Consider the following 111,970-nt stretch of genomic DNA (forward strand, 5'->3'; position numbering starts at 1 on the left):
AATTTAAAAAACCCAGCCTTGTGCTGGGTTTTTTGCTTTCTGTCGCCAGACCGCTTTGTCTGGCGAACTGCAACGGACCGGCCTGCTTACCAGTTGCCGCCACCCAGCAGCGGTGGCTCGGCCATTGCCAGCAACTGCTGTTGCAGCTCTTGCGTGCGCTCTTGCCAGTAATGCTCGCTGCCAAACCAGCTGAACGCAGCCGGAAAGGCCGGGTCACTCCAGCGGCGCGCCAGCCAGGCGCTGTAATGCAGCAAGCGCAGCGTGCGCAGCGCTTCAATCAGCCGCAGCTCGCGGTAATCAAAATCGGCAAATTCCTCATAACCTGCCAGCAGATCAAGCAACTGGGCCTGCTGCTCATGCCGCTCGCCCGAGAGCAGCATCCACAAATCCTGAATCGCCGGGCCGCTGCGGGCGTCATCCAGATCGACAAAATGCGGGCCGGCTTCGGTCCACATAATATTACTCAAATGGCAATCGCCGTGCAGGCGCAGGGTTGTGAGCGCGGGCACGGCAGCATAGCACTCGGCTACAGCGGCTAAGGCCTCGCCAGCAACGCGCAGATAATGGGCGCGTACCGCTAGCGGTAAGAGCGGGCAATCGGCCAAGAAGCCCAGCGGCTCCTCACCAAAGCTCGCCAGATCAAGGCTGGGGCGGGCGGCAAATGGCGTGCGCGCGCCAACGGTATGAATCCGCCCTAAAAAGCGGCCAATCCATTCGCGCGTACCGGCCTGATCCAGCTCGGGAACGCGGCCGCCCCGACGGGGAAACAGGGCAAATTGAAACCCGGCATACGTATGCAGGGTATTGCCTTCTATCTCAATTGGGGCAACGACGGGGATCTCATACCCTGCTAGCTCTAAGCTGAATGCGTGTTCTTCCAAGATCTGCGCGCGACTCCAGCGCGCCGGGCGGTAAAACTTGGCCACCAGATGGTTGCCCCACGGGCTCGGCTCGTCCAGCCCCAGCTGGTAAACGCGGTTTTCATAACTATTGAGCGCCAGCAAGTGGCCGCTAGTGTGCAGGCCCAGCCCATCGATGGCATTCAAAATCACATCGGGGGTGAGCTCGGCATACGGGGGCAGGGTAGAGTCAGTCATGGTCGGGCCGTTTTCAATCATGGCCCGACCATACGGCAAAAGCCGCAGGCTGACCAGTGTTCGCTTTGCGTGGCAGTGTGGGGTTGGCGCTGGCGAGCGGGGCGGGGTTTGGGGATAATTGGCTGAGCAGCTGGCGCGATGCCGCTGCCTTTCGGATAAAGCTGCCCATGCCCCACTCACAAACCGCCCCGGTCGATGGCCGTCTGGCTGATCGGCTGAATCTCGATCTGCGCCAGCAGCGCCAGCGGCTGATGCTGAGCCTACTGTGCCTCGCCCTGCTGGCGATGTTGTTGCAGGCGGCCAGTGGCTACCCGCTGTGGCTGGCACTGAGCTTGCCGGCGTTGGCTGCGCTTAGCTTGGGGCGCACGGCGTGGGCCTTGCAACAGGCCGATAGCGGCTGGGAGCATCGCGCCGACTGGCTGGCGGTGGGGTGGTTGCCTCTGCTGGCTACCCTCGCCGTACTGGCTAGCCCACGACCTTGGTTGCCCACCGAGCTGGTATTGCCGTTTATGCTGCAGCCGCAGCTATTACTGATGTCGGGCCTGCGGTTTCGGCCCTACGCGCTGGCGGTGCTGGGTAATCTGGGCTTGGCCACCTTGCTGATCGTGCTGGCGCCGGCCAGCACCCTTAATCAACTGCTGGGTTTATTGTGCGTGGCGCTGGCTACCGCGCTGGGGCTTAATTCGCTGCATCGCCGGCAAAGCCAGCAACGCTGGTTGCGCAACATGCGCCAGCGCGTGGTTGAAACCAGCGAAAAAATGGCCGAGCGCCAGCAAAAAATGCGCAAGCTGGCCTTTGAAGACCCGCTCACAGGGCTCGCCAATCGGCTGGAGCTGATTAATCAGCTGCGCCGCAGCTTAAAAAACCCGCTTGAAGACGCGCGCCATAGCGTGGTGTATCTGATCGACCTCGATTTCTTTAAAACGGTGAACGATGAATACGGCCACGCTGCTGGCGATGCGCTGCTCACTGAAGTGGCGCAACGTTTCCGGGGCTTGGTGCGCCGTGGCGATCTGGTCTGCCGCCTGGGTGGGGATGAATTTGTGATTGTGGTGCGGGGCGTGAGCCGCGCGGCCGAGCAAGGGCTCATTGCCGATAAAATCTTGGCGGCGCTAGCGGAGCCGGTACTGTATCAGGGCCAGCGCTTGCCGCTGGGGGGCAGCATCGGCGTGGCGCCGTGGTTTCCGCATTTGCGCTCGCCCGCCAGCTGGCTGGCTTGCGCCGATGCGGTGATGTATCAAGCCAAAACCGGTGGGCGCAATCGCTATGTGATCGCCGACCCTGATACACCCTATCAGGTCGAGAGTGACAAGGGGGCCGAATGAGTACGCCCCCCTTGCTGGCGCTCGAAGCGCTGAGCCTGCAATTTGCCGGCCACGCCACGCCGGTGGTGCGCGAGGTTACGCTCAGCATCGCGCGGGGCGAAAAAGTGGCACTGGTGGGGGAGTCGGGCTCGGGCAAAAGTGTGCTGGCCCGCGCGCTATTGCAGCTGGATGCTGGCTTGCAATGTCAGGGCCAGATCCGGCTCGAAGGCCAGCCTTTGCTGGGCGTGCCCGGCGTGAATTGGCGGCAGATTCGTGGCCGCCGCATCGCGATGATTTTTCAGGAGCCGATGAGCGCGCTCAATCCCTTGCAACGGGTGGGGCAGCAAAGCGCCGAAGTGGTACAACTGCATCGCGGCTGGCCGGCCGCGCAAGCCTGGCAAGAGGCTGCGCGCCTGCTGGCGCAAACGGGGATTCACGATGCGGGCAAACTGCAGCGCTACCCGCATCAGCTCTCGGGCGGTCAGCGCCAGCGGGTGATGATCGCCATGGCGCTGGCGGGCGAGCCGGATTTACTGATCGCCGATGAGCCAACCACCGCGCTGGATGTCACGGTGCAGGCGCAGATTTTGGCCTTGCTGGCGCAATTGCAGCAGCAGCGCGGGCTGGCGGTCTTGCTGATTTCGCATGATTTGCATCTGGTGCGCCGCTTTGCTGAGCGGGTGGCCGTAATGCAGCAGGGACAGCTGGTGGAGGTGGCCGCGACCGAAACGCTGTTTCACACCCCGCGCCACGCCTATACCCGGCAACTGTTGGCGGCCCGGCCGCAGCGGGTGGCGACAGCCGTGGCAGCTGGCGCACCGGTGCAGCTGGCCGTGCAGGGCCTAAGCCATGCTTATCCGGCTCCCGGGCGCTGGTTTTGGCAAAGCCGGCTGCAAACCCAATTGCAGCCGCTGGATTTTTCGCTGGCGCAAGGCGAAACGCTGGCGATTGTTGGTGAGTCGGGCAGCGGCAAAACCACGCTGGCGCTGGCGCTGCTGCGTTTATTAGCTGCCGGGCGTAGTAGCGGCGAAGTGCGCTGTTTCGCACAGGTATTCTCGGCACTGCGCGGGGCGGCGCTGGCGCGCGCGCGTCGGCACATGCAGCTGGTGTTTCAAGACCCTTTTGCCTCCTTGTCGCCACGGCAAACGGTACTGGAGCTGGTGGAAGAAGGTTTGCTGGTGCATGCGCCTGCGCTCAGCGCCGCCGAGCGAAGGGAGCGGGTGTGTGCGGTGTTGGCCGAAGTGGGCCTGCCGGCGGATATTCTTGGTCGTTATCCGCATGCGTTTTCCGGTGGGCAACGCCAGCGGCTGGCGCTCGCGCGGGCGCTGATTGTTGAGCCGCAAATTTTACTCTTAGATGAGCCCACCTCGGCGCTGGATGCCAGCATGCAGCAGCAAGTGCTGAGCCTGCTGGCGACGCTGCAGGCGCGGCGTGGCTTGAGTTATATCCTGATCACCCATGATCTGGCGGTGGTGCAGGCATTGGCGCATCAGGTGTTAGTGCTTAAAGACGGCGTGGTGGTCGAGCGCGGCCCGGTGGCGCAGGTGTTTGCCCAGCCGCAGCAAGCCTACACCCAGCAGCTATTACAGGCGAGTGAGGGGTATGCGCCTGAGGCGATTAATTGAATTGGCTTTGCTGGCTATACCAGTGGTGAGTACTTCTGTTGCGGCGAGCCAGTTACAGGCCGCGCGTCGCGGCTGGTTTAAAACTTGATGCAGGGCCGGCCCTTGGCCAGTGAATAACATTCGCAGTTGGCAAAACGGCCATCGGGGTTCACTTGCAAGACATGCGGCCCCAGCTTGCACCAGCGCCCGCTGGCGGGCTCTTGCGCATGATCCACATCCCAGTCGCGGCGGCTTTGGCTATGGGCGGGAATCTGGTAATTACCATGATCGTCATCCCACACCACCACCGCTTGCGCGCTGCGATTATTGATTTCGCCATTCAAAGGCCACGGCCAGTGGCCATCGCGCTCTTTTTCCTGCTGCACGGCAAACAGCGCCGCCGCGGCGGCGGCCAGCAATAGCAGGATCACCATGACCATAACCCGCACACGCACCCGGCGCGCTGACATCAGTTGGCCTCGCGCTTGGCTTTGCGCCAATCCCATGGTGGGGTGGGGTTACTGTCTTGCCATAAGCCGCTGCGCTGGGCGCGGGCCTGTTGCTCGGCATCCTGGTACGCCTGATATGCGCTGCGCGCTTGGGTTTTGGCGTAGCGGGTGTAATGCCAGGCCAGCCCCGCGGCCACTTGCTGCTGATTGATGTCTTGCCCTTGGTATTCGATCCGTGCGACGCCACGGCCATAGCGATCGACATCATCAATCTGCACGCTGACGGTTTTGCGGTAAATCAGGTCGGATAAATGCTGTTTGGATTTCTGCCCATACGGCATGGCTTTTTCTGGCGCGTCGATATAGGCCAGCCGTAATTTGTATTGCTGGCGCTCGCTATCGAGTACGGTGACGGTATCTCCATCTGCCACTCCCACCACTTCACCACTAATGCGCATGCCGGCTTGCAGCTGGCCGGGCTCGGCCGGGCGCTGGCAGGCCCAGCCGATCACGGCAAAGGCCACAATCAGCAAGGCGCTGAGGCGCTGTTTCCAGTTGCTGGCGGTGAAGAGGCGCAGCACGGCGCGCTGCTGTTGTTGGGTGATTTTCATGAGTGCGAACATCCTGCGCTCGGGCGCGTGACAAACCAGGTGGCCTTGATGGCCTGATACAGAATCAGAGGCCAATCAAGGCCGCCAAGGGTTGGGCGGGCAGTATACACGTCGTAATCCACCGCCTTCAATTTGCTCAAAACGCGATCGGCCGAGAGCACGATGGTGCGGATTTCCAGCCCGATGCGGCCGGGTAGGGCGCGGCCCAGTGGCGAGCCGGCAACGAGCATTTTGCGCGTACGCTCGCACTGAAAAGCCAGCAGGCGTTTCAATTCGGGGGTGGCTTTGCCGGCTTGCAGCATGGCTTCGCTCACGCCAAACCGCGCAAGCTCATCTTGCGGCAGATAAATGCGATCTTTTCGCAGATCAATTGCCACATCCTGCCAGAAATTCACCAGCTGCAAGGCAGTGCAGATGCCATCCGATTGCGCTAGCATCCGTGCATCCTGAAAGCCGAAAATATGCAGCAAAATCCGCCCCACCGGGTTGGCCGAGCGGCGGCAATAATCGATCACTTCGCCAAAATCGGCATAGCGGGTTTTCACTACATCCTGCCGAAATGCTGAAAACAGATCTTCAAACAGATTGAGTGGAATCTGATACTGCGCAACCACCGGTGCTAGGGCCTGAAAACGGGCGGTGAGCGGCATTTGGCCGGCGGCAATGCGCGCTAATTCTGCGCTGCAGGCCTCGAGCGCCGCCAAGCGCTCGGCGGTGCTAGCCTCACCCTCATCAGCCAGATCGTCGGCGTAGCGAGCGACGTGATAGACCACGGCGACCGGGCGGCGGAACCGCCGTGGCAAGAGCCAAGAGCCGACGGGAAAGTTTTCGTAATGCTGAACCGTTTGATCGGCAGATAACATGCATTTTCCTTAAAAATAGCTGACGCTCACTGGTGTTCTGGGGCCGGAATGCTATAGTAGCCAGACGTAATTGGTATTACGTGTTGATTCAATAATTTTAAGGGGATTCTGATGTTCAAAAAACTACTACTGGGTGTGATCGCTTCAATTTCTCTGTCTTGCGCGGCGTATGCAGCCGTGGATTTGAATACCGCCACCCAGCAACAGCTGGAAGCGCTCAATGGCATTGGCCCGCAAAAAGCCAAAGACATCATTGATTACCGCAGCAAAAATGGTCCATTCAAATCCGCTGAAGATGTGATGAAAGTACCCGGTATCAAAGAAGGTACTTTTGCCAAGATCAAAAGCGAAGTGACTGTCGGTGGCAAAGCCGCCGCTGCCGCACCGGCCAAAGCGGATGCAAAAGCCACGGCTAAACCCGCCGATACCAAAGCTGCGCCAACGGCCAAGCCTGCCGAGGCAAAAGCCGCCAAAGCGACCGTTGCGCCAAAAGCCAGCGCACCAGCGAAAAAATAAGCGGTACTGTGGCGGGGCGGCCAGCGCTGTCTGGCTCCTCACGCTGCCGACAATAAAAAACCGGATCAGCTGATCCGGTTTTTTATTGAGCCAAGATGCCGAATTATTCGGTCACTTTGGCTTTGGCTACCAGGTCGTCAACCAGTTTCTGGATGCGTTGACCTTGAACTTGCTGTTCCAGTTGTGGCTTCACTTCTTCGAAAGAAGGGCCTTTGGCTTCGCGCACGTCATCCAGCTTGATGATGTGGAAACCGAACTGAGTTTTCACTGGATCAGAGATTTTGCCTTTTGGCAGTTTCGCCAGGGCATCGCCAAACTCTTTCACGTAAGCGCTTGGGTTAGACCAGCCCAGATCGCCGCCTTGCGCGCCTGAACCTTTGTCCAGTGATTTAGCTTTTGCCAGCTCGTCGAATTTTTTGCCCTTTTTCAGGTCAGCTTCGATCGCATTGGCTTCAGCTTCGGTCGCTACCAGAATGTGACGGGCTTTGTATTCTTTGCCGCCAAAGTTGGCTTTGATCTTGTCGTATTCTTTTTTCAGATCCGCGTCGGTGATTGGGTTGGCTTTCACATATTGATTGATGTAAGCGCCGATCACGATGCGCTGTTTCAGCATATCCAGCTGAGCCATGGCTTCTGGGCTTTTATCCAGACCTTTTTTGATGGCTTCTTGGTAAACCACTTCGTTTTTCACCAGCTCGTCTTTGATTTTAGCGCGCAGTTCTGGTGAATCTTTTTGGCCGCGTTGGGCCAGTTCTTTCACAAATGCATCAGATTTGGCTTGTGGAATGGCGACGCCATTGACGGTGGCCACAGTACCTGGGGCCGCAATCACACCGGCAGAGAGGGTGGCAGCAGCAACGGCCAGCGCCAAACGGTTTGCTTTAAACATGCGTGTTCCTTCGTTAAAAATAGCCAACATCAAAATTCATCCGGCGTGAGCGCACGGATACTCAGTGCATGTATACGATGGGGAATCAGATCAGATAAGGGCTGGTAGACCATACGGTGCCGTTCCAGCGCTTTTTTACCGATAAACTCACTCGATACAATCGTTAATTCATAGTGTCCACCGCCGCCGGCTGCACCGGCATGGCCGGCGTGGGCTGCGCTATCGTCAAATAGCTCAAGGCTTTCATAGCGCAGCGGTAACAACCGTTGGCGGATCTCATCAGCGAGGCTCATGATACCAGACTCTGCTTAGGGTAAAACATGACGGAAGGGTTTTACAACTACATCGGTAAAAATCCCGTCTTTGCTGTAAGGATCTTCACTGGCCCATGCCTGCGCGGCCGCCAAATCGGCAAATTCAGCCACGATCAGGCTGCCGGTAAAGCCCGCCGGGCCCGGGTCAACATGATCAATCGCCGGAAACGGGCCGGCCAACACCAGCCGGCCCGCATCGACCAAGGCTTGAATTCGCGCCAAATGCGCCGCGCGCACCGCTAAGCGGTCAGCCAGAGAGTCCGGTTTGTCGGTACCGATAATCGCATACAAAGGCATGGCAATACTCTTAAAGATTATTCAGTTTTTGTTTCATTCGTGCTGTCTTCAGGCAGCATGTGTTTGGACAGGTACATGCTTTGTGCCACGACGAACAGCAAGGTCAGCACCAAGGTGCCAAAGACTTTGAATTTCACCCACAGCGCTTCCGAGAAAGCGTGGAAGACATAAATATTCAGCGCGCCCATGGCGAGGAAAAACACTGCCCATGCGTACATGGTTTTGGTCCAGATCGGGCGCGGCAGCTGCATGGCGCCGCCCATGAGTTTTTCGATCAGGTTTTTTTCCCGCAGATGCCAGGCCCCGACCAGCACCACGCTAAACAGCCAGTACAGTACGGTGGGTTTCCACATTATAAATTGCTTGTTGTGGAAGATGATCGTGAGGCCGCCCATGACGGTAATCAGCACCAAGCTAATCCACAGCATCTGGTCTACATGCTTGTGGCGGAACCAGCTGTAAATCACCTGCGCAAAGGTCGCGACGATGGTAACGCCAGTGGCGAGATAGATATCGTCGGTATAACTATATGCGCCAAAAAACAGCAGGATAGGGAAGAGATCGAAAAGGAATTTCATATGCGCTGCGTGTTCGCCAAATGAGTTGCGGCGATTATGCAGGCAGGGGCGGCAAGATACAAGGCGAAAAAAAACGCCGACCCGGAGGGATCGGCGTCAATGACCACTGGAGATACACGAAGCATCAGCTTGCGTAACGTATAGTGCGCGTTTTGGCTGGCTAGGGTATTGATGTGGCGCAATATTTGGCGCGCTCTGGCTCAGGGAAAACCCTAGTGGTCGGGCTTTGGGCAGCGATTCGGCCGAGAACATGCAAGGCGCTGTGGGCGCTACGCAGATGATCGCAACAGAATAAAAAGGGAGAGGTGGCGAGCCCGACCCCCGGCACTAGCATCAAAAGCTGTGGCTGCTTCCTTCCGGACCTGACCAGGTTCACCTTCTAGCTATGCGGGGAGACCCGCCGTCGACAGCGCCGCCACTTGCGTGGCAGCAACAGTGAGGCCGCGACTATATCACAGCAGCGCTACCGATTGCCAGCGCTGCTGCAAAATAGCCGGCTCGGCCCGGCCTAGCTGGGTGTAAAGCCAAGTCACTGCCGCCTCGGCACTGCGCCGGCCGGCCGGCCAGGCCCCGAGTTGATTCAAACTATCGCCGGTAGCATACAAACCCTGACGCACTTCACCGGCAATACACTGGGTGCAATTGATGATAATGCAGCCAGTGCTGGCCAATAGTTGCAAGGCATCGTGCAGCGCCCGGCAGGCGGGTAGATTGCCGCTGCCATAGCTTTCTAATACCAGCCCGTCCAGCTGTTGGCTAGTCAGCCACTGCGCCAGCAGGGTTTCGCTTCCCGGATAGAGTTTCACGGCCACGATGCGCAGGCTGGGATCAACCCATTGCGGCGCGCCGTCGCCTGCCAAGGCTTGGGCCGGGGCATTGGGAGCACCAAAGGCGACGTCGGCGTCGGCGTCGAGCTTTTTGCTGGCAACGCCAGACAAAATCTCGCCCCCAAAGGCGATCTGAACCCCCGGTGCGCCTTGCGTGGCGGCGCGCAAAGCCAGCGCCACATTGGCTGGCGCATCGCTGCCAGGCTGTAACCAAGGGCGTTGCGAGCCGGTGATAATCACCGGTACTTCCAATTGGCCGAGTTGCCAATGCAAGGCCGCGGCGGTCCAGGCCAGCGTATCGGTGCCATGCAAGACGATGATGGCCTGGTAGTGTGGCCGCTGGGCCTGAATGGTTTCGGCGATCGTGCGCCAGTGCGCCGGGCCCATGCTGGAGGAGTCAAGCGGCGGGTTGAGTTCATGCAAATCAATCGCCCAGCCGGGTATCGTTTGCTGGGCAAGATCGGTGATGGGCTGGGTAAGAATACCGCCCTGGGGTATTAGCCCGGTTGGGCTCGGAGCGCAGCCGATGGTGCCGCCGGTATAAAGACAGAAAATCCGTTGCATGGTCAGTCAGTTGTTGCGGTGTTAGAATCGTTTCCTTTTGCTGTACAGGATGACACGGCATGGTCATCGCCGACAATCGCAAGGCGTTTCACGACTATTTTATTGAAGAACGGCTCGAAGCCGGTATGGTGCTCGAAGGCTGGGAAGTCAAAGCTATCCGGGCCGGCCGCGTGCAGCTCAAAGAATCGTATGTGATTTATAAAGGGGGCGATTTCTACCTGTTTGGGTGTCATATCTCCCCGCTGCTCAATGCCTCTAGCCATATTCACCCGGATGTCGTGCGCACGCGCAAATTGCTGCTCAAGGCCCGCGAAATTGAAAAGCTGGCCATGAAAGTAGAGCGCGCCGGTTACACCATTGTGCCCATCAATATGCACCTCACCCGCGGCTATCTCAAGCTGGAAATCGGCGTGGCTAAAGGTAAAAAGCAGCACGATAAGCGCAATAGCGAGAAAGAGCGCGAATGGCAGCGCGAGAAAGCCCGTATTGTGCGCGATCACACCAAACAGGCGCGCTAAGGTGTTTGCCGGATCCGTGCGTAGTGAATCCACTCTTGATCCGCAGCCATGCTTAGCAATAAAAAACCGAGCAATAGCTCGGTTTTTTATTGGGCGCTAAATGCCTTTATGCTTTGCGACGACGCGCAGCTAACAGGCCAAGCAGGCCAACACCCATTAAGGCGTAGGTTTCAGGCTCTGGTACGGGGGCTGTAACGGTATCCACCGTTACGCCAATGCCATTCAGGGAGAGTTTGGCAAAGGTGTTCGGCACATTGGCGAAATTCTGACCGTAAATACCAAAATAGCTGTCAAAAGACAGATTCAGCCATGGGCTTTTAGGAATCACAGCACCGTTCTCGATCAATGAGTCGCCAAAACTCATATTGGAGTACTGGCGATATACATTATTGAACGGATAGCCCGGTACATATTGCATCGATTGACGATCGTTGTAGGTTGAGTAGCCAACCCATTGCCAGCCACTGCCATTACCTGGCGTGAGTACCCCAACGGTTGTGCTTACCGATGTAAACAAGGCCGGTGTGTTCGTGCCTGCTGGCAGTTTGCTGGGGCCGGCATTTAATTTGATGTCTGCCAATTGTTCGGCATGAATGTCAGAGATTTGTTTGCCACTATTGGCTTCAACGGTAAACCAGCTATATAGATCAACCGGCTTTTCGTCTTTGTAGAAATTGCCATTGCCCGCGGCACTGGTTGAGGCGATGCTGCTGCCATCGGCCTTGGTGAACATCAGTGTGTTACCCGTTAATGTCGCCGAGAACCCGGTGAGCCAGCTCTGGCTCCAGTCAATTTTATAAGTCACGTCTTTGCCGACGTAGCTTTGAAATGCGGCGTGCGCAGGCGCAATGACTGCGGTGAGGGCTAGTGCGATAGCCGCTTTGTAGCTTGTTTTCATTTCCATTTCTCGCTGTTATTTGCATTATGCAAAATGGATTGTACGCGAAGCTGAAACGGTTGTAAGCCTTGGGGTGCTGAAGCTTTGGGTGGGAGTCCTTGAGTAGAAAGCTGAGCGGGCGGTTTGCCGGTATCGTGAGGTCAAACCGATACCTCCGCCCCACGATAGCTAGTTCGATTTGGCTTTCTCGCCGATCTTGCCTTCTTTGCCGTTGATTAGCCCGATGATGTTTTGCTTGTGCCGCACGATCAGCAGGGCGCTGATGACGGCAACGGCCATCAGGTAGGGTTCCACCGGCAGTAGCCACCAGCACAGTAAGGGGGCGCAGATTGCGGCCACAATGGCGGAGAGCGAAGAGATTTTCAGTCCCTTGGCTACAAATAGCCAAATGCCCAAGGTGGCCAGACCCAGCCACAGATTCAGGGCCAGCAAAATGCCGGCGGCGGTAGCAACGCCTTTGCCGCCTTTAAAACTAAAAAAGATCGGCCACATATGCCCGATGGTGACCGCCACGGCTACCAAGGCGATTAAGACATCAAATTGCGCGCCCTGTACGCCCGCGAGGGGGGCGAGTGTTTGTGCGATGAAGACCGCAACCCAACCTTTGAGCGCATCGCCCAGTAGGGTGAGGGCGGCGGCTTTTTTATTGCCAGAGCGCAAGACATTAGTCGCGCCGGGGTTGTTGGAGCCGTAGGTGCGCGGATCGGCCAGACCCATCAGCCGGCTAACAATCACCGCAAAGGACAGCGAGCCCAAGAGATAGGCGGCGATAATGAATAATACGAAGGTGAGGTTCATCCCGAATTCCACTACAATCACGAGCTTTGGATTCTAAGCTAATCCGTTCGCCCCCTCAAACGGCGTGCGGTGATAGGCCTCTGATATGGACATCATTTATCTGCAGCAAGTGCGCGCCGAAACCGTCATCGGCTGGTATGACTGGGAGCGCACCCAGTCGCAAACGGTCGAGCTGGATCTGGAAATCGGCCTGCCTTCGGCGCGGGCCTGTGTGAGCGATGATCTGGTCGATACCATCGATTACGACAAGGTGGTGACGCATTTGCGGCAGGTGATGGCCGAAAAGCACTTTTTGCTGATCGAGGCGCTGGCCGAGCATATCGCGCATATTTTGCTGCATGATTTTGGCGCGCCGTGGATCCGCGTGTCGGTTACCAAGCTCAATATCCTGAAAGATGTGGGCCGCGTCGGGGTGACGATTGAGCGTGGCCATCGCCCCGTCTAAATACCCTGGTGTGTATTGCCCCTTAGACTACTGAAAATAAAGCCCGGCGGCCTATACCCCGGGCTTTATGTTTGGCTGCCGCGCGAACGCGCGCTAAGCGGGGGATTGAACTTTTACCCGTTTGCCCCCACTAATGCAGCAGTACGATTACCCATTGTCCTTTTTCACATAGGAAAATCCATGGCCCAATTTCGCCAAACCCTGATGGTGGTCTTGATGAGCACCACGCTATTTGCCTCGCACCTGGCCGAAGCCAAGCGTCTGGGTGGTGGCCGTTCGAACGGGATGCAGCGCCAAGCGCAACCTGCGCCACAACGTCAGGCCCAGCCATATCAGGCGCCGCAACAGCAGCCGGCACCCGCTTACCAGCAAAAGAAAAGTGGCAGCATGCTGGGCGGGGTCTTGGGTGGCCTAGCCGTGGGCGGTTTGCTCGGCTATATGCTGGGCAATAATGCTTCGGGCGCTGCACAAGGCGAGAGCGGTATTCCGTGGGGTACATTATTGTTGCTGGGCGGTTTGACCGCGGGTGGCGTGTGGTTGCTGCGTCGACGCAAACCGCTGGCTTCGGCCGCGAGCCCCTATCAAGCCGCGCCTGTGCTGAACCCAGCCGGTTTCCCGGCCGGTAATCCGGCGCCTGCGGCGAAAACCGACTACCAGCCAACTAGCTATCAGGCACAACCACCTGCTAGTGGCGGCGGCTGGGGTATTGGCCAAGGCATTGGTGGTGGTGTGTACACTGCGCCAGCCACCCCGATTACCCGTTTGCCCGATGGTACGGAAGCGGCCGCTTTCCTGCGCCAAGCTCGCGCGAGTTTTCTGCATATGCAGGCGCTCAATTCACCCGAGCAGCTGGAAGAAATGCGCCGCTATCTGACGCCCGAGCTCTTTACCGCGCTGAAAGATGAAATTGGCAATAACAGTGATCTGGCCGAATTCCCAGAGCTGAATCTGCAATTGGTGCAGGCGGTGAGCGAGGAAGGCCGCATGATCGCCAGTGTGGAATTTGCCGGTCGCGTGAGCGAAAGCCTGAATGCACCGGCAGAGCCATTCAAAGAAATCTGGCATTTTGTGCGCCCAATGCAGGGCGATCCACGCTGGTTGCTGGCGGGGATTCAGCAAGTCTGACGTTTTATTCTGTCGTAATTGGTCAAAGCCCGTTAGGTTGTTGCGACTTAACGGGCTTTTTGTCTTACAATTTACCTTGATTTATTGCCGAAAGGTGTGCTTGTGCAGGCGCTTAAACGAATGCTGGTGCTGTTGCCGCTCACCCTCTCCCTGACCGCATGCGATCAGGTGATGGAGCTGATCAACAAACCGAAAGCCAATGGCAAGGCCATTGGTGCGGCGTGTCGCCACAGTGGGCGCGCGCTGGAAGATTGTTATCGACGCAATGCCAAAATCCCCAAAGCCGATATTTTCGCCGGCTGGAAAGAAATGAACGAATACATGCAGGCGAAAAAAATCGACATCGTGCCCCCGCCGCCGGATGTCACAACTGGGCAACTGGCGCCGGAAGAAGGTCATGGTGGTGCCGAAGCCGATAATGCCAGCGAAACTGGCGAAGCCGCTTCAGCTCCGAGCGAGAAAGGCAGTAAACCCGAGAAAAAAGCCGGCCATTGAGGTGACATGACGTCCATTCTGGAAAAAGTAGATGTATTTGCCGGCTTGCCGAGCGAATCATTGCTGGAATTAGAAGCGCTGGCGATTCGCCGGCATTACGCCAAGGGCGTGCCGGTATTTTACGAAGGCGAGCCGGTTGAGCATTTGCTGGTGCTGATTGAGGGGCGTTTAAAGCTCTTTCATAGTAATGACGCTGGCCGCGAGTATGTTTATGGCGTGGCCGAGCCGGGCCTGTCGTTTGGCGGAATCGGCCTGCTTACCGATGAGGTGCGCACCGTCTGTGCCGAAGCCGAAGACGATTGCGTGTTTTTATCGATCGCGCGCAGTAATTTCCTCGACTTTGTGGCCACGCATCCGCAAATCAAAGACGCCCTGCTGGCGGGCTCGATCCGGCTGATTAAACATCTGACCAAAACCGTGAGCGATCTGGCCTTGAATGACGTGTATGGCCGGATACGCCGCGTATTTGAAATGCTGGCGGTCAATACCCCCGAGGGGGATCTGATCGAGGGGCAAATTACCCAGCAAGATCTGGCCGACCGGGTCGGCGCCTCGCGCGAGATGATTGCCAAGGTGATGAAAGAACTGGTGGCGGGTGGCTATGTCGAGACTGGCCGCCGCCGCATTTTGATTTTGAAAAAACTGCCCGAACGCTTTTAAGCCTGGCCTGAGTGCCGGCACGGGCGATTAATAACCCAAGCCAACCTGACTAATAGGTATTGTTATGCTGGAAATCTTAAAAACCATCCCTCTGCTGCAAGGCTTCCCGGATGAGCAACTGGAATACATCCTGGCTACTGGCCTGAAACGCACCATGCCCAAGGGCTCATTTGTGTTTCGCGAGGGTGATCCGGCCGAATCGATGTATGTGCTGATTGATGGCCGTGCGCGCTGTTTTGCCAGTGATAATCAGGGCAAAGAATTTGTCTTTATGGTGGTTGAGCCGGGTGATGCGATTGGTGAAATTTCGCTGATCGACAACGAGCCGCGCGGCTGGTCATGCCAGTGTGAAGAAGACTCGGTCTTCCTGATGTTTAGCAAGCAAGAATTCCGCGAAGCGCTGGATCGTGAGCCGCATGTGAAAGAGCTGGTGATTCAAAACTTGGCGGCGATGGTGCGCCATTTGTCGACCACGATGAAAAACCTGGCCCTGCTCGATGTCTATGGCCGCGTGCGCGCGCTGTTTGAATCGATGCTGGTGACCGAAGACGGCGTTGAAATGGTGAGCCAGCCGCTCACCCAGCAAGCGATTGCCGATCGCGTGGGCTCGTCGCGCGAAATGATCGCCAGAATCCTGAAAGAGCTGGTGTTTGGCGGCTATATTCGTCTGGAAAACAAACGCATCATCATTTTGCAAAAGCTGCCTGAGCGCTTCTAAGCGACGCGCAAGCAAAAAGCGGCCAAGGGCCGCTTTTTTATCGCCTGCGCTTTGGCGGTGGTGCCGCTGTAGCGCGTGAGTGGCTTTATTGCGTGCTCACGGCGCTGGCCTTGACGGCGGCGCTAGCGGCTTTCGCTGGTGCCTGAGTCGTTTTGGCTGGCGCGGGCGTGGCTTTGGCGGCCGGCGTGGCGGTGGGCAGATACAAGGGGCCTTTGTAACCACAGGCGGCGAGGAAGCTGGCAACAGTCAGCAGGGCAAGCAGTTTGCGCATGGCGGGGCAATCAATGGCAAAATGCCAGTTTATCATGTTGGAACCAAGCGATGACCGAATCTGAATTTCTAAGCGCCAGCGATGCGATTTTTAGCCAGATTGAAACGGCGCTGGACGCGGTTGATTTTGATGTCGATCCGCTGCGCGCTGGCAATGTGCTGGAGCTGGAATTTGAAGATGGCAGCAAAGTGATTGTGAATCGCCATACGCCGAATCAAGAGCTGTGGATTGCCGCACGCTCGGGCGGGTATCACTATCGCTGGCAGGATGGGCAGTGGCGCAATACCCGTGGCGAGGGCGAGTTTTTCGCCGATCTGGCTGCCGCCATCAGTACCCATGCTGGCGCAGCCTTTGCATTTGCTTAAGCTGGTCCGTGCCGCATGTTAATGGCCGAATGGGGCTGGCTGGGCGCTTTGGCCTTGTCGGCGTTTACCTCGGCCACCTTGTTGCCGGGTAATTCTGAGCTGGCCTTTGCCGCGGCTTTGCATTATCAGCCGCAGTTATGGGTTTGGGCCTGGCTGGTGGCCGCGGTGGCCAATAGTGCCGGGGGTGCGCTCACCGTCTGGCTGGGGCGCCGTTTGCCGGCGCAGCCCAAGCAACGTTGGCTGCAGCGCAGTCTGGCCTTGGCTCAGCGTTTCGGACCCGCCAGCCTGTTGCTATCGTGGGTGCCGCTTTTGGGTGATGCGCTGTGCGGGCTAGCTGGCTGGTTGCGTTGGCCATGGGGGCGCGTGTTGTGTTATTTAAGCCTTGGTAAAATTGCCCGCTATGGGGTAATTGTCTACTGGCTAGTTTAAATCTATTGTTGAGCCTCATACCCAGCCTGGGTATTTAGGAGGAGCTGCATGTCCCATCCCAAGCCCACCTGGGCGCGCCGCAGTCTGGCGCTGGTACTGAGTTTGAGTTTGTGCTGGCCCAGCGTCAGCCTGGCCACCAATTTGCCCGATCTGGGCGATGTGTCGCAGCAAGGTTTAAGCCCGCAGCAGGAGCGGGAAATCGGCGAGATGGCCATGCGCGAAATTCGCCGCAGTGGCGTGCTGCTGGATGACCCCGAGGTGGCGGCCTTTCTGAATACCATGGGTTATCGCCTGGTCGAGGCGGCCGAAGTGCGCGATACCCAGTTTACGTTTTTTCCGATTCTGGATTCGTCAGTGAATGCCTTTGCGATTCCGGGTGGTTTTATTGGCGTGCATACCGGTCTGATTATTCAGGCCCAGCATGAATCGGAAGTCGCCAGCGTGTTGGCGCACGAAATTGCCCACGTTTCGCAAAACCATCTGGCGCGGATGATTGAGGGCATGAAGGGCAGTCCCTGGCTGACCTTGGCTGGCATTGCCGCCGCGATTATCGCCGGCAGTATGGGGCGCGGCGATGCGGCGGCGGCGGCGATTGCTGCCACCACAGGCGCCAGCGTGCAGCGGCAGCTGGATTTTACCTATTCGTTTGAGCAGGAAGCCGACCGCCTCGGCATGCAGACACTGCAGCGCTCAGGCTATGATCCGCGCGCAATGGCGGTGTTTTTTGAGCGGCTGCAAAACCATAACCGCATTGTGGAAAGCAATGCGCCTGAATTTCTGCGCACGCACCCGGTTACGATGAAACGGATTTCCGAGGCGCAAAATCGCGTGGGCGAGCTCAAATATCGGCAAGTGCCCGATTCGCCTGAGTTTTTATTTGTGCGCGAAAAAGTGCGCGCCATGCAGCTGGGTGGGCGCGAAGCGATTAGCTATTTCCAGAAAACCATCGCCGAGAAGCGCTACGCCAGCGAAACCGCGCAGCGCTATGGCTTGGCTTATGCCTACTTTCTGGCGCGGCAATACGAGCCCGCATGGGCCGCGCTGCAGCAGGCGCGCGACAGCTTTGCGCCCAAACGAAGTCACCCGATGTTTGAATATCTGGCCGGGCAAATTCGCCTAGCCCAAGGGCAATCGGCCGAGGCGCTGAATGTACTTGGCGCCGCCAGCGCGCGTTATCCCGCCAGCAAGGCGCTGCAATATGCCTTGCTGGATGCCCTGATCGACGCCGGCCAATTCAGCCGCGCCGAGAGCGAGCTGAAAGACCAGCTCAGCATGTATCCCAGCGATGCGCTGTTTTATCAGCGCGGGGCGCGGCTGTATGCCAAGCAAGGCAAGCTGATGCAGCAATATCAGATGCAGGGTGAGTATTACGCCCGGCTGAAGGAATACAACGCCGCGCTTGAGCAATTTAATCTCGCGCTGCGCCAGCCCGAGCAGGATTTTTACCTGCAATCGGGGATTGAGGCACGGGTGCGCGAGCTGGAAAGCTTGCTGCAGAGCGATAGCAAAAAATAAACCGGGAAAAACATGCGCCCCACACTCCAGCACAAAATCCTCGCCGTTTGCGAGCAGAAAATCGCGCAGAAAGGCGAAGGGGTAGGGGTGTCGTTTTACGCATTTTTCGCCAATAAAAACGACGATCCGGAGTTGCTAATGGAAGCGGCGACGTGGTGGATCCAAACGCACAGGCTGGATCATTTTGAGAAAGCGCAGAAAATCCGGCGCATGGTGCTGGCCGAACAAAGCCAAGCTAGCGCCATCTAGATCCGACTAAGCAAAGCCGTGCACATAGACCCAAAGCACCTACAGTCGCAATGGGTATATGTCGGAAGGCTAATTGGGATAAAGCTTGCGGGACAATACCCGCACTTAGCGAACCAGCTTAATCCGCTGACGTAAGCCGTCTAGGTAAATCGCCGGATCGGGCGCGCTTTGATTACGCTGCGCCTGCCAGATCATTTCGCCTAAGCATTCGAGCATATCGTGCAGGGCTTTGTGCGCGTCATTGTGCTGGGCGTGGAGCTGCTGATACAGCGCGCGCACTCCGGCGGGCTGATCGATCGAAAGCTGCTCGGCAATGGCCAGATGCAGCGATAAATGCAGAAAGGGATTGGTGTCGCCATGCTCAGGCGGCCAATCGCGATCGATATAATCTTCACTCAGGTACGCATGGTATTCCGGATGGGCGAGCAGCACATCGACGACCACGGCTTCTAGGTCTTCCAGATGCAGGCCTTGCTGGTGTTTTTGCCAGCTATGGATAAAAAAGCGCCGAGCTTGGTCGCGACTGGGGTTGAACAGCATAGCGTTTAATCAAAGAGAGCCAGAAGAACGCTATTGTCGACGACCCGGTTGAATTTGGCGAGCGGGATAATCTGCCCATTGCCATAAAAACCGGCAAACGGCACCGCCGGCAGTGTGCGTCGCAATGTGTGCCAATCCGGCTCGGTAAGCCCATCGCCCGCCATGGCGCGGCGATGGCTGGAAAATGCCAGCGCCCAGCGCGGCTGGGGGCGGCCAGCGAGTTGGCTGATGATCTGGCTGGCAAAACGCTGGCTGGCGGCGCTGCTATCAAAGTGCCCCCAGCGTAGTTCATCTCCCGCCTGCAGGGGCTGCGCCAGCATCACGCTATCTGTACTCAAATCTCCGCCTAAAACGGGCGCCCAATGGGCCGTTTCGCCCCGTCCGGCCGGGCGAATCGCGGCTTGCAGGCTTTCGAGCGGGTATTGCCCCAGCCAGGGGGCGAGGGTTTGCAATGCGGGTTGGTCGTCGAGCCGCTGTAGTTGCAGGCCGTCGGCCGCGGTGATGGTTTGCCACGGGCCAAGCTCGCTCAACCCATCCGAGACGATGATCGAGCGCGCCTCAAGCGGCAACTGAATAAAGCTAAAGCGCTGTTGGCCCGCTTGCCACAGTGCATATTGTCCTTTGCCAGTGGCATCGCCCGCAATCGCGCCAAACTTGGTGGCGCCATCATTGAGCCAGAATTGGTTCACCGCATTGGGCGCCGCGAGGGCCAGATGCGAATTGCGCTGGTGCAAAGGGTAATCCACCGGCAGCACGAGGGCTGCGGCGGCGGGGGAATCTAGGCTCCAGTCCTGCTCGGTAAAGACCCCGGCCGCACTGGCGCCGGCAATATCAATGCTGCCGCAGACGCTGGCCACCGCGCGCAGGCAAGCATCGATCTGGCCGTGAAAATGAGTGGAGAGAAACAGAAATACTTTTCCCGCCTGCGTCATGCCGCCGCGGGCCATGGCCGCGCTAACGGCAGCGATGGCCACTTGGGTGCTGGCGCGAGGGCCGTGGGCGTAACCGCTGGCAGGGTGGCTTATGGTATGGTGGGCGCTATCGGCAGACAATTTTGAGATTTCTTGCAATGAGTAAAGCAGCAGGGCCGGATTTTCCACTCACGCTCGCGGATGGCCAGCAAGTGCGCTGGTCCGATTATGCGGGTCAGGTGGTGCTGGTGGTGAATGTGGCCAGCCGCTGTGGTTTTACCCCGCAGTATGCCGGATTGCAAAATTTATATCAGCGCTACCGCGCACAAGGCCTGGTAGTGTTGGGTTTTCCGTGCCGGCAATTTGCCCAAGAGCTGGCGGCCGATGCTGCGATTGGTGAGTTTTGCCAGCGCAACTATGGGGTGGAGTTTCCGATTTTTGCCCCGATTAAAGTCAATGGCCCTAACGCGCATCCACTGTATCGCTGGCTGAAGAATCAGCGCCCCGGGGTGCTGGGTACGCGGCTGATCAAGTGGAACTTCACCAAGTTTTTGCTGAACCGGCAGGGGCAGGTGGTGGCGCGGTTTGCGCCCATTACCCCACCCAGCGCCATCGAACAGGCGATAGAAAGATTGCTGTAATGGCGCTAGCGTAGGCTGGCGGATAGGGCGTTAGCGTTGATGAAGAAGGGGTTTTAGGGTAGAATCCGGCTAATTTTGTATGCGTGAAACGGGGTGGGTCTTCCTATCCCGTTTTTCTACGTGTACCCCACGGATTTATGACTTTTTTGGGCGCAACGCCCTGGAGCCGCCACGTGTCTGCACCTGCCCCCACTCCAGTACAGACGCCAGCCTTGCTGGCGCTCGCCGATGGTACTCTGTTTTACGGCGTATCGATTGGCGCCGACGGTGAAACCCTCGGTGAAGTCGTGTTCAACACGTCGCTGACCGGTTATCAGGAAATTCTGACTGACCCTTCGTACACCAAGCAAATCGTTACCCTGACTTACCCGCATATTGGTAACTATGGCGTGAACAGCGAAGACGCTGAAAGCCGTGCTGTGTTTGCCGAAGGCCTGATCATTCGTGATCTGCCTTTGCTGCATTCTAACTTCCGCGCCACCATGAGCCTGGGGGAGTATCTCAAGCAAAACGGCGTGGTTGCTATTGCGGATATCGATACCCGTAAACTCACGCGCATTCTGCGCGAGAAGGGTGCCCAAGCCGGTTGCATCGTGAGCGGCCAGAATATCGATGCCGCGGCTGCGGTTGAGAAAGCCAAATCGTTTGGCTCGATGGCCGGCCAAGATCTGGCCAAAGTGGTGACGTGCGAGAAGCCATTTGAGTGGACGACAGCCGAGTGGAAACTGGGCGTGGGTTATACCGTGCAGAGTAACCCGAAATTCCACGTGGTGGCCTACGACTTCGGCGTGAAACACAATATCTTGCGTATGCTGGCTGAGCGCGGTTGCAAACTGACCGTGGTGCCAGCACAAACGCCTGCTAGCGAAGTCTTGGCACTCAATCCCGATGGCGTATTCCTGTCGAACGGCCCTGGCGATCCTGAGCCATGTGATTACGCGATTAAAGCGATTCAAGAATTGTTGGCCACCAGCCTGCCGATTTTCGGTATCTGTTTGGGTCACCAGTTGCTTGGCTTGGCTGCCGGCGGCAAAACCAGCAAGATGAAGTTTGGTCACCACGGTGCCAATCATCCGGTGCAAGACCTGGATAGCAAACATGTGATGATCACGAGCCAGAACCATGGCTTCCAAGTGGATGAAACCAGCTTGCCTGCCAATGTGCGCGTGACTCACCGCTCGCTCTTTGATGGCACGGTGCAAGGCATCGCGCTGACCGACAAGCCGGCCTTCTCGTTCCAGGGCCACCCAGAGGCGAGCCCAGGCCCGCACGATGTGGCGTACTTGTTTGACAAATTTATCGATGCGATGAGTGCCCGCAAGGCTTAACAGTATGGATGGCCTAGCCCAGCACTTTGGTGCCTTCTTCACCTCGCACCCCGCCGGTTGGCTGGGGGCGCTGGTGCTGATAGTGGGCTACTGGCTGTTCTCTCGCATCCTCAAAATGATTATTTCTTGCGTGTTGCTGATCGCGATTGCGGCTGGCTGGTACTGGTGGACTCACCAGCAACCAACAGGCTCCGCGAATGCCGTGACAACCGTGATCGAAAACAGCGATAAACACTAAGGACGAACAATATGCCCAAGCGCAACGACCTAAAAAGCATTCTGATTATTGGTGCTGGCCCGATCGTGATCGGCCAGGCCTGCGAATTTGATTACTCTGGCGCGCAAGCGTGTAAAGCCCTGCGCGAAGAGGGCTACAAAGTCATTCTGGTGAACAGCAACCCTGCCACCATCATGACCGACCCGAATATGGCCGATGTGACCTACATCGAGCCGATTACCTGGCAAGTGGTTGAAAAAATCATTGCCAAAGAGCGTCCAGATGCCATTCTGCCGACCATGGGCGGCCAAACCGCACTGAACTGCGCGCTGGATCTGTGGCGCAATGGCGTGCTGGATAAATACAGCGTCGAGCTGATCGGCGCAACGCCAGAAGCCATTGATAAAGCCGAAGATCGGCAAAAATTCAAAGTGGCGATGGATAAAATCGGTCTGGGTTCGGCCCGTTCCGGTATCGCCCATACGCTGGAAGAAGCACTGGCCGTACAGGCGCAGGTGGGCTTCCCGGCGATTATCCGTCCTTCGTTCACCATGGGTGGCTCAGGCGGTGGTATCGCTTACAACATCCAAGAGTTCATCGAAATCTGTACCCGTGGTCTGGATCTATCGCCGACCAATGAGCTGTTGATTGAAGAGTCGCTGCTGGGCTGGAAAGAGTACGAGATGGAAGTCGTGCGCGATCGCAACGACAACTGCATTATCGTGTGCTCGATCGAAAACTTGGACCCGATGGGCGTACACACTGGTGACTCGATCACCGTAGCTCCAGCGCAAACGCTGACCGACAAGGAATACCAGATCATGCGTAATGCATCGATCGCGGTGTTGCGCGAGATCGGTGTGGATACCGGCGGATCTAACGTGCAATTCTCGGTAAACCCGAAAGACGGCCGTTTGATCGTGATCGAGATGAACCCACGCGTATCGCGTTCATCGGCGCTGGCTTCCAAAGCCACCGGTTTCCCGATTGCGAAAGTCGCGGCCAAACTGGCGGTGGGCTACACACTGGATGAGCTGAAAAACGAAATTACTGGCGGCAAAACCCCAGCTTCGTTCGAGCCATCCATCGATTATGTGGTGACCAAAATCCCACGTTTTGCCTTCGAGAAATTCCCGCAAGCCAACAACCGCCTGACTACCCAAATGAAGTCGGTGGGTGAAGTGATGGCAATGGGCCGCACGCAGCAAGAATCGCTGCAAAAAGCCCTGCGTGGCCTCGAAACCGGCATGTCGGGTTTTGATGAAATCACTACCGATCGCACCCTGATCGAGTCAGAAATCGCGGCGCCTGGCCCTGAGCGCCTGTGGTACGTAGCGGATGCTTTCCGCGTCGGCATGAGCCTGGATGAAATCCACGCGATTTCGAAGATCGATCCATGGTTCCTTGCGCTGATCGAAGACATCCTGAAAGATGAAGCCGCACTGCGTGGTCGCAATGTGGATAGCCTGAGCAAAGAAGAGCTGCGTCGCCTGAAACGTAAAGGTTTCTCTGATCGCCGTCTGGCCACTTTGCTCGGTTGCGATCAGAATGCCGTGCGCAAAGCGCGTCATGCGCTGAATGTACGCCCGGTGTATAAGCGTGTAGACACCTGCGCCGCTGAGTTTGCGAGCAATACCGCCTATATGTATTCAACCTATGAGGAAGAATGCGAGGCGCAGCCAACTGATAAGAAAAAAGTCATGATTCTGGGCGGTGGCCCGAATCGGATTGGCCAAGGTATCGAGTTTGACTACTGCTGCGTGCATGCGGCACTGGCGCTGCGCGAAGATGGTTACGAAACCATCATGGTCAATTGCAACCCAGAAACCGTGTCTACTGATTACGATACTTCCGATCGGCTGTACTTCGAGCCTCTGACGCTGGAAGACGTGCTGGAAATCGTGGCAGTTGAAAAACCATTCGGTGTGATCGTGCAATACGGTGGCCAAACCCCACTGAAATTGGCACGCGCGCTGGAAGCCAATGGTGTGCCTATCGTTGGTACTACCCCAGACATGATCGATGCCGCCGAAGACCGTGAGCGCTTCCAGAAGCTCTTGCATGATCTGGGCCTGCGTCAGCCGCCAAATGCTACAGCACGTACCGAGCCAGATGCGCTGCACTTGGCCCGCGAGCTGGGCTACCCGCTGGTGGTGCGCCCATCGTATGTACTGGGCGGCCGCGCAATGCAGATCGTGCATTCGGAAGATGATCTGGCCCGCTATATGCGCGAAGCGGTGAAAGTATCGAATGACTCACCCGTGTTGCTGGATCGCTTCCTGAACGACGCGATTGAGGTGGATGTGGATGCGCTGTCGGATGGCGAACAAGTCATCATCGGCGGCATTATGGAACACATCGAGCAAGCCGGCGTGCACTCAGGCGATTCAGCCTGCTCGCTGCCACCGTATTCGCTCTCGCAAACGCTGCAAGATGAGCTTCGTCGCCAGACCGTGGCAATGGCCAAGGCGCTGAACGTGGTTGGTCTGATGAATGTGCAGTTTGCGATTCAAGGTAAAGGCGACGATGCCGTGGTGTATGTGCTGGAAGTGAATCCACGTGCTTCACGGACTGTGCCGTATGTATCGAAAGCCACCAGCTTGTCGCTGGCCAAAGTGGCTGCGCGTTGTATGGTGGGCCAGACCTTGGCTGCGCAAGGCGTTACCCGCGAAATCATTCCATCGTACTACTCGGTGAAAGAAGCGGTCTTCCCGTTCAATAAATTCCCTGGCGTGGATACCATCCTCGGCCCAGAGATGAAATCGACCGGTGAAGTCATGGGCGTGGGCACTACCTTTGCCGAAGCCTTTGTGAAATCACAAATGGCCGCGGGCACCGTGTTGCCAAGCTCAGGCAGCGTGTTTATTTCGGTGCGTGAAGGCGATAAAGCGCAAGCCGTTGAGTGCGCTGGCATTCTGGCGAAGCTGGGCTTTAAAGTGCTGGCCACCAAGGGGACTGCCGCCGCGATCGAAGCGGCCGGGGTCGCCGTCACCGCGGTCAACAAAGTGACCGAAGGTCGTCCGCACGTGGTGGATATGATCGTCAACGGTGAAATCGGCATGATCTTCAATACCGTGGATGAGCGTCGCCAAGCGATTCAGGATAGCTACTCGATCCGTCACGAGGCACTGAAAGCCAAGCTGCCAGTGTTTACGACCATCGCAGGTGCTAAAGCGGCGTGTATCGGTTTGCGTGATATGAAAGAACTGAACGTGTATGACGTACAGGGCTTGCATCGCCTGCTGAATAACTGATATTTTTACGCCTGAACACAACCAAGCCGCCATGCTCATTCGAGCTGGCGGCTGTTATTTTTACAACCGGCCGCAGTGGGGCGACCGGGTGGAGAGCAGACATGAATAAAGTGCCATTGACCGTCGTGGGGGCGGAAAAACTGAAGGCAGAACTGGCGCATCTGAAAAGCGTCGAGCGTCCAGCCGTGATTGCGGCGATTGCCGAGGCCCGTAGCCACGGCGATCTGTCGGAAAATGCCGAATACGATGCCGCCAAAGAAAAGCAGGGCTTTGTGGAAGGCCGCATTGCCGAGCTGGAAGGCAAGCTCGCCAACAGCCAGATCATCGATCCAAAGAGCATGGCCGATTCGGCTGAAGGCCGGATTGTGTTTGCGGCCACCGTGGTGCTACAAGATCTGGATAACGAAAGCGAAGTTACCTACCAGATCGTCGGTGATGACGAAGCCGACATCAAAGAAGGCAAAATTTCGGTGTCGAGCCCCATTGCCCGCGCCCTGATCGGCAAATACGAAGGCGATGTGGCCGAGGTACAGGCACCGGGCGGCATTCGCGAATATGAAGTGCTGGCAGTTCAATACATCTAATTATTAAGAGGCTGGGTATAGCCTGCTAAGCCTTATCAAGCATTGGCTGTACGCTGATACATCGTATGGGTAATGGGTTGAAGAACCTGCTGACCACTGTGTGGATTGGCGGCATGTGGATCATCGGCATCGTGGTGGCGCCGGCTTTATTCAGTAGCCTGGATAAAGCTGTAGCTGGCATGGTGGCTGGTAAGCTGTTTCATGCCATCGGCTGGATCGGCATTGTGGCCGGGGTGTTTTTGCTGATCTGGTGGATCTGGATGGACGGCGCCCGGGCCTTTAAAGGGCAAAAGCTCTGGCTGATTATCGGTATGCTGCTGTGTACGCTGATCAATCAGTTTGCGATTTTTCCGCTGATTGCCGAAATCAAACCTGCGGTGAGTAACGCAGCCGAAGGCATGTTTGGCGGCGGCTTGGCCCAATGGCACACGATTTCCAGCCTGATTTATCTGCTGCAAAGCGTGTTGGGCCTGATCTATATCTGGAAAGAATAAAGCGCAAAACAAAAGGGCGCCTTGGGCGCCCTTTTGTTTTTAGCCAAACGCGATTAAGCGGCTTTCTTTCTGGCTTTAGGCAGCAGGATTTTCGGTTTGTCGGTATTGCTTGGGCGGTAGATCAGCAACAGTTTGCCCAGAAGTTGCACTGGTGCCGCGCCCAGATCGGCGCAGATTTGTTCCATATACTGCTTGCGTGCTTCGCGATCGTCGCCCAGTACGCGAACTTTGATCAACTCGTGTGCGTCCAGATTAACGGCTATTTCCCGCATCACCGCATCAGTGAGACCATTGTTCCCAATCATCACCACCGGATTAAGGTGATGCGCCAAGCTGCGCAAATGACGGCATTGATCCGGGGTAAGTTCTAACATATTGATTAAATCCTTGAATTCTTGACTAACAGGACAGTTTAACCGATGGCAGGTATCAATTCCAGTAGTGCTTGGCTGCACGAGCATGTGAACGACCAGTATGTCCAGATGGCAAAAAAAGAAGGCTATCGGGCTCGCGCAGCCTACAAACTGCTGGAAATCGACGAAAAAGACAAACTCCTCAAGCCCGGCTTGTGGGTGGCTGACTTGGGCGCCGCGCCCGGCAGCTGGTGTCAGGTGGCCAAGAAAAAGGTCGGTGGCAATGGCCGGGTTTTTGCCTTGGATATCTTGGAAATGGATCCCATCCGCGATGTGGAGTTTGTACAGGGCGATTTTCGCGAGCAGGAAGTCCTTGATCGTTTTAATGCCTTATTGGATGGTCGACAGGTAGACCTTGTAATCTGCGATATGGCCCCCAATATGAGTGGTAATGCCGTAACCGATCAGGCGCGCAGTATGTATCTGTGCGAGCTGGCCCTCGAATTTGCCCGTGAACAACTTAAACCTGGCGGACATTTTCTGGTCAAAGTCTTCCAGGGCAGTGGTTTTCAAGAATATATGGCGGAAATGCGGGAAACTTTTTCCGCCGTTGTGACACGAAAACCAAAAGCCTCGCGTGATCGTAGCCCCGAAGTCTATCTGCTGGGTAAGCAAAAAAAGGCTTAACGCTGCGGTTGAAGCGAGTAAAATAGTTTTGTCATTCCCAATGTTGGGAAACACAGGAGTAAGGCCGTGAACAATCTCGGCAAGAATGTCGCAATTTGGCTGGTCGTCGGCATCATTTTGATGACGGTGTTCAACCAGTTCTCCAAACATCAAGATACCTCGACCCAGGTGCCGTATTCGCAATTCATGGCGGATGTGGAGCAGGGGCGCATCGCCACGGCTGAGATTGAAGGCAGCCCGCTGCGTGGGCAATGGATTCGCGGGAAGAAAACCGATGGCAGCAATTACGCCACTCTGGCGCCATTCGATTTCCGCATGGTCGATACCCTCATTAAACACAATGTGAAATTCGCGGCTAAGCCAGAAGAAGAGCCAAGCTTGTTGATGAGCATCTTCGTCAACTGGTTCCCGATGCTGTTGCTGATCGGGGTGTGGATTTTCTTCATGCGCCAGATGCAAGGTGGCGGCAAAGGCGGCGCCTTTAGTTTTGGCAAATCCAAAGCCAAGATGCTGGATGAAAGCAATAACGCGGTAACCTTCGCGGATGTTGCTGGTTGCGATGAAGCCAAAGAAGAAGTCGCCGAGATCGTTGACTATCTGCGTGACCCCAGCAAATACCAGAGCCTTGGTGGCCGCATGCCACGCGGTATCCTGATGGTGGGCTCACCCGGTACGGGTAAAACCCTGCTCGCTAAAGCCATTGCTGGTGAAGCGAAAGTGCCATTCTTCTCGATTTCCGGTTCGGACTTCGTCGAGATGTTTGTCGGTGTTGGTGCTGCCCGGGTTCGGGATATGTTCGAAAACGCCAAGAAAAATGCACCGTGCATTATCTTTATCGACGAGATCGATGCCGTGGGCCGCCAGCGTGGTGCCGGCCTTGGCGGTGGTAACGATGAGCGCGAACAAACCTTGAACCAAATGCTGGTCGAGATGGATGGTTTTGAAGGCAATTCCGGCATTATCGTGATTGCGGCCACTAACCGCCCAGATGTACTGGACCCCGCTTTGATGCGTCCGGGCCGTTTCGATCGCCAGGTGGTGGTTTCACTGCCCGATATTCGTGGCCGTGAGCAGATTCTGGGCGTGCACATGCGCAAAGTGCCGATTGCCAATGACGTTGATGCTTCGGTTTTAGCGCGTGGTACGCCGGGTATGTCCGGTGCTGACTTGGCCAATCTGGTAAACGAAGCAGCACTGTTTGCCGCGCGCCGTAACAAGCGCTTGGTGGATATGGCCGACTTTGAGTCCGCCAAAGACAAAATCTACATGGGCCCTGAGCGCCGTAGCATGGTGATGACTGAAGAAGAGCGTCGTGCTACCGCTTACCATGAGTCTGGGCACGCTGTAGTAGCAGAAATGCTGGAAGGCACTGATCCGGTGCACAAAGTTACCATCATGCCGCGTGGTCGTGCATTGGGTTTGACCTGGCAGCTGCCTGAGCGAGACAAATTCTCGATGTACAAAGATCAGATGCTGAATGAGCTTGCCATTCTGTTTGGTGGCCGTGTAGCGGAAGATCTATTCGTACACCGCATCTCGACCGGCGCATCGAATGACTTCGAGCGGGCCACACGCATGGCGCGTGACATGGTGACCCGCTACGGGATGACCGAGAAGCTGGGGCCGATGGTCTACGGCGAGAACGATGGTGAGGTATTCCTTGGTCGTTCTGTCACTACACACAAAAACGTGTCTGAAGCCACCATGCAGCAAGTGGATGCCGAAATTCGCCGCATTATCGATGAGCAGTATGCGCTGGCAGTGAAAATCCTAGATGAGAATCGTGACAAGGTTGAAGCGATGACCACGGCGCTGATGGATTGGGAAACCATTGATCGCGAGCAGATTCTGGATATTATGGCTGGCCGCCCACCGCGCCCACCGAAAGATCTGCCGCCTCCGCGCAAAACGGTGAGTAACGAAGAAACGCCAAGTGGCGGGGCTGAAGTGCCTCACGCACCGGCGGCTGAAGCGTAAGCAATTACACTCAAACATCAAGGCGGCGTTAGCCGCCTTTTTCTTTGGACGATAACAGCATGCAAATTTGGCAGTGCGGCCGGTTTAGCTTGTCGCTTGAGCGCCCCTTGGTCATGGGGATATTGAATGTGACCCCCGATTCATTTTCTGATGGCGGTCGCTATGTGGGCTTGGGTGCGGCCAAAGCGCGCATCGAGACCATGTTAGCTGCAGGAGCCGATATCATCGACATTGGCGGCGAATCCACGCGTCCGGGGGCAACACCTGTTCCCTTGCAGGAGGAACTTGAACGGGTGTTGCCGGTCTTGGCGCTTGCTCAGCAGTATCAGGTGCCCATTTCGATCGACACCTGCAAAACCGAAGTGATGCAAGCCGCCTTGGCCGCTGGCGCCGACATTATTAACGACATTGCGGGGCTTGAAGCGCCCAGCGCCATTGCTGCGTTACAGCGTAGTCAGGCCGGGGTGTGCTTGATGCATAAGCAGGGCCAACCACAAACCATGCAGAGCGAGCCGCACTATCACGATGTCGTCACTGAAGTGGGGGATTATCTATTGGCGCGTGCCGCTGCCGTGGTTCAAAGCGGCGTATCTGCCGCGCGGATTGTGCTCGACCCTGGCTTTGGCTTCGGCAAAACGCTGGCCCACAATCAGGCGCTCTTTCGCGCTATGCACAACTGGCAGCAATGGCCTTACCCGCTGCTAATTGGCGTGTCGCGCAAGAGAATGCTAGGCGAGCTAACTGGGCGAGAGGTTGCCGAGCGCATGGTGCCCAGCGTGGTGGCCGCAGTGCTCGCCGCGCAGCAAGGCGCCAAAATAATTCGTGTTCACGATGTAAGTGAAACAGTGGATGCGTTAAAGATTTGGCAAGGGTTAAAATAAGACCGATTAAAAATTAAATCGCGAAGGATAGAGTAATGGCACGTAAGTATTTTGGTACCGATGGTGTGCGTGGTTTGGTGGGCGAAGCGCCAATCACCCCCGATTTTGCGATGCGTCTGGGTTATGCCGCCGGGCGGGTCTTGGTGGCTGAAAGTACGAAACAGGGGCGCAATGATCACCCTGGCGTGCTGATCGGTAAAGATACCCGCATCTCGGGCTATATGCTGGAAGCAGCACTCCAGGCTGGCTTTAATGCCGCCGGTGTCGATTGCCATCTAACGGGGCCGTTGCCGACCCCGGGTATTGCTTATCTGACCCGCGCTTTGCGGCTGTCGGCCGGAGTGGTGATCTCTGCCTCGCACAATCCCTACCACGATAACGGGATCAAGTTTTTTGGGGCTAGCGGTAAAAAATTGCCCGATGCGGTTGAACTAGCGATTGAGGCGGCTATCGATGAGCCACAGACCTGCGTAGCTTCGAAGCAAATTGGTCGTTCATGGCGAATTAACGACGCGGCTGGCCGCTACATCGAATTTTGTAAATCGACGTTTTCGAATGAACTGGATTTACGTGGCATGAAGCTGGTGGTGGATTGCGCGCACGGTGCCACCTATCACATCGCTCCGCATGTCTTTCACGAGCTGGGCGCAGAAGTCGTGAGCATGGGCGCGCAGCCGAATGGCTTTAACATCAACGAAGAAGTTGGCGCCACGCATCCCGAAGCGCTGCGCCTTAAAGTGCTATCAGAAGGCGCGCACTTTGGTGTGGCCTTGGATGGGGACGGCGACCGCCTGATCATGGTTGATCGCGACGGTACGATTGTGGATGGTGACCAGCTCTTGTATGTGCTGGCCCTGCATCGTCAACAAAAAGGCACACTAGGCAGCGGAGTAGTGGGTACGCTGATGACCAACCTTGGCGTGGAAAATGCCCTGAAACAACGCGGCATTGGTTTTGTGCGCGCCAAAGTAGGTGATCGCTATGTGCTGGAGCAACTGGATGCACAAGGCTGGTTAGTGGGCGGCGAAGGCTCAGGCCACCTCTTGTGCTTGGATAAGCATACTACCGGTGATGGCATCGTATCCGCACTGCAAGTGCTGGAGGCTCTGAAAGAATCTGGCCAAACGCTGGCGGGTTTCTGCAAAGACTTGCGGCTCTCAAAACAAGTGCTCAAAAACGTGCGCATTGCCAAAGGCTTTGATTGCCATGGTTCGGAGGCGATTGCGGCCAAGGTGCAGGAAGCGGAAGCTGCCATGGGCACCGAAGGGCGTGTGCTGTTGCGTCCGTCTGGCACCGAGCCCGTGGTACGGGTGATGGTCGAGCACACCGACGCGGTGCAAGCGCGGGAATGGGCGGATAAGATTGCCGCTGTGGTTACTGCCGAGGCTGAACAATCGGATGCTTGATGGGTATATGGCCGAAGTGATTATTTATTAATTGCTTCGGCGATATACGTGGGGTGAGTATCAATTGGCTTTCGGCTTAAATTGAACTCACAAATAAAAAGGACTGCCGCGGCAGTCCTTTTTGTTGGGGCGTTATCGCCAGTAGCTGCTTAGCCAAATTTACCGGTGATGTAGTCTTCGGTGGCTTTTTTGCTGGGTGCGGTAAAGATGGTATCGGTTGGACCCATTTCAACCATTTCACCCAAATACATATAAGCGGTGTAGTCAGACACGCGAGCCGCCTGTTGCATATTGTGAGTCACGATGGCGATGGTGTAGTCCTTCTTCAGCTCGTGCACCAGCTCTTCCACGCTCGCCGTTGAGATCGGGTCGAGGGCAGAAGTCGGCTCGTCCAGCAGCAATACTTCTGGTTTCACGGCCACGGCGCGGGCGATACACAACCGTTGTTGCTGACCGCCAGACAAACCCAGACCTGATTGTTTAAGTTTGTCTTTAACTTCATTCCACAGTGCCGCTTTCGACAGCGCCCACTCTACACGGTCATCCATTTCGGCTTTTGACAGCGATTCATACAGCTTCACGCCAAAGGCCACGTTGTCATAAATCGACATCGGGAATGGTGTTGGCTTTTGGAATACCATGCCGACTTTGGCGCGCAGCATGTTCAAGTCAATGCCAGAGCGCAGAATATTATCGCCGTTCAGGATGATCTCGCCCTCGGCCCGCAGTTTTGGATAAAGATCGTACATGCGGTTAAAAGTGCGCAGCAGCGTTGATTTACCGCAGCCTGATGGGCCGATGAAGGCGGTGACTTTGCCTTCCAGAATATCGAGGTTGATGTTCTTCAGGGCGTGGAAATTGCCGTAGTAAAAGTTCAGGTTTTTTACGGCGAGTTTTGCGTTATTTGGCTTGCTCATGATTTCAATCCAATCTCAATATTAATGTTGTTTCGGCTCACGCAGCATCACGCGCGCAATCACATTCAGACCCAGTACAAACAAGCCAATCAGCAGCGCACCAGCCCAAGCCAGGGTATGCCAATCTTCATATGGACTCATCGCAAACTGGAAGATCACCACTGGCAAGTTGGCCATCGGCTGATTCATGTTCGAGAAGAACTGGTTATTCAGGGCGGTGAACAACAGTGGGGCCGTTTCACCGAGAATCCGCGCAACCGCCAGCAAGATACCGGTGGCAACACCCGCCTTGGCGGCACGCAAGGTCACAAACAGCACCATTTTCCACTGCGGCGCGCCCAAGGCATAAGCAGCTTCGCGCATGGCTGAAGGCACCAGGCGTAGCATGTTTTCGGTGGTGCGCAATACAACTGGAATTACCAGCAGCGACAAGGCAATACCGCCAGCCCAACCGGAGAAGTGCTCAACTTGTGCCACATAAATCTGGAACACAAACAGACCAATTACGATGGAGGGGGCTGCCAGCAAAATATCGTTAATAAACCGAGTTGCCGGGGCCAGCCAACCACGATCACCGAATTCAGCCAGATAGGTGCCGGCCATGATGCCAATCGGCGTACCGATCAGCACTCCGACCAGTGACATTTGCAAGCTACCCAAAATGGCGTTGGCCAAACCACCGGCGCTACCTGGGGCCGGGGTCGTTTGCGTGAACAGCGCCATATTGATGCCGGGCAAGCCATTACTAAACAGCGTATGCAGAATCCAGAATAGCCAGAACAAGCCAAAGCACATCGCAAACAAGGAAATGCCCAGACTGATGTAATTAATCAAACGACGGCGAGTATATAAATTCATGATGATTCCTTAGGAATGTGCGCCTTCACTACGTTGCAGACGCAGCAGCAGCAATTTCGAGAGCACCAGTACGATGAAGGTGATCACAAACAGCAGCAGACCCAATTCGATCAGTGAGGCGGTGTAGAGCTCACCATGGGCTTCGGTAAATTCATTCGCCAATGTGGCTGAAATGGTGGTGGCCGGGTCAAACAAGGAAGGCATCACTTGCTGCGCGTTACCAATCACGAAAGTCACTGCCATGGTTTCACCCAAGGCGCGGCCTAGGCCCAGCATCACACCACCGACGATCCCGTTTTTGGTGTAGGGCACAACGACATTCCAAACGACTTCCCAAGTGGTAGAGCCCAAACCATAGGCCGACTCTTTTAGCATGGGTGGCACCACCTCAAATACATCGCGCATTACCGATGAAATGAAGGGAATAATCATGATGGCCAGAATCAGTGCGGCGGTAAACATGCCGATACCCATCGGAGGGCCCGCAAACAGCTCACCAATCAGAGGCCAGTTAGCCGTGGTTTCGGTCAGCCAGGGTTGCACGTGGTCGGCAAACAGCGGAGCAAAAATAAACAAACCCCACATCCCGTAAATGATCGATGGCACACCGGCCAGCAATTCGATTGCAATCCCGAGTGGGCGGCGCAGCCACACAGGCGCCAGCTCGGTCAGGAAGAGGGCAATACCAAATGACAGTGGTACGGCGATCAAGAGCGCAATAAACGAAGACAGCAAGGTGCCGCGGATCGAAGGCCAGGCACCGAATTGCTCGGTAACTGGGTTCCATTCGGTCGACGTGATAAAGCTCAGGCCAAAAGCCTTAATGCTGGGCATGGCACCGTAAATCAGCGAAATAATGATGCCGCTGAGGGTGGCCAAAACTAGAAATGCAAAAAAACGGGTGCTGCCAACAAAAAGCGCATCTTGCAGACGCTGCATTTTCATTCGCTTGGCTTGGTCAGACATCAAATTTCTCCACTGCAGACCACAGATAAACACCCAATAGGTGGTGGGCCTATTGGGTGTGTTGGAATTGCGCGATTGTAACGTCTAGATCACGTTTGGCAATCGGCGCAGAGGCTTATTTCCAAACTTTGGCGCCGCCGGCAGAGATTTGTGCGGTCCAGTTGGCTTTGATCATGTTCACAACATTGTCTGGCATTGGGATGTAATCCAGATCCAGTGCGGTTTGGTCGCCGTTAGCGTAAGCCCAGTCAAAGAATTTCAGCACTTCAGCAGCTTGTTTGCCATCAGCCTGATTTTTGTGCATCAGGATGAAGGTCGCGCCAGCGATTGGCCATGAAGTTTTGCCTGGAGCGTTAGTCAGAACCAAGAACATGCCTGGTGCTGCTTTCCAATCTGCGCCAGCTGCGGCTGCTTTGAAGTTGTCTTCAGATGGCTCTACATAGGCGCCAGTGCTGTTTTGCAGTTGGGTGTGAATCAGTTTGTTTTGTTTGGCATAAGCAAACTCAACATAGCCGATTGAGCCTTTGATACGTTGTACGTAGTTGGCAACACCCTCGTTACCTTTGCCGCCCACACCAGTCGCCCACTGAACGGCAGTGTTAGCACCCACTTTTTCTTTCCACTCTGGCGATACTTTGCTCAGGTAGTCGGTGAACAGGAAGGTAGTGCCTGAACCATCAGAACGACGTACAACGGTGATGTTTTGGTCTGGCAGCGCCACGCCAGGATTCAGCGCAGTTAGAGCAGGGTCATTCCATTTTTTGATTTTGCCCAAGTAGATGTCGGCCAGAACTTGGCTGCTCAGCTTCACTTGGCCTGGTTTGATACCTGGTACGTTGATGACCGGTACAACACCGCCCACCACGGTTGGGAACTGCAGCAGACCGGCTTTTTCCAGTTCTTCTGGTTTCAGTGGCATGTCAGATGCACCGAAATCGACGGTTTTGGCTTGAATCTGTTTGATACCACCGCCAGAACCGATGGATTGGTAGTTCAGGCCAACACCAGTTTTAGCTTTGTATTGCTCAGCCCATTTGGCATACAGCGGATATGGGAAAGTCGCGCCGGCACCGGTGATGTCGCCAGCGATTGCGTGGGTGAACAAACCAGCGAGCAGGCCAGCACTAACGATCAGTTTACGAGCTAAAGTCATGCTAATTAATCTCCAGAGCGGAAAGAGGTATCAGTTGATTCGATGGGTCGCATCTTAGTCGGTCAATGTTTCCAAAATATTACAAATATTTCAGTGGGCGTCGAAGCTAGGGGAATTCTCGGTTTGACGGGGTAGGGGGGGGTTGTTACCATGCCCCATCATCAGGTTTCGGGAGTAAACCATGGCCCAGCAAATGGTCATTGGGAATTGGAAACTGCATGGCAGTATTGGTCAGATCAAGACGGTGCTCGGTGACGTGGCGCAGGCGGGGTTAGGGCCAAATGTTGGGGTGTGTGTGCCTGCCCCTTATATCATGCTGGCCAAGCAGATCTTGCAACATACCCGGGTACAGTGTGGTGCTCAAGACGTTAGCCAGTACCACATAGGGCCATATACCGGTGAGGTGTCGTCTGGCATGTTGGCCGACGTGGGTTGCGAAATGGTGATTGTGGGTCATTCTGAACGCCGCCGCTTGTTTGGCGAAACAACCGAGCAGGCTGGCGTGAAGCTGCGCTCTGCGCTTGATGCAGGTTTGTTCGGTGTGTATTGCGTGGGCGAGTCGGCGGAAGAGCGCCGGCAAGGTATGGCTGAGAAAGTGGTGGCGGCGCAGCTTGAAGTGGTGCGTGGCTTGCCGATTGGCTTGTTTGCGGTGGCGTACGAGCCATCGTGGGCGGTGGGGAGTGGGGTGGTGGCCTCGGGTGAGCAGATCTCACCGATGCACCAGCTGATTAAATCCCAGCTCGATAGCCGAGTGAAGGTCTTGTATGGCGGTAGCGTGAAGTCAAATAATGCTGCTGAAATATTAGGGTTTAACCATGTTGACGGAGTGTTGGTGGGTGGTGCAGCACTTTCGGCGTTTGAGTTCCTGGCAATTTGCCAAGCCGCACGCTGATTGGTACAATTCACGCCGCCAAGGGAATGGAAAAAATGAATTTTATTACGAGTTTGGTTTTGATCGTTAACGTGATTTCAGCGTTGGCGGTAATCGTTTTGGTGCTGTTGCAGCACGGCAAGGGCGCCGATATGGGCGCTGCGTTCGGTTCTGGTTCTGCGGGTAGCGTGTTTGGCGCGGCAGGTTCGGCGAACTTTTTGAGCCGTTCTACTGCGGTGGCCGCCGCATGCTTTTTTGTGACCTGCATGGGTCTGGTGCTGCTGACTGCGCCTAAGTCAGCCAAAAATGATCTGGGCGTAATGTCAGGTGCGGCGCCAGCTGCTGCCGCCTCTGCGCCAGCTTCTGCACCCGCTTCGCAAAAGATTCCTGACTAATCGGTATTGGCCGGTTGGAACGCAGCGCGCTGAAGCTGCGGCAGTGAATATAGCTAAGCCACCGCCAAGGTGGTTTAGTTATTTATAAAAAAAGCAGTATTAATAACTGCTATTCTGTCTTTTTGTATTACTTCTGAACTGGGGATTTTCATGCTGCAAGACTACTTCCCCATCCTGCTGTTCTTGGTAGTCGGTTTGCTGGTCGGGGTTGCCCCGCTGCTGCTGGGTGCTGGGGTCGGTAAGGTCTTGGGAACGGTTCGGCCAGACTCGGCAAAATTATCACCTTACGAATGTGGTTTCGAAGCATTCGAAGATGCGCGTATGCAGTTCGATGTGCGCTACTACTTGGTGGCAATTCTTTTCATTCTGTTCGATTTGGAAGTTGCGTTTTTGGTTCCTTGGGCCGTGGTGCTGAAAGAGCTGGGAATGTTCGGCTTTGTTTCCATGATGATCTTCCTGGCCATTCTGGTGGTCGGCTTCGTCTACGAATGGATGAAGGGTGCGCTGGAGTGGGAGTAAAATAATGGAAGCTCAAAGTCTCGAAAAAGGATTTGTGACGACGACCGTTGATGCTGTCATCAACTGGACGCGCACAGGTTCATTGTGGCCAATGACCTTCGGTCTGGCCTGTTGTGCGGTTGAGATGATGCATGCGGGTGCTGCCCGTTATGATCTGGACCGCTTTGGGATGGTGTTTCGTCCCTCTCCGCGTCAATCAGATTTGATGATTGTGGCGGGAACCCTCTGTAACAAGATGGCGCCTGCACTTCGCAAAGTTTACGATCAGATGCCTGAGCCGCGCTGGGCGATCTCGATGGGCTCCTGTGCGAATGGTGGTGGTTACTACCATTATTCCTATTCGGTGGTGCGCGGCTGTGACCGCATTGTACCGATCGATATCTATGTGCCGGGCTGTCCTCCGACGGCTGAAGCGCTGTTGTACGGTTTGATCCAGTTGCAAAACAAGATCAAGCGTACCAACTCCATTGCGCGTTCGTGAGGTGGTCATGGCCAATAAACTTGAAGTTTTACAAACCGCACTGACGACCATTCTGGGTGAAGACAAAATTCAAAGCCTCAAGCAGGCTTTGAACGAAGTTACTCTCGAAGTCCCTGCTGCGCATTGGGCGGAAGTTGCGCTCACTTTACGTGATCATCCTGAGCTGCGCTTTGAGCAGTTGGTAGATGCCTGTGGCATGGATTACAGCGATTACCAAGAGGGTGCCTGGACAGGCTTGCGCTTCGCCGTGGTCTATCATCTGCTGTCTTTCACGCACAATGTGCGTCTGCGCGTGCGCGTATTCTGTGCGGATGATTCATTCCCGCTGATTAACTCGGTGGTTGATGTTTGGCCAGCAATCAACTGGTTTGAGCGTGAAGCTTTTGACCTGTTTGGTATTGTCTTCCAAGGGCATCCAGATCTGCGCCGTATCCTGACCGACTATGGCTTTGTGGGTCATCCATTCCGTAAAGATTTCCCGGTGTCTGGTTATGTAGAAATGCGTTATGACCCTGAGCAGGCGCGTGTTGTTTATCAGCCAGTAACGATTGAGCCGCGCGAGATTACTCCGCGTATTATCCGTGAGGAGAACTACGGTGGCTGCTGAAATCCGTAATTACACGCTGAACTTTGGTCCTCAGCACCCGGCGGCACACGGCGTATTGCGCCTGGTGTTAGAGCTGGATGGTGAGGTCGTTGAGCGTGCTGACCCGCATATTGGCCTGTTGCATCGTGCAACTGAAAAACTGGCCGAAAGCAAAACCTTCATCCAGTCACTGCCTTATATGGATCGTCTCGACTATGTGTCGATGATGTCCAATGAGCATGCTTACTGCATGGCCATTGAAAAGCTGCTGGGTCTTGAAGTTCCGCTGCGTGCACAGTATATCCGCGTGATGTTCGATGAAATTACCCGGATTTTGAATCACCTGATGTGGGTGGGCGCGCACGGTCTGGACTGTGGTGCGATGACGATCTTCCTGTACGCTTTCCGTGAGCGCGAAGATCTGATGGACTGCTATGAAGCAGTTTCTGGTGCCCGAATGCACGCGGCCTATTATCGTCCTGGTGGCGTTTACCGCGATCTACCAGATGAAATGCCGCAATACCAGGCATCGAAAGTTCGCAACGCCAAAGCGATTGAAGAGCTGAACAAGAACCGTCAGGGCAGCATGCTCGACTTCTTGGAAGACTTCACTAATCGTTTCCCGACTTATGTTGATGAATACGAAACCCTGCTAACCGATAACCGGATCTGGAAACAGCGTACCGTAGGCATCGGCGTGGTTGATGCCGATCGTGCGAAAGCTCTGGGCTTTAGTGGCGCGATGTTGCGTGGCTCCGGTGTCGAGTGGGATCTGCGTAAAACCCAGCCGTATGAAGTATACGATCAGCTGGATTTTGATATCCCTGTGGGTAAAACCGGTGACTGTTATGACCGGTATCTGGTGCGTATTGAAGAAATGCGCCAATCAAACCGGATTATCAAGCAGTGTATCGCATGGCTGCGTGCCAACCCAGGCCCAGTCATTACCGATAACCATAAAGTAGCGCCACCATCGCGTGAAGCGATGAAAGCCAATATGGAAGAGCTGATTCACCACTTTAAGCTGTTTACCGAAGGGATGCATGTTCCAGAAGGTGAGGCCTATGCCGCAGTAGAGCATCCTAAGGGTGAATTTGGTATTTATCTGGTGTCGGATGGTGCCAATAAGCCATATCGCCTGAAAATTCGTGCTCCCGGCTATGTGCACTTGTCTGCGCTGGATGAAATGGCTCGTGGTCATATGATTTCCGATGTGGTGGCTATTATCGGTACACAAGATATCGTATTTGGGGAGATTGACCGCTAATGTCACTAACCAATCTTCTGTCTGCTGAGTCGATTCAGCAAATTGATCGTGAAGTGGCCAAATATCCGGCCGAACAATCTCGTTCGGCAGTGATGGGGGCTTTACGTATCGCGCAAACAGAAAAACGCTTTCTGACCAACGAGTTGATTGAAGCGGTTGCACTGTATTTGAATATCGCGCCGATGGCAGCGTATGAAGTAGCAACCTTCTACAACATGTATGACATGAAACCAGTTGGTAAATACAAACTGACCGTTTGTACCAATTTGCCCTGTGCTCTGTCGGGCGGTTACACCACTGCCGACTATCTGAAGCAGAAACTGGGTATCGGTTTCAATGAAACAACTGCAGATGGCAAATTCACGCTGAAAGAAGGCGAATGCATGGGCGCCTGTGGTTATGCACCAGTAATGCTGGTGAACAATCACAGCATGTGTAACCACATGACGCCAGAAGCAATTGATAAAAAACTGGCGGAGCTTGAATAATGACCGTCTATGTAAAAGGTGTCGTATTCGGCGATGTGGATTTTGATAATCCCGATTGCTGGCGACTCGAAGAGTATGTAAAACGCGGCGGTTATGCGGCGCTGAAAAAAATCATCAACGAGAAAATCTCGCAAGATGACATCATTGCCGAAATGAAGACCTCAAGCTTGCGTGGCCGTGGCGGTGCAGGTTTCCCGACGGGCCTGAAATGGTCTTTCATGCCGCGTAGTTTTCCAGGTCAGAAATATCTGGTCTGTAATACCGACGAAGGCGAACCAGGTACTTTTAAAGACCTTGATATCATCGTGTACAACCCGCATGCCTTGATCGAAGGCATGATCATCGGCGGTTATGCGATGGGTATTACCGTAGGATATAACTACATCCACGGTGAAGTCTTTGAGGCTTATCAACGATTCGAAGAAGCGCTTGAAGAAGCCCGTGCTGCCGGCTTCTTGGGTGACAATATCCTCGGTTCGGATTTTAGCTTCCAACTGCATGCCCACCATGGCTATGGCGCCTACATCTGCGGCGAAGAAACTGCGCTGTTGGAATCGCTGGAAGGCAAAAAAGGCCAGCCACGCTTCAAGCCACCATTCCCAGCATCATTTGGTTTGTATGGCAAACCTACCACGATTAATAACACCGAGACCTTTGCTTCGGTGCCATACATCGTGCGTGAAGGTGGTCAGAAATTCCTAGAGTTGGGCAAGCCAAATAATGGCGGGACCAAGCTATTTTCTGTTTCAGGCCATGTAAACCGCCCTGGCAACTATGAAATTCCGCTGGGTACACCATTTGCCGATTTGTTGGAAATGTGTGGTGGTATGCGTGATGGCAAAAAACTGAAAGCGGTGATCCCCGGTGGTTCGTCTGCGCCAGTATTGCCTGCCGATATCATGATGCAATGTACGATGGATTACGATTCGATCGCCAAAGCCGGCTCAATGCTCGGTTCAGGTGCCGTGATCGTGATGGATGAAACCGTGAGCATGGTGAGTGCGCTGGAGCGTCTGTCGTACTTCTATCACGAAGAGTCATGCGGCCAATGTACGCCATGCCGTGAAGGTACTGGTTGGCTGTATCGCGTTGTGCACCGGATTGCGAAGGGTGAAGGTCGCCCTGAAGATCTGGATTTGCTGTCACGCGTAGGGGACAACATCGCCGGCCGCACCATTTGTGCGCTGGGTGATGCTGCGGTATTCCCTGTCCGTGGCATGTTGAAGCACTTCCGCCATGAATTCGAAGATCTGATCAAAGATGCACAAACAGCTAAGCCGCTGTAAGTGATCAAGATCCGGATTTTCTTTTGAATTATTGCCTTTGAATCGAGTCGAGCATGCTGGAAATCGAAATCGACGGTAAAAAGCTGACAGTCCCTGGTGGAAGCACCGTGATGGACGCTGCCAATTCTATTGGTGTGCATATCCCTCACTTTTGCTATCACAAAAAACTGTCCATTGCCGCAAACTGCCGTATGTGTCTGGTTCAGGTTGAAAAAGCACCTAAGCCACTCCCGGCCTGTGCCACACCTGTTACTGACGGCATGAAAGTCTTTACCCATTCTGATCAGGCGGTTACCGCTCAGAAAGGCGTGATGGAGTTTCTGCTGATCAACCACCCATTGGATTGCCCAATTTGCGACCAAGGTGGTGAGTGCCAATTGCAAGATTTGGCCGTAGGCTATGGCCAATCAAGCTCTGACTACGCAGAAGAAAAACGCGTAGTCGCTAATAAAGATCTGGGCCCGCTGATCTCTACCGACATGACGCGCTGTATTCATTGCAGCCGCTGTGTTCGCTTTACTGAAGAGATTGCTGGCTTCCAAGAGCTGGGCATGGCAAACCGTGGTGAATTTACTGAAGTTATGCCGTTTATTGGCAAAACTGTAAATTCAGAAATCTCGGGTAACGTGATTGATCTGTGTCCGGTTGGTGCTTTGACTAGCAAGCCTTTCCGTTACAGCGCGCGTACGTGGGAACTTTCTCGTCGTAAATCGGTTGGTGCCCACGACGGTCTTGGTTCTAACTTGATCGTTCAAGTGAAAAATCACAAAGTAATGCGCGTGTTGCCGCTGGAAAATGAAGCGATCAACGAGTGCTGGTTGTCTGATCGTGATCGTTTTTCATACGAAGCGCTGAATAGCGCCGAGCGTTTAACTGCGCCAATGCTGAAGCAGGGCGGGGTATGGCAGCAAGCCGATTGGCAAACTGCATTGGAATACGTTGCCAACGGTCTCAAGCAAATCGTTGCTGAACACGGCAAAGACAGCGTTGCAGTAGTTGCTTCACCAAACTCAACGGTTGAAGAATTGTTTGCGCTGCGCAAATTGATGGCCGGTCTGGGTGTAGAGCAAGTGCAAGCATTTGCACGTCAGGCAGACTTTGCGGCTCGTACGCAAGGTGCTAAATGGTTAGGCCAAAGCATTGAAGAGTTGGCTCAGAACGAAGCGATTCTCTTGGTTGGCTCAACACTGCGCAAAGAGCAGCCACTGCTGGCACAGCGCCTGCGTCAAAGCGTGAAAAAAGGACTGCTGCTGTCGGCTGTTAATCCGCATCGCGATGATCTGCTGACAAAAGTGGCTGCGGAGCTGCTAGTTCGTCCAGATCAGCTTGTGGAAGGCCTGCTGCAAGTCGTAAAAGCGGTGGCCGAGCAACAAAATGCTACCGTGCCTGCGCACATTGATCTGAGTGGCGTGGCTGTCTCTGCTGAAGCCGCTGCAATTGCGCAAACGCTGATTGGTAAAACCAAAGCAACTGTGCTGCTGGGTAATCTGGCGCAAAATTCAGCCCGTTTTGCTGAGGTTTATGCTGCTGCCGAAGTTCTGGCGACCCTCACTGGCGCAAAACTGGCTGTGCCAGCAATTGCTGCTAACTCGGTTGGTGCTGAGTTGATTGGCGCTGATGTGGGTGGCAATGTGTTTGCTACGCCGAAAAAAGCCTATGTCTTCCTCGGTGTTGAGCCAGAGTTTGACGCACACAATGGCGCGCAAGCACTGGCTGCCGCTCAACAAGCCGAAATGGTTGTGGTACTGAGTCCATTCCAGAGCTGTGCGCTGGAGTATGCTGATGCCATGCTGCCAGTGTCACCGTTTACTGAGACCTCAGGAACTTTCGTAAACATGGAAGGTAAGGCACAGAGCTTTAATGGCGTAGTTCGCCCGCTGGGCGAAACCCGTCCAGCCTGGAAAGTATTCCGCGTGCTGGGTAATGTGCTGGGCTTTAGTGGCTTTGACTACAACTCATCAGAAGAAATTCGCGATGAAGCGCTGGCCGGTGATATTGCCAGTCGTCTGAGCAATACCCTGATAACCCCAGTGGCGGTCAAAGCACAAGCTGCTACTGGCTTGGTCCGCTTGGGTGAAGTACCGGTATATGGTACCGACAGCATTGTGCGTCGTGCGCCAAGCTTGCAAGCATCTGCGGATGCAAGCCTTGCCCAAACCCTGCGTGTTAATGCCGCTACGGCCAGCAAACTGGGCTTGGTGGCCGGTTATATGGCGAAAGTGAGCCAGTCTGCTGGCGAAGCTGAATTGTCTGTGGCGATCGATGATGGCTTGCTGGATGACGTGGTGCGCGTAGCTGCGGCTACACCGTTGACCCGCAATCTGGGCGATCTGGTTGGCGCGATCAGCGTGGCTAAGGCTTAAGGGAGCGTGATGATGGAATTTCTACAAAACTCGCTTCACCTTGATCCAAACATCGCTTTCCTGATTTGGACGTTACTCAAGATTGTCTTGATTGTGGCGCCAATCATGGGGGCGGTAGCCTACCTGACCTTGGCTGAGCGCAAAGTGATCGGCTACATGCAGATCCGTATCGGCCCGAACCGGGTTGGTCCGTTTGGTTTGCTGCAGCCGATTGCTGACGGCGTGAAGCTGCTGCTGAAAGAGATCATCGCGCCAAGTGCGGCCGATAAGAAACTCTTTTTCATGGCTCCGGTGATGGTATTGATCCCCGCGCTAGCAGCGTGGGCGGTTGTACCCTTTTACCCCGGGTATGTATTGGCTGATGTCAACGTCGGTTTGCTCTACGTAATGGCCATTACCTCGATGGGTGTCTATGGCGTCATCCTCGCTGGTTGGGCTTCAAACTCAAAATATGCCTTCTTGGGGGGGATGCGTGCCGCTGCGCAGGTGATCTCTTATGAGTTGGCTATGGGTTTTGCCTTGGTGGGTGTGATTATGGTTTCGGGCAGTTTGAACCTGACCCAAATCGTAGCCCAGCAGGGGGCCGGTATCGGTGGTGGCTCGATTCTGTCGTGGAATCTGATTCCACTGCTGCCACTCTTTATCGTGTATTTCATCGCAGGTGTAGCTGAAACCAACCGTGCGCCATTTGACGTGACCGAAGGTGAGTCAGAGATCGTCGCCGGTCACATGGTGGAATACTCGGGCATGAGCTTCGCGCTGTTTTTCTTGGCCGAATACGCCAACATGATTCTGATTTCTGCGATGGCATCGATCATGTTCTTGGGTGGTTGGCTGTCACCATTCCCTGCTTCATGGCCAGTGCTGGGTGCAGCGAGCCCGCTGTGGTGGGTGCTGAAGGTTGCTTTCTTGCTGTTCTGTTTCCTGTGGTTCCGGGCTACTTTCCCGCGCTACCGGTATGACCAGTTGATGCGTTTGGGTTGGAAAATTTTCATCCCTGTGACCTTGGTATGGATCATTGTGGTTGCTGCTTGGATGCAGACACCATGGTCGATCTGGTAATCGGAACGCAGAGGACAGAGGATCATGGAGAAAATGACTCATTTCTTTAAAACCTTCCTGCTGGTAGAGCTGGTGAAGGGCCTGATGTTGACGGGCCGTCACTTCTTCCAGCGGAAGATTACCGTCCAGTTCCCGGACGAAAAAACCCCGTACAGCCCACGCTTTCGTGGTTTGCATGCTCAGCGCCGCTACGCCAATGGCGAAGAGCGTTGCATTGCCTGCAAATTGTGTGAAGCGGTATGTCCGGCAATGGCCATCACCATCGAATCTGAAGCGCGCCCAGACGACAAAACCCGTCGTACGACTCGCTACGATATCGATCTGACTAAATGTATCTTCTGCGGTTTCTGTGAAGAAGCCTGTCCGGTTGATGCCATTGTAGAAACTCACATTTACGAGTATCACGGCGAGAAGCGCGGCGATCTCTACTACACCAAGCCGATGTTGTTGGCAGTTGGTGATCGGTATGAGGATGAAATTGCCAAGCGTAAAGCTGCTGATGCGAAGTACCGCTAAGGATTGCGAACCATGGATTTGAGTTTAGCGATTTTCTATGTATTCGCCGTGGTGCTGGTGTTTGCCGCATTCCGTGTGATTACAGCCAAAAACCCGGTGCACGCTGTGCTGTATCTGGTGCTTTCATTCTTTAACAGCGCGGTGCTGTGGATGCTGATGAAGGCTGAGTTCCTTGCTGTGTCGCTCATTGTTATTTATGTCGGCGCGGTGATGGTGTTGTTCCTTTTTGTGGTGATGATGTTGGATATCAACTTCGAGGCGCTGCGTAAGAGTTTCTGGAAATTCTTACCGGTGGCAGGCACCGTGGCTGGGATCATGTTGGTTGAGATGGTGCTGATCCTGACGCACCGTTATGCCAAGATCGATGCAGCTCGGATCGTTGAGCCTTCATTCAACACGGCTTCAGCCGAAGTGCTGGGTAAATTGATTTACACCCAATACTTCCTGCCATTCCAGTTGGCTGCAGTATTGCTGTTGGTAGGTATGGTAGCAGCGATTGCCTTGACGCTGCGTAAGCGCAAAAACACTAAATATCTGAATCCTGGTGATCAGATCAAAGTGAAGCGTGAAGATCGCGTCCGTATTGTCAAAATGCAGTCTGAGCCACGCATCGTTACTGATGATGCGGCAGCTGACGACAAGCCAGCGGCTTAAGGGGACGAGATTATGTTATCGCTAACTCATTTTCTGGTGCTGGGTGCCATCATGTTCGCTGTGAGCGTGTTTGGTATCTTCATGAACCGCAAAAACCTGATTGTATTGTTGATGGCCATCGAATTGATGCTGCTGTCGGTCAATATGAATTTCATCGCGTTCTCGCAGTATTTGGGCGACACCGCGGGTCAGATTTTCGTCTTCTTTATCCTGACGGTGGCGGCTGCCGAATCGGCAATTGGCCTCGCGATCTTGGTTGTTCTGTTCCGTAATCTGCGGTCAATCAACGTTGAAGATCTGGATAGTCTGAAGGGTTAAACCGGACAACATTAATCGGACAATAATACCAATGGACATGAAATCGATTTATCTGCTAATCCCGCTGGCACCGCTGGCTGGTGCGCTGATCTCCGGCCTGTTAGGCTGGGTGATTGGCCGCCGGGCAGCACACTGTGTCACCATCGCGGGCGTTGCAACTGCCTTTGGCCTATCCGCCTACGTGTTGAACTATCTGTTAAATGGCGGTGCGCCATTTAACGGTACGGTTTATACCTGGCTGACCGTAAACGGGGTTGACCTGAATGTAGGTTTCCTCGTTGATAACCTCACTGCCATGATGATGTGCGTGGTGACCTTCGTATCGCTAATGGTCCATATCTATACCATTGGCTATATGCATGAAGATCCCGGGTATCAGCGCTTCTTTAGTTATATTTCGCTGTTTACCTTCTCAATGCTGATGCTGGTCATGAGTAACAACTTTGTGCAGTTGTTCTTTGGCTGGGAAGCAGTGGGGCTGGTGTCTTATCTGCTGATTGGTTTCTGGTTCAAGCGTCCTACGGCGACTTTTGCCAACCTGAAAGCCTTCTTGGTCAATCGGGTGGGTGACTTCGGTTTCCTGTTGGGTATTGGCTTGGTACTGGCGCACTTTGGTACTTTGGATTACGCCGAAGTATTTGCAAAATTGCCAGAGCTGCAAAACGCCACCATCAGCATTATTCCTGGTACTTCATGGTCTTTGATGACTGTGACTTGTATCTTGCTGTTCATCGGTGCCATGGGTAAATCAGCTCAGTTCCCGCTGCATGTATGGCTGCCAGATTCGATGGAAGGCCCAACGCCGATCTCCGCCCTGATCCACGCGGCAACGATGGTAACGGCAGGTATCTTCATGGTATCGCGCATGTCACCAATGTTTGAGCTGTCGGAAACGGCGCTGAACTTCGTCTTGGTGATTGGTGCAATTACTGCACTGTTTATGGGTTTCTTGGGGATTATCCAGAACGACATCAAACGCGTTGTGGCGTACTCAACCCTTTCACAGCTGGGCTACATGACGGTTGCACTGGGTGCCTCGGCTTACTCGGTGGCGGTGTTCCACCTGATGACCCATGCATTCTTTAAAGCTTTGCTGTTCCTTGCGGCGGGCTCGGTCATCATGGGTATGCACCATGATCAGGACATCCGCAACATGGGTGGCTTGCGTAAGTACATGCCAATTACTTGGATTACTTCGCTGATCGGTTCGCTGGCCTTGATCGGTACGCCTTTCCTGTCAGGTTTCTACTCGAAAGACTCGATTATTCTGGCGGTAGAAGCTTCTAAACTGCCAGGCGCTGGTTTTGCGTACTTCGCCGTGATTGCCGGTGTGTTTGTGACTGCATTCTACTCGTTCCGCATGTATTTCTTGGTATTCCACGGCAAAGAGCAGTGGATGCAAAAGAAAGACGACCACCATGCACATGGCCATGATGATCATGACCACCACCACGGGCTGGGTCCGAACGACAAACCGCATGAATCACCATGGGTAGTTACACTGCCACTAGCCTTGCTGGCGATTCCATCGCTGCTGATCGGTGCCTATGCCATCGGCCCGATGCTGGCAGGTGATTTCTTCAAAAATGTGATCTTCATTAATCATGAAGCGCATGGCGCAATGGAAGTGGTTGCTGAACACGCCCATGACTGGGTGCATATGGGTCTGCATTCATTCATGACGCTGCCGTTCTGGTTGGCGCTGGGTGGTGTAGCTGCTGCTTACGTCTTCTACATGGTTAATCCGGCGATTCCTGCAGCATTTGATCGCTTCTTCACTTCAATCGGTATTAAGAAACTGATGGAAGAGAAGTACTACATGGATCACCTGTACATCAACGTCTTTGCGGCGGGTGGCCGTGCGTTGGGTACCTTGTTGTGGAAAGTGGGTGATACCCTGCTGATTGATGGTCTGGTCGTGAATGGTACTGCCAAGTTGGTGGGTCTATTTGCCAGCCTGACACGTCGCCTGCAAAGCGGCTACATCTATCACTACGCATTTGCCATGATTCTCGGCGCCTTGTTGCTGCTGACGATCTGGTTGGGTGGTGTACTGCAAGTGCAGTGATCAGTGGTTCACTGATTGCCGGATTTAATTCATTACAAGTAGGTTAACTATGACGGGTAATCTCCTCAGCCTCGCGATCTGGCTGCCAGTGGTGGCAGGCTTGGTCGTGCTCGCAACGGGTGGCGACAAAAATGCGCCTGTTGCGCGCTGGCTGGCGCTGATCGGCGCTTTGGCCTCTTTCCTTGTGACTATTCCGTTGTACACAGGGTTTGATTCATACCATGGCGGCATGCAGTTCGAAGAACTGAAGCCTTGGATCGAAGCTTTAAACATCAATTACCATCTGGGTGTCGATGGTCTGTCGATGTTCTTTGTCATCCTGAACAGCTTTACCACCCTGATGGTGGTATTGGCTGGCTGGCAAGTCATTGAAAAGCGTGTGGCGCAATACATGGCCGCATTCCTGATTATGTCGGGTCTGATTAACGGTGCGTTTGCTGCGCTGGATGCCATTCTTTTCTACGTTTTCTTCGAGGCGATGCTGATCCCGATGTATCTGATCATCGGTGTTTGGGGTGGTCCACGCCGCGTGTATGCATCGGTGAAGTTTTTCCTGTATACACTGCTCGGTTCGTTGCTGACGCTGGTTGCGTTCATCTATCTGTACTATCAGAGCGGCGGTAGCTTTGATATTGCCAGTTACCACCGTCTGCCACTGACGATGGCGGCCCAAACCTTGTTGCTGGTGGCTTTCTTCTTCGCGTTTGCGGTGAAAGTGCCCATGTGGCCAGTGCATACCTGGTTGCCTGATGCCCACGTTGAAGCACCGACTGGTGGTTCGATGGTGCTGGCGGCAATTACGCTGAAACTGGGCGCCTATGGTTTCCTGCGGTTTGCGTTGCCGATCGCTCCCGATGCTTCGCGTGAATACGCATGGGTGTTTGTCGCGCTGTCGCTCGTGGCTGTGGTGTATATCGGCATGGTGGCCTTGGTGCAAACCGATATGAAAAAGCTCGTGGCTTATTCGTCGATTTCGCATATGGGCTTTGTCACACTGGGCTTCTTTATGTTCGGTGGCGTGGCGGGTAAAGAGCTGAATGCTTGGGCGGTTGAAGGCGCTTTGGTGCAGATGATCTCTCACGGCTTTGTCTCTGCGGCGATGTTCTTCTGTATTGGGGTGATGTACGACCGCGTGCATAGCCGCAAGATCGCCGATTACGGCGGTGTGGCGAACAAAATGCCAATCTTTGCCGCCTTCATGATGTTGTTCGCTATGGCGAACTCAGGTTTGCCAGCCACTTCTGGTTTTGCGGGCGAATTCATGGTGGTGCTGGGCGCAGTTCAGGTTAATTTCTGGTACGCCGTTGCTGCTGCCACTACGCTGATCTTCGGTGCGGCTTACACCTTGTGGATGTACAAGCGCGTGATTTTTGGTGACGTAGCGAATGACAACGTGGCTGAGCTCAAAGATGTGAATGCCCGTGAATTCCTTGTCCTGGCCATTCTGGCGGTTGCGGTGTTGGGGATGGGTCTTTATCCAAAACCATTTACCGATGTGATGCACCAATCAGTGAATGATCTGATTTGGCATGTATCGCAATCGAAATTGCCACAACTTCCATAAATTTGAATACTACAAGTAGGCTAGAACCATGAATTGGACCAGTCTTAATCCTTGGGTGGCCACGCCGGAGATCTTTCTCCTGTGTGCAGTCTGCGCCATCCTCTTACTTGATCTTTTTATTAGTGATGCCAAGCGTGGTGTGACTTATGTGCTCACCTTGCTCACTTTGCTGGTAACCGGCGTACTGGTTGCCTCAGGCGTTTCGGCGCCGGCTGAGTATGGTTATAGCGAAAGCTTCTTGGTGGATCCGCTATCCAGCTATGCCAAGCTGACTATGATTGTGGGCGTGGCGCTGGTATTGGTCTACGGCCGTTCATATGCAAAGGCTCGCGGGCTATACCGGGGGGAGCTATTCACGCTGTCCATGTTCTCCCTGCTCGGGATGATGGTGATGGCCTCCTCAGTGAACTTTCTGACTCTGTATGTCGGTCTGGAACTGATGTCACTGTCGATCTACGCCATGGTGGCGCTAAACCGTGATTCAGTCGCTTCAACTGAAGCGGCGATGAAATACTTCGTGCTAGGTGCACTGGCTTCGGGGATGCTGCTGTATGGCATGTCGATGCTGTATGGTGCGACCGGTTCACTGGACGTATTTAAGGTTGCTGCGGCAATTCAGTCTGGCGCTGCCAATCAACTGCTGGTGGTGTTTGGTCTGGTATTTGTGGTGACCGGTTTGGGCTTTAAGTTTGGTGCGGTGCCATTCCATATGTGGGTGCCTGATGTTTACCAAGGCGCGCCAACCCCAATGACACAGCTCATTTCTACTGCGCCGAAAGTGGCGGTATTGGTGCTGGCACTGCGTGTACTGGCCCAAGGTCTGGAAGGCTTTGCCCCAGATTGGCGCGGTATGTTGATGATTCTGGCGGTACTGTCAATTGCGCTGGGTAACCTGACTGCAATTGCGCAAAGCAATATCAAACGTATGCTGGGTTATTCAACCATTTCGCATATGGGTTTTGTATTGCTGGGTTTGCTGGTCGCGAATGTTAATGGCTATGCAGCTTCATTCTTCTACGTAGTGAGCTACGTGCTGATGGGCGCTGCGGGCTTTGGTATTCTGATGCTGCTATCCCGCGCGGGTTTTGAAGCGGAACAAATCAACGACCTGAAAGGTCTGAACCAACGCAGCCCTTGGTTTGCACTGATGATGTTGTTTGTGATGTTCTCAATGGCAGGTATTCCGGTGTTCCTCGGTTTCTTTGCCAAGCTATCAGTGCTGAAAGAGCTGGTTAATATGCATCTGGTGTGGCTGGCGGTGTTCGCGGTGATCTTCTCGCTGATCGGTGCGTTCTACTACTTGCGGATCGTGAAAGTGATGTACTTTGATGACGCAGAAAGCCATGAGCCTTTGCAGGCTTCACTGGATGCCAAAGTCGTGCTGTCAGTAAATTGCGCACTGTTGCTGGTATTGGGCTTGATGCCAAACCAGTTGATGAGTGTGTTGATTGATGCGGTACAGCGCTCGATTGTGGTAGCAGCTTTCTAACCGGATCAAGATGCAAAATCTGTTGTTGATCGGTACATTGGCGGCTTTGGCCGCCAATTTGCCTTTTCTAAGTGAAAAAATATTCTGGGTGCGTCAGCCGCAAGATGGGCAGAAAGCGTTTGCTTGGTGCCTGCTGGAGATGGCGGTTGGTTTTTTATTAGTAGGGCTGGCGGCTCGGCTCGTTGAGGGGCAGCAGGCCATTGTGCACACACAAAACTGGCAATTCTATGCTGTGGTGCTGGCCCTGTTTGTCGTGCTGGCTTGGCCGGGCTTTGTGTGGCGGTATTTCTGGCGTCGGCCTGGATTGTAAGCTGTCCGACTTGCCAAAAGACTATGCGCCGTTTATGATTGCGCTTCTTTAGGCACGTAGCTCAGCTGGTTAGAGCACCACCTTGACATGGTGGGGGTCGTTGGTTCGAGTCCAATCGTGCCTACCAAAATTTTGAGGACAAGACATGCAACGAACGACAACAACAACCGTTTCTACTCAGAATGGTTAGCCGTTTGCAGTCTTGTTAAATGAAAGTGCGGCTAGTCCGCACTTTTTTTTTGCTTAATTCTGGCCTTTGTGGCCGCTCACCGTGTAAAGGCGGAAATCATGCCCGTAGTGACTCTTCCAGATGGCTCGCAGCGCCAATTTGAATCTGCGGTAACTATTGCTGAAGTGGCGGCCAGTATTGGTGCAGGGCTGGCACGTGCCGCGTTGGCTGGTAAGGTTGATGGTCGCTTGGTGGATACCAGCTATCTGATCGAACAAGATGTACAGCTGGCCATCGTGACGGATAAAGATGCCGACGGCTTGGAAGTGATTCGCCACTCCACGGCCCACTTATTAGCGTATGCGGTGAAACAGCTGTTTCCAACGGCACAAGTTACGATTGGCCCCGTGATCGAGAATGGCTTTTACTACGATTTTTCGTATGAGCGCCCATTTACACCAGAAGACCTGCAAGCCATTGAAAAGAAAATGCAGGAGCTGGCCAAGAAAGACATCCCCGTTGAGCGCTATGAGTTATCGCGCGATGAGGCAGTGGCTTATTTCAAAGGCATTGGTGAGCATTACAAGGCTGAGATTATTGAATCAATTCCGGCGGATCAGGTGCTGAGCTTGTACCGCGAGGGTGAATTTACTGATCTGTGTCGCGGTCCGCACGTGCCTTCGACAGGCAAGTTGAAAGTCTTCAAACTGATGAAGGTGGCAGGTGCATACTGGCGCGGGGATAGCAAGAATGAAATGCTGACCCGCGTGTACGGCACTGCTTGGGCAAAAAAAGAAGATATGGAGCAATACCTCCATATGCTGGAAGAAGCCGAAAAACGCGATCACCGTAAAATCGGCAAACAGCTAGATTTGTTTCATATGCAAGACGAAGCCCCCGGGATGGTGTTCTGGCACCCGAAAGGCTGGACTTTGTGGCAAACCATTGAGCAATACATGCGCCGCAAGCTGGGGCAGCATGGCTATGAAGAAATCCGCACCCCCATGGTGATGGATCGTACTTTGTGGGAAAAATCTGGCCACTGGGAAAACTACCGCGAAGGCATGTTTACCACCGAGTCGGAAAAACGCGACTATGCCGTGAAACCGATGAATTGCCCGGGCCATATTCAAGTGTTTAACCAAGGCTTGCGCTCGTATCGCGATTTGCCGTTGCGTTACGCCGAGTTTGGCTCTTGCCACCGTAATGAGCCATCGGGCTCACTGCATGGCATTATGCGGGTGCGTGGTTTTGTGCAAGATGATGCGCATATCTTCTGTACCGAAGAGCAGGTGCAGGCTGAGGCGGCCAAATTCATCGACCTCTTGAAAGAAGTTTATGCTGACTTTGGTTTTGATGAGATCCTGGTCAAGCTGTCGACTCGCCCAGAAAAACGAGTAGGTACCGAAGAAGCTTGGGATAAAGCTGAGGCAGCACTTGCAGCCGCGTTGCAATCCAAAGGTTTAGAGTTCGACTATCTGCCGGGGGAGGGGGCTTTCTATGGCCCGAAAATTGAGTTCACCCTTAAAGATTGTCTGGGCCGCTTGTGGCAGTGCGGCACCTTGCAGATCGATCCGAACTTGCCAGAGCGCTTGGGTGCGGAATACGTCGGTGAAGATAATGCCAAACATCGGCCAATTATGCTGCATCGCGCGGTACTGGGCTCGCTAGAGCGTTTTATTGGTATTTTGATTGAAAATCATGCTGGTGCATTCCCAACTTGGTTGGCGCCTGTGCAACTGGTGGTGATGAATATCTCTGAATCTCAGCGTGAATATGCCCAACAAGTGACCGCCCGTCTTACACAAAGCGGCGTGCGGGCAATTGCTGACTTGAGAAATGAGAAAATAACCTATAAAATTCGCGAACATAGCTTGCAACGCCTTCCTTACCAACTAATCATTGGTGACAAAGAGCGCGATGCAGGGTTGGTGGCCGTGCGTAAACGCAATGGCGAAGACTTAGGGCAAATGACCGTGGAAGCGTTAATCGCGCTGATTCAGGCCGAGTTGCCACAAGCCTAAGCCATGCCGAGGCACGGTTTTGTTTTTGAATGACTTGGAGTAAAGACAATAGCTGCTCAGGACAAAGGCCCGCGGATCAATGGTGAGATCACCGCGCGCGAAATTCGTTTACAAGGTGTGGATGGCGAACAACTCGGTATTGTTACGCTGAATCAAGCGCTTCAAATGGCTGAAGAAGCGGACGTAGATCTGGTTGAGATCGCGCCAACTGCGCAGCCACCGGTGTGCCGACTGATGGATTACGGCAAATACCGTTACGAAGAGGCCAAGAAGAAGCACGCTGCCAAGCTCAAGCAAAAACAGGTTCAGGTCAAAGAGATCAAACTGCGTCCAGGTACTGACGAAAACGACTACCAAGTTAAATTGCGTAGTGCGATTCGTTTCCTGAACGATGGTGATAAGTGCAAATTCACGCTGCGTTTCCGCGGCCGTGAAATGGCTCACCAAGAACTCGGTATGGCCCAGCTGAAACGTGTTGAAGCCGACTTGCTGGAACTGGCGACCGTTGAGCAACATCCCAAGCTGGAAGGCCGGCAAATGGTGATGATGCTGGCACCGAAGAAAAAATAACGGACTGACGACTGTGTCTGTTAAGGAAAGGGCGTAAGCCCCGACCAACAGTCGTAACATAAGCGTGGTGGCAGGTATTAAGCACTGGGTAACCAGACGCCTGTCGCCTGATCTAACAGCTCATCGGAGCAATGCAATGCCTAAGATGAAAACCAAGAGCAGCGCAAAAAAGCGCTTCAAAGTGCTTGGCAGCGGTGGTGTTAAGCGCGGTCACGCGTTCAAACGCCACATCTTGACCAAGAAAACCACTAAAACCAAGCGTCAATTGCGCGGTACCTCTATGGTCGACGCGACCAATATGGGTCACGTTCGTGCAATGTTGCCTTACGCTTAACCAAGGAGAAGAACCATGCCTCGCGTTAAACGTGGTGTAACCGCACGTGCTCGTCACAAAAAAGTATTTGCCCTCGCTAAGGGTTTCCGTGGTCGTCGTAAGAACGTCTATCGCGTCGCCAAACAGGCGGTGATGAAAGCCGGTCAATACGCATACCGTGACCGTCGTCAGAAAAAACGTCAATTCCGTCAATTGTGGATCGCGCGTATCAACGCCGCTTCACGTGAGTGCGGTCTGGCGTACAGCCGCTTCATGAACGGCCTGAAAAAGGCTGGCATCGTGGTTGACCGTAAAGTGTTGGCTGACTTGGCTGTATTCGACAAACCAGCTTTTGCTGCTTTTGTTGAAAAAGCTAAAGCTAGTCTCGCTGCCTAATCGGTTCTGCTGATGAGAAGGGAGGCTTAGCCTCCCTTTTTTAATTCCCAGCAATTCCCAGTGCCAGAGCCTGCGCTTACAATAGCGCTTTTCCTGCAGATTGCTGTGGCAACGCGGCTGCCTTTGTAGCCGTATTGCTTCAACAATTTCCATTCACCATCAAGATCGGGCGCAAAACCATGGTTGCGAACGTGCAAACGTTACTCGATGCCGGTCTGGCCGCTCTCGCAGCGACCAATGACCCGGTAGAGCTAGAAAATGTCAAAGCCCAATACATCGGTAAACAGGGCGAAATTTCCCAATTAATGAAGCAGCTGGCGAGCTTGTCTCCCGAAGAGAAGAAAACCTTCGGTGCGACAGTGAACCAGGCCAAGCAAGCCTTTGAGGCCGCTTTAACGGCCAAGCGTGATGCCATTGCTGCACAAAAGCTGGCAGCCCAGCTCGCTGCCGAGGCGCTGGATATCACTCAACCCGGGCGTGGTCACGCCACAGGTGGCCTGCATCCGGTGACGCTGGTGCAGCAGCGGATTGAAACGCTGTTTGCCAGTATGGGCTTTGCGGTAGCCGATGGCCCGGAAATCGAAAACGATTTTCATAATTTTGAAGCGCTGAATATCCCGAAAAATCACCCTGCGCGGGCGATGCAGGATACGTTCTACGTCGAAAACGCTGACGAGCCGCTCGTGCTGCGCACCCATACTTCGCCGATCCAGGTGCGCTACATGCTGGATAACCAGCCACCGATCAAAATCGTGGCGCCAGGTCGTGTATTCCGCGTTGATTCAGATGCCACTCACTCGCCGATGTTCCACCAGATGGAAGGTCTGTGGGTTGATGAAAATGTGTCGTTTGCAGATCTGAAATCGGTGATTGTCGATTTCCTGCGCCGCTTCTTTGAACGTGATGATCTGGAAGTGCGTTTCCGTCCGTCTTTCTTCCCGTTTACTGAGCCATCGGCCGAAATCGATGTGAAATGGTCGAAAGGCTGGATGGAAGTGGGCGGCTGCGGCATGGTGCACCCCAACGTGCTGAAAAACGTGAATATCGATCCGGAAAAATACACCGGTTTCGCGTTTGGGATTGGCCTGGACCGCTTTGCGATGCTGTATTACGGCGTGAATGATCTGCGCTTGTTCTTCGAGAACGACCTGTCATTCCTGTCCCAATTCAAATGAGCCGTGCAAAATGAAATTCTCTGAACTGTGGTTACGCAGCTGGGTGAACCCCGCAATCAACTCGGATGAATTGTCGCACTTGCTGACAATGGCCGGGCTGGAAGTAGAAGAAAACGAGCCTGCCGCACCGGAATTTACCTCGGTGGTCATCGCCGAAGTGCTGTCGGTGACTAAGCACCCTGATGCCGATCGACTGAATGTGTGTTCGGTTAATGTCGGCGAAGCCGAGCCGTTGCAGATCGTCTGCGGTGCGCCTAATGTGGCCGCCGGCCTGAAAGTGCCGTGTGCCCGGGTGGGGGCGGTGCTGCCAGGCGACTTTAAAATCAAGCAAGCCAAAGTCCGTGGCATCGAATCATCGGGCATGTTGTGCTCAGGTGACGAGCTGGGTATGCCATCCGATGTCGATGGCCTGCTGATTTTGCCGGCCGATGCGCCAGTGGGTACTCCTTTGCGCGATTATATGACGCTGGATGATCGCCTGATGACCCTCAAGCTCACGCCTAATCGTTGCGACTGTTTGTCAATCCGCGGTCTGGCCCGCGAAGTGGCTGCGCTAACCAAAGCGCCTCTGCACGCCGTCGATACGCCGGCGGTGGCGGTAACGAGCACGCTACAGCGCCAAGTGAAACTTGATGCGGGTGATGCCTGCCCCCGGTATGCTGGCCGAGTCATTGCTGGCGTTAATCAAGCGGCGCATACCCCTGATTGGATGAAGCAGCGCCTCGAGCGTTGTGGCGTGCGTCCGATTTCTGCGATTGTCGACGTGACCAACTATGTGCTGCTCGAGCTTGGGCAGCCGATGCATGCTTTTGATCTGACTAAGCTGGAAGGCGACATTCAGGTGCGCTTTGCCAAAGCGGGCGAGCAGATCAAGCTGCTGAACGACAAAGAACTGGCCCTCACCGATGATCTGTTGGTGATCGCAGATGAGGTAAAACCGGTGGCCTTGGCCGGGATTATGGGCGGTGCGGACTCGAGCGTCGAAGCCGGTTGTACCGATATCTTCCTTGAGTCGGCCTTCTTTGCGCCCAATGTGATCGCCGGTAAAGGCCGTCGCTTTGGTTTCTCGTCGGATTCGAGCCATCGCTTTGAGCGTGGTGTGGATTTTGGCTATGTGCGTGAAGCGCTGGAGCGCGCCACGGCCTTGATTATTGATATTTGCGGTGGCGCTGCCGGCCCGATTACCGAGGCCTTGGCAGAATTGCCAGCGCGCCCAGCTGTGGCCTTGCGCGTATCCCGCGTGGCCAAAGTTCTGGGCGTCCAGCTACCAGCGGCGGAAATCTTAGATTTGTTGCTTGGGCTGGGCCTGCGTAGCAGCTTGGCGGGCGATGTGATTACCGTGACGCCACCATCGTATCGCTTTGATATCGAAATCGAAGAAGACCTGATCGAAGAAGTGGCGCGGGTTTACGGTTACGATCGGATTCCGGTGGCGGCATCTAACGCCAAAATGGCGATGTTGCCGCAAGCAGGGCATCTGCGTAGCAAACACAGCCTGAAGCAAATTCTGGCGGGTCGTGGCTACCAAGAAGCGATCAATTACGCCTTTGTGGAAGCGCAGTGGGAAGCCGATTTTGCCGCCAATGCCGCACCAATCAAACTGATTAACCCCATCGCCAGCCAGATGAGCGTGATGCGCTCAACGCTGCTGGGGGGGCTGATTGCCGGCCTGCAACACAATATCAATCGCAAGCAAGACCGCGTGCGCCTGTTTGAGCTGGCCCGCGTGTTTAATGGCCTGACCGCCGACACTCAGCCGGAAAAAATCGCCGCCCTGGCATGGGGTGGGCGTTTTGCCGAGCAGTGGGGCGCGGGTAAAGAGCGAGTCGATTTCTTTGACGTAAAAGCCGACGTGGAAGCGCTGCTGGCGCCGCGTGTGGCCGAATTCCGCCGCGCCAATCATCCGGCCCTGCACCCGGGCCGCTGTGCCGAGGTGGTGCTGAACGGGCAGGTGATCGGCGTGCTGGGCGAATTGCATCCACAGTGGGTGCAGCAATATAGCCTGGTGCATGCGCCGGTGGTGTTTGAGCTGGATGTGGCCGCGCTCACACAAGTCGATAAATTGAAAGCCAGCGCAGTGTCAAAATTTCAGCCAGTGCGCCGTGATTTGGCCCTGCTGATGGATGAAGCCGTAACGGTGGCGGAGCTGAAAGCGGCTTTTGCCAGCGCCAAGCAAGCCATCGTGGCCGAAGTGGAAGTCTTTGACGTCTATCGCGGCAAAGGCTTGCCAGAAGGGAAAAAGAGCCTTGCATTCAAAGTGTTATTGCAAGATACTCACAAAACTTTAACTGATGAAGAAGTCGATGCTGCCATGACAGCATTGCTGAAGAAGGCAGAGAAATGCGGCGCGATCTTGAGAACATAATGCAATACGAAGCCCCTACCCTCACGCTGACCAAGGCCGATCTGGCCGATATGCTGTTTGACAAAGTAGGTTTGAACAAACGGGAAGCCAAAGACATGGTCGAGGCTTTTTTCGATGAAATCCGCAATGCCCTCGCGGAAGGTGATTCGGTGAAATTGTCGGGTTTCGGCAATTTCCAGCTGCGTGAAAAACCGCAGCGCCCGGGCCGCAATCCAAAAACCGGGGAAGAGATTCCGATTTCAGCCCGTCGCGTGGTGACCTTCCACGCCAGCCAGAAACTCAAAGGAATGGTTGAAGTTCACTATGCAAAACTCCAGCAGCGTTATTCCAACCAGTGATTTGCCGCCGATTCCTGCCAAACGCTACTTCACCATCGGTGAAGTCAGCGATTTGTGCGGGGTGAAGCCGCATGTACTGCGCTACTGGGAGCAGGAGTTTACCCAGCTTAAGCCGGTGAAACGGCGCGGCAACCGCCGCTACTACCAGCATCATGAAGTTTTGCTGGTGCGGCGGATTCGTTCGCTGCTGTATGAGCAGGGCTTTACCATCAGCGGGGCACGGAATCAGCTGGGCACTTTACTCAGCGAGGCCGACCACGCGGGTAATGGCGAAATTTCTCTCACCGAAATCCGCCACGAAATCGAAGACCTGCTGGCCTGGCTGGAAGATTAAACGGCCAGCTTAGCTCAGAGGCCAATGCCGCGGCATTGGCCTTTTTCTTGGCCGAACCACCCGCGCAAGCAGGTAAAATAACGGCAACCTATACGCAGAGAACAGCATGCGGCAGATTTTTCTCGATACTGAAACCACTGGTTTGCGGGTGGAAGATGGCAACCGGATTCTAGAAATCGCAGCGGTTGAAATGATCGATCGCAAGCTCTCGCCCGCCGAGCGGCATTTGCATCGCTATATCAACCCGGAACGCGATTCGGAAGAGGGCGCGCTGAATGTCCACGGCTTAAGCACCGAATTTTTGCGCGATAAGCCCAAATTCGAGCAGATCGTCGATGAATTTCTGGCGTTTGTCACCGATGCCGAGCTGATTATTCATAACGCCCCGTTTGACGTGGGCTACCTGAATATGGAGCTGGGCCGCTTGGGTCGCGGCAAGATTCAAGATTACGTCGCCAAGATTACTGACACACTAGCCATGGCCAAAGACCTGTGGCCGGGCAAGCGCAATAGCCTTGATGCCCTCTGCGATCGCTACGAAGTCGATCGCTCGGGGCGGACTTTGCACGGCGCGCTGATCGACTGCGAGCTCTTGGCCGAAGTGTATATGGCGATGACCCGCGGGCAAGATAGCCTGCTGATCGACTTTGCCCCCAGTGTGGAAGAAGCCGCCAGCAACGCCGCCCGCCGTAGCGCCCGCGCGCCGCTCAAATTAGCCAGCATCAATGCCGAAGATCTGGCCGCCCATCAGGCCTATTTGGCTGAACTTGATAAAATCGTCAAAGGTGATTGCCTGTGGCGTACCTATGATCCGCTGCCGCCTGCGAGCGATGCAGGTGAGGCGGCCTAAATGAGCGTTTGCATGAATAGCACCGAACTCAAAGCCGCCGCGCAGCAAGCGTGGGAAGACGATGATCTGGCCCAAGCCGAACAGCATTTTCTGGCGGCGCTGGCCATCGACGAGCAGGACGCTGGCGCGCATTATGAGCTGGCCCTGCTGTATAAAAACATGGAGCCCAGTAATTGGGCCAAAGCCCAACAGCACAATGCCCGTGCGCTGGCGCTGAACCCCGGCGACGAAGCCGCTGCTTGGAATCTCGGCCTCGCCGCCACCGCCAACCGCGATTGGGCCACGGCCGCTGCCGCCTGGACCGCCTTTGGCGAGCCCGCCACGGCCGCGCAACTGGCGCAAGCGCAGCCCGGCGCCGAAATCGCCATTCGCATCCGGCTAGATAAACAGCAAGAAGTTATCTTCGCCCATCGCCTCGACCCTGCCCGTGCGCTGATCACCGGTATTCCGCTGCCCGATCTGGGCATCGGTCATGGCGACATCCTGTTGCTCGATGCCGTACCGCGTGGTGCGCGGGAGAAAAACGGCATCAGCTATCCGGTATATGAAGTGCTTGAACGTTGGCAAGCAGGTACCCCTGCCACGTATGTGTTGGAAGCTGAAGTGCCTGATGAAGCTGCGCAAGATACCCTCTTTAAGCTCGCGGCTGAGCATCAGCTGCCTGTGGCGGACTTTGATTTCAACGTTGCTAGCGAAGCCCCGAAATGGCTGGTGGTGCGCCAATACGGCGTCGCCGCCGATGAAGATCAGCCTGTGGCCGATCTGATCGCGGCATGGCTCACCGCGCGAAGCGATGTGATTATTCGCGATGTGTATGTGGCTTATCCGGAAGAGTAAAACCGAGGCTAAGCAGGCTGGATTGGGTGTTTGCCAAATTTAGCCTATTCAAGCTCCGCCACAGCCGCATACCTGGATTGACTGCGGGTCTTCGGTGTTAGGGAGCTTTGCTTTAGCCTACTTGCTCGCCTAGGCGGGCTCAATTGACGAATGTGTTGCCATCCACGATGAAAAAGATTGCCCTTGTACCCGCCGCCGGTAGCGGCAGCCGCATGGCCAGTGCCACACCGAAACAATATCTTGATCTACTCGGCCAGCCGCTGATCGCGCACACGCTGCGTGCCTTGCTTGGCGCGGCGCAGATTGATCAGGTGGTCGTCGTGATTTCGCCCGAAGATGAATGGTGGGGCAGCTATGACTGGGCGGCTTTGCTCGGTAGCCTAGAGCGCCTGCAGGTGTTGCGCGTTGGTGGCGCGAGCCGCGCCGAGTCGGTGTTGAATGGCCTGGCCGCAATCGATGCAGCGGAAGAGAGCTGGGTGCTGGTGCACGACGCCGCACGGCCTTGTCTAACCAGCGCGCAGGTGGATAGCATGATTACCCAGCTGGAGTATGATCCGGTAGGCGGCATTTTAGCTGTGCCTGTGGCTGATACCCTGAAGATTGCAGCGGCCGAGCAGCGCATTAACCGCACCACACCGCGCGATGGCCTGTGGCAAGCGCAAACCCCACAGATGTTCCGGCACGGTGAATTACTGGCCGCGCTGCAAGACGCCTTGCCCAATCACGTGGCGGAGATCACCGACGAAGCCAGCGCCCTCGAACGACTTGGTAAATCACCCAAACTGATTATGGGCAGCCCGTGGAATTTGAAAGTGACTTATCCGCAGGATTTAGAATTGGCGAGTTTATTGTTGCAGCGCTAAAGCCTTCATCTCATTTCGTCCTTAATCAGGAGCACAACCATGTTGCGTCGTAGTTTATGCTTGGCCGTATTTTTACTTGCCCCAACCCTGAGCTGGGCGGGTGCTTATGCCGATGATTTGCAGCGCTGCATGGTGAATTCAACCACGGCTGCAGATAAAAATGCCTTGGTGAAGTGGATGTTCGTCGAGTTTGCTGAGCATCCAAGTTTGGCCGAATTTCGCGTCGTCGAGGCTGCGACAAAAGTGCAGATCGAGAAAAATATGGCCGTAATCTTGCAACGTTTGTTAGTCGATCAATGCGCCAAGCAAGCTCGAGCTGCAATGCAAAATGAGGGCATGCTGGGTTATACCAGCGCTTTTCGCGCACTGGGCGAGGCGGCAGGCATGAGCCTGATGCAAGATCCGAAGGTGGCCAAAGGGATGCAAAGTTTTGTGCAGTATGTTGATTTGGCTAAAGTACAGGCGGCCTTACAGGCGCCGACTGAGTAAGCAGAGCCAAACAGCTCGCGTCGCTCGTTCGGCAATCGCAAATTAATGAGGATGACGTTTGATGGCATTACCATTTCGTATCGGCCAAGGCTGGGATGTGCACCGTATGGTGCTGGAGTGCCCGTTAATACTGGGCGGCGTGCATATACCCTATGAAAAAGGCCTGCTTGGCCATTCAGATGCCGATGCCTTGTTGCACGCGATTACCGATGCGGTGCTGGGGGGCGCGGGCTTGGGCGATATTGGCCGGCATTTTCCTGATACCGCGCTGGAATTCAAAGGCGCAGATAGCCGCGTCTTGCTGCGTGAGGCGGTACGCCGGGTACACGAGGCGGGCTGGCAAGTGGGAAATGTGGATGCCTCTATCCTGATTCAACAGCCGAAAATGGCACCGCATATCCCGGCTATGGTGGCGAATATTGCCGCTGATTTGGGCATCGAAGCTGCTTGCGTGAATGTCAAAGCCAAAACCTACGAAAAGCTCGGCCCAGTCGGGCAGGGCGAGGCGGTTGAGGCTCAGGCGGTGGCCTTACTATTGCCCATAGGGTCTTAAGCCACAGACTTTGGGGCAAATACAAAAGCCCGGTTATGCCGGGCTTTTGCGTGCGGGGATTTAACCGCGTTGCTTGCGTCGTGCCATCGCTAAGCTAAGTAGGCCAAGCCCCATCAGTGAATAAGTTTCAGGTTCTGGTACCGGAGCTACGCCTTGTAATTGCACTGCGTCGATTTCTTCCCAGGCATTAAGATTGTGGTTGGTGTTGACATGAATTTTCAGTGCATGGGTCAGAAAGCTGGTTGCTTGCCAGCTGGTACGAAAATCGACTACCTGACCGGGTTGACTAGTGTCGATACCCTGCCAAACGGTATGCAATTGGCCCTGGGCATCTAGGGCGTCAATTTGCGTTACGAATCCGTTACCATAGGTCTCCCTGATCAGGGCGCCAACAGAGTGCACGGGATTTGCAAAGCCAAGGGTAATAAACTCCATGCCGTTGTTTTTGTTAAGGGTTGCCCAAGCCGTGCCGATATCGCCATAGCTATTGGTATTGGGCGCACCTAGTGCCTGGGCCGCTGACCAGTTATTAGTGCCGTACTGCGAGCTGAAGCCAACTACTTGTGTGGCCCATTGTTCTACAACGGTGGCTTGAGCTGGGCTACTGATTAGCAAGGTAGCTGCGATAGCGCTCAACAGTGGTTTGATCATATGCAAATCTCGAATTCGATGACAGAAATGCGCAGAGCATATGACAGATATTACACTTTGAGCAAGGCTAGTTTGGGGTGGGTGTAACTGTGGTCATAGTTCGACCATGACACCCGAAACAAACGCCCGAGGCAAGCTCGGGCGCAAGTGGGTGTTGATCTTGTTGTTATGGGGAATGCGCGCTTCCTTCTGACTTAGAAGCGGTGGTTCAGGCGTAGGCCCACTTCGGTGCGGTCGCCATCCTGATTGTCGGCATTGTGGCGATACACAGCGTTAAAGCGCACGCGGGTGTATTTATCCATTTTCCGGCTGTAGCCGAATTCCAGATCCGTTTCGGTGGCGGGCGATTGCAGATCGACCGCATAGCGTTGATGGCTGATCGCGCCGGTTTCCATATCCACAATCGGTAGTTGCAGATTCATTTGCCCAGACAGCACGCGCAGCGGCTGGCTCACGGCAAAGCCCAGCGCATCGTGCTCGTGCAGCAGCGCTTGCTGATACCAGCCTAAGCTCCAGCCGGCCGTGGTGGTTTGGCTATCGCCCACCAGCCCTTGGCCGGCGCTACGGGTGTTACCCAGATTAAATTGCGCCATTAGCTGGCTTTTCGCGCTGAGTGGTAATAGGCCGGTGACAGTGGTATAGAGCGTGTTGCTGCGATCAAAATCCAGCGCGCCAGTTTGCGTGCCGCTGGCGCCAAGCAGGCTGCCTTGCTCGATCAATTGCCCCACGCCGAGTTTGATTTCACCGGCACCGAGTTTCTGGCTAAATTCGGCGGCCCAGCCGTTTTGTTGCAGCTGATTGCGCAGTGGCTGATTCGGGTCGGCGGCCAGATCGGTGCTATTGAGCAAGGCAAAGCGGATTTGCTGATTAGCATTGAATTGATAACCCAAGCCCATATAGCTCAGCGCTTGTTCATTCAGATTAAAGTAGGGGTTGCTAAAGCGGGTGGTGAGCGGTAGCTCGCCCAGCTCGGCGCCGATGCCCATGAAATGCTCGATCATGCCTTGATTACCGGTGGCGATGGTGGTGCGGTCATCCAGCTTGTGAATCAGGTTGTAGCTACCCACCACGGTATTGCCTTCGCGCTCGGTCAGGCTGTATTGCAGCCGGGTATTGGGCGTGCGCTGTTCCAGCATGCCGAGCTGGCGATCCATCTGGCTGAACATTTCGTTTAAACCGCCGCTGTTGCGCTGGCTGGTGAGGCTGCCCATATCGTAGCTGTAGGCGCGGCCAAAATCGTCGGTGGCGGTGAGCGCCACGCCACCAAAGGCTTTGCTTTGCACCAGTTTATTGGTGCTCAGGGCCAGCGGAGCCAATGCATAATAGCCGGCGTTGTACACGGCGACTTTCGGTGCGCCAACGGGTTGCAAAGCGCGCTCGGCGTTCACCAGGCCCCAGCCATACACCACATCGGGGGTGCCGGCGGCTGAGGTGCCGAGTTTATCGGCGGTTTTGAAGATAATGCTGGCGACTTGGTTGGCGCTCAGATACATCCAGCGGCTATAAATGTCGGCAGCCAGGCCAGTCACCACCGGGGCGGCCATTGAGGTGCCCGACATATAGGCATAGCGGTTGGCGGTGTAGGTGGAAGCGATATTCACCCCCGGCGCCACGACATAAAAGTAACGGGTGTCGCCCGCGCGATTGGAAAAGCTGGCGATTTGATTATTGCTATCGACTGCGCCAACCACAATCATTTGCCCTTTAGCCCAGGCTTCTTTGGCGTAGCGGGCCGGCCACTCGGGGTTGGCGAGGCCGCTGTTGCCAGCCGCGACGACCACGAGTTTACCGGCGTTCACAACTTGTTGGATTCCGCTAGCGCCAAAAGGCCCTGGTGCACCTAGGCTAAGGTTCAGTACTTTGGCCGATGATTTGGCCGCAAAATTCATCCCGGCAGTAAAGCTGGCTTCGCTGCCCGAGCCGGCGACATTTAGCACTTTAATTGGGATCAGTTTTACATCGGGCGCACCGCCCACCACCATGCTGCCGTCGGCGGCTGCGCCGATAATGCCGGCCACATGGGTGCCATGGCCATGATCATCCATGGCGGTGCGGGTGGGGGCGAAGGCGTTATAGCCGGCCAGTAGCCGCCCACGAAATTCCACATGATTGAGATCGATGCCGGTATCCACGACCGCCACATTCACGCCAGCCCCGCGCGCGCCCATCAGATAGGCGGCGTTAAGCTTAATTTTGGATTGCCACCAGTTGTAACTGTTGCGCAGTTCGCTGGGCAGGGTTTTGTTGCTTGAGATATCCTGAATCTGCACATCCAGTTCGGGCAGATTTTCTTCGGCGTGGGCAAAACCGGTGCAGAGGATGAGGAGCAATAGAGGGCGGCGCAGAACGGGCATGGGATCGACTCCTGTGCAGTGCGTTTTCAATATTAGCGATTGCTAATTTATGCCTGCACTATGCCAATGGCAAATGCTTCCTGACAGCCGGTCTTTCTTTCTTACAGATTCAGCTGCAGGTAGTTTTACCCCGCGCTCAAGCGTGATGGGTTTGTATTAAATTGGGGTATGTCTATGAATTCATTATCAAAAATAGCTTTGGCAGCAATACTTGTGGTGGGTATGTTGTTGGCGCAGGCGCAAAGCCTGCTGACCTACCCGCCACGTCATCAGTTGGCCACCGATCTAGCGCCGCAGCTGCAAGCCGTGCTGCCACAGGCCACCGTGCGGGCGTTTAATGGCCAGCTGATTATCAGCGCGCCGGATGAATCCACGCTAACGCAGGCGCGGCAATTGCTGCAGGCACTGGATCAGCGCAGCAAAATGCTGCGCATCAGCGTGCGCCAGAGCGAGCTGAGCGCCACCCGCCAATGGCAGGTGGGGGTGGATGGCGTCTTGCGCTGGCCGGGCGAGAGCGAGCTGAGTTTGAATGCCAATGCCGAGCAAAACCGCCAGCAGCGCAATCTGGAGCAAACCCTTAGTGTGGTCGAGGGTGGTGAGGCGATGATTAGCCTTGGGCTGCAGCGCTTTATCCCGCAGCTTACTTTTCGCTATCGCCCCGGCTATCAGGTGCAAAGTTATGGCGGGCAATGGCAAAGCGTAGATAACGGTTTTTATGCGCAAGCACACACGCTAGGCGAGCGGGTGCGGGTGCGTTTGCACCCATATAGCGCGACCATTGGCCGCGATGGCGTGGTGCAACAGCAGCAAGCCTATAGCGAGGTGGAAGGGCGTTTGAGTGAATGGCTGCCGGTGGGGGAAACCCGGCAGGAGGCCAGCTCCGACCGGCGGCGGATTAATGGTGTCGATCAGCAGGAAACCCAGGCTAGCTACGTGATCTGGCTGAAGGTTGAAGTGGCTAACGCTAATTAATGCCGCGCCAGAAAATCGAGCACGGCGGCTTCCTGCACGGCGTAAAACGGATTATGCCGCAGCCGCAACAGCTGATTGCCATTCACTTTGAGTACGCCGCGCTCACCCTGTAGCAGCTGCACCAGATATTGCCCACTTTGCAGCTGCGCCGCATCGGGTATCCCGACCACCGGATCATTCGGCGCAAACGGCAGCGCCACATGCGAGAGGGCATACAGCTGCGCGGGCCAGCTGACATTCAGTGGCGTGCGGCTCACCGGCCCCGCGCCCTGCCGGCTTTCCCGCCACAGCTGCTGCGCGGTGGGAGCGCTGCGATTGCTGATTAACACGCGCAGGTAGGGCTTGGCGCTGGGATGGTCAAACCAATTGAGCGCCCATTGCGCGCGGGGCAGATTCAGCAAGGGCTGAAACGGCTGATAACGGTTGAGATCATAAACCCACAGCTGATGCGGCCCGGCGGGCAGCCGTTCAAACAAAATACTGGCCACGGGCGCTGCCAGCACGGTGTCATCCACGCTTGTCAGATACGCCTGTGTGGGGGGCCAGCCTTGTAAATCTTGCCCCGCCAGCCCGCTTTGCACCCGGCGGGTGAGCTCATCAATCTGCACGGCGGCGTTAAACGGAAACGAGTTGTACTTGTAGGGGTCGTATTCGGGGGCCAGCTCGCTCCAGGCGGCGGCGCCAATGCCACTCAGTGGGGCCAGCAGGCGGGCATACTTGGCGTAGCCCGCGCTTTGCGTCACCGCAAGTGCCGGGGAGATTAAGGTCAGGCTGGCGATCGGGGGCAGCGCTTCGCCAGCCAGTCGCGCCAGTTGATATTCACAGCCCAGCGTAGCGCCAGTGGAATAGCCGATGTAATCAATCCGGCTATGCCGCCGCGCCAGATCGCGCATGGCCAGGCGCACCGCAGCGGCGGCATCTTGCCAGCGCAAGCGAGTCAGCGCTCCGGGTACCGTGCCATGCCCGGGCAGACGCAGCCCCACCACGGTATACCCGCGCGCCTGCAAGCTCAGCCCCAGCGCGCGCAGGCTAAACGGGGAATCGGATAACCCATGCACCAGCAAGGCCGCCGGCCCGCCGGGGCGACCGGGTAAGATAAAGGTGCGATTCCAGTTGTGCTGATAATCCAGCGGATTGCTGATGCTGCCGCGCACATAGCGGCTAATGGCGCCCGGCTGCGGTGCTAGCTCGGCATGCTGGCGAATTTCGGCTAGTAGTTGCTGTTCTTGTTGCTGATACTCGGCCAGGGTATCAATGGCCGAGTCTTGTTTATACTCGTGTTCTGGCACATACGTATGCCAGGGCTGCAAATCCGGCAGCTGATATAGCCACCAGCCCAAGCCGCCCAGCAAAGGCAGGCAAATACCGAGGGCGAGATAAGTCAAACGCAGGAACAGGGCGCGACGCAGCATGACAGGGCCGAGGCAAAGTAAAAACGCATCATACGATAGCCTTGCGCTAGCCGACAGCTGCGCCGTAGCCACGGCGCGCAACTGCGACAGCGCCAGCGTAGGTTGAGCTTAACGAGTGCGTGCTGAGTGCGGAGTGGAGGGATTAATCCGCCAGCGGCCACGGCGCGCCAGTGAGGCCATGCAGGCTGGCGAGACCCGCTTCCCAGCGTAAATAGCCGCCTGCGCCGGCATGCCAGTCGGGCAATACCCAGCGAGTACCTGCGGGGTATGTGTGTCGGGCCGGCTTGTGGGTGTGGCCGTGAATCATTACCCGGGTGGTGTATGCCTGCAGGGCAGCTGTAATCGCGGCCGGGTTGACATCCATGATGTCGGCGCTTTTCACCCGATTCATCTGCTGTGAGCGGGCACGTAGTTTAGCCGCCTGCTGATCACGCCAGCGCCGTGGCGTATGGAGCCACAGCCAATGCACAAGCCGGTTGCGCGCCAGACGGCGATAGCGTTGGTAGGCGACATCGTCGGTGCAATAGGCATCGCCATGCGCGAGCAAAATGCGCTCGCCATCCAGTTCAATCAGGGTTGGGTCGGGCAATATCTGTACGCCACTGGCAGCGGCAAAGCGCGGCCCGGGCAGAAAATCGCGATTGCCGGGCATGAAATACACCGCCACGCCTTGCGCGACCAAAGCCAGTAAATCGGCGGCAATCGCCGCATCAAATGGATCGCTGAGCTGATCGTCGCCCAGCCAGTATTCAAACAGATCGCCCAAGATATACAGCGCTGCAGCCTGCGTCGCGGTGGTGCGCAAGAAGGTCTGCCAGGCCGCAACGGTGGCCGGGTCGGCGGGGCTGAGGTGCAGATCGGAGATAAACAGCGTGGGGCGGGTCATGGCGGTGGGCAATGAAAAAGCGCGGCGAACCGCGCATCGCTTCAGATTGATGACAAGCCCCACTCGTGACCAACCTCACTCGCGAAGCGAGGCTCCCCTCAAGGAGGGGACGGGAGGGGTGGGAAAAGAACATCAAGGCTACAGATTCAAAGCCTTATTTCCTCGGCTCGGCTTTGCCGAGACGTGATGGAGATTGTTCTTTCATATTGTCCGCAGCCTGAAACGCGGCGAACCGCGCTTGGATCAGGCTAGGTGAGCTTAAGCCAGCACTTCGGCTTTCAGGATCACCACGTCTTCTTTCGGTACATCTTGGTGGAAGCCATTGCTGCCGGTTTTCACTTTTTCGATCGCATCCACGATGTCTTGGCCTTCGGTCACCACGCCAAACACGGCGTAGCCCCAGCCTTGGGCGGTTTTGCTGCGGAAATTCAGAAAATCGTTATCAGCGGCATTGATAAAGAATTGCGCAGTGGCTGAATGCGGATCTGGAGTGCGCGCCATAGCGATGGTGTAGATCTCGTTTTTCAGGCCGTTATCGGCTTCGTTTTGAATGCTGGCGCGTTTGTCTTTTTTCTCTTTCATGCCTGGCTCAAAACCGCCGCCCTGAATCATGAAACCTTCAATCACGCGGTGAAAAATGGTGCCATCGTAGTGGCCGTCAGTCACGTAATGCAGGAAGTTTTCGACGGTGATTGGCGCTTTTTCTGCGTTCAGCTCCAGTACGATGTCACCTTTGCTGGTCGTCAGTTTTACTTTGCTCATCAGATTACTCCTTGGTCGATGTCGAACCGCGATGCGGCTGGATGTTGCTTTGGTTTTATTTGGCTTTGCTCGCCTTGCTGGCGGCTTTTTCGGCTTTGGCTGGTAATTCGCGGGCGCTGGTCACTACGATATTTTCCACCGGCTGATCGCCCGGTTTGGTCGGCGCTTTGGCAATCTGATCCACGACATCCATGCCGCTCACCACTTTGCCAAATACGGTGTAGCCCCATTTATCAAAAGAAGGATAGTTCAGATTGTCGTTATCGTTCAGATTGATATAAAACTGGCTGGTGGCCGAATGCGGGTTGGCGGTGCGGGCCATGGCCAAGGTGCCGCGATCATTTTTCAGGCCTTTTTCCAGCGCTTGTTTGGCTTCGTTTTCGACTGGCTGTTTGGTGGGTTTTTGTTCCATTTCGGCGGTGTAGCCGCCGCCTTGCACCACAAAACCATTAATCACGCGGTGAAAAATTGTGCCGTCGTAGTGTTTGCTTTTTACATATTGCAGAAAATTCGCCACCGATTTCGGTGCGGCTTCCGGGTACAGTTCCAGCACAATTTTGCCCTTGCTGGTATTGAGTTCAACTTGAGGGTTGGCGGCAGCAGCGGTCAGGCTGCAGAGGGCCAGCGTAGCGGCAAGCACAAAACGTTTCATCAGAAATCCTGCAAAACTGGGTGAATGGGCGGGAAATAATCAAACAATCATACCACGAGGGCGGTGTAGAATTGTCGGGAACAAGGAGCATGTGTGATGTTGAAATTGCCTACCGTTGACCAATTGATTGGTGAATTCGATACCGTTTTGCGTACTTTAGCGGCCCCTGCCAGCAGTGTGCGCCCGCACCCCGATCAGGGCTTGCCCGAGGCCGAGCTGAGCGCCGAGGAAAAGCGCCATGCCGCCGGCTTGATGCGAGTGAATCATTGTGGTGAAGTTTGCGCGCAGGCCTTGTATCAGGGCCAGGCGCTTACCGCCCGCAGTGATACGGCGCGTGAAGCTCTGCGGGAAGCGGCGCATGAAGAAGTTGAGCATCTGGCCTGGACTCGCCAGCGGCTGGATGAGTTGGGCAGTCACCGTAGCCTGCTCAATCCCTTGTGGTATGCCGGCTCGTTTGCCATGGGCGTTACTGCCGGGGTGATTGGTGATAAGTGGAATTTAGGCTTTCTGGCCGAAACCGAGCGCCAAGTCACCGCGCATTTGCGCAGCCATTTGGCCCAGCTGCCCGAGCAAGACGCTAAAAGCCGCGCGATTGTGACGCAGATGGCGATTGATGAAACCAGCCACGCTGAACAGGCCGTCGCGCTGGGCGCTGCCGAGCTGCCACTGCCGGTGGCCACCTTGATGACCGCTACCTCGAAAGTAATGACCACCTTGTCGTACCGCATTTAAAGGCGGCCGCCGGTGCCGGCGGCGGATTTGCGCTAGATCAGAAAGCGGCTAAAAAGCGGCATGCCAGGTGAATTTTTGGCAGCCGCGGGCCAGTAGAACGCGATATAAACGAGCTATGGTTTTTTCTGGTAGGTGAACGCGATGTCGAATATGCTGGCCCCAAGCGGGATTGTGGATTACGTCGAGCACAGTGCGCTCGATAAAGTGGCGCTGCCGCAAGCGCGTCTGTGGGTAATGGCGATTATCGGCGGGATGTTTATCTCGCTGGGGGGCCTTTTGGCGCTGGTGGTGGCGGGGGGCTCGCCCGGGCTGGCGGCCAGCAACCCCGGCTTGCAAAAATTTGTGTTCGGGGCGGTGTTTCCGATGGGCTTCATCGCCGTCGTGCTCACCGGCGTAGATCTATTTACTTCCAATTGCGCCACCCAGATGGTGCCCCTGCAGCGCGCGCGCATTGATCTGGCCACCGTGGCTCGCGTGTGGAGTGTGTCGTATCTGGGTAATTTTGTCGGCGCCTTGCTCACCGCTTGGGCCTTTGCCTATATGACCGGTATTTTCAAGCCGGGCGAGCCGGCCACCAATTTCTTGCTCAATGTCGCGCATCACAAGCTGGAAAACCCTTTTATCACCACATTTTTTAAAGGCATGCTGGCCAATATTCTGGTCTGCGTGGCGGCCTGGCAGGCTTATTCGGCCAAAGATACGCTGGGGCGTATGATGGCCATCTGGCTGCCGGTGATGGCTTTTGTCGCACTGGGTATGGAGCACAGCATTGCCAATATGTTCTTTATCCCGGCGGCGATGCTGATGGGGCTGGATGCGAGCTTTGGCGATTTTCTGCTGCACAATCTCTTGCCCGCCACACTGGGTAATATTGTGGGTGGCGCGCTGGTGATCGGGCTGCCTTATGCGTGGATTTACCAGCCTGGTGGCGATCAGCATTAATTGCTAGGGGTATGGCGCTGTAGACGTTGATGGGTAAGTCTGCTGGCGCCATACGTGTATGGGTATTCTTGATGTGGACACTTGGGGGGTGAGTTGCCCGGTGCGAGCAGGCCCGGATAGCCACACGCACAGTCATCGCAGTCATTAATGCAAAAAGAGCTCGAATAGAAATAACAAAGGCCGCGTTTGCGGCCTTTGTGCTTTTAGTGCGCCGAAGCGCTCGCTGGTGCTGCCGCTTTAGTCGGCTTCCCGCACTTCAAAATCATGGGTAATCGGCACCACTTGGCCCAGCATGATCGAGGCCGAGCAGTATTTTTCGGCCGAGAGCTTGATCGCTCGCTCTACTTGTTCGGGTTTGAGCCCTTTGCCGGTCACGATAAAGTGCAGATGAATCTTGGTAAATACTTTGGGATCGGTGCTGGCGCGATCGGCATCCACTTCCACTACGCAGTCGCGCACGTCGGCCCGGCCTTTTTTCAGAATGTGGATCACATCGTAGGTCGAGCAGCCGGTCATCCCCATCAGCAGCATTTCCATCGGGCGTGGGCCCAGATTGCGGCCGCCGCCTTCGGGCGGGCCATCCATCAGAACCGCATGGCCGGATTCCGATTGTGCAAGAAAGCTGACTTCTTCAACCCATTTCACGCGTACTTTCACGGTGCATTCCTTTCATGTCGAATTGGCGGCAGAGGGAGATTATTCTACCGGCAAATGCCCGCTTTGGCTTGTGGGCTGCGGCTTGCCAACTTTTGGTGCAGCCGTCTATCGCGTTGCACCAAATTTGCTTGCCTTACGTGGAAATGTCAGACATAATCGACCGTGACATCAGGCCTGCTTGGTGTCGTCTCCTCCATCCTCCATTTTTGGTGGACTTCGCGCAATCTGGGGTAACCGGGTTGCGTTTTTTTTTGTATGACCTCCGTATTAATTATGCGCCGGCCTGCAAAATAGTTTTGACAGCGGGTGGCGACGTTCGCTACAATCGCCGACTTTCATTGAAATCAAAAACGTGGACTAGCAGTCATGAAAACCTTTTCTGCCAAGCCGCACGAGGTTAAGCGCGAGTGGTTCGTTGTGGACGCCACAGACTTAGTGCTGGGCCGTCTCGCCGCCGAGATCGCCAAACGCCTGCGTGGCAAACATAAAGCTGAATACACTCCGCACGTCGATACAGGCGATTACATCGTTGTGGTTAACGCAGACAAGATCCGCGTTACTGGCGATAAACTTACCTCTAAGAAATACTACCGCCACACTGGTCACCCAGGCGGTATCTATGAGCGTACCTTCACCGAAATGCAAAACAAATTCCCAGGCCGTGCGCTGGAGTTTGCTGTTAAAGGTATGCTGCCGAAAGGCCCGCTGGGCTATGCAATGATCAAGAAGATGAAGGTTTATGCTGGCAGCGAGCATCCGCACGCAGCCCAAGAGCCTAAGACCCTTGCTCTGTAAGCTACTGCGAACTTAAAGGAATTGCATCATGGTAGGTAAATACAATTACGGTACCGGCCGTCGCAAGAGCTCAGTAGCTCGCGTATTTCTGGTTAAAGGTACTGGCAATATCGTAGTAAACGGTAAAGGTCTGGATCAATACTTCGCCCGTGAAACTGGCCGTATGATCGTTCGTCAGCCACTGGAACTCACTAACAACCTCGAATCGTTCGACATCATGGTCAACGTAGTCGGCGGTGGTGAATCTGGTCAAGCTGGTGCCGTTCGTCACGGTATCACTCGTGCTCTGATCGACTTTGACGCTGCTCTGAAGCCAACGCTGAAATCAGCTGGCCTCGTGACTCGTGACGCTCGTGAAGTTGAGCGTAAAAAAGTGGGTCTGCGCGGTGCACGTCGTCGCAAACAGTTCTCAAAACGTTAATTCGTTTTTCGAGCTGCCAAGAAAGCCATCCTCAGGGGTGGCTTTTTTTACGTCCAAACTAGGCTGGCTGATGGGCACAATCTGCGCCGCTATGGCCAAAACACTGTGCTGGAATGGCGGTTTTGCTTTAATATCGCGCTGATATTCTCAGGGGGAAGTGAACATGATCAAAGTAGGGATTGTTGGCGGCACTGGCTATACCGGCGTTGAATTACTGCGTCTGCTGTCTCGCCATCCACAGGTCGAATTAGTGGCCGTAACCTCGCGCAAAGAAGCCGGCATGAAAGTGGCCGAGATGTATCCAAGCCTGCGCGGGCGCGTGGATATTGCTTTCTCTACTCCTGAAGATGCGCAGCTAACCCAGTGTGACGTGGTGTTTTTCGCTACCCCGCATGGCGTGGCGATGGCGCAGGCGCGTGAACTCCTCGACGCTGGCGTGAAAGTCATCGACTTGGCGGCCGATTTCCGCCTGAAAGATCCGGTTGAGTTTGCCAAATGGTATGCGATGGAGCATAGCTGCACCGATTTGCTCGCCGAAGCCGTGTATGGTTTGCCCGAAGTCAATCGCGAAGCGATCAAAGCGGCGCGGCTGATCGGGATGGCCGGTTGCTACCCAACGTCAGTGCAGCTCGGTTTGTTGCCATTGCTTGAAAATGGCGCCCAATTGATCGAAACCAGCGGTATCATCGCCGATTGTAAATCGGGTGTGTCCGGTGCCGGCCGCAAGGCCGAAGTCGGTACACTCTTTGCCGAAGCCGGCGATAATTTCAAAGCCTATGGTGTGAAAGGCCATCGCCATTCACCGGAAATCATGCAAGGTTTGTCGGCCATTCACGGCGCGCCGGTTGAGCTGACTTTTGTGCCGCACCTCACGCCAATGATTCGCGGCATTCACTCTACGATCTATGCGCGCTTGACCGAAGCTGGCAAAGCCGCCGATATCCAGACATTATTTGAAGCGCGTTTTGCTGGCGAGCCCTTTGTCGATGTGATGCCGGCTGGTTCTTGCCCCGAAACCCGTTCGGTACGCGGCAGCAATACCGCCCGCATCGCCGTGCATCGCCCCGGCAATGGCGATTTATTGGTGATTTTGGTGGTGGAAGACAATCTGGTTAAAGGTGCTTCCGGCCAGGCGGTACAGGTGATGAATCTGATGTTTGGCCAGCCGGAAGCGGCCGGCCTGGATATCGTGCCATTGCTGCCTTAATCCAGCCGCATGCCATTAAAGCGTTTATATCGCTTGCAACGGGCGCGGCTAACCGCTGCGCCACTGTCTTTGCGCCCGCAAGCCAGTTGGCGTATGCGCTGTCTGCGTGGGGTATTGCTCGCTAGCCTTGGTTCTGCCTTATGTGTGGGTGGATACCTCTATGGGCAACAGCAATTGCAGCAGCAAATGGCCGCGCAAAGCAGTAGCCAGCAGGCGCGTGGTCAGCAAGCGCAACAGCAGATTGCCTCGTTGCTGAACGAAAAAGCCTTGCAAGCCCAACAGCTCACCATTGTGCTGGCCGAGCGCGACGCCTTGCTGGCCGCGCAAAAGCAGCAACAACAAGAACTCTCTGCCACGCGAGAAACGCTGTCGTTTTTCGAATCGTTATTGCAAAGCAATGATCGCTCGCGGTTGGCTAGTTTTGTGGCCTGCGAATTGCAGCCTTTGGAAGCGGGCAAATACCGCTACCGGCTGTTGCTGGTGCAGGGCATGAATCGCACCGATGAATTGCTCGGGCGTTTGCAGGTGAATCTGCAATACCAGCACGAAGGCAAGAAAGGCCGCATCAGCCAAGGGCAAAGCAGCCCGATCAAGGTGCAAGCCAAGCATTACGCCAAACTGGAGGGCGAGCTAGAGCCGCCAGAAGGCGCCAGCAATCTACTGCTGGACGTCCAATTTTTTGGCGAACAGGGCAATCAGGTGCAAGCCAGTTGCCAGAAGAAAATCTGAGGAGAAGCCGTGTTTAGCAAGAAAAAAGGCAGTACCAAGATTGATAGCCTGATTGGCCAGGGCACCAGCCTGACTGGCGATGTGCAATTTGCCGGCGGCTTGCGGGTGGACGGCGTAATTGTGGGCAATGTCAGCATGGCCGATGCCAAGCAAGGCACGCTGGTGGTGAGTGAAAAAGCACGCATTGAAGGCAAAGTGCAATGCAGCCATCTGATTCTGAATGGCGAGATTCGCGGCCCGATTGAAGTGAGCCAGTATGTTGAGCTGCAATCGAAATCGCGCATTGTCGGTGATCTGGCGTATAAAACGCTGGAAATGCATCCCGGCGCAGTCATCGAGGGCCATCTGGTGCATGTGCATAACGGCAAGCGCGAAGAAGTGTCGCCAGAGGATGTGCCACGGGTTGAGCCCAGCAAATCCTGACCAGCGGCCCCGGCAGCATTGACCGCAGCGCACGAGCAGCGGATAATAAACCCTATTGTTTTAGTCAACTATTTTCGGAGCTGTAATGACCACCGAAACCGATATGCCCATGCCGTTTGTCTTCACCGACAATGCCGCTGCCAAAGTCAGCGAACTGATCGCCGAAGAAGGCAACCCAGATCTGAAACTGCGCGTGTTTGTGACCGGCGGTGGCTGCTCGGGTTTCCAATACGGCTTTACCTTTGATGAAATCGTGAATGACGACGACACGCCGGTAACTAAAAACGGCGTGACGCTGCTGGTTGATCCGATGAGCTACCAGTATCTGGTCGGCGCTGAGATTGATTACGTGGAAAGCCTGGAAGGCTCGCAGTTCACCATCAAGAACCCGAACGCCCAATCAACTTGCGGCTGTGGTTCGTCTTTCTCGGTTTAAGCCGCACGGCTTACCCGGAGACAAAGCGGCCAAGCGGCCGCTTTTTTCTTGGCCGCCCACGATTGATGATGCCAACGCTTAGCCAATTTAGCCTCGCCGATCTGGCCCAGCCGCTATCGGCGCCGCAGCAAGCCGCCGTGCTGGCTCAGCTTGATTCTCAGCAAGCCGAACGGCTGCAGAGCATCTGCGAGCCCGCTCGTTTGCAGCAGGCACTGCAGGCGCGGCAGCAGGCACAGCATTTACTGGCAGCGGCCGGGGTCTCAACACAACTGGCGCAGACAGCGGCCGGCCGCCCTTACGCGCCAGCATGGCCGGCGCTGGAGGGCTTGTCGTGGACCCATTGCCCGCACGCAGCGGCTGCTGCCTTGGGGCAGGGGCGAGTGGGGATCGATCTGGAATATCCGCGCCACAGTACACGGATGCTGGCGCTAGCGCAGCGCTATTTCAGTCCGCGCGAAGCGGCGCAACTCGCCGCCACGCCCGGCGCGGAGCAGTCCGCCCATTTTTACCTGCGCTGGGTGGCCAAAGAGGCGCTGCTTAAAGCTTTGGGCACCGGCATCGTTGGCGGCTTGGCGCGTTTTGAATTGCTGCAGGCGGCGCAAGGCTGGCAATTATTGACCACCGAGCCTGGCGAGTGGCAGGTAGAAATCTGGCAGGTGGCGGAGCGTGGCTGGCTGGCGCTCGCGAGTGATCAGGCGCAAAGCTGGCAGGCACTACGCACCAACATCAGCCTGACGCGAATATGCTCAATTCATAAAGCTTTGGATGGCGATCACCGCTAAGCATTCCTATAGTGGTGTTATCACGACCACAAGGCTAGCCGCATTATGCTGGAATCCCCTCACAACGGCACCGCAGTGCATAACCCTGATCTGAACTGGAGCCAAGTGCAGGAAACGATCCTGATGCTCGGTATTGTGGTGGCGCAGGTGCGGCATGCGATGCAGGATAGTGGTGCTTCGCTCAATACCTTGTCCGAGTCCTTTCAGACCACCGCCACCCACATTGAAAGCTTGCGCGACGCTTTGCTCGAAGTCGGGCAGCAGCTACCGGCGGAATTAGCAATCGAGAGCAAAGTTGAAGAAATCCAGCAACAAAATGTGCGCTCGGTGATGGCATTTCAGTTTTTTGATCGGCTCTCGCAGCGCATGGATCATGTCTGCGGCACCATCAGTGCGCTGGCGGAGCTGGTCTCCGACCGGCAAGCCATGTTTTTGCCGCATGAGTGGCATCGCTTGCAGCAGCGCATTCGCTCGCAATACACGATGGAACAAGAAAAACAGCTGTTCGATGCCATTTTGCAGGGCATGCCGATTGCCGAAGCGATTACGCTGGCCGGGAATGTGCAGCTGGCGGAAAGTAAACCACTGGCGGGCGATATCGAGCTCTTTTAGTGAATTCATCTGCGCACGATCCATTCAACCCGGCCCTAGCCGGGTTTTTGTTTAGATGGGGTATCATGCTGGCCATCACAATCTGATTATTGTTGCGATGCATACCCTCGAACAACTGCGCAGCGGCGCGCTGCATGGTCTGCGCCGGCTGGATCTCGCCGCCGATCTTACCGAGTTTCCCCGCGAGATTTTTACGCTGGCGGATAGCCTCGAAATCTTGAATCTCAGCGGCAATCAGCTCAGTAGCCTGCCCGCCGATTTACCGCGCTTGCGGCAACTTAAAGTGATTTTTTGCTCGAATAATCGCTTTACTGAGCTACCGGCTGTATTAGGGCAATGCCCTGCACTGGAGATGGTGGGCTTTAAAAGTAACCAGATTCGCGCGGTGCCGGCTACGGCTTTGCCTGCGCGTTTGCGCTGGCTGATCCTCACCGATAATCAGATTGGCGAGCTGCCCGCCGCGCTGGGGCAGTGCACGCGGCTGCAAAAGTTGATGCTGGCAGGCAATCGCCTGCAGCACCTACCGGCCAGCCTCGCCCAGTGTCAGCAGCTTGAATTACTGCGTATTGCCGCCAATGATTTTCACGCCTTGCCCGCCTGCCTGTGGGATTTGCCCGCACTGGCCTGGCTGGCGTTTGCGGGTAACCCCTTCAGTGCCGAGCTTGAAGCTGCGGCCTTGCAGCGCTCTGTGCCGGAATTGGCGTGGCCCGCGCTGCAGCTTGGCGAGCGGCTGGGCGAGGGTACTTCGGGGCAGATTTTTGCGGCCAGCTGGCAGGGGCAAGCCGCGGCGGTGAAATGCTTTAAAGCTGGGCTGGGTAGCGATGGCTGGACCGAATCTGAGCTGGCGGCCAATCTGGCCGCGCCGCCTCACCCGCACTTGATTCGCCTACTGGCGCGGGTGCAGGATGCGCCCGCAGGGCAAGCGGCGTTACTGTTTGAACGGATTGGGGCTGGATTTAGCGTAATGGCTGGCCCGCCGAGTTTAGATAGCTGTACCCGCGATGTATATCCTGCAGATCTGCGCTTCACACGAGCGCAAGCAGAGGCCATATATGGGGGTATTGCCAGCGCGGTCAATACCATGAACGCTGCTGGGCTAATACATGGCGATGTATATGCGCATAATCTGCTCTGGTATGGCGAGCACAGCTATCTGGGAGATTTGGGCGCGGCCAGTTTGTTTGATCCGGCCGATCAACCATTAGGGCGTCGGCTGCAGGTGATTGAGGCGCGGGCCTTGGCGCATTTGCGCGCCGAATTGTTTAGCCGGGTGTCTGCTGACTGATATTGCGTAGCACGCGGCGCAGCTCGGTAATATCCACCGGCTTGGCGAGAAAATCATCCATCCCGGCGGCGAGGTATTGCTCGCGCGAGTCGCTCAGCACATCGGCGGTGAGCGCCACAATCGGCAAGCTGAGCCACTCGCCGCCCAGGGCACGAATTTGCCGCGTGGCCTCGGCGCCGCCCATGATCGGCATTTGCCCATCCATCAGCACCAGGTCGTAGCGCAGCTGCTGCACCATCTCTAGGGCTTCCTGGCCATTGGTGGCGTAGGCTACTTGCTGGCCCATTTTTTCCAAAATGCTGCCAATCACCTTCAAATTAACCGGGTTGTCGTCCACGGCCAGCACATGCAGCGGGCGAATGCCGCTATTGTCCTGCAAAATCGGCCGTAGTTGCGGCGGTGGGCAGTCTTGGCGAGGTAGCTGAATATGGAAGGTGGAGCCGCGCTGCGGCTCGCTCTGCACGCTGATATTGCCCCCCATCAGTAGCACCAAATTGCGCGAGATTTCCAGCCCCAGCCCGGTGCCACCATATTTGCGGGTGGTGGTGGCATCGGCCTGGCTAAAGCGCTGGAATAACTGGCTTAGCGTTTGCTCTGACATGCCAATGCCGCTGTCGCTAATACTGATATGCAGTCGTTGCGGGTCGCTCCAGACATGCAGGTGCACGCTGCCTTGCTCGGTAAATTTCACCGCATTGCCGAGCAGATTAAACAGCACTTGTCGCAGCCGGATTTCATCACCGAGCTGCCAGGCCGGCAAATCATCGGCCAGATCCAAGCTTAAACTCAGCTGTTTGGCCTGGGCCTGCACAGTAAACAGCTGATGCACTTCGCGGATTAGCTGCGGCAGCGAGTAAGTTTGCTGGCTGAGCGAGAGCTTGCCCGATTCCAGCTTGGCCACATCTAAAATATCATTGAGCAAGGCCAGCAAATGCCGCGCCGAATGGCCGGCGGTGTCGATAATCTCGCGCTGGTCTGGATTGAGCGGCGTGTCGCCCAAGAGCTCCAGCATGCCCAATACGCCATTCATCGGCGTGCGGATTTCATGGCTCATATTGGCCACAAACTGGCTCTTGGCGCGGCTGGTTTGCTGAGCCAGCTGGCTGGCTTCTTCCAGCGTGCGATTCAGAATTTCCAATTCCAGCCGGCGGCGGGTGGCGCTGGCGTGCTGGCGGTAAATCAGCAGCATCACCACCACCAGCAAAACAAACTGAAATACGGCAATGGCGGTGGAGACTTTGAGCTGTTTTTGCACCGTGATCGAGCGCATTTCCGCTTCCAGTGCCGCATTATGATTGGCTTGCTGCACAAAGCGAGCCACGCCTTCATCCAGCTGGATCAGCTCGCGGCGTAGCTGGGTGAGCCACAGTGGGTCGTATTTAAAATGCAGCTCGGCATTCAGGCGCTGATCGGCAAAGGTAATCAGCCGTTGCAGGCCTTGCATGGTGGGCTGATTGTCGGGGGATTGGCTCAGTGGCAGGCTGGATTTGCCATTTAGCAAAATCTCGACCCGGCTGACAAAAATATCGTAGCGGGTTTGCAGCTCTTCCAGCTCTTCGGGGCGGCCCTGGTTGAGCAAGGTGCGGTCAATTTGCCCGATCAGCCGGTGGTATTCGAGGCTGAGCTGGGTGTAGGGCCAGACCGGGTTGTCAAAGCCCATCGGCGCAAACTGGCGCAGCGTGCCCATTTGGCGCTGCTGCAGCACCAAGAGCGCCACAAAGCTGCAAAACAAAAAAATGGCAGCGCCGATCAATAGGCGCATTTCCATTTTTTGCCAGCGGCCGTAGTTGAGTTGCATCGATTATTTCACAGCGATTTTGTTGATTTGCCAGGCCGAGCGAGAGTAATACAGCTCGCTTTGCAGCTTTTTATTGCTGTCATAGGGGTAAACCAGAAACAAGGGGCCTTTATCGCGCGCCTGTAGCGGTTTGCCATTGTGCATGCGGGCCAGAATCGGCTGCCATTCGGCGGCATCAGCCAGCGGCACGGTGGTGATGTAGTCGTTCAGCGCTTTGATTTCCAGCGTTTGTCCCTGCGCGCCTACTAGCTGCAGTACATCTTGCAGGCGCGGGCCACGAAATACGCTCACGCCCGGATACCATGGCGTACTGGTGCGGATTTCGACCCAAGGCAGTTTATCCAAGAGCTGCGCATCCAGAACGGCAAGCTTACCTTGGTTTTTATGGCTGATTTTCCCGCTGAAGGTCACAAGCACTTTGCCACTGGGCGCATCCAAGGCCCAGCTGGGCAGGGCAAGCCCCAAGGTCAGGGCACACAGTAACAGGCAACGGCGCAACATGTTGAACTCCTTGATTGTGAGGCTGTGCACTCAGGTTAGACTATTCACACCATTCTGGCTTACATACTCGCGGCTTTGCCGCGTATTGGTGCGGGCCTTGGTGCATAAAAGAAAACCGGCCCCGCAGGGCCGGTTGGTGGGGTATATGCTAGCAGAATTTATCTAGCTTGCCTTATAGGGCTATACCCGAGGTGGTATTAGTCTTGCAGCGCCAGCATCAGGCCATTCAGACGTTTTACGAACGCAGCTGGGTCGGGCAGCTGGCCACCTTCGGCCAGTAGCGCCTGATCAAACAGCAATTGCGTCCAGTCGCCAAATTGGCCGCTGCTGCTTTGGGCTTTCAGCTTGTTCACCAGCGGGTGGCTTGGGTTCACTTCCAGAATCGGTTTGCTGCCTTGAACATCTTGGCCGGCCGATTTCAACAGGCGCTCCAAATTCGCGCTCATATCGGTGTTTTCTACCACCAAGCACGCCGGGCTGTCGGTCAGGCGGTGGGTTACGCGAATGTCTTTCACCGATTCGCCGAGCACGCCTTTCATTTGCTCCAGCACGTCTTTGAGCTCAGTTGCGGCCGCTTCTTGCTGTTTTTTCTCTTCTTCGTCGGTGAATTTCTCGAGGTCTAGCTCACCTTTAGCCACCGATTGCAGTTTTTTGCCTTCAAATTCGGTCAGGCCACTAAACGCCCATTCGTCCACGCGATCGCTCAGCAACAAGACTTCGATGCCTTTTTTGCGGAAGACTTCGAGGTGCGGGCTGTTTTTCGCGGCGGCAAATGAATCGGCAGTGATGAAATAGATCAGCTCCTGGCCGTCTTTCATCCGCGCGATGTAGTCTTTCAGCGAGACGGTTTGTTCGGCCGAATCGGTATGCGTTGAGGCAAAACGGCACAGGCCGGCAATGCGCTCTTTGTTGGCGAAGTCTTCGCCCACGCCTTCTTTCAGTACGCGGCCAAATTCACTCCAGAATTTCGCGTATTTCTCTTGCTCTGCCGCGTCTTCCGAATTAGCCAGGCCTTCGAGCATACCCAGTACTTTTTTCACACAACCGGATTTGATTTGCTCGATGTCTTTGCTGTGCTGCAAGATTTCGCGCGATACGTTCAGTGGCAGGTCAGATGAGTCGATCACGCCGCGGATAAAGCGCAGGTATTGCGGCAGCAATTTTTCGCTGTCTTCCATGATGAACACGCGGCGCACATACAGCTTCACGCCGTGGCGACGTTCGCGATCATATAAATCAAACGGCGCGCGTTGCGGCACATACAAAAGCTCGGTGTATTCCTGCCGACCTTCGACTTTCGCGTGGCTCCAGGCCAGTGGCGCTTCAAAGTCGTGGGCAACGTGTTTGTAGAATTCGGTGTATTGCTCGTCGGTAATCTCAGACTTGCTGCGCGTCCACAAAGCATTAGCCTGGTTAACGGTTTCGTCACCTTCCGCGGGTTTGATCGAGCCGTCTTCGTTGTAGCCGGCTTGAGCGGCCATCACGATCGGCAAGGTAATGTGATCTGAGTATTTACGGATAATGCTGCGCAGGCGCCAATCGCTGAGAAATTCCTCTTCGCCGTCTTTCAGGTGCAGCACAATCTCGGTACCGCGGCTCTCTTTCGCTACGTCTTCGAGCGTGAATTCGCCATCACCAGCTGATTCCCAGCGCGTGGCGGCGGTTTCGCCGGCGCGGCGGGTGGTTAGGCTGACTTTGTCGGCCACGATAAAGGCCGAATAAAAGCCCACGCCAAATTGGCCGATCAGGTGGGCGTCTTTTTGTGCGTCGCCCGAAAGCTGGCTGAAAAATTCCTTGGTGCCCGAGCGCGCGATGGTACCGATGTTTTTGATGACCTCTTCGCGGCTCATCCCGATACCGTTGTCGCTGATGGTGACGGTTTTGGCGTCTTTATCAAAGCTCACGCGGATTTTCAGCTCAGGGTCGCTGCCGTACAGGCTGTCGTTATTGATGGCTTCAAAGCGCAGCTTGTCGCAAGCGTCAGAGGCGTTGGATACCAGCTCGCGCAGGAAAATCTCTTTGTTGGAATACAAAGAGTGAATCATCAATTGCAGCAGTTGTTTAACTTCGGCCTGAAAGCCTAGGGTTTCTTTACTCATGGTTCTTCTATCCCTGTGGGGTTGCAGACAAGTAATAGAGCCGCGTTGGCGGCGATCTTTGTCTAAATGGGGCTAAGTTAATCGGCTTCAAGACCCTGCATACACTACGGGTATGGCGTTGCCTTGATGACACGAGACTGACGCGTACATCGGCGGCGCAGCAGGGCAGTGGTATAGTGGGCGCAGCATGATGGATGCGGCGAAACGGGGTGGCAGACGATGTTGCGACGGGTGGTGTTCAATCAGAAGGGCGGGGTGGGCAAATCCACCATTACGGTCAATCTGGCGGCGGTGGCTGCGGCAGCCGGCAAGCGGGTATTGGTCGTTGATCTTGATCCGCAGGGCAATTCCACCCATTACCTGATGGGGGTATCGGGCGAACAGCTAGAGCCCAATCTCGCCGGCTTTTTCGAGCAAGTGCTGAATTTTTCGCTCTATGCCAAAGGCCCGGCCGAGTTTATCCACGCCACGGGGCTCGACAATCTATTTTTAATGCCCTCACATCCGGCGATTGCCGAGCAGCAAAGCAAGCTCGAATCCCGCTACAAAATCTACAAATTGCGCGAAACGCTGGCCGAGCTCACCGGGCAGTTTGATGAGGTGTATATCGATACGCCGCCAGCGCTTAATTTCTTCACCCTCTCGGCGCTGATCGCCGCCACCGGCTGCCTGATTCCGTTTGATTGCGATACCTTCTCGCGTGATGCCTTGCTGGGGTTGTTGGCGCGGGTGGAGGAAATTCGCCAGGATCACAATGCCGATCTGCAAATCGAAGGGATTGTGGTCAATCAATTTCAGCCGCGTGCCAGCCTGCCGCAGCGGCTGGTGCAAGAGCTGGAAGCCCAGCATTTGCCGGTATTGCAAACCCGGCTGTCCAGCTCGGTGAAGGTGCGCGAATCGCACGAACGCAGCCTGCCGTTGGTGGCGCTGGATCCGCGCCACAAATTGGCGCAAGAATTTGTCGCCCTGTACGCTGAATTAGCCAGTGCTGATCAAGCAGCGTATATTGCCGAGTAAGCCATGTATGACGAGGACGTTGCAATGAATCCCACCGCCAAACCCGGGCGTGTTCTGATCGTCGATGACGAACCATTCAATCTGGAAATTCTCTCCGAGCATCTGCACGATGCCGGCTACGAGACTGCCACCGCGATGGATGGAGAAGAAGCGTGGGAAGTGCTGCAAAGCGATCGCATCGGCTTTGATACCATCTTGCTCGACCGCATGATGCCGCGCATGGATGGCATGCAGGTGCTGGCCAAACTCAAGCAACACCCCGAATTCCAGCATGTGCCCGTGATTATGCAAACCGCGGTGGGCGCCGCAGAAAACGTGCAAGAAGGCCTCGCCGCGGGCGCGTATTACTATCTGATCAAACCTTTTCAGCGCGAAATGCTGCTGGCGATCGTGGCCGCCGCGGTGGGCTTTCACACCGAGCGCAGCCAGCTCGAGCGCGAAATCGCCGAGCACGCTGATTCGTACAAATTGCTGGTGAATGGCCAGTTTCACTTTCGCTCACTCGATGAAGCCCGCCAGCTGACCTTGCTGCTCTCCCGCGCCTGCCCCGATCCGCAACGGGTGGCGCTGGGCTTATCCGAGCTCTTGGTGAATGCCGTCGAGCACGGCAATTTGGCGATCAGCTACGGCGAAAAAACCCGCCTCTTGCAAACCGGCCGCTGGCAAGATGAAGTCGAAGCCCGCCTGCAAGACCCGACGTACAAAGATCGCGTGGTGGTGGTGCAATTTGCCAGCGCGGCCGAAGAAGTGCAGATCCGCATCAAAGACGAAGGCCGCGGTTTTGATTGGCAGCCCTTCCTCGAATTTTCACCTGAACGCGCCTTCGACCCGCATGGCCGCGGGATTTCAATGGCGCGGATGCTCTCGTTCGACAGCGTGGAATATCAGGGCTGTGGGAATGAAGTGCTGGTGCGAATTAAGAAAAACTGATGATTCAACAAAAAACCGCCGTGAGGCGGTTTTTTGTTGGAGCAGCTAACGATCCAAATCAGATTAAACATTAAGATTCATCTTCGTTCCACCATCGGAGTTGAGTCACTTTTGGGCTGTTTAGCAAGATGCTTTCTATGGCTGTTGCTAGTTTCTCAACAGCAGGCTCAATATCAATTTTAGAAAATAAATTAGCGAAGAAAGGTGTAGATGCTTCTATAAAGCAAAGAAAGCCATTATCGAACTCTTCATAGTTGCCACAACCAATCCAAAGGGTGAATTTAGGATTGTCTAGTGAGACCATCCAGCCCCAGTCCTCAGCAATGACATTTTTAATTGTAAATCCATCGGCGGTTAATTCTTTGGCTAAGAAGTCGGCCAATCTTTTGCCGTACCTATTCGGGTTAACAGTTTCAAATTCATCATCATAAGGTGGGAAATGTGGCGATACAAATTCAAGATGGGTCCGCATTTGGTTCTTTTGAAATGACGATAAGATTTAAGATAAATATCTGTTTTTGGCCGACAGCAGTCCGTCGCCATTTCGCCTAGTCTAATCTTCTTTCCTCGTCGTAGCAGCTTGCGCGTACCGCGTGGTGTTTCGGTGCGACGGCTGTGTCCTGGGTAAATTTCAGCGCAGTGTGTCTTTCGCTGTTCGCGTTGCGCCAATTCACATGCTGGCATATATACACGCCTAGGTATCGCTGTGAAATCTATGAAAATCAAAGCTTCTGCGGCTATACCCATTGCTACAAGTTGGCGAAGAGGGCTTTTCATCACCATCTCACGGGCTTTGACTTGAATCTTGCGCTCAGCAAAAACCCCGCTGGCGCGGGGTTTTGTTTGGTTCAGGGTGAAGCCCAGTATGTTTACAACTTGATGCGCTCGGCTAGATAAGCTTTCACTTGCTCGGCATCGGCGGCGATGGCGTCAAAGCGCTGTGGTAGCTCTTCGAGACCGGCCAAACCAGCTGGCCGGGCTGGCGGTTGATTCAGGGCTTCGAGCATGGTGGTTTCAAACTTGGCCGGCAGGGCGGTTTCCATAATTACCATCGGAACGGCCGGGTTGCGGTGCGCTTTAGCGGCTTTGTAGCCATCGGCGGTGTGCGGATCGATCTGTACGCCAAATTGGGCGAATACTTCGCGGATATGCGCCACGCGGTCGGCGTGGGTGCTGGCTTCGGATTTAAAGCCATACACATCGCGCATGCGGGCAAAGTCTTCGGCTGGCAGATCAAAGCCACCACCGCTTTCTACTGCTTGCCACATGGCGGCCAGCTTGCTGGCATCGCGCCCCAGCAGATCAAACACAAAGCGCTCCAGATTCGAGGCTTTGGTGATGTCCATGGATGGGCTGGTGGTTTCGTAGGTGCGATCGAGCCCGCGAGGGTGGTAGCCGCCGGTTTTGAAGAATTCGTCCAGCACGTCGTTTTCGTTGGTGGCCACGATCAGCTGACCAATCGGCAAGCCCATCTGGCGGGCGATATGGCCGGCGCAGATATTGCCGAAATTGCCCGATGGCACACAGAAATCGACGCTATCGCCCACGGCACGGCCGGTGGCGGCGATAGTGGCGAAATAGCCTTTGAAGTAATACACCACCTGCGCCACGATGCGGCCCCAGTTGATCGAATTGACCGCGCCGATTTTGTATTTGGCTTTGTAGGCCGCGTCTTTGTTCACGTCTTTGACGATGTCTTGGCAGGCATCGAAAAAGCCGTGGACGGACAGGTTGTAGATGTTGTCATCTTGCAGGCTAAACATCTGCGCGCGCTGGAAGGGACTCATTTTGCCAAACGGCGACAGCATAAAGACATTCACGCCTTTTTTGCCGCGCATGGCGTATTCAGCCGCCGAGCCGGTATCGCCTGAAGTCGCGCCCAGAATATTCACTTGCTCGCCCTTGGCGGCCAGCACGTATTCAAACAGATTGCCCAAGAGCTGCATGGCCATGTCTTTGAAAGCCAGCGTCGGGCCGTTCGACAGCTCTTGCACGTACAGCGTGTCATCGAGCTTAATCACCGGCGTGATCTGATCGGCATCGCTGGCATTGCGGCCATTGCAGTACACGGCCGCGGTGTAGGTTTTGTCGATCAGCGCTTTCAAGTCGGCCGCCGGAATGTCATCCACAAAGCGGCTGATCACGGCAAAAGCCAAGTCGCGGTAGTTCAATGTGGCCAGCTGCGCGAGCTCGGCGGTGGCAAACTGCGGGTAGCTTTCCGGAATCGACAAACCACCATCGGCCATCAGGCCACCAAGCAGGATATCGCTAAATTGCTGGGCGGCAACGCCACCGCGGGTAGAGATGTATTTCATGGGTATAGGCCCGTGATGTTTATTTTGATTGATCTGTGTGTAGATACCTTGGCTGGGTATCATTGAGTGGTGGTCTTTTTCTCACCGCTTTGCAGTTGCTCTTTTAGAATCGCGGAAGCGCAAGCAAAAGCGAGCTGCATGGTCTTACCGCCAATCTGTTTTTTGCTGGTTTCCGCACTTAACTGCGTATTTGCATCCGCACTGAGTAAAACCGCTTTAAGTTGTGGGTCGCGGATGAGGTTGCCCCCAACGCAATTGCAGAGCGATTTTTGATCCAGCGTGAGATCAAATTGAGCTAAGTTTTTGCCCAGTGAGGCAAGGCCACTGGCATCGCGCATGCATGAACTGACCAGTGCATAGCGGAAAATATCCAGTTTCAGCTCATCGGTATTGGCTTTTTCATCCGCAAAAGCAAAACCAGTCAGTGTGCAGCTCAGCAGTAATGTGATCAGTCGATGGCGTAAAAGCACACGCATAAAGCACCTTGTGTAGGAAAAGAGCGGCATTAAAGCGCCGCTCATAGCCAAATTAACCGTTTAAGTGTTCCAGACGCAATTTCACAATCTTGCCATTGCACGACGCCAGTGCTTCGATCTTGGCGATGGCGGCGTTGACGTTTTTCTCGACCGCGGTATGGGTCACGATCACGATCTCGGCGCTGTCACCGGCGGGTTTTTGCAGCATGGCATCCACAGAAATCTGGCCTTCGGCGAGGATGGTGGTGACATCGGCCAGTACACCCGGCAGGTCTTTCACGCTCAGGCGCAGGTAGTAGCAGGTTTCGACTTCGTCGATCGGCAGAATCGGCAGATTGGCCATCGCGCTAGGCTGGAAGGCCAGATGCGGTACGCGGTGCTCTGGGTCGGCGGTGTGCAGGCGGGTGATATCAACCAGGTCGGCAATCACCGAAGACGCGGTCGGCTCGGCGCCGGCGCCCGGGCCGTAATACATGGTGGCGCCCACAGCATCGCCTTTCACCAGTACGGCATTCATCACGCCATCCACATTGGCAATCAGGCGGCCAGCCGGAATCAGGGTGGGGGATACGCGCAGCTCGATGCCGTTTTCGCGGCGGCGGGTCATGCCCAGCAGCTTGATGCGATAGCCGAGTTCGGCGGCGTATTTGATGTCGGCGGCTTCCAGTTTGCTGATGCCTTCCAGGTAGGCTTTATCGAACTGCACCGGAATACCAAATGCAATCGCGCTCATGATGGTGAGCTTGTGCGCGGCATCGTGGCCTTCGATGTCAAACGTTGGGTCCGCCTCGGCGTAGCCTAGGCGTTGGGCTTCAGCCAGTACGTCGGCAAAGGCGGAGCCTTTATCACGCATTTCGGTCAGGATGAAGTTGGAAGTGCCGTTGATAATGCCGGCTACCCATTCGATCTGGTTGGCAGTCAGGCCTTCGCGCAGCGCCTTGATCACCGGAATCCCGCCCGCAACGGCGGCTTCAAACGCGACCATCACGCCTTTGGCTTGTGCTTTGGCGAAGATTTCGTTGCCGTATTCGGCAATCAGTTTTTTATTGGCGGTAACAACGTGTTTGCCGTTTTCGATTGCGGCCAGCACCACGTCTTTGGCAATGGTGGTGCCACCGATCAATTCCACCACGATGTCGATCTCGGGGTGGTTTACCACGTCCATCGCGTTGTCGGTGATGATGACGTCATCGCCACACAATTCTTTGGCACGCGCCAGATCACGGTTGGCGGCCATTTTGACCACGATAGGGCGGCCAGCACGGCGGGCGATTTCATTGGCGTTGCGTTGCAATACGGTGGCAGTGCCGCCACCAACAGTGCCGACACCACACAGGCCTACGTTAATTGCTTTCATGTTCATTTCCTTGCAAGCCGAGGTCGAGCCTCGCAGTTTTTACGAATAGGGTGCTTATTTGCTGGCAAATTCGCCCGTGCCATGCCGTTTGCGCCAATTTTGCAAGAAGCGGGCCACACGGCTCAGCGCTTCGGTCAGATCGTCGACATTCGGCAGGAAGACCACGCGGAAGTGATCGGGCTGATGCCAGTTAAAGCCAGTACCTTGTACCAGCAGTACTTTTTCTTCGGTGAGTAATTCCAGCATCAGCTGCTGATCGTCGCTCACCGGGTAAATGGCCGGATCCAGTTTCGGGAACATATACAAAGCCGCTTTCGGTTTGACGACACTCACGCCGGGAATGGCGTTGAGCATCTCGTAGGCGAGGTCGCGCTGCTTCGCCAGCCGGCCGCCTTCTTTAACCAGATCATCAATGCTCTGATAGCCGCCCAGGGCGGTTTGAATGGCGTATTGGGCCGGCACATTGGCGCACAAACGCATCGTGGCCAGCATATTCAGGCCTTCGATATAGTCTTTAGCCGGCTTTTTATTGCCCGACACAATCATCCAGCCAGCGCGGTAGCCGCACGCACGGTAGTTTTTAGACAGGCCATTGAAGGTGACAAACAGCACGTCATCGGCCAGCGAGGCGATGGAGGTGTGTTTCACGCCGTCGTACAGCACTTTGTCGTAGATTTCGTCGGCGTAAATAATCAGGCCATGCTCGCGCGCCAGCTCGATAATCTGCAGCAGCAATTCATCCGGATACAGCGCGCCGGTGGGGTTGTTCGGGTTGATCACCACAATCGCGCGGGTTTTGTCGGTGATTTTGGCGCGCATATCGTCAATCGATGGATACCACTGATTGCTCTCTTCACACACATAGTGGCGTGGCTTGCCGCCCGCCAGGCTGACTGCGGCCGTCCACAGCGGATAATCGGGGGCCGGCACCAGGACTTCATCGCCATTATTCAGTAGGGCCTGCATGCTCATCACGATCAGCTCGGATGCGCCATTGCCGATGTAAACATCGTCGACGGTGACATCTTTGATGTTTTTCTGCTGGGTGTAATGCATCACCGCTTTGCGGGCCTGAAACAGACCTTTGCTATCCACGTAGCCGGCGGCATTGGATAGATTGCGGATCACGTCTTGCACCACTTCTTCGGGCGCATCAAAACCAAAGTTGGCCAGATTGCCAATATTGAGCTTGATAATGCGGTGGCCGTCCTCTTCCATCTGCCGCGCTCGCTCCGGGATCGGGCCGCGGATTTCGTAACAGACATTCAGCAATTTATTGGATTTGAGGATGGCTTCCATCGGGGTGGCGTCCGTGCGCTGGTTTTTCAGGGAAACCCCGTATTGTAGCGAAAGATTCGGTTGGCGGAACAAACAATTAAGTATCAATTCGCACAGCACACAGCCAGCAGGGCTTGCTTTAAAATGCCAGCCAGTTTGTTAGCGAGGTTTGCCATGAAATTGCACCAGTCCAAAGTCGAGCATTTAAACCAGATTACCGCCTACGATGCCGAATCGGTGCAGGTCAATGAAGTGCGACATGCCGGTAGCCTACTGATCTTGCCTGATGATCTGCAGCCATGGCGCCCAGCCAGCTTTGCCGAGCTAACAGCTGATGACTTTACCCAGTTGCTCGATTATCAACCCGAGCTGGTGCTGCTGGGGACTGGGGCGGCGATCCAGTTTCCGCATCCGCAGCTTTATGCGGCCTTGTCTGCCAAGCGCATCGGCGTGGATGTGATGGGCACGGGCGCACTCTGCCGCACCTTTAATGTGCTGGTGGCGGAAGATCGCCGCGTGCTGGCGCTGGTGTTGCATCGCTAAGCCAGCGCATGGGCAACTGATCAACGGTGAAATCGGCCACAGCGGGGCAAGTGGTATTACACCTGACAGATTTAAACGGCTGTTTTAAAGGCATTTGCCGGGCTGTTGTCTTATATCTACAGCCGTTTATTGCTTTATCTGAAAGAAAAAGACTCTGGTAAGATAAGAAACCAGTGCCGCGTTAGACGGCGCAGACAGACATGAGATGAAGGCAGTGGTGTTGCCGGGCTAACTGCTCTAACGCCAATTGCCGACTTTCACTTGCTCGTACCAGAGAGATTGGCAATGCCCATAGCCCTGTTAAAGTCGCTGACCTTGCGGCTGCGAATTGCCTTTATCGTCGTGGCCGCCACGACCCTGATCGCGGGTCTGGCGGCGTTTTGGGTTTTCCGCTCCGTCGATCAAACCTACAGCAATATTTCCCGCGAAAGCTATCCCGCAACCCGCGCCGTGGCCGGGCTGGAAACCAATAGTTTAGAGTTGGCTCTGGCCCTGCATCAGCTGTCCTCGGCCACCAATGATGCCGAGCGCCGCGAGGCTTTTCGCACTTTGCAGCAATTGCAGGGTGGCGCGCCACTGTATCTTGATGCCATCCGCGCCCTGAAGCTCACCGAATCGGGCCCCGCCGACATCAGCCGCTTGCAAAAACATTATCAGCTGCTGGCCAAACAAGCGGTCGAAACCAACCAAATCGTCACCGACCTGATCGAAATCGAAAAGCAAAACGCGGCAGTGCTGGCCCAAGTGGATGAGCAGCGTCAACAGTTCGAGCAAAAAATCGAGCCTTTGCTGCATAAGGCGCAGGAAGAAATGCTCTTGGCCACTGGCCGCGCCTCGGTGGCCGCTGGCCAGCAATGGGCCAAACTCACCGAGCAAGATCAAAACGAGCGCTTGGCCACCAATCTGATTCGGGCGGATATCTTTCGCCTGGCCAGCCTGATCGCCGTGGAGGGCGAAGAGGGCTATCGCCGCAAGGGGCCGGAAATCTTGGAACGGCTGGAAAAGCAATTTCAGCTCACTGATCCGGAGTTTCGCGATGAAGGGCTGAAAATGCTGAAAATCTTGCGCGGGCCGATGCGTTCGGTGTCGCGCGAGGCGCTTGGCGCGATGATGGATTTTTATCGCAACGCCAGCAAATTCAATCAGCGGGAAATGGCCGAACACAACCGGCAGGGTGATCTGATTACCCAAAGTGCCACCGCTTCAGTGGTGAATTTAGTCAATACCCAGGTACAAACCTTAACCGCCAGCGAGCAACTCAAAAGTGATTATCTGGAGTTAAGTAATACCTTGCGCCGCACGATCGCGGCCAAGAGCCCGCAAGAGCTGGCGCAAGGGCGTAAAGATTTCGCGCAGCTGTATCAGCATGCGCAGGCTGCGGGGCAAAAAATCGTGCTGCCACAGATTCGCAGTGGCCTAGGCCCAAGCCTGAATGCGGTGGTGATGCTGAACGAGCAATCGCGCAAGGTGTTTGAGCTGGCGCAGCGCCGGCTGACGCTAGAGGCGCTGCTGGAGAAAATCGCCCGCGAAAACACGCAGATTACGCAAGATTTCCTGCAAACCACGCAGCAGCTGGGGCAGGCCATTTCAGGCGCGCTGAGTGGCAAAGTGGTGTCGCTGGATCGGGATATTCGCAGCAGTAGTTGGTGGCTACTGGGCGCGGCTGGTTTGGCTGTGGTGGTGGCGTTGGTGATGGGCTGGTTTTATATCTCGAACAATATCAATCGCCGGCTGGAGCGTTTGGCGCAGTCGATGCGGCAATTGTCGGAAGGCGAATTGGCCGAGCCGATTATTGTGCAGGGCGATGACGAGATTTCCGATATCGAGCGTGGGGTGATGCAATTTCGCGCCTTGCTCCAGCAGCAAAATAGCCAGCAGCAAGCGCTGATCGAAGCGCGCGATGAGGCGCAGGCCGCGGCCAAGATCACGAGCGAATTCCTCGCCAATATGAGCCACGAAATCCGCACCCCGCTATCGGCTATTCTGGGCTATACGCAGCTGGTGAGCGAAACGCCATTATCGAGCTTGCAGCAGCAATACCTGACCCGGGCGCAAAGCTCGGCGCAGATGCTGTTGGGCGTGGTGAATGATGTGCTCGATTTCTCGAAAATCGAGGCGCATAAGCTCGAAGTCGAGCGCGAGCCTTTTGATCTGATGCAGCTCTTGAGCCAGCTGGCCGGTACGGTTGCCATTCAGGCGCAGGATAAAGATCTGCGCCTGAATTTCGAAATTGACCCGCGGGTACCGCATCAGTTGGTGGGCGATTCGCTGCGGCTGGGGCAGGTGCTGCTGAATCTACTCAATAACGCCGTGAAGTTTACCGAGCGCGGTGATGTGACTTTAAGCCTGATGCAAACGGCGGCTGAGGCGCATGCAGTAGAGCTGGCCTTTGCGGTGCGCGACTCAGGGATCGGGATTAACCCGCAAGCGCGTGAGCGGCTGTTTCAGCTCTTTAGTCAGGCCGATTCATCCACCACCCGCCGCTTTGGGGGCTCGGGGCTGGGGCTGGCGATTAGCCAGCAGCTGATTCAGTTGATGGGCGGCTGTATTGAGGTAGATAGTGAGCCGGGGCTGGGCTCCTGTTTCCGCTTTACGCTGCGGATGCCACGCGGCATGCAGGCAGTGAGCTTGCCGCAATTTAGCGAGCGCCATGCCGTAATCGCCGATCAAAATGAAGACCACGCCGCGCATTTGGCGCTGCATCTGGCAGCGCTGGGGATCAGCTCGACGGCGCTGAATAATCCGGCCCAGCTGGCGGCGTATTTCGAGGGCGGGCATCCGCTGGATCTTTTGTTGATTCAGCCGCAGTTTTGCCTGACTGATCAAGGCCCCTGTCCGCAGATTGTGGCGCAAGTGCAGGGCGGCTTGCCGCTCATACTGCTGTGCTACGGCGCGGATGATATGGCCAGCAGCCAGTTGCCAGCGTTTGGCGGCGCCCCGCTGATTAGTAAACCGTATATCCCGAGCCAGATTGTGCAGGCCGTGACGCAACAGCTGGCGCGTGACGAACGGGCGCTGGCCTTGGCGGTAGGGGCAGATGCCGGCATGGCGCTGTCCGGTTTGCGGGTGCTGCTGGTGGAAGACACCGATGTCTTGTTAGACCTGGGCGCCACAGTGCTGCGCAATCTGGGCGCGCAGGTAACGCCGGTGGGCAGTGGCAATGCCGCGATTGCGGCGCTGATGAGTATGCCGATTGATGTGGTGCTGATGGATGTGCAGATGCCGGAAATGGATGGGCGCGATACCACGCGCGCCATTCGGGCTCTGCCAGGCTTTGCCGACCTGCCAATTATTGCCCTGACCGCGCATGCGATGGAAGGCGAGCGCGAGCTGTGTTTGGCGGCCGGGATGAACGAGCATCTGAGCAAGCCAATTGATGCTCAAAAATTGCAGCAAGCTTTGCGGCCGTATTGCCGTGGCGATAGGCAAGGCGAAGCGGTGGCGCCGGCAGAAACTGCACTCATGGCGACCATGGCCCCGCTGACGGATGCAGACGCATTGCTGGATTTTCCCGCCGCTTTGCAGCAGATGGGCTCGTTAAAATTGCTGCATAAAATGTTGCCGCGCTTTGTTGAGCGCTTTTCTGATTGTGAGGCTGTGCTGCGCGGGCACTTGGCGGCCGGGCAGTTTGCTGATGCGCAGCGCTATGCGCATACCCTGAAGGGCGTGGCCGCCCAAGTTGCGGCGGGGCCAATTTATGCGCTGGCGGGCGAATTGGAGCTGCAATTGCAGGCCGGAGTGTTGCCCGACGAGGCGGCGTTGGTGCGGCTGGGGCAATTACAGGCGCAGGCTGGCGATTTGATTGCCCAGTGGTTGGCCAAACAGGAAGAAGCCACGCCGGTGTAAGTCGGTGGCTGGTGTCGGGTATCGTAATAAACAGGCCGGGAATATTGCCCGGCCGCAGATTGATGACCACCCCCACTCGCTAAGCGAGGCTCCTCTCATGGAGGGGACGGGAGGGGTGGGAATAGAACATCAAGGCTGCAGATTCAGAACCATATTTCCTCGGCTCGGCCATGCCGAGACTTGAAGCATATAGTTCTTCCGCTGGGTTAGCGGCCTGGGGCTGGGTATATCGCCCGGCCTTTTTATTGATAATGCTTTCAGTCTGATACGTTAGGTGGGTATTAATCTTCTTCGCCCAAGAAGCCGCCACTTTGATGCGCCCACAGCCGCGCATAAATGCCATTGTGTGCCAGCAGCTGCGCGTGCGTGCCTTCCTCGACAATCCGCCCCTGATCCAGCACGATCAACCGATCCATCGCCATAATCGTTGACAGCCGATGGGCGATGGCGACCACGGTTTTGCCTTCCATGAGCTGATACAGGCTGTGCTGAATGGCGGCTTCTACTTCCGAATCGAGCGCGCTGGTGGCTTCATCCAGCAGCAAAATCGGGGCGTTTTTCAGCATCACCCGTGCAATCGCAATCCGCTGGCGTTGACCGCCCGAGAGCTTCACCCCGCGCTCGCCCACATGCGCATCGTAGCCTTGTCGACCCTGCGGGTCGGTGAGCTGAGCGATAAAATCATGCACTTCCGCGCGGCGGGCGGCATCGATCATGTCTGCATCACTGGCATCAGGCTGGCCGTACAGAATGTTATCGCGTACCGAGCGGTGCAAGAGCGAGGTGTCTTGCGTGACCATCCCGATCTGCCGGCGCAGGCTATCTTGCGTCACCGCGGCGATATTCTGCCCATCGATGCAGATCTCGCCCGCCTGCAGATCATAAAAGCGCAGCAGTAAATTCACGATGGTGGATTTGCCCGCGCCCGAGCGCCCAACCAGCCCGATTTTCTCGCCAGGCTGAATGCGTAGATTCAGCGCATCCACCACGGGTTTGCTATCGGGGCCATATGCAAAGCGCACTTGCTTAAATTCGATCAGGCCTGCGCGCACTTGCAGCGCCGGCGCTTCGGGCGCATCAAGCACCGTCGCTGGTTTGGCCAAGGTGTTCAGGCCATCTTGCACGGTGCCGATGTTTTCAAACAGCCCGGCCATTTCCCACATGATCCAGTGCGACATCCCACTCAGGCGCAGCGCCATAGCGGTAGCGGCCGCCACCGCGCCCACCCCTAGCTCACCTTGCAACCACAACCACAGGGCAATACCGGCAGTGGCGGCGATCAGCAGCATGCTTAAGAGATGATTCACGATCTCGAACAGGCTCACCAGTCGCATCTGGCGGTGTACGGTGAGCATGAATTCCTGCATCGCGGTTTTCACAAAGCCCGCCTCGCGGTTGGCGTGCGAAAACAGTTTTACCGTCGTGATATTGGTGTAGGCATCGGTTACTCGCCCGGTCATGAGCGAGCGGGCATCGGCTTGGGCCTGCGAAACCCGGCTTAAGCGCGGCACAAAAAACACCATCACCGCAATATACAGCGCCAACCAGGCAAAAAATGGCCCCATCAGGCGCAGATCAAAGCCGCCGGCAACCACGGTCATGGTGACAAAATAAATCACCACAAACACCAGAATATCCATGCAGGTGAGCACGGTATCGCGTACCGCCAGCGCGGTTTGCATCACCTTGGCCGAAATCCGGCCGGCAAATTCATCCTGATAAAAGCTCATGCTCTGATTGAGCATCTGCCGGTGAAACTGCCAGCGCAAACGCATCGGGAAATTACCGGCCAGCGTTTGATGTTTGATCAGCGTTTGCAGCGCAATTAGCAATGGGCTGGCCAATAAAATACCCAAGAGCAGCAATAAATTGTGTTTTTGCAGCGCCCACAATTGCGCCGGCGGTGTATCGCTCAGCCATTCCACTACATTGCCGAGCATGCTGTAGAGCAGGGCTTCAAACGCGCCGGTGGCGGCGGTAAACAAGGCCAGCCACACAATATGCGCGCGTGCCCCTTGGGTGCAGCTCCACACAAAAGGCAGCAGCTGCGCCGGCCGGCGCGGGAGGTTTTCCGGGTAAGCGTCGATCAGGCGTTCAAAGTAATTAAACATTGGCAGGCGCAGAGGCGGTCAATAATTGAATAAACACCATCATACGCTGAGATGGCTGGCCCCGACCATACTCTAGCTCTGATGCTGGGGTATATGCCCAAGAATATTATTATTTAATTCCTTTGGCTGTATACATGGCAGGGGTATATAGAGGCTGAAGCAGCCAGGTGAGTTGCAGATGTACGTAGGCATGGCCACGCTGAGGAAAGTAGCCAGATATTGCGGTAAAACCTAATTGCGGTTGGCTGATTTTGTTTTTTATATGTTTATTAGAATTTAATTCTATTGTTTTCTTTGTGGTTAATAAAAAATTAACGTCTGATTTTTTATTGATAAACAGCAACTTGTTTTTGTGTCATTTAATCGTTATTAAAACGTCATTATTGCGACCTAAGCTCCCCAGCTCAGTTTCACCACTATAAAACACAGGGAGCAATGATGAAAATTCGCGTTATATCGGGTGCGATTTGCAGCGCACTGACACTGACTTTGGCCGCGTGCGGTGGTTCAACTGAGCCTACCCCAGCCACACCAACCCCTACCCCGGCTGCGGGCGATGCCGCACCCGCAGATGGTACTAAAGTAAATCTGGCGGTGTTGGGTACGACGGATATCCACACAAACATCATGAGTTATGACTACTACAAAACCACAGAAGATAAAGCAATCGGTTTTGAACGCACCGCCACCCTGATTGATCAAGCTCGCAAGGAAAACCCCAACAATCTGCTGCTGGATGATGGCGATACCATTCAAGGTACTTCTTTGGGTGATTACCAAGCGCTGGTGAGCCCTGTGGCCTGTGGCACCAAGCTGGCAGTGTATAAGGCCATGAGCCTGATGGGTTATGATGCGGCCAATATCGGTAACCATGAATTCAATTACGGCTTGCCGTTCCTGTCGCAAGTTACCGGCACCAATATGCGGATTGCTGGCGCGGATAACGCTAAAAATTGTGCGGGCCCTGGTTTCCCGCTGGTGCTGTCAAATGCGCTGAATAAAAATGACAACCAGCCTATCTTCAAGCCTTATGTGATTCTGGAGCGTAGTTTTACCGCCGCCGATGGCAAACCGGTGAAACTGAAAGTGGGGGTGATTGGCTTTACCCCAACGCAAATCACCATGTGGGATAAGTTGCACCTGGATGGCAAGGTGGTGACGCAAAGCGCCAAAGCAGCCGCAGATAAATATGTGCCGGAAATGAAAAAGGCCGGTGCGGACATTATTATTGCGGTGGCTCACGGCGGGATTGATGACAAAGCTTATGCGGCAGATACCGAAAACCCGGTGAATTACCTTTCAACCGTACCGGGCGTGACCGCGATTATCTCTGGCCACTCGCATAGTTTCTTCCCGGATGGCAGCAACTACAGCAATCTGAAAAACATCGATAACAAGAAAGGTCTGGTGAACGGTATTCCAACCGTGATGTCCGGCTTCTGGGGTAAAGCCTTGGGGGTGATCAAGCTGAACCTGCAATACGATGCTGCTACTAAAGCCTGGAAAACTGCGCCGACTTCCTACTCTGAGCTGAAATACATCAATCCAGCTGATGACAAAACCGGCAACACCAAGGTTGTGCCAGAGGGCAAGCCGGAAATCGGTAAATTGATTGAGGCGGAGCACAAAGCCACGATCAATTATGTGAATTCACCAGTGGGTACGTCAGAGCTGCGCATCAGTTCCTTCTTTGCCCAGGTTGGTCCAACCGCGGCAATGCGCCTGATTAACTTGGCGCAGATCGACTATGTGAAAACCTTTGTGAAAAACAATCTGCCGCAGTACTCCAATCTGCCCGTATTGTCAGCGGCTGCGCCGTTCAAGGTGAATTTCCGTGGTACTGGCTTTACTGATATTGCAGCGGGCCCCGTGGCAATTAAAAACGTAGCCGACCTGTACCTGTACCCTAATACGCTGCAAGCGGTGAAGATTACGGGGGCTGATGTGAAAGCTTGGCTGGAAGTATCTGCGAAGCAGTTCAATCAGATTGACCCGAACAGCACGAGCGACCAGCTGCTGATCTCGACGTTCCCATCGTACAACTTTGACCAGATCGAAGGAGTTACCTACGAAATCGACGTTACCAAGCCAATCGGTAGCCGGATTGTGAATCTGCAATTGAATGGCAAGCCATTCGATCCAGCGCAGGAAGTGATCGTGGCAACCAATAACTACCGCGCTGGCGGCGGTGGTGGTTTCCCACTGTCTGCAAACCAGTCGATCATCGTGGCGCAAGACGCAAACCGCGACATCATCGTTGATTACATCAAAGCGCAGAAAAATCTGACGCAGGCGAATCAAGGGGCGAAACCCAACTGGAAATTCGTGACCGTTGTGACCAAGGGGAATGTGCTGCTCAATAGCTCATCGGATGCGAATGCGCTGAATGTGGCTAAGCAAGATGGCATTACTCACCTCACTAAATACAAAGATGGCGCCGTGAGCTTCACGAATGGCCAACTGGTGTTTGGTGCTGATGCGACGTCGGCGGTGTACAAGGTTGATCTGAGCTACGGTTCGCTGAATTAATCTAGGCTGGGAAAGGAGTCGGCCCGCTTGGCTGTGATGGTCAAGCGGGCCAATTTTGTTATGTTGCAGAAGAAAAAAATCATTGTGGGTATGCTCGTTGGTGCCGTGTTGGCCGGGGCAGCCTATGGCTGGACTGAACACCAGCGACAACTGGCTTTGGCTACCCCGGCGGAACAAGTTACCGCCCTGATGGTGAATATGAGCGCCGATCAGGCGAGCGCGGTACAGCTGAGGCGTCTCGTTGAGCATGGACATCCGCTGGCATTGCGCTTGCTGGCACGTGACTATCATCTGCGTGGGGATAAAGCGAGCCAAGTCCAAGCACTAGCCTGGTACCAACAAGCCGCCGCGGCTGGCGATCATACGGCTAGTTATGAATTGGCGGCGATGTTGGTACAAGGCCAGCAGTCTGCGGCTGACCCTGTGCAGGCGCGGCATTGGTTGGCGAAGGCTGCCGATTTGCCGGCGGCGCAATTTCTGCTGGGGCAATTGATGCGGCAAGGTTTGGGTGGCGCTAAAGATGAAGCGGCTGGGCGGGCTTTGATTGAAAAGGCCGCTCACGCTGGTGACCGGCAGGCGCTGTATACCCTGGCCAATTGGTATCGCTATGCGGATGGCAAGCCGCGCGATGAAGCACAGGCGGTGCGACTGTATCAGCAGGCGGCCAATCGGCAATATCCGCCGGCGTTGCAAGATTTGGCTTTAGCCTATGAATTTGGCGAGCTGGGGCTGGAGGTTAACCCTGAGCGGGCTAGCCAGCTGCGTAATATGGCGTTGCATATTGCCAGCTGTAAAGACAGTCATACCGCCTTGGTGCGCTTTTTTTAGTCGGGAGTTTGGCCTTCTTGTGTTTGGCATAGAAGGTGAGCTCGGGCGCAGAGGGGCTGAACCCTGATTGGGGGGATGAGGATTCAAGGCAATAAAAAACGGCAGCCGCAGCTGCCGTTTTTGTTGGCTTATACCAAGCCGATTACTTGGTGTTGTCAACCACGATCTGGCCGTTGAACTTTACTTGGCCGCGGAAGAAGTAATCTACGCAGGCTTTGTAGTCGCCGGTATTGGCCAGGCTAAATGGGGTTTGGTAGCTCACCAACTGACACGCCCACGATACGCCACCTGGGTTGTTGCCGTTGTAGCCCCAGTTTTTGTCCAGATAGGTTTTGGTGGCCGCGGCTGAGCCATCGGTAAAGCCTTTTGATGTGCCGCAAGTCAGTTGCTCGTTGCTGATATCAATGCCCAGCTCTTTGGTGAACTCTTTGTACGCCGCGATCCGGTTCAGCGATTGCTGCGCTTCCGAGCCTTTGCCACACTCGATACCACCATTAATGATGTAGGTGGTAGCGCCAAAGCCAGGTTTCATATTGTTGGCAATATCAACCTGATTTGGCTGCCAGGTGCCATCAACAACCCAAGTCATTGGTGGTTTTGGCGATTGTGGGTAGACGGCAAACCAGATGGCAGAGGCGAAGTTCATCCAGGTGTCTGCCACCAGGCCTGGATTGTCGAGCAAGACATTCACGTCACCGTACAGCGATTTGCTGAATGGGCCGTAATTGTAGTTCCAAGACAATTGCTTCGAGCCGCGACCGAAGTAGCTAAAGTACTGGCCTTGGGCGTTTTTACCGCACGGATAGAAGATCGAGAAGATCGAGCCACCTGCGCCGTTAAAGCAGTCTTGGTAACCACCCACACCCGAACCTTCTTGCATGCCTTGTTCACGCAGGAACCACAGGCCTTGGCGGAAGGTTGGAATTGCGGTGTTTTGCTCCATAGTGGCCAATACGGCGTTGTTCTGATCGGCGTAGCCGCGGGCCGTGGCCGGCGTCAGTGCAGGCCAGTTGGCGCCAGTTTCTTGCGCAAAGTGCGCAAATGAAGTGGCCAGCAGTTTTTTACAGATCAGGTCTGAATCGCGACCATCGGTGTAGGTTTTGCAATAAGCCGGGAATTTAGCCACGCCTTTGAGCAGATTTTCGTAGGTGTATTTCACATTGCGCACTGGGAAGAAGTAATCAAACTTCGCCCGTGGCAATACGCGCTCAACGCGTTGTACGTTATCTGGGTTGCTGGCTAACCCTGGTGCCACCGCATCGACCACGCTATCGGCGCGTACTTGCAGCGCTTCGCGAATGCGGTCGATGGTTTGGGCATCGCCACCGGCTTGGCTATACAGCGCACGTTCAGCCGCGGTGAATTGGGCGTCAGTTGGGTAGCCCGCTGGCGCGGTAATGTAGGTAATTTGTGGTTTGTAGGCGGCTGGTGCGCTAGTTGGCGCAGCCGTTGGGCCTGCGGTGACCACTGGGGTTGGCGCTACCGTTACCACAGGGGTGGCGGTCGGCGTGGCCGTTGGTTTTACCGTTACTACTGGTGTAGCAGTTGGCGTCGCAGTCACGACTGGCGTAGCGCTTGGCTTGGCCGTTGGGGTGGCGGTTACCACTGGCGTTGCTGTTGGAGCTACGGTCACAACGGGGGTTGCAGTTGGGGCAGGCGTGCTACCACCAGTGCTGCAGTTGCCGCCGGCTTTCCAGAGTGTTGGGGTCGCAGCTGGATTCCAGTTCGCGCCCACATAAGCGGTGTGAGTCGACAGGGCGGTATAGCTGGCGCCGCCAAAATTCACCACGTCGCCGGCTTTGTAGCTATTGCCTTCAACCCAAGCCGCGCAGCTGCCAGCAGCTGGTGGGATGGTAGGAGTAGCGCTTGGTTTAGCCGTTGGCGTGCTGGTTGGTACGCTTGTTGGGGCTGTAGTCGGCGCCGTCGTTGGCGCCGCAGTCACCACCGCGGTCGGAGCTGGTGTGCTGCCGGTGCTGTTGCCAACGAGTTCCCATGGGCCCCATTGTTCGGTGCCGGGGATGTTATTCAGTGTCCACCATTTGGCTTTGTAATCTTTGCCTTGGTAGCTCACAACTTGACCGCCGGTGTAAACCGTTTTGCTGTCCCAAGCGGTGGCGGCTAGGACCTGGGCCGAGCAGATGGCAGCCGGAATCGCAGCCAGCATCCATTTATTGAACTGGATCATCTTGATGTCTCCATCCTTCTTATGCCGGTCCTGACGGGCCGTGCTTTGTGTGAAAACGGCTTTTGCCGTGCCTGCCATAGTAAGCGAAGCTGACAAGCTTTGCCTAGTGTGTCAGCACACGTTTGTCGTTTTAATTCATCCACTTATTTAAATTACGGCAGTGTAATTTTCGAGATATTTATACGTCATTTTTGACTTTGATTCGGGTCAAATCTGAACCGAAAGCGACTTGAATTTAGGCGCATTCATTGCGCAGAAAAATAACGTTGGTATGAGGTTGGGTTGGCTTTAAGCTGCGGGCCAGGGCAGGGCGTCTAGTGAGCCTAAGCTCGCCAGCTGGGCGCTGCAAGCTGTGGTCAGAAAAGCTGTGCCACTGCTTGGTGGGCATTGGTAGTGATAGGTATGTTCGTGTAGGCTAAATACTAGCTCGTATGCATGCAGATACCCCCGGTCACTATCGCCGCCGCCATAGCGGCTGTCGCCGAGAATCGGGCTGCCCAGGCTTTTGAGCGTGACGCGCAACTGATGGGTGCGGCCGGTGAGCGGCTTGAGCGCAAACAGCCGTAAGCCTTCGCCGAGGCCATAACTAAAAAACTGCGTGATCGCCAGTTGCCCGCCTTCGCGCACCAGGCGGTAGCTACCGCCACGCCCTTTTTCGATGCCGCCGCGCACTTTGCCCTGTTTCTTACTGGGTTTGTGCGCGCTGATGGCCAGATAATATTTGCGAATCTGATGCTGGCTAAATAGCTCCCCCAGCGCGCTGGCAGCGGCGCTGCTGCGCGCAAGGAGCAAGAGCCCGGAGGTGAGTTTGTCCAGCCGGTGCACGGCATACAGCTCGGTTAAACCCGTTTGTGCGCGTACCAGCTGCACGAGGCCTGCGGTGCAATCCTGGCTGTGAAAGTCGAGCCCAGCGGGTTTATCCACCACGATAAAGTCGGGCTCTTGCGCCAGAATAGGGATAGTGATGCTCATAGCTGCTCTGGTGCTATCGATCAGGCGCTGCGCGCGCTAGCGAACTGATCGCCAAAATTAACCAGCAGCACGCCCACGACGATCAGGGCAGCGCCCGCGAGCCGTGGCCACGACAGCTCGCGCAGTGGCAAGCCCAGCCAGCCAAAACGGTCAAACAGCAAAGAGGCGATGACTTGTCCGGTGATAATCAGCGCCATCATCGAGGCCGCGCCGAGCTTGGGCGCGATCAGGGTGGTCCCAAACACGAACATCGCGCCCAGTAAACCGCCCGCCAGCATCCACGGCTCGGCTTTGGCGATGCCGGCCAATGCGCCCAGCTTTTGCCCACTGGCAAGGGCAATGAGCAGCAAAGTTACGCAACCCACTACGAACGACACCAGCGCCGCTAGCAAGGTGCTGCCCCCAATCATGGCTTTAAGCTGGTTATTAATGGCGGCCTGCAGTGGCACCACCAGCCCAATCACCAGAGCAAACAGAGCGTAAAAGCTATTCATGGGGCGGCTATCCGAAAAGAAATCAGGCCCCGATTGTACTGGCTTGGCTGATTTTTGCCGCAAAATTTGCTATCAAGGTAAGCGGGAGTCCGTACAATAGCGGAGCTTTTTTGACCCGAGACGGACCTGATCATGCAGCACTTAACCCCTGTTGAACTGAGCCAGTGGCTAGCCGATGCCGAGCGAGTGGCACCCAATTTGCTGGATGTGCGTGAACCATGGGAATTTGCCCTGTGCCAAATCCCCGGCAGCATCAATATTCCGATGGGTCATATCCCGAGCGAGCAAGCGCGGCTAGATCCGGATGCCTGCTATGTGGTGATCTGCCATCACGGCGTGCGTAGCTATCAGGTGGCCGGCTTTCTGGAGCGGCAGGGGTTTGCTGAAATGATCAATCTGGATGGTGGCGTGGCGGCGTGGGCCGATGAAGTTGACCCGACGATGGCGCGTTATTAAGTAAATTAAATACCCCTAGGTATGTGCCCAGGGGCTAATAAAATAAAGGCGGCTAGGCCAATACCCATGGAATTACGCCGAATCGAAGAGTTTCTATCGCTGCTCGAACATGAGCTGGCGCACAACCCCGATCTGTATGCCGACATGCGCGCGGTGATGCAGTTCGAGCCCTATGATTTCCTACCCTGGCTGCCTTTGCTGGATATTGCGATCGAAAAGCTGGGCGATCTGCCCACCGTGGTGAAATGGCTAACCTGCCCGCATCACGATCTGCACGGCGCCGCGCCCGCTACCTTGGTGGGCACGGAAAACGGCGTTGAGCTGGCGCGCCAGCTGCTGCTGCAATACGACCCGTTGCCGCCGTGGCGGCAAGCCGGCGCCGAATAAGCGCACTCATTCAACTGATTTAGAACTTAAACCTCTTTTGCGCTTCAGCACATGCTGGCGGCGAGCCTGCGCTAGTGATTATGCGCGCAGGCTAAAGCGCCAAGCGTGAAGGGTGACGGCTTAGTGGCCGTAGCCGTCCGGTTTGCTTTTATAAAAGGTAATGGTTTGGGCATTGGCCGTCGTCGGCGGTGGCGATTTCAGGATATGTGATTTCATCTTGCCGACCACATGCATTTCGCACGGTTTACAGTCAAATTCCAGCCGGTAACTTTCGCTGCCTGAGCTCAGCGTCATCGGTTCGGCGCGAATCTGCCCTTTTACCCCGATCACCCCTTTGGCCTGTTTCGGACACAGATTGAACGAAAAGCGCAGGCAATGTTTGGTAACCATCAGCGGTACTTCGCCGGCTTCTTCGTGCGCCTCGTAGGCGGCAGCAATCAATTTAACCCCATGCTTGGCGTAAAACTCGCGTGCTTTGGCGTTGTAAACATTGCCCAGAAACGACAGAGTGTCTTCGGGATACACCGGCGGCGGGTTGAGCTCGGCTTTGCGCTCGGGCCGCACCCAAGCGGCGCTGCGGGCTGCCTCTAATCGCTCCACCGCCTCGCGGCGCAGTGCATTAATCACCGACGCGGGCGCAAACCAGGGTTGGGTTAGATTGAGCGCCACGTCTTCGGCGTAAAACATCGTGTTGCCCAATTTGGCCAGATTATCGCGCAGCGTGCTCCAAGCTTTGTCGGCATTTTGCGCGATTTCGAGCGCCAGCTCGACTTGCGCGGTGGCCGTGCAGCCGTCGGCGTCGGTCATCGTCAGTGCCAGCCCAGAGCTGGTTTCATTCAAGGTGAGCCAAGCGCCGATTTTGCGCTCGGCCGATTTTTTCGTCAGCGCCTGCTCCCACGCGTGATCGCGGTTGCGGTGGATGGGCGTACCGGCTTTCAGACCAACCAATTCGCTCATCATTTCATTCGGGAACACGCGCCAGATGCCGGCAGCTTTATTCGCGGCTTCCACGGTATTGGCTTGCACACCGATCACTTCACGTTTTTTCATGAAGTTCAGCCCGTCGCCATTGCTCATCGCGTCGTTCTGATCGGCGACTTCCAGCTCGAAATACTTATCGGTCACCTTGGTGACAGTGCCGAGCGGCACGCCAACGTATTTCGGTGAATCAAAGGCGCCGATGTCTTCTTTACGGCCGGTGGCAAAATAATCGGTGTGGCCGCGGTGGAACGATTTATCCACGTTCGGGCGGAAAAACAGCTCGGTGCGCCCACTGGAAGCTGGGGCAAATTCGCTGCGCTCGGCCATGATTTCGTCGAGCAGCAGGCGATAATGTGCGGTGATGTTTTTCACATACTGCAGGTCTTTGTAGCGGCCTTCGATCTTGAACGAGCGCACGCCCGCGTCGATCAGCGCTTCCAGATTATTGGTCTGGTCATTGTCTTTCATCGACAGCAGATGCTTGTCGAACGCGACGACACGGCCATTTTGATCGGTCAGCGTGTACGGCAATCGACAGGCTTGCGAGCAATCGCCACGATTGGCGCTGCGGCCAGTGTGCGCGTGGCTGATATTGCACTGGCCCGAAAACGCCACACACAGCGCGCCGTGAATAAAGTATTCAATCGTGGCGCGATCACCCATGTAATCACTGATCTGTTTGACCTTGCCCAAGCCCAGCTCGCGCGCCAACACCACTTGCGAAAAGCCTGCGTCGGCCAAAAAGGCGGCTTTTTCGGGGGTGCGAATATCGCATTGTGTGCTGGCGTGCAACTGAATCGGTGGAATATCCAGGGCCAGCACGCCCATGTCTTGCACGATTAGCGCATCCACACCCGCGTTGTAGAGCTCAATAATCTGCTGGCGCGCCGGCTCAAGCTCGGAGTCATGCAAAATCGTATTGAGCGTCACGAAAATCCGTGCGTGATAACGATGGGCAAATTCAACCAGCCCGGCAATATCCGCCACCGAATTGGCGGCATTATGCCGCGCGCCAAAGCCCGGTCCGCCGATATACACGGCATCGGCGCCATGCAGGATGGCTTCGCGGCCGATTTCGGCGGTTTTGGCCGGGGCAAGCAATTCGAGTTGGTGCGGCAACAGCATGGGTCAATCCGGTATGTGAAGCATTAAGGCGCGGAAGTATAGCGGAATCAAAGGCTTGTGCGGCAGATTTGCCAAGGAAATTCTTCACTTTAGCCGGCTAGCGGCTGCGGGATTTGCTGCTGGTTTTTTCGCGATACATGGCCTGATCGGCCTGCGCGATTAAGGCATCGGCGGTGAGTGGCGCAGGGCCGCCAAATGCAGCGCAGCCCACGCTGAAGGTCACGCCGTATTCCTGTGCTAGCGGCCTGGCCCGCTGACAGAGGGCCAGTATCCATTGCTGCGGGTTTTGCGCGCCCAACAGCGCCACAAATTCATCGCCGCCCAAGCGGTACGCCACCACATCGGGGGCCTGAATATAGTGCGCGCAGCGCTTGAGCACTTCGTCGCCCACTTCATGGCCAAAGCGATCATTCACGGGCTTAAAATTATTCACATCGATATAGAGTAGGGTGCCGCTTTCGCCGGCAGCGATTTTTGCTTGTAAGGTTTCAAACAGGGCGCGGCGATTGCCCAGTTGTGTGAGCTCATCGCTATAGGCTTGCTGATACAAAGTTTGCTGCAGCGCCTGGCTGCGCTGATTTTCGCTATGGAGCTGGGCGATCAGGTGATTGCGATCGTGCATCACCCGGACAAAAGCAATGCCGATCAGGCAAAAGCCCACTGCAAACAAGATGTCATCCAGAATATCGGCGTTGTGCCCCCAAAAGCCCTGGCCCTGATGCAAACCATCGATGTAATCAAACACATGACCTAGCCAATAAATCAGCACGCCGATCAGAAAAGGCCGCAATAAGCGCTCTTGATAACTAAAGCGCCGCCAGATCACCACCAGCACCAAGCTGGTGATCAGCAAGCCGTAAAAATCGTGCACATCCGGCAGCGGGATAAACTCCAGCAGCGCCCGCACCCCCAGCAGCAATACCAGCCATTGCCAGGTTGTGATTTTATCCATCCCTACTCACCGCGTTGGAAATGACCTCAGGGTGAGGTCGGCTCTGGCAGTATAGCTGCTGGGGTGGCTAAATATGTCGATGTTTGATTGCTTTGGGTCAGGCTTTTTAAAGATTTTGTTGGGAATTTTTGCGTGAGTATATGCTGGAATGCTAATTTATACCGGCGCTATATCCGTATACCACCAAGGGGTATTGAGGCTTTTCTGTTGTATTGATGCAGAAAAAAACCAGTGGCTGGGGTTTTGTCAAAAGGCTGCCTAAAAAATGCGCTACATTCGGGCTGTCGCGAATCTGAATTCCCTTCCAGCTGATGTCTACCCGCCCGCTTTTCCTGCTTCCTTTGCTGCTCGCCAGCAGTTTTCATACTGTCAGCTTTGCGGATGACCCGCGCACTTACGAGTTGAACGCCAGCGACGTGGCGCGAACATCTTTGCGTTATCGGGTGGCCGAGAGCGAGGCGCCGCGTGGCCCGCGCGAGATTGAAGAACAAACGGTGCAAACCTATTCGCTGCGGCATGTGCAGTATTTTGCGCTGGCCGATCAACTGGCCTACGCTGGGATTCAAGTCCCGTATCGCCAGATCGAACAGGATTTTCGCAATAGCCGCCGGCGGGGCGACGATCAGTCGGGGTTGGGCGACCCGATGCTGTCGTTTGGCATGGGCGTTTACCGCATGCCGGCGCTGAGCTGGGAAGAGCTAAAACGCTATAACCGCGATGGTTTCAGCAGCGGTTGCCAGCTGCTGGTGTCGCTACCGCTGGGCTCATATGACAGCCGGCGCGGCAGCAACCCGGGCAGCAATCGCTGGATGGTGATCCCGGAATGCCAGCTGGGCTACACCCAAGGGCGCTGGCTGGTGGAAGGCTTTGCCAGTATGAATTGGTTTTCGGATAACGACGATTACCGCGGCGGCACCTTTAGCCAAGACCCGCTCTACAACTTCAAACTCAGCACCAGTTATGGCTCGATGCGCGATTACTGGCTGGCAGTCTCGGCCGAATATCACCACGGCGGCGCCACTACCCGGCTAGGGCGGGCGGATAACAACGGCGAAAATGATTGGGATGGTGAAGTGGCGCTGTATTACAACTTTGGCGGCGGCAATAGCATGAAGCTGTTTGCCGAATGGCCACTGAGCAATTCGGCCGGTACTAGCAAATCCCGTAATTTCTCCGTGGTGATGTCGCATACTTGGCGCTGATATACCTCGGTGGGTATATTTCCAAACGCATTGCTGCGTAATGGCTTAAGAGCGATACCCTGCTAGTTAGGCGCGCCATAGCGCAGCAAAATCGGCGGCGCCTGGGTGGCGAGTTGGCGGATTGCCTGTTTGAGCTGCTCGGCCGGGACTTGCGGATTGCTGCTGAGCAGGCAATAGGTGTCGCGAATATCCAGCGTTTGCACAATGGGTACGCGTTGCTGCGGCGCTTGCTGGCGGTTAAATTCATCCACGATCAGCCGGTTGACCACACTCAGATGCAATTGCCCGCTCTGGGTAAAACGCAGCAAGGCTTGCTGACTGGGGGAATCAATGCGGCGATACTGACCGCGCTGAAAGTAGGGCTCAAGCAGCGGGTAGCGAAACCCCAAGACCGTGCCAATGCTGCGATGCTCGCCCTGATCGAGCTTGAACGGCGCATGGGCATGCTGCGGGGCGTGGATAATGACATTTTCCTGCCGCAAAAAAAGGCTGCTCCAGCGTTCGGGCGGATAGCTGCGTTCTTGCCAGCTGGGGTTGGTGTGGCACCACAGATCGATCAGCCCTTGTTCTAGTGCTTGTGGCAGGCGTTTGCGGGGCAGCTGTAGCCATTCCGGCGTGGCATTCACATTGCGGGCAATTTGTAGCAACAGCTCGTAATACAGGCCCCCCACCGGCTCGCCATTATCGAGCACCACCTGCGGCGGCGCCCAGGCCGAATCCAGCGCAATGCGCAGCTTGAGGGGCTCGGCATGCGCGGCAAGGCTTAGCCAACACACTGACAACAGGCTGGCAAGCGGGCGAGAGAGCAGGCGGGAAAACACGAATACGGATCTTTTTCAGTCAAACAATATGCCATTGTAGTGGCCTTTGATGACATTTCCTACTGTAGATTACACGCGCAGCAAGGCTTCGCGCCCCGGTAGCCAGCGATCTAGGTGCGGCTGGGCCAGCGCAGGTTGATGCGCGAGGATGTCTTCGGCGGTGGCGCGGGCTTCTTCTAGCAGATCGGCGTCGGCTTCCAGATCGGCAAAGCGCAGCATCGGTACGCCCGATTGCCGCACCCCGGCCAGCTCGCCCGGGCCGCGAATCTGTAAATCCTGCCGGGCAATTTCAAAGCCATCGGTGTGCTCGTAAATCACTTTCAGCCGCGCTTTGGCGGTGTCGCCCAGCGGGCCGGTATACAGCAAGATACACAGGCTGGCATGGGCGCCGCGGCCCACGCGCCCGCGCAGCTGATGCAATTGCGAGAGCCCCATGCGCTCGGCGTGTTCGATCACCATCAGGCTGGCATTGGGAACATCTACACCCACCTCAATCACCGTGGTGGCCACCAGCACCTGCAGCTCGTTGCGGGCAAAAGCGGCCATGGTATTGGCTTTTTCATCAGGTTTCATCCGGCCATGCAGCAGGCCCACGGCAATGCCGGGTAGCTCTTCCACCAGCTGGGCGTGGGTGTCGACCGCGGTTTGGAGTTGCAAGGTTTCCGATTCTTCGATCAGCGGGCACACCCAGTACACTTGGCGGCCCTCGGCCACTTTGGCCGCGATGCGGGTGATGATTTCATCGCGGCGCGCGTCTGACACCAGTTTGGTCACAATCGGCGTGCGCCCCGGTGGCAGCTCATCGATGATGCTGACATCCAGATCGGCATAAAAACTCATCGCCAAGGTGCGCGGAATCGGAGTGGCACTCATCATCAGCTGATGCGGGCTGCCCCCTTTTTCGCGCAACGCCAAGCGTTGGGCCACGCCAAAGCGGTGTTGTTCATCCACAATCGCCAGCCCCAGCCGGTGCAGCGT

Annotated in this window: 116 protein-coding genes, 1 tRNA gene and 1 other RNA gene (1 of these 118 cut by a window edge); 75 read left to right on the forward strand and 43 right to left on the reverse strand. The window is 55.4% G+C overall.

Annotated elements, in window-relative coordinates:
• Positions 1-86: 86 nt before the first annotated feature.
• Positions 87-1,097 (reverse strand): serine/threonine protein kinase, encoded by a 1,011-nt coding sequence (locus tag L991_RS05445; RefSeq protein ID WP_047393460.1) that lies wholly within the window; start codon positions 1,095-1,097, stop codon positions 87-89.
• 167 nt (positions 1,098-1,264) lie between these two features.
• Between L991_RS05445 and L991_RS16395 the strand changes: the two genes are divergently transcribed.
• Together L991_RS16395 and L991_RS05455 are read left to right on the forward strand one after the other, a co-directional pair.
• Entirely contained in the window at positions 1,265-2,422 is a 1,158-nt protein-coding gene (locus tag L991_RS16395) for a GGDEF domain-containing protein (RefSeq protein ID WP_156128997.1), read from the forward strand.
• Complete coding sequence (locus L991_RS05455) at positions 2,419-4,026, forward strand: dipeptide ABC transporter ATP-binding protein (protein ID WP_047393132.1); 1,608 nt, start codon at positions 2,419-2,421, stop codon at positions 4,024-4,026. Before L991_RS16395 ends, L991_RS05455 begins: the two co-directional genes overlap by 4 nt.
• Positions 4,027-4,103: 77 nt before the next feature.
• Here the strand turns inward: L991_RS05455 and L991_RS05460 are convergent, their stop codons facing one another.
• The 3 genes from L991_RS05460 to hpnC are packed head-to-tail and all read right to left on the reverse strand — an operon-like array spanning position 4,104 to position 5,928.
• Positions 4,104-4,439, reverse strand: a complete 336-nt coding sequence (locus L991_RS05460; RefSeq protein ID WP_156128998.1) for a hypothetical protein — start codon at positions 4,437-4,439, stop codon at positions 4,104-4,106.
• Between the two features lie 35 nt (positions 4,440-4,474).
• Entirely contained in the window at positions 4,475-5,065 is a 591-nt protein-coding gene (locus L991_RS05465) for a thermonuclease family protein (RefSeq protein WP_047393137.1), read from the reverse strand.
• On the reverse strand, positions 5,062-5,928 hold the full coding sequence (gene hpnC / locus L991_RS05470) for a squalene synthase HpnC (RefSeq protein WP_052190649.1): 867 nt from the start codon (positions 5,926-5,928) through the stop codon (positions 5,062-5,064). Before hpnC ends, L991_RS05465 begins: the two co-directional genes overlap by 4 nt.
• Positions 5,929-6,039: 111 nt before the next feature.
• Between hpnC and L991_RS05475 the strand changes: the two genes are divergently transcribed.
• Positions 6,040-6,444: a helix-hairpin-helix domain-containing protein gene (locus L991_RS05475; RefSeq protein WP_047393142.1), complete on the forward strand. Its 405-nt coding sequence runs from the start codon at positions 6,040-6,042 to the stop codon at positions 6,442-6,444.
• Positions 6,445-6,547: 103 nt separating this feature from the next.
• Here L991_RS05475 and L991_RS05480 read toward each other — a convergent pair whose 3' ends face one another.
• The 6 genes from L991_RS05480 to L991_RS05500 all read right to left on the reverse strand — a co-directional run bounded on the left by L991_RS05480 (position 6,548) and on the right by L991_RS05500 (position 9,913).
• A complete protein-coding gene (locus tag L991_RS05480) occupies positions 6,548-7,333 on the reverse strand; it encodes a peptidyl-prolyl cis-trans isomerase (RefSeq protein ID WP_028449116.1) in 786 nt (261 codons plus the stop codon).
• A 29-nt stretch (positions 7,334-7,362) separates the two neighbouring features.
• On the reverse strand, positions 7,363-7,626 hold the full coding sequence (locus L991_RS05485; protein ID WP_028449117.1) for a BolA family transcriptional regulator: 264 nt from the start codon (positions 7,624-7,626) through the stop codon (positions 7,363-7,365).
• A gap of 15 nt (positions 7,627-7,641) precedes the next feature.
• Positions 7,642-7,944 carry a YciI family protein gene (locus tag L991_RS05490; RefSeq protein WP_047393144.1) on the reverse strand — a complete coding sequence of 101 codons (303 nt, stop codon included), beginning with the start codon at positions 7,942-7,944 and terminating at the stop codon, positions 7,642-7,644.
• Between the two features lie 17 nt (positions 7,945-7,961).
• The gene (locus L991_RS05495) at positions 7,962-8,522 is read right to left on the reverse strand and encodes a septation protein A (protein WP_047393147.1); all 561 of its coding nucleotides are present in this window, start codon (positions 8,520-8,522) and stop codon (positions 7,962-7,964) included.
• 304 nt (positions 8,523-8,826) lie between these two features.
• An RNA gene (gene ffs, locus L991_RS16890) (signal recognition particle sRNA small type) lies at positions 8,827-8,924 on the reverse strand.
• A 50-nt stretch (positions 8,925-8,974) separates the two neighbouring features.
• Entirely contained in the window at positions 8,975-9,913 is a 939-nt protein-coding gene (locus tag L991_RS05500; protein ID WP_081986550.1) for an asparaginase, read from the reverse strand.
• A gap of 59 nt (positions 9,914-9,972) precedes the next feature.
• Here L991_RS05500 and smpB point away from each other — a divergent pair, with 59 nt between their 5' ends.
• On the forward strand, positions 9,973-10,431 hold the full coding sequence (gene smpB / locus L991_RS05505; protein WP_028449121.1) for an SsrA-binding protein SmpB: 459 nt from the start codon (positions 9,973-9,975) through the stop codon (positions 10,429-10,431).
• A gap of 106 nt (positions 10,432-10,537) precedes the next feature.
• Here smpB and L991_RS17460 read toward each other — a convergent pair whose 3' ends face one another.
• Together L991_RS17460 and plsY are read right to left on the reverse strand one after the other, a co-directional pair.
• Entirely contained in the window at positions 10,538-11,335 is a 798-nt protein-coding gene (locus tag L991_RS17460) for a PEP-CTERM sorting domain-containing protein (protein WP_047393153.1), read from the reverse strand.
• A gap of 162 nt (positions 11,336-11,497) precedes the next feature.
• The gene (gene plsY / locus L991_RS05515; RefSeq protein WP_047393155.1) at positions 11,498-12,127 is read right to left on the reverse strand and encodes a glycerol-3-phosphate 1-O-acyltransferase PlsY; all 630 of its coding nucleotides are present in this window, start codon (positions 12,125-12,127) and stop codon (positions 11,498-11,500) included.
• A gap of 85 nt (positions 12,128-12,212) precedes the next feature.
• On the opposite strand from plsY, the gene L991_RS05520 reads away from it, so the two are divergent.
• From L991_RS05520 to L991_RS05540, 5 genes are all read left to right on the forward strand, one after another.
• On the forward strand, positions 12,213-12,572 hold the full coding sequence (locus tag L991_RS05520) for a dihydroneopterin aldolase (protein WP_047393158.1): 360 nt from the start codon (positions 12,213-12,215) through the stop codon (positions 12,570-12,572).
• Positions 12,573-12,752: 180 nt separating this feature from the next.
• Positions 12,753-13,697: a Tim44 domain-containing protein gene (locus L991_RS05525; protein ID WP_047393161.1), complete on the forward strand. Its 945-nt coding sequence runs from the start codon at positions 12,753-12,755 to the stop codon at positions 13,695-13,697.
• A gap of 120 nt (positions 13,698-13,817) precedes the next feature.
• Entirely contained in the window at positions 13,818-14,192 is a 375-nt protein-coding gene (locus L991_RS16400; RefSeq protein WP_052190650.1) for a hypothetical protein, read from the forward strand.
• A 6-nt stretch (positions 14,193-14,198) separates the two neighbouring features.
• Positions 14,199-14,852, forward strand: a complete 654-nt coding sequence (locus L991_RS05535) for a Crp/Fnr family transcriptional regulator (RefSeq protein WP_047393164.1) — start codon at positions 14,199-14,201, stop codon at positions 14,850-14,852.
• Between the two features lie 64 nt (positions 14,853-14,916).
• Positions 14,917-15,570 carry a Crp/Fnr family transcriptional regulator gene (locus L991_RS05540; protein ID WP_051258746.1) on the forward strand — a complete coding sequence of 218 codons (654 nt, stop codon included), beginning with the start codon at positions 14,917-14,919 and terminating at the stop codon, positions 15,568-15,570.
• A gap of 85 nt (positions 15,571-15,655) precedes the next feature.
• Here the strand turns inward: L991_RS05540 and L991_RS05545 are convergent, their stop codons facing one another.
• Positions 15,656-15,841: a lipoprotein gene (locus tag L991_RS05545; RefSeq protein WP_156128999.1), complete on the reverse strand. Its 186-nt coding sequence runs from the start codon at positions 15,839-15,841 to the stop codon at positions 15,656-15,658.
• Between the two features lie 50 nt (positions 15,842-15,891).
• Between L991_RS05545 and cyaY the strand changes: the two genes are divergently transcribed.
• From cyaY to L991_RS05565, 4 genes are read left to right on the forward strand one after another with little or no spacing between them, the layout of a single operon-like run.
• Positions 15,892-16,206: an iron donor protein CyaY gene (gene cyaY / locus L991_RS05550; RefSeq protein WP_047393171.1), complete on the forward strand. Its 315-nt coding sequence runs from the start codon at positions 15,892-15,894 to the stop codon at positions 16,204-16,206.
• A 15-nt stretch (positions 16,207-16,221) separates the two neighbouring features.
• Entirely contained in the window at positions 16,222-16,635 is a 414-nt protein-coding gene (locus tag L991_RS05555) for a YqaA family protein (protein WP_197053822.1), read from the forward strand.
• Between the two features lie 48 nt (positions 16,636-16,683).
• Complete coding sequence (locus L991_RS05560; protein ID WP_047393176.1) at positions 16,684-18,150, forward strand: M48 family metalloprotease; 1,467 nt, start codon at positions 16,684-16,686, stop codon at positions 18,148-18,150.
• A gap of 12 nt (positions 18,151-18,162) precedes the next feature.
• Positions 18,163-18,399, forward strand: coding sequence for a DUF6500 family protein (locus L991_RS05565; RefSeq protein WP_047393179.1), 237 nt, complete (start codon positions 18,163-18,165; stop codon positions 18,397-18,399).
• A gap of 105 nt (positions 18,400-18,504) precedes the next feature.
• On the opposite strand, the gene L991_RS05570 is transcribed toward L991_RS05565, so the two are convergent.
• The gene (locus L991_RS05570) at positions 18,505-18,939 is read right to left on the reverse strand and encodes a DUF1841 family protein (protein ID WP_156129000.1); all 435 of its coding nucleotides are present in this window, start codon (positions 18,937-18,939) and stop codon (positions 18,505-18,507) included.
• A 5-nt stretch (positions 18,940-18,944) separates the two neighbouring features.
• On the reverse strand, positions 18,945-19,991 hold the full coding sequence (locus L991_RS05575) for an FIST C-terminal domain-containing protein (protein WP_156129001.1): 1,047 nt from the start codon (positions 19,989-19,991) through the stop codon (positions 18,945-18,947).
• A gap of 17 nt (positions 19,992-20,008) precedes the next feature.
• Between L991_RS05575 and L991_RS05580 the strand changes: the two genes are divergently transcribed.
• From L991_RS05580 to L991_RS05605, 6 genes are all read left to right on the forward strand, one after another.
• On the forward strand, positions 20,009-20,491 hold the full coding sequence (locus tag L991_RS05580; protein ID WP_047393182.1) for a glutathione peroxidase: 483 nt from the start codon (positions 20,009-20,011) through the stop codon (positions 20,489-20,491).
• Positions 20,492-20,664: 173 nt separating this feature from the next.
• Positions 20,665-21,819 (forward strand): glutamine-hydrolyzing carbamoyl-phosphate synthase small subunit, encoded by a 1,155-nt coding sequence (gene carA / locus L991_RS05585; RefSeq protein WP_047393468.1) that lies wholly within the window; start codon positions 20,665-20,667, stop codon positions 21,817-21,819.
• Positions 21,820-21,823: 4 nt separating this feature from the next.
• Positions 21,824-22,057 carry a hypothetical protein gene (locus L991_RS05590; protein ID WP_047393184.1) on the forward strand — a complete coding sequence of 78 codons (234 nt, stop codon included), beginning with the start codon at positions 21,824-21,826 and terminating at the stop codon, positions 22,055-22,057.
• 11 nt (positions 22,058-22,068) lie between these two features.
• Positions 22,069-25,290, forward strand: a complete 3,222-nt coding sequence (carB, locus tag L991_RS05595; protein WP_047393187.1) for a carbamoyl-phosphate synthase large subunit — start codon at positions 22,069-22,071, stop codon at positions 25,288-25,290.
• 101 nt (positions 25,291-25,391) lie between these two features.
• The gene (gene greA, locus L991_RS05600; RefSeq protein ID WP_028449138.1) at positions 25,392-25,874 is read left to right on the forward strand and encodes a transcription elongation factor GreA; all 483 of its coding nucleotides are present in this window, start codon (positions 25,392-25,394) and stop codon (positions 25,872-25,874) included.
• 65 nt (positions 25,875-25,939) lie between these two features.
• Positions 25,940-26,368: a DUF4149 domain-containing protein gene (locus tag L991_RS05605; protein WP_081986552.1), complete on the forward strand. Its 429-nt coding sequence runs from the start codon at positions 25,940-25,942 to the stop codon at positions 26,366-26,368.
• A gap of 53 nt (positions 26,369-26,421) precedes the next feature.
• On the opposite strand, the gene yhbY is transcribed toward L991_RS05605, so the two are convergent.
• On the reverse strand, positions 26,422-26,742 hold the full coding sequence (gene yhbY, locus L991_RS05610) for a ribosome assembly RNA-binding protein YhbY (RefSeq protein WP_047393194.1): 321 nt from the start codon (positions 26,740-26,742) through the stop codon (positions 26,422-26,424).
• Positions 26,743-26,787: 45 nt separating this feature from the next.
• On the opposite strand from yhbY, the gene rlmE reads away from it, so the two are divergent.
• From rlmE to glmM, 4 genes are all read left to right on the forward strand, one after another.
• Entirely contained in the window at positions 26,788-27,408 is a 621-nt protein-coding gene (rlmE, locus tag L991_RS05615) for a 23S rRNA (uridine(2552)-2'-O)-methyltransferase RlmE (RefSeq protein WP_028449141.1), read from the forward strand.
• 66 nt (positions 27,409-27,474) lie between these two features.
• Positions 27,475-29,385: an ATP-dependent zinc metalloprotease FtsH gene (ftsH, locus tag L991_RS05620; RefSeq protein ID WP_047393196.1), complete on the forward strand. Its 1,911-nt coding sequence runs from the start codon at positions 27,475-27,477 to the stop codon at positions 29,383-29,385.
• Between the two features lie 59 nt (positions 29,386-29,444).
• A complete protein-coding gene (gene folP, locus L991_RS05625) occupies positions 29,445-30,266 on the forward strand; it encodes a dihydropteroate synthase (protein WP_047393199.1) in 822 nt (273 codons plus the stop codon).
• A 35-nt stretch (positions 30,267-30,301) separates the two neighbouring features.
• Complete coding sequence (gene glmM, locus L991_RS05630; protein ID WP_047393202.1) at positions 30,302-31,672, forward strand: phosphoglucosamine mutase; 1,371 nt, start codon at positions 30,302-30,304, stop codon at positions 31,670-31,672.
• A 149-nt stretch (positions 31,673-31,821) separates the two neighbouring features.
• Here the strand turns inward: glmM and pstB are convergent, their stop codons facing one another.
• The 4 genes from pstB to pstS all read right to left on the reverse strand — a co-directional run bounded on the left by pstB (position 31,822) and on the right by pstS (position 35,566).
• Positions 31,822-32,589, reverse strand: coding sequence for a phosphate ABC transporter ATP-binding protein PstB (gene pstB / locus L991_RS05635; RefSeq protein ID WP_028449145.1), 768 nt, complete (start codon positions 32,587-32,589; stop codon positions 31,822-31,824).
• Between the two features lie 21 nt (positions 32,590-32,610).
• Positions 32,611-33,447, reverse strand: coding sequence for a phosphate ABC transporter permease PstA (gene pstA / locus L991_RS05640; RefSeq protein ID WP_081986553.1), 837 nt, complete (start codon positions 33,445-33,447; stop codon positions 32,611-32,613).
• Positions 33,448-33,456: 9 nt separating this feature from the next.
• On the reverse strand, positions 33,457-34,413 hold the full coding sequence (gene pstC / locus L991_RS05645; protein WP_028449146.1) for a phosphate ABC transporter permease subunit PstC: 957 nt from the start codon (positions 34,411-34,413) through the stop codon (positions 33,457-33,459).
• A 115-nt stretch (positions 34,414-34,528) separates the two neighbouring features.
• Entirely contained in the window at positions 34,529-35,566 is a 1,038-nt protein-coding gene (gene pstS, locus L991_RS05650) for a phosphate ABC transporter substrate-binding protein PstS (RefSeq protein ID WP_047393204.1), read from the reverse strand.
• 181 nt (positions 35,567-35,747) lie between these two features.
• On the opposite strand from pstS, the gene tpiA reads away from it, so the two are divergent.
• From tpiA to ispF, 31 genes are all read left to right on the forward strand, one after another.
• A complete protein-coding gene (gene tpiA / locus L991_RS05655) occupies positions 35,748-36,458 on the forward strand; it encodes a triose-phosphate isomerase (protein ID WP_028449148.1) in 711 nt (236 codons plus the stop codon).
• A gap of 35 nt (positions 36,459-36,493) precedes the next feature.
• The gene (gene secG, locus L991_RS05660; protein WP_028449149.1) at positions 36,494-36,832 is read left to right on the forward strand and encodes a preprotein translocase subunit SecG; all 339 of its coding nucleotides are present in this window, start codon (positions 36,494-36,496) and stop codon (positions 36,830-36,832) included.
• A 150-nt stretch (positions 36,833-36,982) separates the two neighbouring features.
• Positions 36,983-37,351 (forward strand): NADH-quinone oxidoreductase subunit A, encoded by a 369-nt coding sequence (ndhC, locus tag L991_RS05665; protein WP_028449150.1) that lies wholly within the window; start codon positions 36,983-36,985, stop codon positions 37,349-37,351.
• A gap of 4 nt (positions 37,352-37,355) precedes the next feature.
• Positions 37,356-37,832 (forward strand): NADH-quinone oxidoreductase subunit B family protein, encoded by a 477-nt coding sequence (locus tag L991_RS05670; protein WP_028449151.1) that lies wholly within the window; start codon positions 37,356-37,358, stop codon positions 37,830-37,832.
• A gap of 7 nt (positions 37,833-37,839) precedes the next feature.
• Positions 37,840-38,439 (forward strand): NADH-quinone oxidoreductase subunit C, encoded by a 600-nt coding sequence (locus L991_RS05675; RefSeq protein ID WP_028449152.1) that lies wholly within the window; start codon positions 37,840-37,842, stop codon positions 38,437-38,439.
• Complete coding sequence (locus L991_RS05680; RefSeq protein ID WP_028449153.1) at positions 38,429-39,685, forward strand: NADH-quinone oxidoreductase subunit D; 1,257 nt, start codon at positions 38,429-38,431, stop codon at positions 39,683-39,685. The genes L991_RS05675 and L991_RS05680 overlap by 11 nt, the downstream gene beginning before the upstream one ends.
• Positions 39,685-40,173, forward strand: coding sequence for an NADH-quinone oxidoreductase subunit NuoE (gene nuoE / locus L991_RS05685; RefSeq protein WP_028449154.1), 489 nt, complete (start codon positions 39,685-39,687; stop codon positions 40,171-40,173). Before L991_RS05680 ends, nuoE begins: the two co-directional genes overlap by 1 nt.
• Entirely contained in the window at positions 40,173-41,459 is a 1,287-nt protein-coding gene (gene nuoF, locus L991_RS05690; protein WP_028449155.1) for an NADH-quinone oxidoreductase subunit NuoF, read from the forward strand. The genes nuoE and nuoF overlap by 1 nt, the downstream gene beginning before the upstream one ends.
• Before the next feature lie 53 nt (positions 41,460-41,512).
• Positions 41,513-43,822 (forward strand): NADH-quinone oxidoreductase subunit NuoG, encoded by a 2,310-nt coding sequence (gene nuoG, locus L991_RS05695; RefSeq protein ID WP_047393207.1) that lies wholly within the window; start codon positions 41,513-41,515, stop codon positions 43,820-43,822.
• Between the two features lie 12 nt (positions 43,823-43,834).
• Positions 43,835-44,884: an NADH-quinone oxidoreductase subunit NuoH gene (nuoH, locus tag L991_RS05700; protein WP_028449157.1), complete on the forward strand. Its 1,050-nt coding sequence runs from the start codon at positions 43,835-43,837 to the stop codon at positions 44,882-44,884.
• 24 nt (positions 44,885-44,908) lie between these two features.
• On the forward strand, positions 44,909-45,400 hold the full coding sequence (gene nuoI, locus L991_RS05705; RefSeq protein WP_028449158.1) for an NADH-quinone oxidoreductase subunit NuoI: 492 nt from the start codon (positions 44,909-44,911) through the stop codon (positions 45,398-45,400).
• Positions 45,401-45,412: 12 nt separating this feature from the next.
• On the forward strand, positions 45,413-46,054 hold the full coding sequence (locus tag L991_RS05710) for an NADH-quinone oxidoreductase subunit J (RefSeq protein ID WP_047393209.1): 642 nt from the start codon (positions 45,413-45,415) through the stop codon (positions 46,052-46,054).
• A gap of 12 nt (positions 46,055-46,066) precedes the next feature.
• Positions 46,067-46,372, forward strand: coding sequence for an NADH-quinone oxidoreductase subunit NuoK (gene nuoK, locus L991_RS05715; RefSeq protein ID WP_028449160.1), 306 nt, complete (start codon positions 46,067-46,069; stop codon positions 46,370-46,372).
• Positions 46,373-46,403: 31 nt separating this feature from the next.
• Positions 46,404-48,440, forward strand: coding sequence for an NADH-quinone oxidoreductase subunit L (gene nuoL / locus L991_RS05720; RefSeq protein ID WP_047393212.1), 2,037 nt, complete (start codon positions 46,404-46,406; stop codon positions 48,438-48,440).
• A gap of 49 nt (positions 48,441-48,489) precedes the next feature.
• Positions 48,490-50,004 (forward strand): NADH-quinone oxidoreductase subunit M, encoded by a 1,515-nt coding sequence (locus tag L991_RS05725; protein WP_047393215.1) that lies wholly within the window; start codon positions 48,490-48,492, stop codon positions 50,002-50,004.
• 28 nt (positions 50,005-50,032) lie between these two features.
• Positions 50,033-51,493: an NADH-quinone oxidoreductase subunit NuoN gene (nuoN, locus tag L991_RS05730; RefSeq protein WP_047393217.1), complete on the forward strand. Its 1,461-nt coding sequence runs from the start codon at positions 50,033-50,035 to the stop codon at positions 51,491-51,493.
• A 37-nt stretch (positions 51,494-51,530) separates the two neighbouring features.
• Positions 51,531-51,803 carry a DUF2818 family protein gene (locus L991_RS05735; RefSeq protein ID WP_231550491.1) on the forward strand — a complete coding sequence of 91 codons (273 nt, stop codon included), beginning with the start codon at positions 51,531-51,533 and terminating at the stop codon, positions 51,801-51,803.
• A 50-nt stretch (positions 51,804-51,853) separates the two neighbouring features.
• Positions 51,854-51,930: transfer RNA gene (locus L991_RS05740), tRNA-Val, on the forward strand.
• A 161-nt stretch (positions 51,931-52,091) separates the two neighbouring features.
• Positions 52,092-53,996 (forward strand): threonine--tRNA ligase, encoded by a 1,905-nt coding sequence (gene thrS, locus L991_RS05745; RefSeq protein WP_047393223.1) that lies wholly within the window; start codon positions 52,092-52,094, stop codon positions 53,994-53,996.
• A gap of 48 nt (positions 53,997-54,044) precedes the next feature.
• A complete protein-coding gene (gene infC, locus L991_RS05750) occupies positions 54,045-54,566 on the forward strand; it encodes a translation initiation factor IF-3 (RefSeq protein WP_081986554.1) in 522 nt (173 codons plus the stop codon).
• A gap of 136 nt (positions 54,567-54,702) precedes the next feature.
• Complete coding sequence (gene rpmI / locus L991_RS05755; RefSeq protein ID WP_028449167.1) at positions 54,703-54,900, forward strand: 50S ribosomal protein L35; 198 nt, start codon at positions 54,703-54,705, stop codon at positions 54,898-54,900.
• 15 nt (positions 54,901-54,915) lie between these two features.
• Positions 54,916-55,275 (forward strand): 50S ribosomal protein L20, encoded by a 360-nt coding sequence (gene rplT / locus L991_RS05760; protein ID WP_028449168.1) that lies wholly within the window; start codon positions 54,916-54,918, stop codon positions 55,273-55,275.
• Positions 55,276-55,454: 179 nt separating this feature from the next.
• Entirely contained in the window at positions 55,455-56,450 is a 996-nt protein-coding gene (pheS, locus tag L991_RS05765) for a phenylalanine--tRNA ligase subunit alpha (protein ID WP_047393470.1), read from the forward strand.
• A 10-nt stretch (positions 56,451-56,460) separates the two neighbouring features.
• Positions 56,461-58,815, forward strand: a complete 2,355-nt coding sequence (gene pheT / locus L991_RS05770) for a phenylalanine--tRNA ligase subunit beta (RefSeq protein ID WP_047393226.1) — start codon at positions 56,461-56,463, stop codon at positions 58,813-58,815.
• Positions 58,815-59,153: an integration host factor subunit alpha gene (locus tag L991_RS05775; protein ID WP_034618993.1), complete on the forward strand. Its 339-nt coding sequence runs from the start codon at positions 58,815-58,817 to the stop codon at positions 59,151-59,153. Before pheT ends, L991_RS05775 begins: the two co-directional genes overlap by 1 nt.
• A complete protein-coding gene (locus tag L991_RS05780; RefSeq protein ID WP_051258748.1) occupies positions 59,119-59,487 on the forward strand; it encodes a MerR family transcriptional regulator in 369 nt (122 codons plus the stop codon). The genes L991_RS05775 and L991_RS05780 overlap by 35 nt, the downstream gene beginning before the upstream one ends.
• A gap of 106 nt (positions 59,488-59,593) precedes the next feature.
• A complete protein-coding gene (dnaQ, locus tag L991_RS05785; RefSeq protein WP_047393230.1) occupies positions 59,594-60,337 on the forward strand; it encodes a DNA polymerase III subunit epsilon in 744 nt (247 codons plus the stop codon).
• 12 nt (positions 60,338-60,349) lie between these two features.
• Positions 60,350-61,174 carry a hypothetical protein gene (locus L991_RS05790; RefSeq protein ID WP_047393234.1) on the forward strand — a complete coding sequence of 275 codons (825 nt, stop codon included), beginning with the start codon at positions 60,350-60,352 and terminating at the stop codon, positions 61,172-61,174.
• A 167-nt stretch (positions 61,175-61,341) separates the two neighbouring features.
• The gene (ispD, locus tag L991_RS05795) at positions 61,342-62,037 is read left to right on the forward strand and encodes a 2-C-methyl-D-erythritol 4-phosphate cytidylyltransferase (protein WP_047393237.1); all 696 of its coding nucleotides are present in this window, start codon (positions 61,342-61,344) and stop codon (positions 62,035-62,037) included.
• Positions 62,038-62,076: 39 nt separating this feature from the next.
• A complete protein-coding gene (locus tag L991_RS05800; RefSeq protein ID WP_047393239.1) occupies positions 62,077-62,526 on the forward strand; it encodes a hypothetical protein in 450 nt (149 codons plus the stop codon).
• Positions 62,527-62,587: 61 nt separating this feature from the next.
• Positions 62,588-63,079: a 2-C-methyl-D-erythritol 2,4-cyclodiphosphate synthase gene (gene ispF / locus L991_RS05805; RefSeq protein ID WP_047393242.1), complete on the forward strand. Its 492-nt coding sequence runs from the start codon at positions 62,588-62,590 to the stop codon at positions 63,077-63,079.
• A gap of 60 nt (positions 63,080-63,139) precedes the next feature.
• Here ispF and L991_RS05810 read toward each other — a convergent pair whose 3' ends face one another.
• Complete coding sequence (locus tag L991_RS05810) at positions 63,140-63,730, reverse strand: PEP-CTERM sorting domain-containing protein (RefSeq protein WP_047393246.1); 591 nt, start codon at positions 63,728-63,730, stop codon at positions 63,140-63,142.
• A 194-nt stretch (positions 63,731-63,924) separates the two neighbouring features.
• A complete protein-coding gene (locus tag L991_RS16405) occupies positions 63,925-66,084 on the reverse strand; it encodes a S8 family serine peptidase (RefSeq protein ID WP_052190651.1) in 2,160 nt (719 codons plus the stop codon).
• Between the two features lie 174 nt (positions 66,085-66,258).
• Between L991_RS16405 and L991_RS05820 the strand changes: the two genes are divergently transcribed.
• Positions 66,259-67,056 carry a hypothetical protein gene (locus L991_RS05820; protein ID WP_156129002.1) on the forward strand — a complete coding sequence of 266 codons (798 nt, stop codon included), beginning with the start codon at positions 66,259-66,261 and terminating at the stop codon, positions 67,054-67,056.
• Here the strand turns inward: L991_RS05820 and L991_RS05825 are convergent.
• From L991_RS05825 to L991_RS05840, 4 genes are all read right to left on the reverse strand, one after another.
• A complete protein-coding gene (locus L991_RS05825) occupies positions 67,053-68,468 on the reverse strand; it encodes a carboxylesterase (RefSeq protein WP_047393251.1) in 1,416 nt (471 codons plus the stop codon). The genes L991_RS05820 and L991_RS05825 overlap by 4 nt on opposite strands.
• 142 nt (positions 68,469-68,610) lie before the next feature.
• Entirely contained in the window at positions 68,611-69,354 is a 744-nt protein-coding gene (locus tag L991_RS05830) for a UDP-2,3-diacylglucosamine diphosphatase (protein ID WP_047393254.1), read from the reverse strand.
• A 258-nt stretch (positions 69,355-69,612) separates the two neighbouring features.
• Positions 69,613-70,116, reverse strand: a complete 504-nt coding sequence (locus L991_RS05835; protein WP_028449182.1) for a peptidylprolyl isomerase — start codon at positions 70,114-70,116, stop codon at positions 69,613-69,615.
• 55 nt (positions 70,117-70,171) lie between these two features.
• Positions 70,172-70,768 carry a peptidylprolyl isomerase gene (locus L991_RS05840; protein WP_047393256.1) on the reverse strand — a complete coding sequence of 199 codons (597 nt, stop codon included), beginning with the start codon at positions 70,766-70,768 and terminating at the stop codon, positions 70,172-70,174.
• Positions 70,769-70,864: 96 nt separating this feature from the next.
• On the opposite strand from L991_RS05840, the gene coq7 reads away from it, so the two are divergent.
• Entirely contained in the window at positions 70,865-71,500 is a 636-nt protein-coding gene (gene coq7 / locus L991_RS05845; RefSeq protein ID WP_028449184.1) for a 2-polyprenyl-3-methyl-6-methoxy-1,4-benzoquinone monooxygenase, read from the forward strand.
• A 141-nt stretch (positions 71,501-71,641) separates the two neighbouring features.
• Positions 71,642-72,442 carry a formate/nitrite transporter family protein gene (locus tag L991_RS05850; protein WP_052190652.1) on the forward strand — a complete coding sequence of 267 codons (801 nt, stop codon included), beginning with the start codon at positions 71,642-71,644 and terminating at the stop codon, positions 72,440-72,442.
• Between the two features lie 237 nt (positions 72,443-72,679).
• On the opposite strand, the gene L991_RS05855 is transcribed toward L991_RS05850, so the two are convergent.
• The gene (locus L991_RS05855) at positions 72,680-73,099 is read right to left on the reverse strand and encodes an OsmC family protein (RefSeq protein ID WP_028449186.1); all 420 of its coding nucleotides are present in this window, start codon (positions 73,097-73,099) and stop codon (positions 72,680-72,682) included.
• 366 nt (positions 73,100-73,465) lie between these two features.
• Here L991_RS05855 and rplM point away from each other — a divergent pair, with 366 nt between their 5' ends.
• From rplM to L991_RS05900, 9 genes are all read left to right on the forward strand, one after another.
• Positions 73,466-73,894: a 50S ribosomal protein L13 gene (gene rplM, locus L991_RS05860; RefSeq protein ID WP_028449187.1), complete on the forward strand. Its 429-nt coding sequence runs from the start codon at positions 73,466-73,468 to the stop codon at positions 73,892-73,894.
• A 28-nt stretch (positions 73,895-73,922) separates the two neighbouring features.
• Entirely contained in the window at positions 73,923-74,315 is a 393-nt protein-coding gene (rpsI, locus tag L991_RS05865) for a 30S ribosomal protein S9 (RefSeq protein WP_028449188.1), read from the forward strand.
• 163 nt (positions 74,316-74,478) lie between these two features.
• Positions 74,479-75,522 carry an N-acetyl-gamma-glutamyl-phosphate reductase gene (gene argC / locus L991_RS05870; protein ID WP_028449189.1) on the forward strand — a complete coding sequence of 348 codons (1,044 nt, stop codon included), beginning with the start codon at positions 74,479-74,481 and terminating at the stop codon, positions 75,520-75,522.
• A 9-nt stretch (positions 75,523-75,531) separates the two neighbouring features.
• The gene (locus L991_RS05875) at positions 75,532-76,251 is read left to right on the forward strand and encodes a DUF6776 family protein (protein WP_047393259.1); all 720 of its coding nucleotides are present in this window, start codon (positions 75,532-75,534) and stop codon (positions 76,249-76,251) included.
• Between the two features lie 9 nt (positions 76,252-76,260).
• Positions 76,261-76,674, forward strand: a complete 414-nt coding sequence (locus L991_RS05880; protein ID WP_034618997.1) for a polymer-forming cytoskeletal protein — start codon at positions 76,261-76,263, stop codon at positions 76,672-76,674.
• Between the two features lie 85 nt (positions 76,675-76,759).
• Positions 76,760-77,110, forward strand: coding sequence for an iron-sulfur cluster insertion protein ErpA (gene erpA / locus L991_RS05885; RefSeq protein WP_028449191.1), 351 nt, complete (start codon positions 76,760-76,762; stop codon positions 77,108-77,110).
• A gap of 68 nt (positions 77,111-77,178) precedes the next feature.
• On the forward strand, positions 77,179-77,892 hold the full coding sequence (locus L991_RS16410; protein ID WP_197053823.1) for a 4'-phosphopantetheinyl transferase superfamily protein: 714 nt from the start codon (positions 77,179-77,181) through the stop codon (positions 77,890-77,892).
• Between the two features lie 45 nt (positions 77,893-77,937).
• Complete coding sequence (locus L991_RS05895; protein WP_028449192.1) at positions 77,938-78,504, forward strand: hypothetical protein; 567 nt, start codon at positions 77,938-77,940, stop codon at positions 78,502-78,504.
• Positions 78,505-78,559: 55 nt separating this feature from the next.
• A complete protein-coding gene (locus L991_RS05900; RefSeq protein WP_052190654.1) occupies positions 78,560-79,789 on the forward strand; it encodes a leucine-rich repeat-containing protein kinase family protein in 1,230 nt (409 codons plus the stop codon).
• On the opposite strand, the gene L991_RS05905 is transcribed toward L991_RS05900, so the two are convergent.
• From L991_RS05905 to htpG, 3 genes are all read right to left on the reverse strand, one after another.
• A complete protein-coding gene (locus L991_RS05905) occupies positions 79,767-81,587 on the reverse strand; it encodes an ATP-binding protein (protein WP_052190655.1) in 1,821 nt (606 codons plus the stop codon). The two genes, L991_RS05900 and L991_RS05905, sit on opposite strands and share 23 nt — an antisense overlap.
• Before the next feature lie 3 nt (positions 81,588-81,590).
• On the reverse strand, positions 81,591-82,088 hold the full coding sequence (locus L991_RS05910) for a molybdopterin-dependent oxidoreductase (RefSeq protein ID WP_047393262.1): 498 nt from the start codon (positions 82,086-82,088) through the stop codon (positions 81,591-81,593).
• Between the two features lie 197 nt (positions 82,089-82,285).
• Complete coding sequence (htpG, locus tag L991_RS05915) at positions 82,286-84,187, reverse strand: molecular chaperone HtpG (RefSeq protein WP_028449194.1); 1,902 nt, start codon at positions 84,185-84,187, stop codon at positions 82,286-82,288.
• Positions 84,188-84,409: 222 nt separating this feature from the next.
• Between htpG and L991_RS05920 the strand changes: the two genes are divergently transcribed.
• On the forward strand, positions 84,410-85,204 hold the full coding sequence (locus tag L991_RS05920; RefSeq protein ID WP_047393481.1) for a ParA family protein: 795 nt from the start codon (positions 84,410-84,412) through the stop codon (positions 85,202-85,204).
• Positions 85,205-85,228: 24 nt separating this feature from the next.
• The gene (locus L991_RS05925; protein ID WP_028449196.1) at positions 85,229-86,134 is read left to right on the forward strand and encodes a response regulator; all 906 of its coding nucleotides are present in this window, start codon (positions 85,229-85,231) and stop codon (positions 86,132-86,134) included.
• Between the two features lie 70 nt (positions 86,135-86,204).
• On the opposite strand, the gene L991_RS05930 is transcribed toward L991_RS05925, so the two are convergent.
• The 5 genes from L991_RS05930 to L991_RS05950 form a co-directional block, all read right to left on the reverse strand.
• Positions 86,205-86,606: a hypothetical protein gene (locus L991_RS05930; RefSeq protein WP_156129003.1), complete on the reverse strand. Its 402-nt coding sequence runs from the start codon at positions 86,604-86,606 to the stop codon at positions 86,205-86,207.
• Positions 86,607-87,003: 397 nt separating this feature from the next.
• A complete protein-coding gene (thrC, locus tag L991_RS05935; RefSeq protein WP_047393272.1) occupies positions 87,004-88,449 on the reverse strand; it encodes a threonine synthase in 1,446 nt (481 codons plus the stop codon).
• Between the two features lie 59 nt (positions 88,450-88,508).
• A complete protein-coding gene (locus L991_RS05940; RefSeq protein ID WP_197053825.1) occupies positions 88,509-88,970 on the reverse strand; it encodes a hypothetical protein in 462 nt (153 codons plus the stop codon).
• 7 nt (positions 88,971-88,977) lie between these two features.
• Positions 88,978-90,282, reverse strand: a complete 1,305-nt coding sequence (locus L991_RS05945; RefSeq protein ID WP_028449200.1) for a homoserine dehydrogenase — start codon at positions 90,280-90,282, stop codon at positions 88,978-88,980.
• Positions 90,283-90,336: 54 nt separating this feature from the next.
• Complete coding sequence (locus tag L991_RS05950; RefSeq protein ID WP_034619000.1) at positions 90,337-91,581, reverse strand: pyridoxal phosphate-dependent aminotransferase; 1,245 nt, start codon at positions 91,579-91,581, stop codon at positions 90,337-90,339.
• A 153-nt stretch (positions 91,582-91,734) separates the two neighbouring features.
• On the opposite strand from L991_RS05950, the gene L991_RS05955 reads away from it, so the two are divergent.
• On the forward strand, positions 91,735-92,103 hold the full coding sequence (locus L991_RS05955; protein WP_047393277.1) for an Mth938-like domain-containing protein: 369 nt from the start codon (positions 91,735-91,737) through the stop codon (positions 92,101-92,103).
• Between the two features lie 285 nt (positions 92,104-92,388).
• Positions 92,389-95,949, forward strand: a complete 3,561-nt coding sequence (locus L991_RS17910) for an ATP-binding protein (RefSeq protein WP_052190656.1) — start codon at positions 92,389-92,391, stop codon at positions 95,947-95,949.
• Between the two features lie 281 nt (positions 95,950-96,230).
• Here L991_RS17910 and L991_RS05965 read toward each other — a convergent pair whose 3' ends face one another.
• Positions 96,231-98,060, reverse strand: coding sequence for an ABC transporter ATP-binding protein (locus L991_RS05965; protein ID WP_047393279.1), 1,830 nt, complete (start codon positions 98,058-98,060; stop codon positions 96,231-96,233).
• A gap of 438 nt (positions 98,061-98,498) precedes the next feature.
• On the opposite strand from L991_RS05965, the gene L991_RS05970 reads away from it, so the two are divergent.
• Positions 98,499-100,589, forward strand: coding sequence for a bifunctional 2',3'-cyclic-nucleotide 2'-phosphodiesterase/3'-nucleotidase (locus L991_RS05970; RefSeq protein ID WP_047393283.1), 2,091 nt, complete (start codon positions 98,499-98,501; stop codon positions 100,587-100,589).
• A 36-nt stretch (positions 100,590-100,625) separates the two neighbouring features.
• Positions 100,626-101,417 carry a tetratricopeptide repeat protein gene (locus L991_RS16420; protein ID WP_052190657.1) on the forward strand — a complete coding sequence of 264 codons (792 nt, stop codon included), beginning with the start codon at positions 100,626-100,628 and terminating at the stop codon, positions 101,415-101,417.
• Between the two features lie 142 nt (positions 101,418-101,559).
• Here the strand turns inward: L991_RS16420 and L991_RS16895 are convergent, their stop codons facing one another.
• The 3 genes from L991_RS16895 to L991_RS05990 all read right to left on the reverse strand — a co-directional run bounded on the left by L991_RS16895 (position 101,560) and on the right by L991_RS05990 (position 105,068).
• Positions 101,560-103,602 (reverse strand): glycoside hydrolase family 19 protein, encoded by a 2,043-nt coding sequence (locus L991_RS16895; protein WP_197053826.1) that lies wholly within the window; start codon positions 103,600-103,602, stop codon positions 101,560-101,562.
• A 288-nt stretch (positions 103,603-103,890) separates the two neighbouring features.
• On the reverse strand, positions 103,891-104,574 hold the full coding sequence (locus tag L991_RS05985) for a TIGR01621 family pseudouridine synthase (protein WP_047393286.1): 684 nt from the start codon (positions 104,572-104,574) through the stop codon (positions 103,891-103,893).
• Between the two features lie 20 nt (positions 104,575-104,594).
• Entirely contained in the window at positions 104,595-105,068 is a 474-nt protein-coding gene (locus L991_RS05990; protein ID WP_047393289.1) for a DMT family transporter, read from the reverse strand.
• Between the two features lie 132 nt (positions 105,069-105,200).
• On the opposite strand from L991_RS05990, the gene L991_RS05995 reads away from it, so the two are divergent.
• Both L991_RS05995 and L991_RS06000 read left to right on the forward strand, forming a co-directional pair.
• Complete coding sequence (locus tag L991_RS05995; RefSeq protein WP_047393291.1) at positions 105,201-105,524, forward strand: rhodanese-like domain-containing protein; 324 nt, start codon at positions 105,201-105,203, stop codon at positions 105,522-105,524.
• A 66-nt stretch (positions 105,525-105,590) separates the two neighbouring features.
• A complete protein-coding gene (locus tag L991_RS06000; RefSeq protein WP_028449207.1) occupies positions 105,591-105,911 on the forward strand; it encodes an antitoxin Xre/MbcA/ParS toxin-binding domain-containing protein in 321 nt (106 codons plus the stop codon).
• A gap of 120 nt (positions 105,912-106,031) precedes the next feature.
• Here the strand turns inward: L991_RS06000 and L991_RS06005 are convergent, their stop codons facing one another.
• Both L991_RS06005 and L991_RS16425 read right to left on the reverse strand, forming a co-directional pair.
• Positions 106,032-108,017, reverse strand: a complete 1,986-nt coding sequence (locus L991_RS06005) for a U32 family peptidase (RefSeq protein WP_047393293.1) — start codon at positions 108,015-108,017, stop codon at positions 106,032-106,034.
• A gap of 97 nt (positions 108,018-108,114) precedes the next feature.
• On the reverse strand, positions 108,115-108,969 hold the full coding sequence (locus L991_RS16425; protein ID WP_052190658.1) for a GGDEF domain-containing protein: 855 nt from the start codon (positions 108,967-108,969) through the stop codon (positions 108,115-108,117).
• A 311-nt stretch (positions 108,970-109,280) separates the two neighbouring features.
• Between L991_RS16425 and L991_RS16430 the strand changes: the two genes are divergently transcribed.
• Positions 109,281-110,171: a transporter gene (locus tag L991_RS16430; RefSeq protein WP_052190659.1), complete on the forward strand. Its 891-nt coding sequence runs from the start codon at positions 109,281-109,283 to the stop codon at positions 110,169-110,171.
• Positions 110,172-110,233: 62 nt separating this feature from the next.
• Here L991_RS16430 and L991_RS06020 read toward each other — a convergent pair whose 3' ends face one another.
• Complete coding sequence (locus L991_RS06020) at positions 110,234-110,992, reverse strand: ABC transporter substrate-binding protein (RefSeq protein WP_047393294.1); 759 nt, start codon at positions 110,990-110,992, stop codon at positions 110,234-110,236.
• Between the two features lie 69 nt (positions 110,993-111,061).
• A protein-coding gene (gene recG, locus L991_RS06025; RefSeq protein WP_255350770.1) for an ATP-dependent DNA helicase RecG crosses the window boundary here: on the reverse strand, positions 111,062-111,970 show its 3' portion. Its footprint extends 1,170 nt past the window's final position; the window shows 909 of its 2,079 coding nt (coding positions 1,171-2,079); its start codon lies beyond the right edge, outside the window; the stop codon is at positions 111,062-111,064.

Origin of the sequence: Chitinibacter sp. ZOR0017, assembly GCF_000799095.1 — a bacterium.
In the GTDB taxonomy this organism is placed as follows: domain Bacteria; phylum Pseudomonadota; class Gammaproteobacteria; order Burkholderiales; family Chitinibacteraceae; genus Chitinibacter; species Chitinibacter tainanensis.

What these genes read in the sequence shown, in the direction of transcription:
- L991_RS05445 (WP_047393460.1), bottom strand. Translation starts at nt 1,097, where the DNA reads ATGACTGACTCTACCCTGCCCCCGTATGCCGAGCTCACCCCCGATGTG.
- L991_RS16395 (WP_156128997.1), top strand. Translation starts at nt 1,265, where the DNA reads ATGCCCCACTCACAAACCGCCCCGGTCGATGGCCGTCTGGCTGATCGG.
- L991_RS05455 (WP_047393132.1), top strand. Translation starts at nt 2,419, where the DNA reads ATGAGTACGCCCCCCTTGCTGGCGCTCGAAGCGCTGAGCCTGCAATTT.
- L991_RS05460 (WP_156128998.1), bottom strand. Translation starts at nt 4,439, where the DNA reads ATGGTGATCCTGCTATTGCTGGCCGCCGCCGCGGCGGCGCTGTTTGCC.
- L991_RS05465 (WP_047393137.1), bottom strand. Translation starts at nt 5,065, where the DNA reads ATGAAAATCACCCAACAACAGCAGCGCGCCGTGCTGCGCCTCTTCACC.
- hpnC (WP_052190649.1), bottom strand. Translation starts at nt 5,928, where the DNA reads ATGTTATCTGCCGATCAAACGGTTCAGCATTACGAAAACTTTCCCGTC.
- L991_RS05475 (WP_047393142.1), top strand. Translation starts at nt 6,040, where the DNA reads ATGTTCAAAAAACTACTACTGGGTGTGATCGCTTCAATTTCTCTGTCT.
- L991_RS05480 (WP_028449116.1), bottom strand. Translation starts at nt 7,333, where the DNA reads ATGTTTAAAGCAAACCGTTTGGCGCTGGCCGTTGCTGCTGCCACCCTC.
- L991_RS05485 (WP_028449117.1), bottom strand. Translation starts at nt 7,626, where the DNA reads ATGAGCCTCGCTGATGAGATCCGCCAACGGTTGTTACCGCTGCGCTAT.
- L991_RS05490 (WP_047393144.1), bottom strand. Translation starts at nt 7,944, where the DNA reads ATGCCTTTGTATGCGATTATCGGTACCGACAAACCGGACTCTCTGGCT.
- L991_RS05495 (WP_047393147.1), bottom strand. Translation starts at nt 8,522, where the DNA reads ATGAAATTCCTTTTCGATCTCTTCCCTATCCTGCTGTTTTTTGGCGCA.
- L991_RS05500 (WP_081986550.1), bottom strand. Translation starts at nt 9,913, where the DNA reads ATGCAACGGATTTTCTGTCTTTATACCGGCGGCACCATCGGCTGCGCT.
- smpB (WP_028449121.1), top strand. Translation starts at nt 9,973, where the DNA reads ATGGTCATCGCCGACAATCGCAAGGCGTTTCACGACTATTTTATTGAA.
- L991_RS17460 (WP_047393153.1), bottom strand. Translation starts at nt 11,335, where the DNA reads ATGGAAATGAAAACAAGCTACAAAGCGGCTATCGCACTAGCCCTCACC.
- plsY (WP_047393155.1), bottom strand. Translation starts at nt 12,127, where the DNA reads ATGAACCTCACCTTCGTATTATTCATTATCGCCGCCTATCTCTTGGGC.
- L991_RS05520 (WP_047393158.1), top strand. Translation starts at nt 12,213, where the DNA reads ATGGACATCATTTATCTGCAGCAAGTGCGCGCCGAAACCGTCATCGGC.
- L991_RS05525 (WP_047393161.1), top strand. Translation starts at nt 12,753, where the DNA reads ATGGCCCAATTTCGCCAAACCCTGATGGTGGTCTTGATGAGCACCACG.
- L991_RS16400 (WP_052190650.1), top strand. Translation starts at nt 13,818, where the DNA reads ATGCTGGTGCTGTTGCCGCTCACCCTCTCCCTGACCGCATGCGATCAG.
- L991_RS05535 (WP_047393164.1), top strand. Translation starts at nt 14,199, where the DNA reads ATGACGTCCATTCTGGAAAAAGTAGATGTATTTGCCGGCTTGCCGAGC.
- L991_RS05540 (WP_051258746.1), top strand. Translation starts at nt 14,917, where the DNA reads ATGCTGGAAATCTTAAAAACCATCCCTCTGCTGCAAGGCTTCCCGGAT.
- L991_RS05545 (WP_156128999.1), bottom strand. Translation starts at nt 15,841, where the DNA reads ATGCGCAAACTGCTTGCCCTGCTGACTGTTGCCAGCTTCCTCGCCGCC.
- cyaY (WP_047393171.1), top strand. Translation starts at nt 15,892, where the DNA reads ATGACCGAATCTGAATTTCTAAGCGCCAGCGATGCGATTTTTAGCCAG.
- L991_RS05555 (WP_197053822.1), top strand. Translation starts at nt 16,222, where the DNA reads ATGTTAATGGCCGAATGGGGCTGGCTGGGCGCTTTGGCCTTGTCGGCG.
- L991_RS05560 (WP_047393176.1), top strand. Translation starts at nt 16,684, where the DNA reads ATGTCCCATCCCAAGCCCACCTGGGCGCGCCGCAGTCTGGCGCTGGTA.
- L991_RS05565 (WP_047393179.1), top strand. Translation starts at nt 18,163, where the DNA reads ATGCGCCCCACACTCCAGCACAAAATCCTCGCCGTTTGCGAGCAGAAA.
- L991_RS05570 (WP_156129000.1), bottom strand. Translation starts at nt 18,939, where the DNA reads ATGCTGTTCAACCCCAGTCGCGACCAAGCTCGGCGCTTTTTTATCCAT.
- L991_RS05580 (WP_047393182.1), top strand. Translation starts at nt 20,009, where the DNA reads ATGAGTAAAGCAGCAGGGCCGGATTTTCCACTCACGCTCGCGGATGGC.
- L991_RS05590 (WP_047393184.1), top strand. Translation starts at nt 21,824, where the DNA reads ATGGATGGCCTAGCCCAGCACTTTGGTGCCTTCTTCACCTCGCACCCC.
- carB (WP_047393187.1), top strand. Translation starts at nt 22,069, where the DNA reads ATGCCCAAGCGCAACGACCTAAAAAGCATTCTGATTATTGGTGCTGGC.
- greA (WP_028449138.1), top strand. Translation starts at nt 25,392, where the DNA reads ATGAATAAAGTGCCATTGACCGTCGTGGGGGCGGAAAAACTGAAGGCA.
- L991_RS05605 (WP_081986552.1), top strand. Translation starts at nt 25,940, where the DNA reads ATGGGTAATGGGTTGAAGAACCTGCTGACCACTGTGTGGATTGGCGGC.
- yhbY (WP_047393194.1), bottom strand. Translation starts at nt 26,742, where the DNA reads ATGTTAGAACTTACCCCGGATCAATGCCGTCATTTGCGCAGCTTGGCG.
- rlmE (WP_028449141.1), top strand. Translation starts at nt 26,788, where the DNA reads ATGGCAGGTATCAATTCCAGTAGTGCTTGGCTGCACGAGCATGTGAAC.
- folP (WP_047393199.1), top strand. Translation starts at nt 29,445, where the DNA reads ATGCAAATTTGGCAGTGCGGCCGGTTTAGCTTGTCGCTTGAGCGCCCC.
- glmM (WP_047393202.1), top strand. Translation starts at nt 30,302, where the DNA reads ATGGCACGTAAGTATTTTGGTACCGATGGTGTGCGTGGTTTGGTGGGC.
- pstB (WP_028449145.1), bottom strand. Translation starts at nt 32,589, where the DNA reads ATGAGCAAGCCAAATAACGCAAAACTCGCCGTAAAAAACCTGAACTTT.
- pstA (WP_081986553.1), bottom strand. Translation starts at nt 33,447, where the DNA reads ATGAATTTATATACTCGCCGTCGTTTGATTAATTACATCAGTCTGGGC.
- pstC (WP_028449146.1), bottom strand. Translation starts at nt 34,413, where the DNA reads ATGTCTGACCAAGCCAAGCGAATGAAAATGCAGCGTCTGCAAGATGCG.
- pstS (WP_047393204.1), bottom strand. Translation starts at nt 35,566, where the DNA reads ATGACTTTAGCTCGTAAACTGATCGTTAGTGCTGGCCTGCTCGCTGGT.
- tpiA (WP_028449148.1), top strand. Translation starts at nt 35,748, where the DNA reads ATGGCCCAGCAAATGGTCATTGGGAATTGGAAACTGCATGGCAGTATT.
- secG (WP_028449149.1), top strand. Translation starts at nt 36,494, where the DNA reads ATGAATTTTATTACGAGTTTGGTTTTGATCGTTAACGTGATTTCAGCG.
- ndhC (WP_028449150.1), top strand. Translation starts at nt 36,983, where the DNA reads ATGCTGCAAGACTACTTCCCCATCCTGCTGTTCTTGGTAGTCGGTTTG.
- L991_RS05670 (WP_028449151.1), top strand. Translation starts at nt 37,356, where the DNA reads ATGGAAGCTCAAAGTCTCGAAAAAGGATTTGTGACGACGACCGTTGAT.
- L991_RS05675 (WP_028449152.1), top strand. Translation starts at nt 37,840, where the DNA reads ATGGCCAATAAACTTGAAGTTTTACAAACCGCACTGACGACCATTCTG.
- nuoE (WP_028449154.1), top strand. Translation starts at nt 39,685, where the DNA reads ATGTCACTAACCAATCTTCTGTCTGCTGAGTCGATTCAGCAAATTGAT.
- nuoF (WP_028449155.1), top strand. Translation starts at nt 40,173, where the DNA reads ATGACCGTCTATGTAAAAGGTGTCGTATTCGGCGATGTGGATTTTGAT.
- nuoG (WP_047393207.1), top strand. Translation starts at nt 41,513, where the DNA reads ATGCTGGAAATCGAAATCGACGGTAAAAAGCTGACAGTCCCTGGTGGA.
- nuoH (WP_028449157.1), top strand. Translation starts at nt 43,835, where the DNA reads ATGGAATTTCTACAAAACTCGCTTCACCTTGATCCAAACATCGCTTTC.
- nuoI (WP_028449158.1), top strand. Translation starts at nt 44,909, where the DNA reads ATGGAGAAAATGACTCATTTCTTTAAAACCTTCCTGCTGGTAGAGCTG.
- L991_RS05710 (WP_047393209.1), top strand. Translation starts at nt 45,413, where the DNA reads ATGGATTTGAGTTTAGCGATTTTCTATGTATTCGCCGTGGTGCTGGTG.
- nuoK (WP_028449160.1), top strand. Translation starts at nt 46,067, where the DNA reads ATGTTATCGCTAACTCATTTTCTGGTGCTGGGTGCCATCATGTTCGCT.
- nuoL (WP_047393212.1), top strand. Translation starts at nt 46,404, where the DNA reads ATGGACATGAAATCGATTTATCTGCTAATCCCGCTGGCACCGCTGGCT.
- L991_RS05725 (WP_047393215.1), top strand. Translation starts at nt 48,490, where the DNA reads ATGACGGGTAATCTCCTCAGCCTCGCGATCTGGCTGCCAGTGGTGGCA.
- nuoN (WP_047393217.1), top strand. Translation starts at nt 50,033, where the DNA reads ATGAATTGGACCAGTCTTAATCCTTGGGTGGCCACGCCGGAGATCTTT.
- thrS (WP_047393223.1), top strand. Translation starts at nt 52,092, where the DNA reads ATGCCCGTAGTGACTCTTCCAGATGGCTCGCAGCGCCAATTTGAATCT.
- rpmI (WP_028449167.1), top strand. Translation starts at nt 54,703, where the DNA reads ATGCCTAAGATGAAAACCAAGAGCAGCGCAAAAAAGCGCTTCAAAGTG.
- rplT (WP_028449168.1), top strand. Translation starts at nt 54,916, where the DNA reads ATGCCTCGCGTTAAACGTGGTGTAACCGCACGTGCTCGTCACAAAAAA.
- pheS (WP_047393470.1), top strand. Translation starts at nt 55,455, where the DNA reads ATGGTTGCGAACGTGCAAACGTTACTCGATGCCGGTCTGGCCGCTCTC.
- pheT (WP_047393226.1), top strand. Translation starts at nt 56,461, where the DNA reads ATGAAATTCTCTGAACTGTGGTTACGCAGCTGGGTGAACCCCGCAATC.
- L991_RS05775 (WP_034618993.1), top strand. Translation starts at nt 58,815, where the DNA reads ATGCAATACGAAGCCCCTACCCTCACGCTGACCAAGGCCGATCTGGCC.
- L991_RS05780 (WP_051258748.1), top strand. Translation starts at nt 59,119, where the DNA reads ATGCAAAACTCCAGCAGCGTTATTCCAACCAGTGATTTGCCGCCGATT.
- dnaQ (WP_047393230.1), top strand. Translation starts at nt 59,594, where the DNA reads ATGCGGCAGATTTTTCTCGATACTGAAACCACTGGTTTGCGGGTGGAA.
- L991_RS05790 (WP_047393234.1), top strand. Translation starts at nt 60,350, where the DNA reads ATGAATAGCACCGAACTCAAAGCCGCCGCGCAGCAAGCGTGGGAAGAC.
- ispD (WP_047393237.1), top strand. Translation starts at nt 61,342, where the DNA reads ATGAAAAAGATTGCCCTTGTACCCGCCGCCGGTAGCGGCAGCCGCATG.
- L991_RS05800 (WP_047393239.1), top strand. Translation starts at nt 62,077, where the DNA reads ATGTTGCGTCGTAGTTTATGCTTGGCCGTATTTTTACTTGCCCCAACC.
- ispF (WP_047393242.1), top strand. Translation starts at nt 62,588, where the DNA reads ATGGCATTACCATTTCGTATCGGCCAAGGCTGGGATGTGCACCGTATG.
- L991_RS05810 (WP_047393246.1), bottom strand. Translation starts at nt 63,730, where the DNA reads ATGATCAAACCACTGTTGAGCGCTATCGCAGCTACCTTGCTAATCAGT.
- L991_RS16405 (WP_052190651.1), bottom strand. Translation starts at nt 66,084, where the DNA reads ATGCCCGTTCTGCGCCGCCCTCTATTGCTCCTCATCCTCTGCACCGGT.
- L991_RS05820 (WP_156129002.1), top strand. Translation starts at nt 66,259, where the DNA reads ATGAATTCATTATCAAAAATAGCTTTGGCAGCAATACTTGTGGTGGGT.
- L991_RS05825 (WP_047393251.1), bottom strand. Translation starts at nt 68,468, where the DNA reads ATGCTGCGTCGCGCCCTGTTCCTGCGTTTGACTTATCTCGCCCTCGGT.
- L991_RS05830 (WP_047393254.1), bottom strand. Translation starts at nt 69,354, where the DNA reads ATGACCCGCCCCACGCTGTTTATCTCCGATCTGCACCTCAGCCCCGCC.
- L991_RS05835 (WP_028449182.1), bottom strand. Translation starts at nt 70,116, where the DNA reads ATGAGCAAAGTAAAACTGACGACCAGCAAAGGTGACATCGTACTGGAG.
- L991_RS05840 (WP_047393256.1), bottom strand. Translation starts at nt 70,768, where the DNA reads ATGAAACGTTTTGTGCTTGCCGCTACGCTGGCCCTCTGCAGCCTGACC.
- coq7 (WP_028449184.1), top strand. Translation starts at nt 70,865, where the DNA reads ATGTTGAAATTGCCTACCGTTGACCAATTGATTGGTGAATTCGATACC.
- L991_RS05850 (WP_052190652.1), top strand. Translation starts at nt 71,642, where the DNA reads ATGTCGAATATGCTGGCCCCAAGCGGGATTGTGGATTACGTCGAGCAC.
- rplM (WP_028449187.1), top strand. Translation starts at nt 73,466, where the DNA reads ATGAAAACCTTTTCTGCCAAGCCGCACGAGGTTAAGCGCGAGTGGTTC.
- rpsI (WP_028449188.1), top strand. Translation starts at nt 73,923, where the DNA reads ATGGTAGGTAAATACAATTACGGTACCGGCCGTCGCAAGAGCTCAGTA.
- argC (WP_028449189.1), top strand. Translation starts at nt 74,479, where the DNA reads ATGATCAAAGTAGGGATTGTTGGCGGCACTGGCTATACCGGCGTTGAA.
- L991_RS05875 (WP_047393259.1), top strand. Translation starts at nt 75,532, where the DNA reads ATGCCATTAAAGCGTTTATATCGCTTGCAACGGGCGCGGCTAACCGCT.
- erpA (WP_028449191.1), top strand. Translation starts at nt 76,760, where the DNA reads ATGACCACCGAAACCGATATGCCCATGCCGTTTGTCTTCACCGACAAT.
- L991_RS16410 (WP_197053823.1), top strand. Translation starts at nt 77,179, where the DNA reads ATGCCAACGCTTAGCCAATTTAGCCTCGCCGATCTGGCCCAGCCGCTA.
- L991_RS05895 (WP_028449192.1), top strand. Translation starts at nt 77,938, where the DNA reads ATGCTGGAATCCCCTCACAACGGCACCGCAGTGCATAACCCTGATCTG.
- L991_RS05900 (WP_052190654.1), top strand. Translation starts at nt 78,560, where the DNA reads ATGGGGTATCATGCTGGCCATCACAATCTGATTATTGTTGCGATGCAT.
- L991_RS05905 (WP_052190655.1), bottom strand. Translation starts at nt 81,587, where the DNA reads ATGCAACTCAACTACGGCCGCTGGCAAAAAATGGAAATGCGCCTATTG.
- L991_RS05910 (WP_047393262.1), bottom strand. Translation starts at nt 82,088, where the DNA reads ATGTTGCGCCGTTGCCTGTTACTGTGTGCCCTGACCTTGGGGCTTGCC.
- htpG (WP_028449194.1), bottom strand. Translation starts at nt 84,187, where the DNA reads ATGAGTAAAGAAACCCTAGGCTTTCAGGCCGAAGTTAAACAACTGCTG.
- L991_RS05925 (WP_028449196.1), top strand. Translation starts at nt 85,229, where the DNA reads ATGAATCCCACCGCCAAACCCGGGCGTGTTCTGATCGTCGATGACGAA.
- L991_RS05930 (WP_156129003.1), bottom strand. Translation starts at nt 86,606, where the DNA reads ATGCGGACCCATCTTGAATTTGTATCGCCACATTTCCCACCTTATGAT.
- thrC (WP_047393272.1), bottom strand. Translation starts at nt 88,449, where the DNA reads ATGAAATACATCTCTACCCGCGGTGGCGTTGCCGCCCAGCAATTTAGC.
- L991_RS05940 (WP_197053825.1), bottom strand. Translation starts at nt 88,970, where the DNA reads ATGAGCGGCGCTTTAATGCCGCTCTTTTCCTACACAAGGTGCTTTATG.
- L991_RS05945 (WP_028449200.1), bottom strand. Translation starts at nt 90,282, where the DNA reads ATGAAAGCAATTAACGTAGGCCTGTGTGGTGTCGGCACTGTTGGTGGC.
- L991_RS05950 (WP_034619000.1), bottom strand. Translation starts at nt 91,581, where the DNA reads ATGGAAGCCATCCTCAAATCCAATAAATTGCTGAATGTCTGTTACGAA.
- L991_RS05955 (WP_047393277.1), top strand. Translation starts at nt 91,735, where the DNA reads ATGAAATTGCACCAGTCCAAAGTCGAGCATTTAAACCAGATTACCGCC.
- L991_RS17910 (WP_052190656.1), top strand. Translation starts at nt 92,389, where the DNA reads ATGCCCATAGCCCTGTTAAAGTCGCTGACCTTGCGGCTGCGAATTGCC.
- L991_RS05965 (WP_047393279.1), bottom strand. Translation starts at nt 98,060, where the DNA reads ATGTTTAATTACTTTGAACGCCTGATCGACGCTTACCCGGAAAACCTC.
- L991_RS05970 (WP_047393283.1), top strand. Translation starts at nt 98,499, where the DNA reads ATGAAAATTCGCGTTATATCGGGTGCGATTTGCAGCGCACTGACACTG.
- L991_RS16420 (WP_052190657.1), top strand. Translation starts at nt 100,626, where the DNA reads ATGGTCAAGCGGGCCAATTTTGTTATGTTGCAGAAGAAAAAAATCATT.
- L991_RS16895 (WP_197053826.1), bottom strand. Translation starts at nt 103,602, where the DNA reads ATGATCCAGTTCAATAAATGGATGCTGGCTGCGATTCCGGCTGCCATC.
- L991_RS05985 (WP_047393286.1), bottom strand. Translation starts at nt 104,574, where the DNA reads ATGAGCATCACTATCCCTATTCTGGCGCAAGAGCCCGACTTTATCGTG.
- L991_RS05990 (WP_047393289.1), bottom strand. Translation starts at nt 105,068, where the DNA reads ATGAATAGCTTTTACGCTCTGTTTGCTCTGGTGATTGGGCTGGTGGTG.
- L991_RS05995 (WP_047393291.1), top strand. Translation starts at nt 105,201, where the DNA reads ATGCAGCACTTAACCCCTGTTGAACTGAGCCAGTGGCTAGCCGATGCC.
- L991_RS06000 (WP_028449207.1), top strand. Translation starts at nt 105,591, where the DNA reads ATGGAATTACGCCGAATCGAAGAGTTTCTATCGCTGCTCGAACATGAG.
- L991_RS06005 (WP_047393293.1), bottom strand. Translation starts at nt 108,017, where the DNA reads ATGCTGTTGCCGCACCAACTCGAATTGCTTGCCCCGGCCAAAACCGCC.
- L991_RS16425 (WP_052190658.1), bottom strand. Translation starts at nt 108,969, where the DNA reads ATGGATAAAATCACAACCTGGCAATGGCTGGTATTGCTGCTGGGGGTG.
- L991_RS16430 (WP_052190659.1), top strand. Translation starts at nt 109,281, where the DNA reads ATGTCTACCCGCCCGCTTTTCCTGCTTCCTTTGCTGCTCGCCAGCAGT.